At 45.9% G+C, this 115343-nt stretch carries 103 protein-coding genes and 1 pseudogene (2 of these 104 cut by a window edge); 63 read left to right on the forward strand and 41 right to left on the reverse strand.

Going from position 1 to position 115343, the window contains the following annotated elements:
• Positions 1 to 191: the 3' end of a GNAT family N-acetyltransferase gene (locus HYN46_RS02330; protein ID WP_114897926.1), read on the forward strand. 565 nt of this gene lie to the left of the window's left edge; the window shows 191 of its 756 coding nt (coding positions 566-756); its start codon lies off the left edge, out of view; the stop codon is at positions 189 to 191.
• A 263-nt stretch (positions 192 to 454) separates the two neighbouring features.
• Complete coding sequence (locus HYN46_RS02335) at positions 455 to 1270, forward strand: lysophospholipid acyltransferase family protein (RefSeq protein WP_162818064.1); 816 nt, start codon at positions 455 to 457, stop codon at positions 1268 to 1270.
• 60 nt (positions 1271 to 1330) lie between these two features.
• Here the strand turns inward: HYN46_RS02335 and HYN46_RS02340 are convergent, their stop codons facing one another.
• The 3 genes from HYN46_RS02340 to HYN46_RS02350 form a co-directional block, all read right to left on the reverse strand.
• The gene (locus HYN46_RS02340) at positions 1331 to 2050 is read right to left on the reverse strand and encodes an alpha/beta fold hydrolase (RefSeq protein WP_114897928.1); all 720 of its coding nucleotides are present in this window, start codon (positions 2048 to 2050) and stop codon (positions 1331 to 1333) included.
• A gap of 128 nt (positions 2051 to 2178) precedes the next feature.
• Positions 2179 to 3666 (reverse strand): YifB family Mg chelatase-like AAA ATPase, encoded by a 1488-nt coding sequence (locus HYN46_RS02345; protein ID WP_114897929.1) that lies wholly within the window; start codon positions 3664 to 3666, stop codon positions 2179 to 2181.
• Positions 3667 to 3708: 42 nt separating this feature from the next.
• Positions 3709 to 3972, reverse strand: a complete 264-nt coding sequence (locus HYN46_RS02350; RefSeq protein ID WP_114897930.1) for an accessory factor UbiK family protein — start codon at positions 3970 to 3972, stop codon at positions 3709 to 3711.
• A gap of 508 nt (positions 3973 to 4480) precedes the next feature.
• Between HYN46_RS02350 and glnK the strand changes: the two genes are divergently transcribed.
• The 4 genes from glnK (at position 4481) to ribD (ending at position 8157) form a co-directional block, all read left to right on the forward strand.
• On the forward strand, positions 4481 to 4819 hold the full coding sequence (gene glnK, locus HYN46_RS02355) for a P-II family nitrogen regulator (RefSeq protein ID WP_114897931.1): 339 nt from the start codon (positions 4481 to 4483) through the stop codon (positions 4817 to 4819).
• Positions 4820 to 4958: 139 nt separating this feature from the next.
• Positions 4959 to 6386 (forward strand): ammonium transporter, encoded by a 1428-nt coding sequence (locus tag HYN46_RS02360; RefSeq protein ID WP_114897932.1) that lies wholly within the window; start codon positions 4959 to 4961, stop codon positions 6384 to 6386.
• 209 nt (positions 6387 to 6595) lie between these two features.
• The gene (gene nrdR, locus HYN46_RS02365; protein ID WP_114897933.1) at positions 6596 to 7051 is read left to right on the forward strand and encodes a transcriptional regulator NrdR; all 456 of its coding nucleotides are present in this window, start codon (positions 6596 to 6598) and stop codon (positions 7049 to 7051) included.
• 14 nt (positions 7052 to 7065) lie between these two features.
• Positions 7066 to 8157 (forward strand): bifunctional diaminohydroxyphosphoribosylaminopyrimidine deaminase/5-amino-6-(5-phosphoribosylamino)uracil reductase RibD, encoded by a 1092-nt coding sequence (gene ribD, locus HYN46_RS02370; protein ID WP_265935990.1) that lies wholly within the window; start codon positions 7066 to 7068, stop codon positions 8155 to 8157.
• Between the two features lie 28 nt (positions 8158 to 8185).
• On the opposite strand, the gene HYN46_RS02375 is transcribed toward ribD, so the two are convergent.
• Positions 8186 to 9298, reverse strand: a complete 1113-nt coding sequence (locus HYN46_RS02375) for a hypothetical protein (RefSeq protein ID WP_228254866.1) — start codon at positions 9296 to 9298, stop codon at positions 8186 to 8188.
• Between the two features lie 370 nt (positions 9299 to 9668).
• A complete protein-coding gene (locus HYN46_RS02380; protein ID WP_210009308.1) occupies positions 9669 to 10154 on the reverse strand; it encodes an RcnB family protein in 486 nt (161 codons plus the stop codon).
• Positions 10155 to 10477: 323 nt separating this feature from the next.
• Between HYN46_RS02380 and HYN46_RS02385 the strand changes: the two genes are divergently transcribed.
• The 3 genes from HYN46_RS02385 (at position 10478) to ftsW (ending at position 13928) form a co-directional block, all read left to right on the forward strand.
• Entirely contained in the window at positions 10478 to 11176 is a 699-nt protein-coding gene (locus HYN46_RS02385; protein WP_114897934.1) for a riboflavin synthase, read from the forward strand.
• A 49-nt stretch (positions 11177 to 11225) separates the two neighbouring features.
• Positions 11226 to 12599, forward strand: a complete 1374-nt coding sequence (gene murD, locus HYN46_RS02390; RefSeq protein ID WP_114897935.1) for a UDP-N-acetylmuramoyl-L-alanine--D-glutamate ligase — start codon at positions 11226 to 11228, stop codon at positions 12597 to 12599.
• Positions 12600 to 12707: 108 nt separating this feature from the next.
• Complete coding sequence (gene ftsW / locus HYN46_RS02395; protein WP_114897936.1) at positions 12708 to 13928, forward strand: putative lipid II flippase FtsW; 1221 nt, start codon at positions 12708 to 12710, stop codon at positions 13926 to 13928.
• Between the two features lie 24 nt (positions 13929 to 13952).
• Here ftsW and gluQRS read toward each other — a convergent pair whose 3' ends face one another.
• The 3 genes from gluQRS to cpdA form a co-directional block, all read right to left on the reverse strand.
• A complete protein-coding gene (gene gluQRS, locus HYN46_RS02400; RefSeq protein ID WP_114897937.1) occupies positions 13953 to 14843 on the reverse strand; it encodes a tRNA glutamyl-Q(34) synthetase GluQRS in 891 nt (296 codons plus the stop codon).
• A gap of 28 nt (positions 14844 to 14871) precedes the next feature.
• Positions 14872 to 15369: an RNA polymerase-binding protein DksA gene (dksA, locus tag HYN46_RS02405; RefSeq protein WP_114900538.1), complete on the reverse strand. Its 498-nt coding sequence runs from the start codon at positions 15367 to 15369 to the stop codon at positions 14872 to 14874.
• Between the two features lie 516 nt (positions 15370 to 15885).
• Entirely contained in the window at positions 15886 to 16755 is an 870-nt protein-coding gene (gene cpdA / locus HYN46_RS02410) for a 3',5'-cyclic-AMP phosphodiesterase (RefSeq protein WP_162818065.1), read from the reverse strand.
• Between the two features lie 607 nt (positions 16756 to 17362).
• On the opposite strand from cpdA, the gene HYN46_RS02415 reads away from it, so the two are divergent.
• From HYN46_RS02415 to HYN46_RS02430, 4 genes are all read left to right on the forward strand, one after another.
• Entirely contained in the window at positions 17363 to 18262 is a 900-nt protein-coding gene (locus HYN46_RS02415) for a TorF family putative porin (RefSeq protein ID WP_114897939.1), read from the forward strand.
• 205 nt (positions 18263 to 18467) lie between these two features.
• The gene (locus HYN46_RS02420) at positions 18468 to 19355 is read left to right on the forward strand and encodes an urease accessory protein UreD (protein WP_114897940.1); all 888 of its coding nucleotides are present in this window, start codon (positions 18468 to 18470) and stop codon (positions 19353 to 19355) included.
• Between the two features lie 143 nt (positions 19356 to 19498).
• Complete coding sequence (locus HYN46_RS02425; RefSeq protein ID WP_114897941.1) at positions 19499 to 21859, forward strand: YgiQ family radical SAM protein; 2361 nt, start codon at positions 19499 to 19501, stop codon at positions 21857 to 21859.
• Positions 21860 to 22019: 160 nt separating this feature from the next.
• On the forward strand, positions 22020 to 22967 hold the full coding sequence (locus HYN46_RS02430) for a D-hexose-6-phosphate mutarotase (RefSeq protein ID WP_162818066.1): 948 nt from the start codon (positions 22020 to 22022) through the stop codon (positions 22965 to 22967).
• A gap of 16 nt (positions 22968 to 22983) precedes the next feature.
• On the opposite strand, the gene ybaK is transcribed toward HYN46_RS02430, so the two are convergent.
• Positions 22984 to 23457 (reverse strand): Cys-tRNA(Pro) deacylase, encoded by a 474-nt coding sequence (gene ybaK, locus HYN46_RS02435; RefSeq protein WP_114897943.1) that lies wholly within the window; start codon positions 23455 to 23457, stop codon positions 22984 to 22986.
• Positions 23458 to 23485: 28 nt separating this feature from the next.
• On the reverse strand, positions 23486 to 24094 hold the full coding sequence (locus tag HYN46_RS02440; protein WP_228254867.1) for a DNA-3-methyladenine glycosylase I: 609 nt from the start codon (positions 24092 to 24094) through the stop codon (positions 23486 to 23488).
• Between the two features lie 103 nt (positions 24095 to 24197).
• Here HYN46_RS02440 and asd point away from each other — a divergent pair, with 103 nt between their 5' ends.
• A complete protein-coding gene (gene asd / locus HYN46_RS02445) occupies positions 24198 to 25040 on the forward strand; it encodes an archaetidylserine decarboxylase (protein ID WP_114897945.1) in 843 nt (280 codons plus the stop codon).
• 72 nt (positions 25041 to 25112) lie between these two features.
• Here the strand turns inward: asd and HYN46_RS02450 are convergent, their stop codons facing one another.
• Both HYN46_RS02450 and HYN46_RS02455 read right to left on the reverse strand, forming a co-directional pair.
• Complete coding sequence (locus HYN46_RS02450) at positions 25113 to 25589, reverse strand: SRPBCC family protein (RefSeq protein ID WP_114897946.1); 477 nt, start codon at positions 25587 to 25589, stop codon at positions 25113 to 25115.
• A 176-nt stretch (positions 25590 to 25765) separates the two neighbouring features.
• The gene (locus HYN46_RS02455) at positions 25766 to 26698 is read right to left on the reverse strand and encodes an AraC family transcriptional regulator (RefSeq protein WP_114897947.1); all 933 of its coding nucleotides are present in this window, start codon (positions 26696 to 26698) and stop codon (positions 25766 to 25768) included.
• Between the two features lie 94 nt (positions 26699 to 26792).
• On the opposite strand from HYN46_RS02455, the gene HYN46_RS02460 reads away from it, so the two are divergent.
• From HYN46_RS02460 to HYN46_RS02490, 7 genes are all read left to right on the forward strand, one after another.
• Positions 26793 to 27260 (forward strand): GNAT family N-acetyltransferase, encoded by a 468-nt coding sequence (locus HYN46_RS02460; protein ID WP_114897948.1) that lies wholly within the window; start codon positions 26793 to 26795, stop codon positions 27258 to 27260.
• 104 nt (positions 27261 to 27364) lie between these two features.
• Positions 27365 to 27778 (forward strand): hypothetical protein, encoded by a 414-nt coding sequence (locus HYN46_RS02465; protein ID WP_114897949.1) that lies wholly within the window; start codon positions 27365 to 27367, stop codon positions 27776 to 27778.
• A gap of 89 nt (positions 27779 to 27867) precedes the next feature.
• Positions 27868 to 29598: a single-stranded-DNA-specific exonuclease RecJ gene (recJ, locus tag HYN46_RS02470; protein WP_114897950.1), complete on the forward strand. Its 1731-nt coding sequence runs from the start codon at positions 27868 to 27870 to the stop codon at positions 29596 to 29598.
• 54 nt (positions 29599 to 29652) lie between these two features.
• Positions 29653 to 30786, forward strand: a complete 1134-nt coding sequence (locus tag HYN46_RS02475; protein WP_210009311.1) for an HPP family protein — start codon at positions 29653 to 29655, stop codon at positions 30784 to 30786.
• Positions 30787 to 30902: 116 nt separating this feature from the next.
• Positions 30903 to 31998, forward strand: a protein-coding gene (gene prfB, locus HYN46_RS02480; protein WP_114897952.1) for a peptide chain release factor 2 whose coding sequence is annotated in 2 segments (ribosomal slippage) — positions 30903 to 30974 and positions 30976 to 31998 — 1095 coding nt in all. Because the reading frame shifts where the segments join, the coding sequence is not laid out codon by codon here.
• Between the two features lie 115 nt (positions 31999 to 32113).
• Positions 32114 to 33391 carry a lipid IV(A) 3-deoxy-D-manno-octulosonic acid transferase gene (gene waaA / locus HYN46_RS02485; RefSeq protein WP_162818067.1) on the forward strand — a complete coding sequence of 426 codons (1278 nt, stop codon included), beginning with the start codon at positions 32114 to 32116 and terminating at the stop codon, positions 33389 to 33391.
• Complete coding sequence (locus tag HYN46_RS02490) at positions 33388 to 34095, forward strand: 16S rRNA (uracil(1498)-N(3))-methyltransferase (RefSeq protein ID WP_114897954.1); 708 nt, start codon at positions 33388 to 33390, stop codon at positions 34093 to 34095. The genes waaA and HYN46_RS02490 overlap by 4 nt, the downstream gene beginning before the upstream one ends.
• Positions 34096 to 34171: 76 nt before the next feature.
• Here the strand turns inward: HYN46_RS02490 and HYN46_RS02495 are convergent, their stop codons facing one another.
• Positions 34172 to 36583 carry an NHL domain-containing protein gene (locus HYN46_RS02495; RefSeq protein WP_162818068.1) on the reverse strand — a complete coding sequence of 804 codons (2412 nt, stop codon included), beginning with the start codon at positions 36581 to 36583 and terminating at the stop codon, positions 34172 to 34174.
• A 107-nt stretch (positions 36584 to 36690) separates the two neighbouring features.
• On the opposite strand from HYN46_RS02495, the gene HYN46_RS17570 reads away from it, so the two are divergent.
• Positions 36691 to 36810, forward strand: a complete 120-nt coding sequence (locus HYN46_RS17570) for a 16S rRNA (uracil(1498)-N(3))-methyltransferase (RefSeq protein ID WP_114900539.1) — start codon at positions 36691 to 36693, stop codon at positions 36808 to 36810.
• 72 nt (positions 36811 to 36882) lie between these two features.
• Here HYN46_RS17570 and HYN46_RS02505 read toward each other — a convergent pair whose 3' ends face one another.
• From HYN46_RS02505 to apbC, 3 genes are all read right to left on the reverse strand, one after another.
• Positions 36883 to 39228, reverse strand: coding sequence for an NHL domain-containing protein (locus HYN46_RS02505; RefSeq protein WP_162818069.1), 2346 nt, complete (start codon positions 39226 to 39228; stop codon positions 36883 to 36885).
• 160 nt (positions 39229 to 39388) lie between these two features.
• A complete protein-coding gene (locus HYN46_RS02510; RefSeq protein ID WP_114897957.1) occupies positions 39389 to 39691 on the reverse strand; it encodes a hypothetical protein in 303 nt (100 codons plus the stop codon).
• A 290-nt stretch (positions 39692 to 39981) separates the two neighbouring features.
• Positions 39982 to 41226, reverse strand: a complete 1245-nt coding sequence (gene apbC, locus HYN46_RS02515; RefSeq protein WP_114897958.1) for an iron-sulfur cluster carrier protein ApbC — start codon at positions 41224 to 41226, stop codon at positions 39982 to 39984.
• Between the two features lie 170 nt (positions 41227 to 41396).
• Here apbC and metG point away from each other — a divergent pair, with 170 nt between their 5' ends.
• Both metG and HYN46_RS02525 read left to right on the forward strand, forming a co-directional pair.
• Positions 41397 to 43514: a methionine--tRNA ligase gene (gene metG, locus HYN46_RS02520; RefSeq protein WP_114897959.1), complete on the forward strand. Its 2118-nt coding sequence runs from the start codon at positions 41397 to 41399 to the stop codon at positions 43512 to 43514.
• A 128-nt stretch (positions 43515 to 43642) separates the two neighbouring features.
• A complete protein-coding gene (locus tag HYN46_RS02525; RefSeq protein WP_114897960.1) occupies positions 43643 to 44686 on the forward strand; it encodes a DUF4349 domain-containing protein in 1044 nt (347 codons plus the stop codon).
• Positions 44687 to 44736: 50 nt separating this feature from the next.
• On the opposite strand, the gene orn is transcribed toward HYN46_RS02525, so the two are convergent.
• On the reverse strand, positions 44737 to 45318 hold the full coding sequence (gene orn, locus HYN46_RS02530) for an oligoribonuclease (protein ID WP_114897961.1): 582 nt from the start codon (positions 45316 to 45318) through the stop codon (positions 44737 to 44739).
• 164 nt (positions 45319 to 45482) lie between these two features.
• On the opposite strand from orn, the gene rsgA reads away from it, so the two are divergent.
• The 12 genes from rsgA (at position 45483) to HYN46_RS02590 (ending at position 59211) form a co-directional block, all read left to right on the forward strand.
• Positions 45483 to 46559, forward strand: coding sequence for a ribosome small subunit-dependent GTPase A (rsgA, locus tag HYN46_RS02535; RefSeq protein WP_114897962.1), 1077 nt, complete (start codon positions 45483 to 45485; stop codon positions 46557 to 46559).
• Between the two features lie 225 nt (positions 46560 to 46784).
• The gene (locus tag HYN46_RS02540) at positions 46785 to 47201 is read left to right on the forward strand and encodes a rhodanese-like domain-containing protein (RefSeq protein ID WP_114897963.1); all 417 of its coding nucleotides are present in this window, start codon (positions 46785 to 46787) and stop codon (positions 47199 to 47201) included.
• 63 nt (positions 47202 to 47264) lie between these two features.
• Positions 47265 to 47555, forward strand: coding sequence for a glutaredoxin 3 (grxC, locus tag HYN46_RS02545; RefSeq protein WP_114897964.1), 291 nt, complete (start codon positions 47265 to 47267; stop codon positions 47553 to 47555).
• A gap of 117 nt (positions 47556 to 47672) precedes the next feature.
• Complete coding sequence (secB, locus tag HYN46_RS02550; protein WP_114897965.1) at positions 47673 to 48167, forward strand: protein-export chaperone SecB; 495 nt, start codon at positions 47673 to 47675, stop codon at positions 48165 to 48167.
• A 254-nt stretch (positions 48168 to 48421) separates the two neighbouring features.
• Entirely contained in the window at positions 48422 to 49573 is a 1152-nt protein-coding gene (locus tag HYN46_RS02555; protein ID WP_114897966.1) for a mechanosensitive ion channel family protein, read from the forward strand.
• A gap of 147 nt (positions 49574 to 49720) precedes the next feature.
• Complete coding sequence (gene dcd / locus HYN46_RS02560) at positions 49721 to 50290, forward strand: dCTP deaminase (protein ID WP_114897967.1); 570 nt, start codon at positions 49721 to 49723, stop codon at positions 50288 to 50290.
• Positions 50291 to 50669: 379 nt separating this feature from the next.
• A complete protein-coding gene (locus HYN46_RS02565; protein WP_114897968.1) occupies positions 50670 to 52199 on the forward strand; it encodes a hypothetical protein in 1530 nt (509 codons plus the stop codon).
• A gap of 14 nt (positions 52200 to 52213) precedes the next feature.
• A complete protein-coding gene (locus HYN46_RS02570; protein WP_162818070.1) occupies positions 52214 to 52888 on the forward strand; it encodes a hypothetical protein in 675 nt (224 codons plus the stop codon).
• Positions 52872 to 55043, forward strand: coding sequence for a DUF6160 family protein (locus tag HYN46_RS02575; protein ID WP_114897970.1), 2172 nt, complete (start codon positions 52872 to 52874; stop codon positions 55041 to 55043). The genes HYN46_RS02570 and HYN46_RS02575 overlap by 17 nt, the downstream gene beginning before the upstream one ends.
• Before the next feature lie 66 nt (positions 55044 to 55109).
• A complete protein-coding gene (locus HYN46_RS02580; RefSeq protein ID WP_114897971.1) occupies positions 55110 to 56390 on the forward strand; it encodes a hypothetical protein in 1281 nt (426 codons plus the stop codon).
• Positions 56391 to 56530: 140 nt separating this feature from the next.
• Positions 56531 to 57925: a hypothetical protein gene (locus HYN46_RS02585; RefSeq protein WP_114897972.1), complete on the forward strand. Its 1395-nt coding sequence runs from the start codon at positions 56531 to 56533 to the stop codon at positions 57923 to 57925.
• A 326-nt stretch (positions 57926 to 58251) separates the two neighbouring features.
• Positions 58252 to 59211: a DMT family transporter gene (locus HYN46_RS02590; RefSeq protein WP_114897973.1), complete on the forward strand. Its 960-nt coding sequence runs from the start codon at positions 58252 to 58254 to the stop codon at positions 59209 to 59211.
• Positions 59212 to 59265: 54 nt separating this feature from the next.
• On the opposite strand, the gene HYN46_RS02595 is transcribed toward HYN46_RS02590, so the two are convergent.
• Entirely contained in the window at positions 59266 to 59904 is a 639-nt protein-coding gene (locus HYN46_RS02595) for a PilZ domain-containing protein (protein ID WP_114897974.1), read from the reverse strand.
• A 415-nt stretch (positions 59905 to 60319) separates the two neighbouring features.
• On the opposite strand from HYN46_RS02595, the gene HYN46_RS02600 reads away from it, so the two are divergent.
• On the forward strand, positions 60320 to 61555 hold the full coding sequence (locus tag HYN46_RS02600) for a lipoprotein-releasing ABC transporter permease subunit (RefSeq protein WP_114897975.1): 1236 nt from the start codon (positions 60320 to 60322) through the stop codon (positions 61553 to 61555).
• Complete coding sequence (gene lolD / locus HYN46_RS02605) at positions 61548 to 62300, forward strand: lipoprotein-releasing ABC transporter ATP-binding protein LolD (protein WP_114897976.1); 753 nt, start codon at positions 61548 to 61550, stop codon at positions 62298 to 62300. Before HYN46_RS02600 ends, lolD begins: the two co-directional genes overlap by 8 nt.
• A 43-nt stretch (positions 62301 to 62343) precedes the next feature.
• Here the strand turns inward: lolD and HYN46_RS02610 are convergent, their stop codons facing one another.
• Positions 62344 to 62925 (reverse strand): DUF2062 domain-containing protein, encoded by a 582-nt coding sequence (locus tag HYN46_RS02610; RefSeq protein WP_114897977.1) that lies wholly within the window; start codon positions 62923 to 62925, stop codon positions 62344 to 62346.
• Positions 62926 to 63087: 162 nt separating this feature from the next.
• Here HYN46_RS02610 and HYN46_RS02615 point away from each other — a divergent pair, with 162 nt between their 5' ends.
• On the forward strand, positions 63088 to 65478 hold the full coding sequence (locus HYN46_RS02615) for a DNA internalization-related competence protein ComEC/Rec2 (protein WP_114897978.1): 2391 nt from the start codon (positions 63088 to 63090) through the stop codon (positions 65476 to 65478).
• Positions 65479 to 65493: 15 nt separating this feature from the next.
• Here the strand turns inward: HYN46_RS02615 and HYN46_RS02620 are convergent, their stop codons facing one another.
• Positions 65494 to 66435: a lysophospholipid acyltransferase family protein gene (locus HYN46_RS02620; protein ID WP_322887814.1), complete on the reverse strand. Its 942-nt coding sequence runs from the start codon at positions 66433 to 66435 to the stop codon at positions 65494 to 65496.
• Between the two features lie 284 nt (positions 66436 to 66719).
• Between HYN46_RS02620 and sppA the strand changes: the two genes are divergently transcribed.
• Both sppA and HYN46_RS02630 read left to right on the forward strand, forming a co-directional pair.
• Positions 66720 to 67745 (forward strand): signal peptide peptidase SppA, encoded by a 1026-nt coding sequence (gene sppA / locus HYN46_RS02625; protein ID WP_114897979.1) that lies wholly within the window; start codon positions 66720 to 66722, stop codon positions 67743 to 67745.
• Positions 67746 to 67753: 8 nt separating this feature from the next.
• Entirely contained in the window at positions 67754 to 68584 is an 831-nt protein-coding gene (locus tag HYN46_RS02630) for an alpha/beta fold hydrolase (protein ID WP_228254868.1), read from the forward strand.
• Between the two features lie 101 nt (positions 68585 to 68685).
• On the opposite strand, the gene HYN46_RS02635 is transcribed toward HYN46_RS02630, so the two are convergent.
• Positions 68686 to 69426, reverse strand: coding sequence for a hypothetical protein (locus HYN46_RS02635; protein WP_114897981.1), 741 nt, complete (start codon positions 69424 to 69426; stop codon positions 68686 to 68688).
• Positions 69427 to 70159: 733 nt separating this feature from the next.
• Positions 70160 to 70636: a T6SS immunity protein Tdi1 domain-containing protein gene (locus tag HYN46_RS02645; RefSeq protein WP_114897983.1), complete on the reverse strand. Its 477-nt coding sequence runs from the start codon at positions 70634 to 70636 to the stop codon at positions 70160 to 70162.
• A 176-nt stretch (positions 70637 to 70812) separates the two neighbouring features.
• Here HYN46_RS02645 and rpmI point away from each other — a divergent pair, with 176 nt between their 5' ends.
• The 5 genes and pseudogenes from rpmI (at position 70813) to HYN46_RS02670 (ending at position 75347) form a co-directional block, all read left to right on the forward strand.
• A complete protein-coding gene (gene rpmI, locus HYN46_RS02650; protein ID WP_114897984.1) occupies positions 70813 to 71013 on the forward strand; it encodes a 50S ribosomal protein L35 in 201 nt (66 codons plus the stop codon).
• 11 nt (positions 71014 to 71024) lie between these two features.
• Complete coding sequence (rplT, locus tag HYN46_RS02655) at positions 71025 to 71384, forward strand: 50S ribosomal protein L20 (protein ID WP_114897985.1); 360 nt, start codon at positions 71025 to 71027, stop codon at positions 71382 to 71384.
• 230 nt (positions 71385 to 71614) lie between these two features.
• Positions 71615 to 72592: pseudogene (gene pheS / locus HYN46_RS02660) on the forward strand (phenylalanine--tRNA ligase subunit alpha); the annotation flags it as partial.
• 59 nt (positions 72593 to 72651) lie between these two features.
• Positions 72652 to 75054: a phenylalanine--tRNA ligase subunit beta gene (gene pheT, locus HYN46_RS02665; protein ID WP_114897986.1), complete on the forward strand. Its 2403-nt coding sequence runs from the start codon at positions 72652 to 72654 to the stop codon at positions 75052 to 75054.
• Positions 75051 to 75347 (forward strand): integration host factor subunit alpha, encoded by a 297-nt coding sequence (locus HYN46_RS02670; RefSeq protein ID WP_114897987.1) that lies wholly within the window; start codon positions 75051 to 75053, stop codon positions 75345 to 75347. The genes pheT and HYN46_RS02670 overlap by 4 nt, the downstream gene beginning before the upstream one ends.
• A 162-nt stretch (positions 75348 to 75509) precedes the next feature.
• Here HYN46_RS02670 and HYN46_RS02675 read toward each other — a convergent pair whose 3' ends face one another.
• The 3 genes from HYN46_RS02675 to plsB form a co-directional block, all read right to left on the reverse strand.
• A complete protein-coding gene (locus tag HYN46_RS02675) occupies positions 75510 to 76037 on the reverse strand; it encodes an SRPBCC family protein (protein WP_114897988.1) in 528 nt (175 codons plus the stop codon).
• 64 nt (positions 76038 to 76101) lie between these two features.
• A complete protein-coding gene (locus tag HYN46_RS02680; protein WP_114897989.1) occupies positions 76102 to 76437 on the reverse strand; it encodes a TfoX/Sxy family protein in 336 nt (111 codons plus the stop codon).
• 31 nt (positions 76438 to 76468) lie between these two features.
• Positions 76469 to 79096, reverse strand: a complete 2628-nt coding sequence (gene plsB / locus HYN46_RS02685) for a glycerol-3-phosphate 1-O-acyltransferase PlsB (RefSeq protein WP_114897990.1) — start codon at positions 79094 to 79096, stop codon at positions 76469 to 76471.
• Between the two features lie 262 nt (positions 79097 to 79358).
• On the opposite strand from plsB, the gene HYN46_RS02690 reads away from it, so the two are divergent.
• Both HYN46_RS02690 and HYN46_RS02695 read left to right on the forward strand, forming a co-directional pair.
• Positions 79359 to 80531 (forward strand): magnesium and cobalt transport protein CorA, encoded by a 1173-nt coding sequence (locus tag HYN46_RS02690; RefSeq protein WP_114897991.1) that lies wholly within the window; start codon positions 79359 to 79361, stop codon positions 80529 to 80531.
• A gap of 126 nt (positions 80532 to 80657) precedes the next feature.
• On the forward strand, positions 80658 to 81548 hold the full coding sequence (locus HYN46_RS02695; protein ID WP_114897992.1) for an acyl-CoA thioesterase: 891 nt from the start codon (positions 80658 to 80660) through the stop codon (positions 81546 to 81548).
• Between the two features lie 111 nt (positions 81549 to 81659).
• Here HYN46_RS02695 and yihA read toward each other — a convergent pair whose 3' ends face one another.
• Complete coding sequence (yihA, locus tag HYN46_RS02700) at positions 81660 to 82448, reverse strand: ribosome biogenesis GTP-binding protein YihA/YsxC (RefSeq protein WP_114897993.1); 789 nt, start codon at positions 82446 to 82448, stop codon at positions 81660 to 81662.
• Between the two features lie 203 nt (positions 82449 to 82651).
• Here yihA and HYN46_RS02705 point away from each other — a divergent pair, with 203 nt between their 5' ends.
• The 3 genes from HYN46_RS02705 (at position 82652) to HYN46_RS02715 (ending at position 84642) form a co-directional block, all read left to right on the forward strand.
• Positions 82652 to 83014 (forward strand): c-type cytochrome, encoded by a 363-nt coding sequence (locus HYN46_RS02705; RefSeq protein WP_114897994.1) that lies wholly within the window; start codon positions 82652 to 82654, stop codon positions 83012 to 83014.
• Positions 83015 to 83191: 177 nt separating this feature from the next.
• Positions 83192 to 84313: a hypothetical protein gene (locus HYN46_RS02710; protein WP_114897995.1), complete on the forward strand. Its 1122-nt coding sequence runs from the start codon at positions 83192 to 83194 to the stop codon at positions 84311 to 84313.
• Positions 84310 to 84642, forward strand: coding sequence for an RnfH family protein (locus HYN46_RS02715; protein WP_162818071.1), 333 nt, complete (start codon positions 84310 to 84312; stop codon positions 84640 to 84642). Before HYN46_RS02710 ends, HYN46_RS02715 begins: the two co-directional genes overlap by 4 nt.
• A 46-nt stretch (positions 84643 to 84688) precedes the next feature.
• Here HYN46_RS02715 and HYN46_RS02720 read toward each other — a convergent pair whose 3' ends face one another.
• Complete coding sequence (locus tag HYN46_RS02720) at positions 84689 to 85114, reverse strand: outer membrane protein assembly factor BamE (protein ID WP_114897997.1); 426 nt, start codon at positions 85112 to 85114, stop codon at positions 84689 to 84691.
• Positions 85115 to 85444: 330 nt separating this feature from the next.
• Between HYN46_RS02720 and fur the strand changes: the two genes are divergently transcribed.
• Positions 85445 to 85885 carry a ferric iron uptake transcriptional regulator gene (fur, locus tag HYN46_RS02725; protein ID WP_114897998.1) on the forward strand — a complete coding sequence of 147 codons (441 nt, stop codon included), beginning with the start codon at positions 85445 to 85447 and terminating at the stop codon, positions 85883 to 85885.
• A gap of 83 nt (positions 85886 to 85968) precedes the next feature.
• On the opposite strand, the gene HYN46_RS02730 is transcribed toward fur, so the two are convergent.
• The 6 genes from HYN46_RS02730 to HYN46_RS02755 form a co-directional block, all read right to left on the reverse strand.
• On the reverse strand, positions 85969 to 86538 hold the full coding sequence (locus HYN46_RS02730) for a GNAT family N-acetyltransferase (protein ID WP_114897999.1): 570 nt from the start codon (positions 86536 to 86538) through the stop codon (positions 85969 to 85971).
• 99 nt (positions 86539 to 86637) lie between these two features.
• Positions 86638 to 87066, reverse strand: a complete 429-nt coding sequence (locus tag HYN46_RS02735; protein ID WP_210009315.1) for an ExbD/TolR family protein — start codon at positions 87064 to 87066, stop codon at positions 86638 to 86640.
• Positions 87067 to 87097: 31 nt separating this feature from the next.
• On the reverse strand, positions 87098 to 87520 hold the full coding sequence (locus HYN46_RS02740; protein ID WP_114898000.1) for an ExbD/TolR family protein: 423 nt from the start codon (positions 87518 to 87520) through the stop codon (positions 87098 to 87100).
• A gap of 2 nt (positions 87521 to 87522) precedes the next feature.
• Positions 87523 to 88410 (reverse strand): MotA/TolQ/ExbB proton channel family protein, encoded by an 888-nt coding sequence (locus HYN46_RS02745; protein WP_114898001.1) that lies wholly within the window; start codon positions 88408 to 88410, stop codon positions 87523 to 87525.
• A gap of 60 nt (positions 88411 to 88470) precedes the next feature.
• A complete protein-coding gene (locus HYN46_RS02750; RefSeq protein WP_114898002.1) occupies positions 88471 to 89121 on the reverse strand; it encodes an energy transducer TonB in 651 nt (216 codons plus the stop codon).
• 267 nt (positions 89122 to 89388) lie between these two features.
• Positions 89389 to 92043 (reverse strand): TonB-dependent receptor, encoded by a 2655-nt coding sequence (locus HYN46_RS02755; protein WP_210009317.1) that lies wholly within the window; start codon positions 92041 to 92043, stop codon positions 89389 to 89391.
• A gap of 685 nt (positions 92044 to 92728) precedes the next feature.
• On the opposite strand from HYN46_RS02755, the gene HYN46_RS02760 reads away from it, so the two are divergent.
• The 6 genes from HYN46_RS02760 (at position 92729) to HYN46_RS02785 (ending at position 101219) form a co-directional block, all read left to right on the forward strand.
• Positions 92729 to 94546, forward strand: a complete 1818-nt coding sequence (locus tag HYN46_RS02760; RefSeq protein WP_114898003.1) for an ABC transporter substrate-binding protein — start codon at positions 92729 to 92731, stop codon at positions 94544 to 94546.
• A 192-nt stretch (positions 94547 to 94738) separates the two neighbouring features.
• A complete protein-coding gene (locus HYN46_RS02765; RefSeq protein WP_114898004.1) occupies positions 94739 to 96517 on the forward strand; it encodes an ABC transporter substrate-binding protein in 1779 nt (592 codons plus the stop codon).
• Between the two features lie 210 nt (positions 96518 to 96727).
• Complete coding sequence (locus tag HYN46_RS02770) at positions 96728 to 97666, forward strand: ABC transporter permease (protein ID WP_114898005.1); 939 nt, start codon at positions 96728 to 96730, stop codon at positions 97664 to 97666.
• Positions 97667 to 97677: 11 nt separating this feature from the next.
• The gene (locus tag HYN46_RS02775) at positions 97678 to 98838 is read left to right on the forward strand and encodes an ABC transporter permease (protein WP_114898006.1); all 1161 of its coding nucleotides are present in this window, start codon (positions 97678 to 97680) and stop codon (positions 98836 to 98838) included.
• A 44-nt stretch (positions 98839 to 98882) separates the two neighbouring features.
• Positions 98883 to 100613 carry an ABC transporter ATP-binding protein gene (locus HYN46_RS02780; protein WP_114898007.1) on the forward strand — a complete coding sequence of 577 codons (1731 nt, stop codon included), beginning with the start codon at positions 98883 to 98885 and terminating at the stop codon, positions 100611 to 100613.
• Positions 100614 to 100709: 96 nt separating this feature from the next.
• Positions 100710 to 101219 carry a GNAT family N-acetyltransferase gene (locus HYN46_RS02785; protein ID WP_114900544.1) on the forward strand — a complete coding sequence of 170 codons (510 nt, stop codon included), beginning with the start codon at positions 100710 to 100712 and terminating at the stop codon, positions 101217 to 101219.
• 137 nt (positions 101220 to 101356) lie between these two features.
• Here the strand turns inward: HYN46_RS02785 and HYN46_RS02790 are convergent, their stop codons facing one another.
• From HYN46_RS02790 to HYN46_RS02810, 5 genes are all read right to left on the reverse strand, one after another.
• The gene (locus HYN46_RS02790) at positions 101357 to 102754 is read right to left on the reverse strand and encodes an alginate export family protein (RefSeq protein WP_114898008.1); all 1398 of its coding nucleotides are present in this window, start codon (positions 102752 to 102754) and stop codon (positions 101357 to 101359) included.
• Positions 102755 to 102860: 106 nt separating this feature from the next.
• Complete coding sequence (locus HYN46_RS02795; RefSeq protein ID WP_114898009.1) at positions 102861 to 103697, reverse strand: ABC transporter ATP-binding protein; 837 nt, start codon at positions 103695 to 103697, stop codon at positions 102861 to 102863.
• Positions 103694 to 104437 (reverse strand): nitrate ABC transporter permease, encoded by a 744-nt coding sequence (ntrB, locus tag HYN46_RS02800; RefSeq protein WP_114898010.1) that lies wholly within the window; start codon positions 104435 to 104437, stop codon positions 103694 to 103696. The genes HYN46_RS02795 and ntrB overlap by 4 nt, the downstream gene beginning before the upstream one ends.
• Entirely contained in the window at positions 104434 to 104622 is a 189-nt protein-coding gene (locus HYN46_RS02805; protein ID WP_114898011.1) for a hypothetical protein, read from the reverse strand. The genes ntrB and HYN46_RS02805 overlap by 4 nt, the downstream gene beginning before the upstream one ends.
• 90 nt (positions 104623 to 104712) lie before the next feature.
• Positions 104713 to 106011: a CmpA/NrtA family ABC transporter substrate-binding protein gene (locus HYN46_RS02810; protein WP_114898012.1), complete on the reverse strand. Its 1299-nt coding sequence runs from the start codon at positions 106009 to 106011 to the stop codon at positions 104713 to 104715.
• A gap of 424 nt (positions 106012 to 106435) precedes the next feature.
• On the opposite strand from HYN46_RS02810, the gene HYN46_RS02815 reads away from it, so the two are divergent.
• On the forward strand, positions 106436 to 107725 hold the full coding sequence (locus HYN46_RS02815) for a nitrate regulatory protein (RefSeq protein ID WP_114898013.1): 1290 nt from the start codon (positions 106436 to 106438) through the stop codon (positions 107723 to 107725).
• A 27-nt stretch (positions 107726 to 107752) separates the two neighbouring features.
• Here HYN46_RS02815 and HYN46_RS02820 read toward each other — a convergent pair whose 3' ends face one another.
• Complete coding sequence (locus HYN46_RS02820; RefSeq protein WP_114898014.1) at positions 107753 to 108877, reverse strand: PilT/PilU family type 4a pilus ATPase; 1125 nt, start codon at positions 108875 to 108877, stop codon at positions 107753 to 107755.
• A 49-nt stretch (positions 108878 to 108926) separates the two neighbouring features.
• Complete coding sequence (locus HYN46_RS02825; protein ID WP_114898015.1) at positions 108927 to 109964, reverse strand: type IV pilus twitching motility protein PilT; 1038 nt, start codon at positions 109962 to 109964, stop codon at positions 108927 to 108929.
• Between the two features lie 250 nt (positions 109965 to 110214).
• Between HYN46_RS02825 and HYN46_RS02830 the strand changes: the two genes are divergently transcribed.
• Both HYN46_RS02830 and dsbD read left to right on the forward strand, forming a co-directional pair.
• Positions 110215 to 110937 (forward strand): YggS family pyridoxal phosphate-dependent enzyme, encoded by a 723-nt coding sequence (locus HYN46_RS02830; protein ID WP_114900545.1) that lies wholly within the window; start codon positions 110215 to 110217, stop codon positions 110935 to 110937.
• Between the two features lie 196 nt (positions 110938 to 111133).
• The gene (gene dsbD / locus HYN46_RS02835) at positions 111134 to 113464 is read left to right on the forward strand and encodes a protein-disulfide reductase DsbD (protein ID WP_114898016.1); all 2331 of its coding nucleotides are present in this window, start codon (positions 111134 to 111136) and stop codon (positions 113462 to 113464) included.
• Positions 113465 to 113524: 60 nt separating this feature from the next.
• On the opposite strand, the gene hemB is transcribed toward dsbD, so the two are convergent.
• Positions 113525 to 114532 (reverse strand): porphobilinogen synthase, encoded by a 1008-nt coding sequence (gene hemB, locus HYN46_RS02840; RefSeq protein WP_114898017.1) that lies wholly within the window; start codon positions 114530 to 114532, stop codon positions 113525 to 113527.
• A 212-nt stretch (positions 114533 to 114744) separates the two neighbouring features.
• On the opposite strand from hemB, the gene HYN46_RS02845 reads away from it, so the two are divergent.
• A complete protein-coding gene (locus HYN46_RS02845) occupies positions 114745 to 115218 on the forward strand; it encodes a thioesterase family protein (protein ID WP_114900546.1) in 474 nt (157 codons plus the stop codon).
• Positions 115208 to 115343 carry the 5' end (the start) of a YkgJ family cysteine cluster protein gene (locus HYN46_RS02850; RefSeq protein WP_114898018.1) on the forward strand. 173 nt of this gene lie beyond the right edge of the window, so the window shows 136 of its 309 coding nt (coding positions 1-136); it begins with the start codon at positions 115208 to 115210; its stop codon lies beyond the right edge, outside the window. Before HYN46_RS02845 ends, HYN46_RS02850 begins: the two co-directional genes overlap by 11 nt.

The following is a 115343-nucleotide window of genomic DNA, read 5'->3' on the forward strand; positions in this document are numbered from 1 at the left end:
GCGCCTTGCCGACACCGATCACTGCTCAGCCCCCAGAGTTGCCGACCTTATTGAAAACGTATTTGCGTATGAATGCACAGTTGGGGACACAGGCTTGTTTTGATCCTGTTTTTCACTGCGCGGATATCCTGATCTGGTTATCTGTGTCGCAAATGACCTCAAAATATCGCGAGCGACTCACAGCAGCTTAACCCTCCGAAGTCATTTGAGACTTTTGATTTTAGGATAAAAGACCTCATGAGCAAGCCTGCTTGCCAGTGAGGTCTTTTATTGCTCGGCAGTTTTGTAGAGAGCAAGTCATTTATATTTTTGCATGTTGGATGTAGATCGGCTAATGTTGCGCAAGATTTTATGCTGTTTTAATGTTTTGAATATTTTTTAAAGCCAAATACAAACATAAATATGATGTTGAATATGAATGGTTTGGTTGCACAGGTTTTTTTTGAGAGTGTTTATGTCCAAGCCTACTGATGATCGTATCTTTTCTGCAAGTACCTTACCGACACAAGTTGTTCGTCAAATTCGAAGAATCCTACGCTCAAGCGGCTTGCTGGTCGCAGTTAGTCAAGGCTTCTATGCCGCAGGGGTGAGTGGGGCATTAACCAAACCAAACCAACCGCATCATCCGCGTGTTATTCGTGACGTATGCAAAAAACTGTGCAGTGCTTTGGCCATTGACGTGCAAATTCATGGGGAAATGCCAACAGATCATGCGCTATGGGTCAGTAATCATATTTCATGGACCGATATCCCTGTGATTGGTTCAGCGGCTCCTGTTTTCTTCTTATCTAAAGCTGAGGTTGCCAGTTGGCCTGTCATCGGGCGTTTGGCAAAAGCGGGCGGTACGTTATTCATTCAGCGGGGATCGGGCGATGCCAACGCGGTTGCCGTGCAGATGGCGGGTTTTTTACGCCAAAAAATGCCTGTGTTGTTCTTCCCAGAAGGAACAACCACGGATGGTCGAGAAATTCGTCGTTTGCATAGCAAGCTATTAGCCGCTGCGGTCGATACGGGCACACCAGTACAGCCTTTGATTCTATGCTACCAAGGGCCTGATGGACGGTTAGATACTGTGATGCCTTATATCGGCGATATGTCCTTTGGAACGCATATTCAAGATGTTTTGGGGCGGAGTAAAGTTAAGGCGCATATATTACCCCTTGCAGCAATTCCAATCGGAAACCACGACGTCCATACCTTAACAGATGAACTTCAGATCAAAATGCGTGAGGGCTTGGCGGAATTACAGGCTAAAGTTCTAATCCCTTAAGATTGATCAGTATCTATATATGAGAGAGTTGCTCAATCCATTGAGCAATTGATTGCAGCATTATGGAGCGTCTTGCAGCCATTCAGTCAATGTTTGCAAGACGAGTTCTGGAACTTCTAAAGGCGTCATATGCCCTGCCTCTTCAAAGACGACCAACTTTGAGTTGGGGATCAGGTCAGCCATTTGCTCCGACTCTGCGACGCTGCGCATTTGATCCTGTCGACTTGCAATGATCAGTGTTGGACATTGGACTTTATCCAAGTGGGCATAGCCATCATCCCGTAGCGCCGACAATTGGCGGATAAAAACATCTTTACCATTCGTGAGCGCCATGGTTTGTAATCGACCGAGGAGCACTTGATCGCCAGCACGATCAGGTGCGACAGAGGCAGCCAGTGCGCGACGAGTCAGACCTTTAAAGGGGACTGATTTGGCGAGTTCCACTTGTGATTGTGTACGGGCCACTTCAAGTTCCGTCTGTTGGTGAGCAGACGTATTCATGAGGATCAATGCTTTAACACGATGAGGTGCAAGTCGATATACGTGTTGGGCAACATAGCCACCCATTGAGAATCCAACCAGCGTAAATTCTGCGGGCGCATGCTCCAAAACGCGTTCGGCCATAGCCGCAATCGAATCGTCTTGCGTGATATTGCCGAAGTGTAGCGTTCTGAGTTCTGAAAGACCGTCTTGGATATCATCCCAGAGGTGTTCATTCAACATAAAACCAGGGAGCAGAAGTAGCGGAAAATGGGTCTGTGCTGCGTCATTCTCAGGCATGATGGGGCTCCTAGAAAAGGGTGAAAAGGATCATATGCTTCTGACATTTGATTCGGTGTTAATTTTCGTAAAGGGTTTACAACATTCAAGTTTATATCGTGAAGTATGGCTTCAATCAGTCATTAGTACTATTGTTCGAACCCACGATAACCGAGTGCTTCTGTGAGATGTGGCGAACGGACATCCACACTATTAGCAAGGTCTGCGATGGTGCGTGCAACGCGCAAAACTCGGTGGTAGGCCCGTGCAGATAAAGCTAGGCGCGTTTGAGCCATTTGCATCAGCTTTTGCTCGGGCTCACCTAAGGGGACGAATTTATCCAGTTGAGTGGGTGTCAGGGATTGATTGGTACCTTGCTGACGACTGAGCTGGCGATCCCGTGCAGCAAAGACCCGCTTGCGGACCGTTTCGGAGTTTTCTCCGGCTTGTGTTTGTTGTAAGTCACTGGCAGGTATAGCAGGGACCTCAATGTGCAAGTCGATACGATCCAAGAGTGGACCCGACAATTTGGCGCGATAACGGCTAATCATGTCCGTTGTACAAGTACAACGCGTGGTTGTATCGCTGGCATAGCCACAAGGACAGGGATTCATCGCAGCAACCAATTGGAATTTGGCAGGAAAGGTGACTTGACGTGCGGCACGTGAAATCACGACTTCATTGGACTCTATCGGTTGGCGCAAGACCTCAAGCACCTTACGATCGAATTCAGGGAGTTCGTCAAGAAACAGGACACCATGATGCGCTAACGTAATCTCACCGGGTCTTGGTTGAGATCCACCTCCAACAAGTGCCACTGCAGAGGTGGTGTGGTGAACGGCTCTAAAGGGACGCAGCCCAAAAGGGTGTTGCGAACTGGCTATTGAATAAATATTGGCGACTTCTAAACTCTCTTCATCGGTGAGTGGCGGCAAGATACTCGGTAACCTTGATGCAAGTAATGTTTTGCCCGTTCCTGGAGGCCCTGAGAATAAAATGGAGTGCCCCCCAGCCGCAGCGATTTCTAAAGCACGTCGTGCTCGGTGTTGCCCTTTTATATCTGCCAGGTCCAATAATGGTGCATTTGAGACTTGGGGTTTAGGTTTTGGGGTGGCGGCAAGCAAGGTGGTCCCTTCTAAATGTGCACACAATGCTGCTAAATTGGGCGCGCCCCAAACGGTTAAGCCGTCAATTCTCGCTGCTTCGATGGCATTCGCATGGGGTAAAAAAAGTTCACGCCGTGCAAGATGAGTGGCGCGCGCTACCGCAAGAACACCATTAACCGTCCGTAAATCACCATTTAGCGCCAATTCACCAATGAATTCACGGTTATTGAGAGCATCAACGGAAAGCTGCCCCGTCGCTGCCAGTACCCCGAGTGCGATGGGTAAATCCAACCGACTACCTTCTTTGGGCAAATCTGCAGGTGCAAGGTTGATGGTCAAACGCCGCTGGGGGAATTGAAATCCTGAATTTAAAATTGCAGAACGTACGCGGTCCTTGCTTTCACGGACTGCTGCTTCAGGTAATCCGACAATCGTTAGGGCAGGCAGCCCTTGGCTTAAGTGAGTTTCCACTTGGACGGTCGGAGCATTCAGCCCCATAACCGCTCTACTCCATACTTGCGCAAATGACATACTCGTACTCACCGAATCTATTAGGGTCTTATGGATGAATGATTATTTCATCTGAGGTTCAGTTACGTTTTCTTGAACCCCTTTTCCCTGCGCAATCTGCTGTTCTAAAGCGGTGACTTGCTGTTCCAAAGTTTTAATCGCTTGCTGTGCGGCGATCAGTTGTTGTTCTTGTCGCATGAAGGTTTCATGGCTGACAATCTCTAATCGATCCAGTGTCCCACTCAGCCATGCACGGAGGTTTTTTTCAAAATCGGCTTTGGGTGCGCTAATTTGTTCTGAAACGGCTTGGAGTAGTTGCTCTAACATGGTGCTATTTCGCCCTGATATGATGCGTTTGAGTAAAAATGCGCATTTTTGGTTAGTGTGGCTTAAAATCCGTTAATAAACATTGCTATCAATTCATCTTGCAGAGATTAGCATATTGAAAAGCTTGGGTGATAAAGAATCATTTTTCGAAAAAAAGGTTTTGATCACGCATATAGGTGTGGTTCAATCATATTGTAAAACGTGTATATCCTGTATAACTGCACAATTATGGGTCGCTATATGATTTACCGGTTTACGTTGTGCTAAGAGATCAATTTTAGTGGAGGTCATTTTAGTCGAGTTTTGAGCAATTGCTTGTGTTAGGTGGTCGTTTTTGTAAGTTTTTTTTCTGGAGTAAGTCACCGTATGTCTGAATTTTTACGGTATTTGCTCTTTGCAATATCAGTCTGGTACGGTTTTTGAATAGCAAAGTAGGTATGTGTTTTCTTTTAACATCATTAGTACATGTTCGATATACATCATATGTTAAGCACAAAGGAGTTTTACAATGAAATTAGTAACTGCCGTTGTCAAGCCGTTCAAATTAGATGATGTCCGTGAGGCATTATCTGATATTGGTGTGCAGGGGATTACCGTGACTGAGGTCAAGGGATTTGGTCGTCAGAAGGGTCATACAGAACTCTATCGCGGGGCAGAGTATGTTGTCGACTTTTTGCCTAAGGTAAAAATTGATATCGCGATTCGTGACGAAATGGTTGAACAAGCCGTTGAAGCGATTACTCGTGTTGCGAGCACAGGCAAGATTGGCGACGGCAAAATTTTTGTCAGCAATCTTGAACAAGTGATCCGTATCCGTACTGGCGAAACCGGACCAGAAGCGGTTTAAAGCAAAAAAATAGTCCAGCAAGCTTGTTCAGACCGAGCTTAATGGATAGGTAAATGTCGTTATTGCATTTTTAACTGATCGCTATTGCTTTGAAGAAAATTTTGCCACTTATATTGATATTGCACAGGGGAACACCTTTATGAAACAAGTATTGCTTGCGCTAGGCTTAGCTGGCGCCCTACTCACATCGACAGTCTCTATGGCTGATGAGGCATCTGCGCCAGCGGCGACAGCTGTAGCGTCTGCTCCAGCAGAATCTGCTGCATCTGCACCTGCCGCAACTACTGCGCCAGCACCTGCTGCAGCCGCTACTCCAGCGCCTGCACCAACAATAGATAAAGGTGACAGCGCGTGGATGTTGACCTCTACCGCACTGGTTCTGCTGATGACCATTCCTGGTTTGGCATTGTTCTACGGTGGTATGGTTCGTCGTAAAAACATTCTGGGTACGATGATGCATAGCTTTGCGGCTACAGCAGTTGTGACCATCGTTTGGGTTGTTGTTGGTTATTCTCTAGCCTTCGGTACCTCCACAAGCACGTTTTGGGCTCCGTACATCGGCGGTTTGGATCGTGTGCTGATGAATGGTGTCGCCATTGATAAGCTTTGGATGGCTTCAGGTGCCACTGCGCCGACAACCATTACTGAAATGTTGTTCATGGTTTTCCAAATGACCTTTGCGATCATCACTGCGGCATTGATGAGTGGTGCGTTTGCTGAGCGTATGAAGTTCTCCGCATTCATGGTGTTCATTGCCTTGTGGAGCTTGGTTGTTTACTCACCGATTTGTCACTGGGTTTGGCATGGTCAAGGTTGGTTGGCTGCAAAAGGTGCGCTTGACTTCGCGGGTGGTACCGTTGTTCACATCAACGCGGGTATCGCAGGTCTGGTAGCTGCTTATGTATTGGGTCGTCGTTTGGGCTTGGGCAAAGAGCCAATGGCACCTCACAACCTGTCACTCACTGTGATCGGTGCGAGTTTGCTGTGGGTAGGCTGGTTCGGCTTTAACGCGGGTAGTGAACTTGCTGCCGATGCGCGTGCCTCCATGGCGATGGTTGTCACTCAAGTTGCGACTGCAGCTGCTGTAATTGGCTGGTTGTTGGCTGAACGTTTGGTCCGTGGCCATGCTTCAGTACTCGGTGGTGCTTCAGGTGCGGTTGCAGGTTTGGTCGCAATTACGCCAGCATCAGGTTTTGTGGGCGTCGGTGGTTCATTAGTGATTGGTCTTGTTGCTGGTGTCGCTTGTTTCTGGGGCGCAACTGGTCTCAAACGTATCCTGAAAGCGGATGACTCATTGGACGCCTTCGGTGTGCATGCGGTTGGCGGTATCGTTGGTGCCTTGCTCACCGCAGTATTCGTGACCAAAGCGGTAACTGGTTCAGATCCTAAACCAGTTCTTGATCAGCTCCTTATCCAAGGTGAAGCGGTTCTGACTACCCTCATCTATAGCGGTGTAATGACCCTGATCTTGCTGAAAATCGTTGACGTTATCATCGGACTGCGTGTTTCCGAGGAAGACGAACGCGAAGGCTTGGATGTATCACAACATGGCGAACGTATCGAATAATCTTTGATACTGACGTTATATTTAGAAAAATGAGAGCTTCGGCTCTCATTTTTTTTGCTTTGAACTTTCATTTTAATATGCATCATCTATTTATGGGACTCTGGCTTATATAAAAAAGACTTTGGTCTTTGTAGTGAGAGAGGTCCGTTTTTTTAGCAGTGTTTTTTGCTAAACTAAGCGCCATATTTTTAGTCGTTGTGCGGATCGTTATGCATTGTCCTTTTTGTAATGCGCCAGATAGTAAAGTCATTGACTCCCGTTTAGCGGCGGAAGGTCGGCAGATTCGTAGGAGACGTGAATGCACCACATGTAGCGAGCGTTTCACCACATTTGAAACCTATGATGTGGTGATGCCGCGCGTGATTAAATCAAATGGTCGTTATGAACCCTTTGATGAGGCGAAGCTCAAGCGTTCCCTCCAGCATGCACTACAAAAACGTCCGGTCGGGCTGGATCAGATTGATACGACGCTCTCAGAAATCAGTCAAAAGCTAAGGAGCTTAGGCGAGCGCGAAGTCCCTTCACGATTAATTGGCGAGGCCGTGATGGAAGCCCTCTACGATTTGGACCACGTTGCGTATGTGCGATTTGCATCGGTTTATCGGGATTTTCAAGATGTGGATGCTTTCCGTCAGGCGATTGATCAGATGAGGAGCTCTCAGTGAGTGAGTCATCGCATATAGAGCACTCCGCAGTACAAGATAAAGAAGATCAGCATTGGATGCAGCGTGCCCTTAGCCTTGCTAAACGGGGTTTGTATACAACGCGTCCTAATCCTGCCGTGGGCTGTGTATTAGTCAAAGATGGTAAGGTGATTGGTGAGGGCTTTCACCCTAAAGCAGGGCAGCCCCATGCTGAGGTGTTTGCGTTACGCGCTGCTGGTGATTTGGCAGTCGGGGCAACAGCTTATGTCACCTTAGAGCCGTGTTCGCATTTTGGACGGACGCCGCCTTGTGCAAATGCGCTGATTGCTGCACAGGTTTCACGTGTGGTCATGGCGACGCTGGATGCCAATCCTCAAGTTGCAGGTCAAGGGCTTGCTCGGCTTGAAGCCGCAGGCATCGCAACACGTGTAGGAGTTTGCGAAGCCGAGGCGCGAGCATTGAATGTTGGCTTTTTGCAAACCATGGCCGGCCAGCGTCCATATGTACGTTTGAAAGTTGCTGCAAGTTTGGATGGTCGTACCGCAATGTCATCGGGTGAATCCAAATGGATTACTGGCTCTGCTGCGCGCTTGGATGTACAGCACTACCGCGCCATGAGTGGTGCAGTGATTACAGGGATTGGGACTGTACTCGCAGACGATCCGTTGCTGAATGTTCGGCAGGTTTCGGATGGAACGCCACTAGAGACGATTCCTCAGCCACTACGCGTTGTTATTGATCGACATCAACGTATGCCGTCTAACGCCCAAATCTTAAAAGATCCCGATTCGGTGCTGATGGTTACTTTAAATCCAGAAGAGTCGAAGTTGAAAGATTCCGCCGAGTGCTGGCAATATCAGTCACTAGCGCTGCTTTTGGATGAACTCAAACAGAAAAAACAAATTCATGATGTTTTAGTTGAAGCTGGGGCAACATTATCCGGCGCATTTATTGCGGCGGGGCTTGTGGATGAGTTGATTGTTTATCTTGCGCCGACATTACTTGGCTCATTAGCCCGTCCGATGTTTGATTTGCCGTTTTTACACATGAGTGAGCAGATTCGTTGGCAGACGGTGAGCGTGACGCCTGTTGGTGATGATCTGAAGTGGGTGTTGCGTTCTGTTTGATAATCACTTTATCCCCGATATGAATCTCTTAGCAGAACTTTAAATTACCGTAGCAATTATGAGCAGGAATTTGTCCGAGGTCGATGGGATTGAGGTTGACTGGGGTGTTGATGATCGCCCCTAAGACCGCGCCAATTGCATCAACTGTAACGGGCTGAGTGATGACCAAATTATTAAATTGAGCCTGTGGAACGGAGATCCACCATCCCTTTTGTGCGGTTACGCCAGAGAAATCACCAGTACTGAGTTTTTGCCAAGTAATCGGCGCCCGTTGCAAGGACAGTGATAAATCATTGGTTGGTGTACCGTCAGGCTTGGAAATCTGCAGTTGATGTACCGTCGCATAAGGAATGTCATTCACATTGACGTTTCTCAATGTCAAACTCAATAAATTCGGGCTCGTGATTGCTGTCATTGGCCCTAAATTGAATGTTGATGCCCTTTGAGGGGTGAGCACGGTATTGTAACTGGCAACATTAGCCGTTCCTTTTCCTGTCAAGGGGAGACACAAGATAATAAGCGTGCACGCACGCACATCGGTGAGTGTTGCATTGGTCACTTGAATGCCGATATCACCGCTTAGCGAACGTATGCCCGTATCATCGTTTGGTGTTGATAAGTCACCATTTGTTCCTACCGATAATAGGCCCAGTGCTTCAGCCGCGCCTAGACGGAAACCAACGATCTCGCGTGTAGACAGCGTCGTCGGATTTTTAATTGCAAACTCAATAAAAGGATTTTTCATGGTTGCATCAGAGCCTGCATAGCTTCCGTTGACCTGATTGAGTCCAGATAAGCTGACATTGGATAAATCGATATCACATCCCGGACCATTTACGCCGCCACATCCTAGTTGGATGGATTGTGCGTTGAGATTCAAATCTAAAGTTGCCTGAAGACCCAGACGATAAAAGCCAACGTTTGCCGTGCTGCTGCCATCAACACGGTTGTTGTTGCCGCTTTGTCCTGGTGCGATGTAATTAGAAGTGTAGAGTGATTGACCAGTCGCTGCTGCGAGCTCTTGATCACTCATGCTGGTCAATTCTGCCGATGCGGACTGAAATGCAGCGAAGCCCATGATCAATAAAATACTATTGAATAGATTGAATAGATTGAATAAGTTCTTGTATGGGCTGAACAAGGCTCGACTCCTTGAGTCGCTGTTTAAGGAATAGCAGGCAGGTTAGGCTGATTGCTCAATTGAAAATAATGTACGCAAATGCTTACATAAAAGTAGTCTATTGATTATAGGTGTGTAGGCTGTTGGCTTTCCAGTCCGAATGGAAAAATAAATAAATTGATATTATTAAGTTTTTAACAGTTTTATTTTGATAAGATTTTGATTTTTAAAGTGTAAAATTGATTCCTTAAAACATCTAGAATTCTTCAATGGATGACGATTACAAAATTGTCGAATTTTGACGTGGTGTGCACGTCGGAAAATTGTTGCAATGACATGTGCCATTGCAACAATGAGTTGACATTAAGAATGTGTGGCTATCGCATCATTCTTAATAATAAAGTCCTGTAATCACAGATGCGATCACCCCTGTAGCAATGGCAGTCAGGACAACATCATTATTGACCCGCACCCATTGATAGCCGCGTGGTGGTGGTGAAAGCTGGTATTGACGATAGTCTACATAGTAGCGACGGTCACGATAACCATCTGGCAAGCGATCACCATTTCTCCAAGATCTCACTTGGTAACCATGTGGTCGCACATAGGGAGCTGGGGCATTAAAACGTTGACCATGCCAGCCATTGTTCCCACGATTGTTGTCATTGCGATGATCGTTACCTCGGTTGTTACCTTGCCATTGCGCATTACCATTTCCTCGGTCATTGCCCCGATCGCCACGGTCTTGATGACCTGAGTTATTGCCGCGATTATCTTGTCCGCGCCATTGATCATCAGCCTGAGCAAGTGAGAGTCCTGACATCGACACAATCAGGGCCGTAATGATCATACTTTTCTTAATCGTTGTGGTCTTCATGAGAAGCTCCTTTGTTAAAAATGTCACTTGGTCGCCTTGAATGTTGAGTTGCACTTGCATCTCATAATTCTATTTCTTTGCTCATTTAATACACTGATCATGTTTTCCCTAAGGGCTTGAGCATGGATCAGAGATTTAGCGCTGTCATTAGGTTAATATATGCAGGAAAACGCATGAGCTACAGAACTTGTAGTGATTATTGGCCTTGATCCCGATTTAATTATGGATTTTATGTAAAGCCTCAGTGTCGCTGATGTTGGGTTTGGTATGTAACTTACAATATTTCAAGTAATAAATTTTGAAATCAATTGCTTAGGAAGAATATGTTTACTGGAATTATTGAGTCTGTTGGCCTTGTTCGTGCCATTACTCCACAAGGAGGTGATGTCCGTGTGACCATTCAGACGGCAAATAGTCAGAAAAGTGCAGGATTATCGATGGGTGATGTACACCTTGGCGATTCGATTGCGACCAATGGCATTTGTTTGACCGTCATTGATATGGCTGCAGACTATTTCGTTGCCGATGTCTCTAGTGAAACATTAAGACGTACGACACTTGGGCAGTGGAAAACCGGGACACAGGTTAATTTAGAAAAAGCGCTCTTACCAACGACACGACTTGGCGGTCATTTGGTCAGCGGCCATGTGGATGGCTTAGGGGAAGTTATTGTTCATCGTCAAGATGCGCGCTCCCTGTATTACGAAGTGCGTGCGCCACGCGAATTGGCGCGCTATCTGGCTGAAAAAGGCTCGATTACGGTGGATGGGATTAGTTTGACTATTAACCATTTAAATGGTGCCGTTTTAAGTCTTAATCTTGTCCCACATACCGCAAAGCATACCAATATTGATGATTGGAAAGTCGGAAGTCTTGTCAATTTAGAAGTAGATGTGTTGGCCCGTTACTTAGAGCGTTTGATGCTTGGTGATCGTGCAGCCGATACAGGGAGTTACTCTGAATCTAGACAAGGTGTGACACTTGCACTGCTGCAGGAAAGCGGTTTTTTAAATCGTCGTTAAAAGCAATATTAGAATCAAAACAGATATCACTTCAGATGAGGAGCGCGGCATGCTAATACAGCGCGGCGGATTAAAGGTTGTTGCAGGCTTGGGGAAAACAGGTGTATCAGTCGTGCGCTACTTAGTTGATCAAGGCTATAAAGTTGCAGTGACGGATACCCGTATTGATCCACCGGGATTGGCTGATTTGCCCGCAAATATCGCTTGTCATTTAGGCGGGCTGGATGCTGAATTACTCTGCCGTGCAGATGAAATCATCATCAGTCCGGGTCTTGCATTGTCTGAACCCGCTGTACAAGCTGCACTTGCCGCTGGTGTGTCGGTCATTGGTGATATTCAATTATTACGCCGTGCGACGAAGACGCCGATTGTCGCGATTACAGGCTCAAATGCTAAAAGTACAGTCACGACCTTGGTCGGTGAAATGGCAGCGAACGCTGGGGTACGCGTTGCTGTAGGCGGTAATTTAGGCAAACCTTCTTTAGAGCTGCTTGAAAATGATCCGCAACTGATTGTGTTAGAGCTTTCCAGTTTTCAGTTAGAAACAACGACGAATCTTGCAGCCGCAGTGGCCGTGGTCTTGAACTTAAGTGAAGATCATATGGACCGTCATGGCGATATGTTGGGTTACCACACTGCTAAGCATCGCATTTTCCAGCAATGCGAGCGTTATGTGATTAATCGGGATGATGCTTTAACACGTCCGTTGATTTCCGATAGTACGCCAATGAGCAGTTTTGGTCTAAGTGCGCCGGATATCAATGATTTTGGCGTACTGCGCGATTTGGATGGCACCTTGTGGCTTGCAAAAGGGCGTAATCGTTTGCTGGCGGCTTCTGAAATGAAGATTCAGGGCAGCCATAATGTGGCTAATGCGTTGGCGGCGCTGGCATTGGGTGAGGCCGTTGGCTTGCCGATGGAATCGATGCTGACCACACTCAAAACATTTGCGGGCTTGGCGCATCGTTGCCAGTTTGTGGCAGAGCAGCAGGGGGTACGTTTCTATAATGACTCTAAGGGCACCAATGTCGGTGCAACACTTGCTGCCATTGAAGGTTTAGGTGCGTCTCTCGCCTCAGTGCATCCTGATCAACCGAGTCGTAAGCTGGCCGTAATACTTGGGGGCGTGGGCAAGGGGCAGGATTTTAAGCCGTTGGCGACCCCCTTGGCTCATTTTGCTCGCGCTGTCGTCGTGATTGGTGAAGATGCCCCAGTCATTGAAGCGGCTCTGCAAACCGTACTCTTTGATCACCAAGTACCGCTCATTCATGTGACGTCATTGGCTGAAGCGGTGGCGCATTGCCGCGAGGTGAGTCAGGCGGGTGATGCCGTATTGTTATCACCTGCTTGTGCAAGTTTTGATATGTTTTTGAATTATGAAGATCGTGGTCGCCAATTTGAACAACTTGTTCTCGCAGGTTAATGCTCATCCAATGACATTGATCAAACTCGAGATGAATGTGATGCGATCAGTTGCGCATCATGCATATCCGTTTGGCGCAATTGCTATACAACAATAGGTACCAGAGACATGGCTTTAGAACCAACGAACAGTGTGAAATCTAAACTGCATACTTTTTGGCAACGTCTCACCAGTTTACCGTCACTTGCGGATGAGCTGACGGCCAGACGCTTACTGATATTCAGTATTGTGGCATTGCTGTGCATTGGAACAACAATGATTGGCTCCGCATCAATTCCGTATGGGGACTATAAATATCATCAGCCGTTGTACTTTATTACACGTCATTTGATCTATTTATTTATCGGTGTTTTCGCAGTTTTTCTCACGATGAAGGTTCCGCTTAAGGCATGGTTTGCGCAGACTTTTTTATTGTGGTTCATTGTACTGATTTTGCTGATCATGGTTCTGCTTCCAGGGATTGGCGCCGATGTCAATGGCTCTAAGCGCTGGATCCGTTTAATGGGCTTTACGTTTCAACCCTCTGAGTTTGCGAAATTTGTCATGGTGTTATTTACCGCGGATTACGTGGTGCGCCGTGAAGATGAAATTCGTTTTAGTTGGTCGGGATTTTTCCGGCTATTAGGACCAATGGTCTCAGTGCTGTTCATGTTGCTGCTCGAGCCTGATCTTGGAGCGAGTGTTGTGGTGGTCGCCAGTATGATGGCCGTGTTCTTCTTGGCGGGCGCACCGATACGTCAGTTTGGCGTGTTGTTAACAGGGGCTCTAATTGCTTTAGTCGCAGCGATTGTTTTTGAACCGTATCGATTGCGCCGTCTGACCTCTTTTGCCAACCCTTGGGATGATGAGCTGGGTGCGGATTATCAGCTCAAACAGAGTTTGATTGCCTTTGGTCGTGGTGAAATAACCGGAACGGGCCTAGGGCATAGTGTGCAAAAGCTATCCTATTTACCTGAAGCCCATACCGACTTTTTGCTGGCAATTATTGGTGAAGAATTAGGTTTTGTTGGCATTGCCTGCCTATTCTCCTTACTTTTTGTGATGGTGATTTCCTGTATGCGCATTGGTCATCGGGCTTTGGTGAATCAGTATGCGTCAGCCGGCTATTTGGCTTATGGAATTTCGGTGATCTTCCTGCTACAGATTTTGGTTAATGGTGGCATGAATATGGGCCTTTTACCAACCAAAGGTCTGACTTTGCCTTTCATTAGTTATGGTGGAACGTCGCTGATTATGTCGTTGATGATGGTGGGTGTGTTATTGCGGATTGATCAAGAGACGCAAAAACCAAAACCGCGCAGTGCAAGAGATGCTTATTTGGGTGGCTAGTGGGTTAATTGAATGAGTAATCGACTAAAACTGACCGTCTAACTGCGTTTGCCTTGGAATACGGTTGATATCCCAGCAGGTGATGGCTTGCTGTAAAAAATGTTCAGGGCTGCTAGCGTCGATAGCGTTTTGCCCTAATGCCACAAATGCAGCCTGTAGATTTTCTACAGGCTTTTTGACATTTAAGGGGAGGGCGAGATTTTGCTTCGACAGCTTTTGACCCTGTGCATTCATTGCTAAAGGAATATGGGCGTAAATGGGCTCAATGATTGGCTTGGATGTCGTTTCCCTTAGGCACTGGCGTAACCAGATCTGGCGGACCGTGTTATCCAGTAGATCCGCGCCACGGACGATATGGGTAACTCCTTGCAGATAGTCATCCACGACAACGGCGAGTTGATAGCTGATAATGCCATCTCGGCGTCTTAACACAAAATCACCTGTGGTCTTGCTCAAATCCTCACAAACCTGACCCTGCAGTTGATCTTGGAAGCAGAGGGTATCATCAGACACCCGCAGGCGAACTGCATGACCTGTTAAGGAGAGTTTTTTATTACGACAAGTGTTGGGATACGCGGTATATCCCGTCAGTTGCTTACGACTGCATGCACAGCCATAAAGGTCGCCTTGGGCGGCTAGATCATCCAGAATATGGTTATAGAGGTCGATGCGATCTTGTTGACGTAGGATCGGTTCATCGGCAATTAAACCATAGGTTTCGAGCTGGGTTAATATCTCCGCTTCAGCACCCAGTTGGTTACGGGGGAGATCCGTATCTTCGATTCTGACGAGCCAGCGTCCTTGATGTGCCCGTGCTTCGCACCAACTGGCTAGAGCCGTGACAAGAGAGCCAAAATGCAACGGGCCGGTTGGCGATGGCGCAAACCGACCCGTATAACGAGGAACTTCAGACAATGAGTTAACTCACAGCTGCATGATGGGATTAGCCGTTATTTTGCTTTTCTTTAATTTCAGCCAGTGTTTTACAATCGATACATTGTGTTGCGGTTGGACGTGCTTCAAGACGACGTAAACCGATCTCAATACCACAAGTTTCGCAATAACCGTAATCTTCGTCTTCAATATTTTTAATCGATTTTTCGATCTTACGGATCAGTTTGCGTTCACGGTCACGGGTGCGCAATTCAATAGCGAATTCTTCTTCTTGAGTCGCGCGATCGTTGACATCAGCCATGGTGCTTGATTCATCTTGCATATGACTCATCGTGCGATCCACTTCTTGCATCAGTTCTGCACGCCATGCGGTCAGAATGCGCTTGAAATGATCCAACTGACCTTCCGACATGTATTCTTCACCGTCAGTCAGAACGTATGGATCAATGCCATATAAGCTTGCTGCTGTGCCCGCAAGTGCAGTCGTAGCAGGTTTTGCTTTTGATTTTACGGCGTTTTTACGTGGTGATTTAATAGAGTCTGTCATATCATGGATTACCGTTGCTGGTGTTGCTTCTAAGACGACGACTATGTGCACCGTCATCATGTGCGATATTTGATAAATTACGAGCGGATCGGTTTGGGACGATATAAGCGAGACCCTTTAGCGACAATAATATGCTCGCCTCATTTTCTTGGAGCGTTAAACACTCTGCGTTTCTTGTGGTCATCGTCATTCGCTAAAGTCCTTATGAACTATATCAACTCGTATGATCTATCAGAATTGTTAAATTAGCATGGCACTGTATCGACTAATAGCATCACTTTATCGTGAAGGGAAGCCAAAACCTCCTTAATATCAGTCTTGTTGCGGCTTTATACAAAAGCAGGCGAACAACAGTTGAATAACCTTAGAAAGGTTCGCAGTAATGTTTTGATCGAAGAACTCTCGATAAAAGCATTTTACGATCCATTTTCAGCGCGTCTTTTATCATGGTTTATGTGCGCTGGCAAGCGATTCTATGCAATCCAGCATTCTTTCTACAAAAAAAGCGTTAAGGGCTTAGTAGCCTTGCGAGTTAAAATCAACGCCTGCTGGTAATTTTTTCAATCTGGAAACGCCTGTCTCAATTTTGCCGTTTGCATAAAGATTAAACCAGCGATAACCCGGTGGTAATTTGTCGATCGTGAAAGCTTCACTCAGGGGTTTAAACTGGATACAAGTTGAAGGGCAGGCTAATACTTGAACCGATCCGCGTTTTGCCTCAAATTCCTGATGGACATGTCCATGAATGACTAACGAAACTTGCGGCGCATCATCAACAATTGCCCAAAAGGCTTGAGCATTTAGGAGTCCTGATTCATCCAGCCATGTTGAACTTACACTGATAGGATGGTGGTGCAGGGCAATAATGACATGTCGATCTGGATAGCGAGCCAGAGTTGTCTTCAGCCAATTTAATTCTTGAGTCGTAAATTGACCGGAGATCTCATGATCTTTTGCAGAATTGAGCATCAAGATGACCCAGTGCGTTCCCAGCTCTACGATATTGATGCTGCTGCAGTCTGTACTGTCTTTTAACAGTTCTCCCAGATCATGATTGCCTTGTAACCAGACACAAGGGCGATTGAGCGTGCCCATGACGTCCAAGAAGCGTTTATAAGTTGCTTGTGCGGGAGATTGTGCGGTATCTCCCGTGGTTAGAAAAAGCTCAACATCGGTAGAGAAACGAGTATTTAGGTGGTCTGAAGAGATTTCTTTTTGAAACTGTTCTTTCTTGATTAAAGAGATAACGGCTTGAAAACTGTCTTCGGTGTTCATCCCGAGTAGTTTGGCTGAGGTATCTTCAAATAAATGGGTATCTGAAATCTGGACGACACGAATCGGTTTTGATGGATCTGCTGTAGAGATGGACAAAACGCCGGCATTCAAGTGGGTATCTCCATCAATTGGCTTTTTAGTGTCCCAATCAAGTTGTATTAAGGGCGAAACGATCAAATATTCACTTTTTATTAAGCGTTTTAGTCGAAAAAAACGCTTGTTTTAGGTTGTTTAATGATACATGAGATTCATATTTTTTCTAGGGTTGTTTGGCTTGAGACAGCGCAAAAAGGCAAAAAAAGACAGTAAAAAGAGAGCTTAAAATCGTTTTTCAAAGACTGCACCAAACTAGTGCTTAATGTGGTTTTAATTGGTGCGTTATTTGAGCGTTCACAAATTATATAAATATAACGTTAAGTGTGGAATAGGGTGATCTGCGTCACTTATTGGCTTTATTTGTTCAAAAGTGTCTTTACATCCTCTTTACAGTCGTATGTATAAATTATATATAAAGATTATGTCGGGACAAAAACGCCTGTTTTATGATAACCACGGTATCAATGTATAGGTGTTTTGTGAACTTGGCATGACATTTGTATTAATACTTTCGACTGTAATTAAAAGTCTCACGACTCTTAGGGTGCTTAGCAATAAGTTTAACTAAAGGTTTGGTGATATCCATAAATGATGAATTCGATGTTCTTGGGGAGCATGAAATATGAAAGTAGCAAACGTGAAGTCAGCAGCTTTGAAAGCTTTGGTATCTTCGATGATTCTGGTTGGGGGCGTGAGTCTTGTTCATGCTGAAGATGCTAATCCTGATACCGTTCTTGCGGGCACGCCGTACGAAGGTACTCTGACCGGTAACATCAACGTGGTATCTAAGTACATTCTTCGTGGTATCACCCAGACTTATGGTCCAAAACTCGCTGATGGATCAAAAGGAACTGATGGTCCAGAAATGGATTCTCCTGCATTGCAAGGTGGTTTAGATTACGTATTGAAAAATGGCCTGTATGTTGGTTATTGGTTCTCTACACTGGGTTACAGCTATGCTGATTTGAATCCAGACCATACTGGCAAGCACTCACAAAATTCAACTGAAAGTGACATCTATGGTGGTTACACCGGTACTTTCGGTAACTCAGGCATTGGCTATACCGTTGGTGGTACTGTATACGTGTATACCCCAGGCTGGGCTTCAACTGGTTATGAAACCAAATTGGGCTTGAGCTATGGCGAAGTCAGTGTCACTGCACAAACACTCCTGAATGATGTGACATTTGGTAATACTGGCGATACCTACTACTTGGCCACATGGACACATGCATTGCCTAAAGACTTCACCTTCACAGGTCAGGTTGGCTTGTACACCTACGGTAAAAAAGGTGACTACATCAACAGTACTAAAGCCGATAAGCCTGGCTTTAATCCTGCCTATCCAGATGGAAATCCAGATGCAAAAACATTTGCATTCCGTCATGTAACATTAGGTTTATCACACCCACTTCCGATCAAAGGCGGCACATGGGGTCTGCAATACATCGTTGGTGGCGACAACCGCTTTGGTGTAAAACAAGACAACCAAATCGTTGGCTCATTGGGCTTAACATTCTAAGCATTGGCATAACTGCTTAGTTTAAAGAATAAAACGCCACATTCTTGAAGGATCAAGTTGTGGCGTTTTTATTGGAAAAATCTATATCTGTTCCATATCCATGATAGACGCGCGTTAAGAGTCTGACCTGGAAATCAATATTTTAAACCCACAATAACGCGTTAAACTTCAAAATATCCGTTTTGCAAACCGAAGGTGATTTTGTTTGAGCGCTTTACCCTCTCCGCATGCCCATACGCCTTGGCAAGCTCGCTTAGAACTCGGATTTTCAACCCAAGTTGACTCTCATGCGTCTACTCTATCTCGCACGGTGCTGCATCATCGTAAAAGTATTGGACCACTTCGTGTCCAAAAAGCCCTCTGGCCAGAGCCTACAGGGGTTTGTCATGTGATTATGATTCATCCTCCAGCAGGCATTGCAGGAGGTGATGAGCTTCATGTTGAGGTTGCCGTAGGTCAGCACGCTCATGCAGTACTCACTACACCCGGCGCGGGCAAGTGGTATAAAAGTGATGGTCGATTAGCCAAACAAACAATCCATCTCGATGTCGATCACGATGGATTTTTGGAGTGGCTGCCGCAAGAAATCATGTTGTTCGATCAGGCAATTGCCCAAAGTAAAACGACAATCACTTTGCACGAGAGTGCTGCTTTTATCGGCTGGGATATTTTGGTTATTGGCCGCAAAGCGCGAGATGAAAATTTTCTACAAGGGCATTATCACAGTCATTTGTCTCTGCTACGTCAGGGCAGATTGTGTATCGATGATCGACTGATATTGAATGGCGGGGATCGTTGGCTAACCTCGCCGTTAGGGTTGAATGGGCATTCGGTGAGTGGGATGATGTTAGCGGTACCTCCGATTCATAGACGTGATGACTCATTACTTGCTCAGGATATTCAAGTGCTGCGTGATCTGATTATGATGATGCAAATGCCACTTGTAGTGACCCTGCTGGATGGGGTGTTGGTTGCGCGTTATTTAGGTATGGATGCTCGGCAAGCGATGGATGGCTTTGCGGGGATTCGCGCAAAACTGCGACGTCGTTGGTTTGATTTAAATGAAGAGTTGCCTAGGATTTGGCGAACCTAATGTGATTTAAGGAAGCAGTAGCTTCCTTTATGTTTGTCCATGATGTCGTTAGTGAGTGCTTAATTCTCTCCTCATGAACCAGATTCATGCTAAAATGAGCGGTTTTCACTCAATTCGCTTATTTAGCCAGAAGCCTGCTTGCCATGTCTGCTCCCAATACTATTTCCGGTGCTACACCGAAGCCATTATTTGACTACGATAAACACTGGGCATCGTGCTTTGAGCCTGCGCCATTTTTGCCGATGAGTCGTGCAGAAATGGATTTGCTTGGCTGGGATGCGTGTGATGTCATTATCATCAGTGGCGATGCCTATGTGGATCACCCGTCATTTGGTATGGCGATTATTGGGAGATTGCTTGAAGCGCAAGGTTTCCGTGTGGGAATCATCGCACAGCCTGACTGGCATTCAGCCGAACCTTTTAAAGTATTAGGTAAGCCTGTTTATTGTTTCGGTGTGACAGCCGGAAATATGGATTCGATGATCAATCGCTATACGGCGGATCGTAAAATTCGTTCTGATGATGCCTATTCGCCAGGCAACGCCCCAGATAAACGTCCTGATCGTGCCTCAGTCGTGTACTCCCAGCGCTGCCGTGAGGCATACCCTGATGTCCCGATTATCTTGGGTGGGATCGAAGCCAGTTTACGCCGTATTGCCCACTATGATTATTGGCAGGATAAAGTTCGCCGCTCAATCATTACCGATGCGAAAGCTGATATTTTGCTCTATGGTAATGCAGAGCGCGCCATCGTAGATGTGGTTCATCGTTTGGCAAAAGGCGATACCGTAGATCAAATAACAGATTTGCGTGGCACCAGTTTTATCTTGAACGAAGCGCGTAAAGTTGCCAAAGCGGCCTATTTCGAAGTCGCAAGTAACGATGTCGATAATCCGGGCCGTGTCGATGCGATTATCAATCCTTATGTGATGACCGAAGATTTGCCAAGCTGTGATGTCGAGAAGTCGAATCCAAAGAATCAGGCAGCCAATCCCGCGTCATATGCCGGCTTTACCAAAGAGGTAGTTGCTAACCCGATCGTCAATGCTGAGATCGTGAATACGCGTACGGTCGATGAAGATACCCAGATTGTATCGTTACGGCCAAGCAGTACGATCAGTAAAGCCATTAAACATCGTATGCCAGCTCGTGACGTATCCGTCATCCGTTTACCTGATTACGATCAGGTCAAGGATGATCCCGTGCTGTATGCCCATGCCAATCGGATTTTGCATTTAGAGACCAATCCGGGCAATGCGCGTGCGATGGTTCAGCGTCATGGTGATCGCGATGTGTGGCTGAACGCCCCACCGATCCCACTATCGACTGAAGAAATGGACTATGTTTTTGATTTGCCATATGCCCGTATTCCACATCCCGCCTATGGTGATGCGCGTATTCCAGCCTATGACATGATCAAATTCTCGGTCAATATCATGCGTGGTTGTTTCGGTGGATGCACGTTCTGTTCGATTACCGAGCACGAAGGGCGGATTATTCAAAATCGTTCTGAAGAGTCGATTTTACGTGAAGTCGAAAGTATTCGCGATACAACCCCAGGTTTTACAGGTGTCATTTCTGATTTGGGTGGCCCAACGGCCAATATGTATCGTCTAGCATGTAAAGACCCTGAAATTGAAAAGAATTGCCGCAAACCTTCCTGTGTTTATCCGGGTGTTTGTGACAATTTAAATACCGATCATAGTCATCTGACACAGCTTTATCGCAAAGCGCGTGATATCAAAGGGGTGAAGAAGATTCTGATCAGTTCCGGTCTGCGCTATGACTTAGCGGTATTAAATCCTGAGTACGTCAAAGAGCTGGTGACACATCACGTCGGTGGTTACTTAAAAATTGCTCCTGAGCATACTGAAGGCGGCCCCCTGTCGAAGATGATGAAACCGGGAATTGGGGCTTATGATCGCTTCAAGCAACTGTTTGATCGTTTCAGCAAAGAAGCGGGTAAAGAGCAGTATCTGATTCCTTATTTCATTGCAGCTCATCCAGGCACGACCGATCAGGACATGATGCATCTCGCATTATGGCTCAAGAAAAATGGTTTCCGTGCGGATCAAGTGCAAACCTTCTATCCTTCACCGATGGCGACTGCCACAGCAATGTATCACAGCGCCAAGAATCCATTACGTAAGGTTAGTCGTGGCAGTGAGACGGTTGATATTGTGAAAGGGGAGAGGCGTCGTCGCTTGCATAAAGCTTTCCTACGCTACCATGATCCAAATAACTGGCCGCTATTGCGTGAAGCGCTGAAAAGTATGGGGCGTGCCGACTTGATTGGGAATGCCAAGCATCAATTGATCCCAACCAATCAACCATTGAATAAAGACAGTGGTGAATACAGTACTGCGCGGAAGAAGAACTCCTCAGTGGCTGGTGACTCCCGAAAGCGTTCATCCACACCTTCGCAGCCGAAAAAAGGTCAAATCCTAACCCAGCATACAGGATTACCCCCGCGTGTCACTGGCGCAAAAAAGCAATCCAGCTAAGGATTGCTTTAGGTATATAAGTGAGAACTGGTTATCTGTTTACAATACATTTGTAAATGTCGATTTGTGTAGGGCAATCTGGGATAGATTGAACCTATTGGTCTGATAGCATCAATTAACAGATTATTTTATCGTTTTTGATGTATCAGAGGAGTCGACATTGGTCGTTACTATTTCACCACCCGAAAAGCTGGATAAAACTACGGTTGTCCGTGGGCTCAGCTGTGAGTGGCGTGGTCAGACGACTGAATACGAAGGTCAGCCCGTCTTAGTCATTGAAAATAAACATTGTCGTGCGGTGGTTGCGTATCAAGGGGCACAAGTCCTTGAATTCCAACGCCGTGGGCATGCCCCACTGCTTTGGCTATCAGAAGCTTCTAATTTCCTTCCTAAACGCGCAATTCGTGGCGGTATACCTCTGTGTTTTCCATGGTTTGGTCAGCATCCGACCGATCCAAGTATTCTATCGCACGGCTTTGTCCGCAATTTGCCATGGACCCTCTACCATGTGACTGAAGACGACTCAGGTCATGTTCTAACGTTTACTTTCCGTGATAATGAAGAAACGCGTGCCATCTGGCCTCATGCCTTCAATGCTATGCTGGAGATTCGTTTAGGTCAGTCATTGGAGTTGAAATTCTCTGTAGCGAATGTGGATAAAAAGCCTTTCGACTTTACCTTTGCTTTTCATAGTTATTTTGCGGTGGATCAGATTACTCAGACCAAGGTCGTTGGACTCGAGAACACCCCATTTTTTGATCAGCTTGCGCCTGAAAAGGGCTTTCATCAGCTTGAGCGTTTTCCTATTGAATTTCATGCGGAAACAGATCGCATTTATCAGCGCGCAACAGGCGAATATCAGATTGTCCAAGAGCATTCAAAACAACGTGCTTTGATTGATGCGCCTGATTGTTCAAGTGCAATCGTTTGGAATCCGTGGATTGAAAAAACGGCTCGTTTAGGCGATATGGATAAAGACGCTTGGCAAAATATGTTATGCGTTGAGTGTGGCAAAGTCGGTGCTGAAGTTGTCACCTTAGGCGTCAGTAAGGTGGTGAGCTTTACCTTAACGCTTGCCAGCAGTTTTCCAGAGGAATCCTTGATCTAAATGCTGATTGATTGAACTAGTGTTCATCTATCAAATCCGCAAATTGAGATCCATGTATAGCCACCAATAAATCATTGGGTTTAAGCCCAAGATCAAGCCCACGTTTGCCGCCACTGACATAGATCGTATCAAGGGCGCTTCCGCTGGCATCGATTGCTGTTTTCAGTTGTTTCTTTTGCCCAATGGGGCTAATCCCGCCAACCAAATATCCCGTTACGCGCTCAGCTTCTTTAGGCTGAGCCATCCGCACTTTTTTAAGTCCAAAGGCGTGTGCTGCTTTTTTAAGACTCAAAGTATGGGTCACAGGGATGATCGCCACGAAGAATTCTTTCTCATCAGTAATCAGTAAGGTTTTAAAGACGGACTGCATGGCAAGTCCCAATTTTTCAGCGGCCTCTAAACCAAAGTTTGTACAAGCTGGATCATGTTCATATTCATGAGTTGTATAAGGAATTTTTTGCTTCTTTAAGGTGTTACACGCTGGAGTCATTCTGATTTTCTATATGTTACTGATGAGCTTAAATATTGCGCACATGGCAAGAAAGTTCGTGATCATTGACCATGCCAACAGACTGCATCATGGCGTAGCAAGTGGTCTCGCCCACAAAGCGAAATCCTGCTTTTTTTAGCGCTTTAGACATAGCGGAACTTGGTGCGGTCTTGGCTGGTACTTCGCGAAAGCTAGTCCACGTATTGACAATGGTTTTTCCCTCGACAAAACTCCACAGCCAAGATGAAAAGTCTATGCCTTGCGCTTGCAGCGCCAGATAAGCTTTTGCATTATCACGAATTGCAGACAGTTTACCGATATGGCGAATCAGACCTGCATCCGTCACCAATTCTGCCAGATCATCATCGGTCAGTGCGGCCACTTTGACGGGGTCAAAGTCAAAAAAGCGTTTGCGATAGTGTGCACGTTTACGTAAAACGGTAATCCAAGAGAGTCCCGCTTGTTGACCCTCTAAACAGATCTTCTCAAAGAGTTTCACCGGATCAAATTGAGGGCGACCCCATTCGGTATCATGATAAGCTTGATAGAGCGGATCATCGCCACACCAACCACAACGCGATAGGGGTGCCGTAGCAGTGCTGGGTTGTACATCACTTATGGATGCTAAAGTCATCATTTTTTCCAGAATATGGATGGTTTTAGGTATTTTGCAATTATACTGACGGCTCGGATCAATTTTCTAAAATTTACCAAAAGCCCTCATAAGGATCAGTCCATCCATGTCAAAGCACAGCCCATTTATTCTTTTTCAACACCTTGTGCCGCAACATGGTTTAAGCCGTTTAGTGGGCAGTCTAGCGGCGAGTAAAATTGGACTGGTCAAGAATACCTTTATCAAAACCTTCGCCAACCGTTATGACATCGATATGTCGATTGCTTTGGAAGAGAACTTGACTGCTTATGAAAGTTTCAACGATTTCTTTACCCGAGCGCTAAAAGACGGCGTACGCGTGATTGATGCCGCTCCCGATGTCATTGTCTCCCCAGCAGATGGTGCGATTTCGCAATTGGGCAAAATTTCGGGCGATGACATTTTTCAGGCCAAAGGACAGTCATTTTCGGTTAAGCAGTTGATCGGGGATCAAACACTGGCTGCGCCTTTTTTAGGGGGTGAATTCGCTACAGTTTATTTATCCCCTCGTGATTATCACCGTGTCCATATGCCATTTGCGGGTCGTTTGACGGATACCCTATATATTCCTGGCGAGTTATTCTCGGTGAATGGCACTACTGCGCAGCACGTGGAAGGATTATTTGCACGCAATGAGCGAATGGTGTGTCTGTTTGATACGGCTGTGGGTCGTATGGCTGTCGTATTGGTGGGAGCCATGATCGTTGCAGGGATTGAGACCGTGGCGACAGGTAAAGCAAAGCCAACGGGTCATATTGAGCATCAGAAGCATGATTTAAGTTTAGAAAAAGGTGTTGAGCTGGGTCGTTTCTATCTGGGTTCTACTGCTGTGGTCTTGTTTGAACCACATCAAGTGAAATGGCTTGAGACGCTGACTGCGGATAGTACTGTAGTGATGGGCGGGAAGATGGGCGTTTTAACAAGCCAGTAAGGATCAAAAGTGATGAAGTAGGCCGATTCTTCTGCCTACTTCAGTATAAAAATAAAAATTCGTTTTAAAAAATTACAACTTGGCAGCCAAAGCCTCTAATTGATCAGCACATTTTCCCCAGCCTTCATGAAATCCCATTTGTTCATGGGCTTCGCGATCCGCCACTGTCCAGTGAACGGCGCGGGCGGTGTACTTGGTTTGATTATTTCCTGCGTCTTCAAAGGTAACGATTGCCGTCATAAAAGGTTTTTCCGAAGGCTCCCATGCCTTGGTGTAGGCATCGGTAAAGACTAAGCGCTCATTTTTCACAACTTCCAGATACACGCCATGATTAGGAAATTCATCTCCTTCAGGACTACGCATGATGACCAAGCTGGCACCGCCCACCCGAACATCATTTTCCACATGTGATACGACCCATGGAGCAGGACAAAACCATTGTTTTAAAAGCTCGGGCTCAACCCATGCACGATAGACATTTTCACGGGGGGCATTGAGGATTCGAGTTAGAACCAGTTCGCGATCAGAAGGGGCACTTGAGGTTGTCATTTGGACATTCCATTGATAATGATGTGGCTCGATTATTTGTGAAAAAAACTGAAACGTCTGAGTTGTTTTTGTAAATTTTAGAAGCGATATCAGGCAAAGTTTTCACCAAATCATAAGACCGATAACCCAAATACATTGGCGTATTCAGGCTATGAGTTCCTTCATCCAATCCAGCTTTATAGTGGGCAAACGGGAATGCATAAATCGCATTCAAAAATCCCTGTTGTCGGGTCATAAGATGCATCAAGAGGATAGTATTCAAAGCAGGGGCGAGCATCTAGTTGTAACCCGCTGGAAGGCAACCAGTCCCTGAGCAATGATGCCCATGCAGCCTCAATTTTCGCGCCATTCCCTTTGTATCGTAGAGCAGCATATTTCCCGCCTGCCAGCACCGTTTTAAAGGCACTTCCTGTAACGATATAATCAACATCAACTTCTGCACAAGCATCATATCGACATTGCTCAGGGGCAGTAATGCTAGGATCATCATGACTGATTCCATAGCGAGCATGATTCATGAGGTCATTGGTAATTGCCCAAGGCACATACACATTTTGCCAGAAATGAGATATGGGTTCGCCATAAGCGCCGAGATGACGAAGATAAGCGATGGTGACGGGTTTACGATCGATTAGTTTAACGTTCATGATGCGTTTCTTCTCTGAGTGTTTAGAGACTTCATCATCGGTTAATCGCGTCGCTAACGTCTGACTGATCTTGCGATCCATCTGATCAGGATTGCTATATTTGTTGAGAGTCGTGTGTTGCTGTATACGCCATGTGGTCGGCGCACAGCCGATGTGACTTTTAAATGCGCGTGTAAAGGCTTCGGCAGAACCAAAACCGACAGATAAGGCAAGGTTTAGAATAGTAATCTGGGGTTGTGCAGCAAGTCGCATGGCAGCCACTTCAACGCGTCGCCGACGCAGATAGTCGCCTAAAGTCTCACCCATCCATGCGGCAAAGAGACGATGGAAATGGTAAGGAGAGAAGTAAGCTATGTCAGCGAGTTGCTGAAGATCAAGTGGTTGATCGAGCTTCTGGTCGATGTGCTCCAGCACGCGATGTATGCGTTTTTCGTATTCGAGGCGGCTGGATGAGGAGGTCATTTAAACCCACTTTTCAATATGAGCTTGTAATCGACAAGCTATCTGGTTTAATCAACGATACTACATTGCGTGAGTTAAGAAAATCTTCTCCATTATGAACATCCGCTCCATCACCCCATCCGAATTCCAGCAAGCTGCCGAAATTGTTCGTATCTCCTTTGACCATCGCTCCGCACAAGATCAAGACGAGGATGGACAACGTATCTTCCGTGCCTTCTCCAGTGCTGATGCCATTCAAAAGCGCTTTGAAGAGGGGTGTTTGTCCCTCGTTGCAGAGAAGAAAGTCGAAGATGAGTCCCGATTAGTCGGTTTTATTCAAGTTAAACAAAATCATCTGCTCTTATTTTTTGTGTTGCCTGAGTTTCAAGGTCAAGGGATTGCTCGGGCTTTATTTAATACCGCTGATCTCGCTCAGCCCATACTTACTGTGAATTCATCGCCTAATGCCGAAGCAATCTATGCGCAGTTGGGTTTCGTTCATAGTCACCCAGAACCTGAAAATAGTCCAATTCGTCACATTCCTATGAAACGAGCAGACATATCCGCAGCAGATAGTTGCTAAGTTTTGTTGGTATGGGTTTGTCTTGTGGTCAGACTTTGTCATAATCAAGAATGCCTGTTTGGGGCGCATGGATATGATGACTTTTTTGACGATTTGGGGGACATATGAAGCAGTTTGAGCAATTGAAGTGGGTTCGACAGGGATTTTTGGCGATCATCATGGTGTCCGTGGCAGCGCAAAGCCATGCACTCACCGTACGTGAGCGCTATTTGTTGAATCATCCAGAAGCAAAAGCTGAGCAATCTGCACAACCTGCGAAGTCCAGCCATCATAAAAAACACAGCGGTAAACATGCTGTTGTCGAGAAAGCCGCACCTGTAGTAAAAACCGGAAAACATCACAAACCTGCTGTAAAAGTCGTCAAAGAAGTTGCACCGAAACATCATGTAAGTGCAAAGCACCGCGCCGTGGCACATAAACCCGTCGCAAAAGCTGCAACGGTAAAGCCAAAGCACCATGTAAAGACACATGCTACCCAGCCTAAAGCTGTACACCACAGAAAGCATCATAAAGAATGAATAGCAACGTTATATCGAATCTAATCTGTATTCGTAAATAACGCATTCGGTTGGTGCGTCATGCGGTGAAAGTTGTCATAATTTGCCGCATGACTCTATCTCTTATTTTAAAAAAACGTCCTTTACCGCCCATCCCGAGCAGCTTTATCAACTTGCCGCAGGTTTTGGCACGTCTTTACGCCTCACGTGGTGTCCAGCATATCGATGAACTTGAGCTGAAACTCTCGCGACTTCTGCCCGCGCAGGACTTGCTCGGATTGGATTCTGCAATCACACAAATCAATGCTGCGATTGATGCCAAGCAGCGCATTTTGATTATTGGTGACTTTGACGCTGATGGAGCGACGAGTACGGCTCTGATGATGCTGGCATTGGGCAAAATGGGTGCTGTTGTCGATTTTCTCGTGCCTGATCGCTTTAAATATGGTTATGGACTCACTCCTGAAATCGTTGCGCTGGCTCTGGCTGAGTACACGCCTGATCTGATTATCACTGTGGATAATGGAATATCGAGTCATGAAGGCGTAGACGCAGCACAAGCTGCCAATGTTGCGGTCATCATTACTGATCACCATCTGACTAGTAAAGCTGCACCACCAGCGCAAGCGGTTGTGAATCCAAATCAACAAGGCTGTCATTTTGCAAGTAAAGCCCTTGCAGGCGTTGGCGTCGCTTTTTATGTTTTGGCGGCATTAGCCACCTTACGAAAATCTCAAGGCAAACCCACCGCAAAGTTGACGGATTGGCTGGATCTCGTTGCGCTTGGGACGGTTGCAGATGTCGCGCCGTTAGATGCCAATAATCGTATCTTGGTATCGCAGGGTCTCGCGCGGATTAAGAGTGGACAATGTCGCTTAGGTTTACTGGCTTTACTGGAGATTGCCAAACGTGAGCGGCGTAGTCTGACTGCACAAGACTTAGGTTTTGTCCTTGGACCTCGTATTAATGCCGCAGGTCGCATGGATAGCATGCGTATCGGGATTGAATGCTTACTTGCCGAAGACCCTGCGGTTGCAAGGGAGCTTGCTGAGCAATTAGAAAAGCTTAATCAGAACCGACGTACCGTCGAGGCTGGAATGAAGTCCGATGCTTTGGCATTGCTGGCTGAGCGTCCTTTGTTTGATGAGTCAGCGCAGCAAGCTGCCCCGCCAGCCATTGTGTTGTACGAGCCAAGTTGGCATCAAGGCGTGATCGGGATCGTCGCGGGTCGTCTAAAAGAGCAGTTTAATCGTCCGAGTATTGTGTTTGCACCCAGTGATGATACCGAACAGATGATCAAAGGTTCTGCGCGTTCAATCGTCGGTGTGCATATCCGTGATGCTATTGAACGTGTTGCGGAGTCACATCCGGAATTGATTAGCCACTTTGGTGGTCATGCTATGGCTGCGGGGTTGACCTTGCCCGCTGAGAACTTTGCCGCTTTTAGCCAAGCCTTTAATACCGTCATTGCCGAGCATGATCCGAGCTTGTTTGAACCGGTGCTACTGACGGATGGTGAGCTTTGTGCTGAGGATTTCTCGACGCAGCTTGCCCAGCAGTTGATGGAAGGTGACCCATGGGGGCAAGCTTTCCCCGCACCAGTGTTTGAAGGCGAATTTGAGATTCTGGAGCAACGCATTTTAAAAGAAAAACATCTCAAACTCACCCTTCGCCACCCGCAAGGCGGGGGATGGTTAGATGCGATTGCTTTTAATATCGATACCAATGCCTGGCCGAACGAGTCTGCGCGGGTGCAAATGGCATATCAGCTCGATATCAATGAGTTTCGCGGTGAACGACGTTTACAGCTGAAAGTGTCTTGGCTTGAACCGAAGGCTTAATACCTATATTAATCCAATAAGATCACATAAAAATTTCACAAGGTAAGGTGGATTTTGACTGAATTTTCAAATTGGTTGCGATCTTTTGTCCCACCGCCTTTGACGGTGTCTAAACGCGAAATTGTATATAGCTGTTTGGGGGCATTGATTGGTCTCATGTTTGCGGAGTGGCTCAGTCGCTACATCTTGGGTGAGGTGAATGTCTGGTTTGTTGCCCCGATGGGTGCCTCTGCTGTCTTGTTATTTGCCGTTCCGGCCAGTCCCTTGGCTCAACCTTGGTCAATCATTGGCGGTAATCTCGTTGCAAGCCTAGTCGGTGTCCTCTGTGTGCAGACCATGAGTGATGGGCTAGGACTGAGTTTAGGATTTACTGCTGCAATTGCTGTAGCTGCTGCCATCGGTGTGATGTTTGTTTTGCGTTGTCTGCATCCGCCCAGTGGCGCAGTGGCAATGACGGCGGTTATGGGGGGGCCTGCGATACATGCGTTGGGTTATCACTTTGTGGTTTGGCCCGTATTGATTAACTCTCTATTCTTATTGTTATTAGCGCTTATCTTTAATAATGCATTGCGCCATCGCTATCCGCATCGTGCGATACAACCTGCCAAGACTCAAGATCCTCCACCCAGCGAACGGTTAGGGTTCACCAGTCAGGATTTGGATCGTGCTTTGAGCAGTTATGGTGAGCTTCTCGATATTAATAAAAGTGATTTGTCCGAGTTAATCAATAAGGCCAAAGTGAGTTCATTTCAGCGCCAGTTTGGCGATGTGCGCTGTGCAGATATCATGTCTAAAGATGTCATCACGGTGTATACCACCACATTGCTAACCGAGGCGCTGACGACTTTACGTGAGCGCAGCATGATGGCGCTTCCGGTTATTGATGATCAGGATAGGCTGGTTGGAATGTTGTCGATACAGGATTTTCTTGTGCCGCGTCGAGACTCCACCCACATCATTAATCCGCTTGAAGACCAATGGGCGAATGCCGTGATTGATATCATGTCGCATAGCGCGCCGACTGTAGAGGGCTCGCAGCCGATTGGTGATTTGGTGCAGTTCTTTTCCGATCAAGGGCTGCATTATGTGTTGATTGTTGATGAGGCGAAGCATATCCAAGGCATCATTACACAGAGTGATTTAGTGGCGGCATTGCTTGAAGTGAAGTTGGCGGAGGCGATGGCTTAGGCTAGGGATCACGAATCGAATAATGGCTTGGTTATCAAAAAAAACTCACCCAGCCTCAACTTTGTATTAAAATCCCCACCTTATTGAAAGATTCATATTGAAAGAGTAGAAATTTCGTGGAAATTAACCCGTATATCCTTCGTATTAAAGACCTCCGTGAGCGTGGCACCACGCTTAGGGGGTATCTTTGACTATGATTTAAAAGTCGAACGTTTAGAAGAAGTTCTGCGTGAACTGGAAGATCCTGCCATCTGGAATGATGCACCGCGTGCACAAACCATGGCTAAGGAAAAAGGCGAGCTGGAAGGCGTCGTCAACGTTCTTCGTAATCTCACGACGCAAGTCGATGATGCGCAAGCCATGTTGGATTTGGCGGTAGAAGCTGATGAAGAAGAACTGCTAGCGGATGTGACCAGTGAGCTTGATGCTGCTGAAGAGCAAGTTGGTAAACTAGAATTCCGTCGTATGTTTGGCGGTGAGGCGGATGGCTGTAACTGTTTCGTAGATATTCAAGCGGGTTCAGGCGGTACAGAGGCGCAAGACTGGGCATCGATGCTGCTGCGCATGTATCTGCGCTGGATTGAGCGTCATGGCTTTAAAGCTGAGATTATGGAAGAGTCTGACGGTGAAGTTGCAGGGATCAAGAGTGCGACGATCCGTGTTGAAGGCGAATATGCCTTTGGCTGGCTACGTACCGAAACGGGTGTACATCGCTTAGTGCGTAAGTCACCTTTTGACTCGGGTAACCGTCGTCATACCTCATTCTCTTCGGTGTTTGTCTCACCGGAAGTCGATGATAATATTGAGATTGATATCAACCCTGCGGATGTCCGTACTGATACCTATCGTGCATCTGGTGCAGGCGGTCAGCATATTAACAAAACTGACTCAGCCGTGCGTTTGACTCACGTACCGACCAATACGGTCGTGGCGTGTCAGAATGAGCGCAGTCAGCATGCCAACCGTGATCGTGCTTGGAAAATGCTGCGTGCAAAATTGTATGAGCTTGAGCTGCAAAAGCGCAGCGAAGCCCAGCAAGCGCTGGAAGCGACCAAGTCTGATATCGGTTGGGGCAGTCAGATTCGCTCTTACGTACTGGATGACTCTCGCATCAAAGATCTGCGCACCAGTGTTGAAACATCGAATACTGGCGCAGTACTGGATGGCGACTTGGATAAATTTATCGAAGCCAGTTTGAAGATGGGGCTATGATCTTTAGCATTGGTTCTATAGCTTTTAGTTGAGCTAAGAATAAAAAATCCTCCTGATGTGGTCATTGGGAGGATGTTTGCTTTAAATGTTGCGACTCCCGCATGGAGCAAGCCTAATGCCGTTTTGGTATACCCTATTACTTGCCATCATCACGCCTCTCTATCGCTTGCGTGTTTTTTTGCGTTCTCGCCATGAAGCGGATTATCAATCCGAAATTCATCAACGCTTCGGTCCTCTGCAACCTGCCACACTTAAAAATCCAGTCTGGATTCATGCCGTCTCTGTCGGCGAGACCAATGCTGCGCAGCCGATCATTGAGCATTTATTGGGTTTAGATTTACCTGTATTGGTCACCAATACCACACGTACGGGTGCCGCACGAGTACGAACATTATTTGCTAATTTCATAGCAGAACAGCGACTCGAACAGGATTTTTTACCCGTTGATACTGCACAATTGATGCGTGATTTTGTCGAGATTCATCAGCCCCGTGCCTTACTGATGATTGAGACAGAAATCTGGCCGAATCTTTTAGCGGTTTTAGAACAACGACATATCCCTTCTATTCTCATCAATGCCCGCTTATCGGAGCGCTCAGCCAAGGGTTATGGGCGTTTTCCGAGCCTTGTCACGCCGATGCTCAAACGCTTAACTTTGATTGCCGCACAAGATCAGGATACTGCTGAGCGATTTGTGAATTTGGGGGCAGTGCCTACCCATGTTTTTGTCACTGGAAGTCTTAAGTTTGATTTATCAGCGCCAGAGTCAGCGTTAGGTCTTGCACAAGAAATTAAGACCGCATGGCATCTGGAAGGACGTCCAGTCATATTTGCCGCAAGTACGCATGAGCCAGAAGAGAAGTTGGTTTTAGAGCAATTCAAGACTCTGCATGCTGAGTTTCCCAATGCACTATTGATCATTGCGCCGCGTCATCCTGAGCGTTTTGATCGCGCGGCGGATCTAATCGCAGAGCAGGGCTTTCAATATGCCAGACGTTCACGAGGGGAATCGGTTGATGCTCAGACTCCAGTCTTTCTCGCTGACAGTATGGGTGAGATGTGGACTTGGTATAGCCTTGCACAGATTGCATTTGTAGGTGGTTCATTCTCAGAGACGGGTGGACATAATCCATTGGAAGCCGCAAGTCTGGGCGTGCCCGTTGTTATGGGGCCACATACCTTTAATTTTGCGCAGATCGTTGATCAGTTTAAACAGGCGGGTGCTTTGATACAGGTTGAGCGTCCCGAAGATTTAGCGCCTGTTTGGCGCGAGTGGCTCCTGCATGAGAATCTTCGTTTGGATGCCGCACATGCCGCATCGCACGTGATGAGCGCGAATCGGGGTGCATTACAGCGACAATTGAATCTCGTTGATGGTCTTTTAAAACAATGAATTTACTTTTACTTGAACCTGCTGATATCTGTGATCAACAAGCGACACTTACCGATCTACGCCGTTTAAAGCATATTCATGAGACGCTGAAGCTTAAAGTCGGTGATTCCATCAAGATTGGGGTTCGTGATGGCTGGAAAGGCAGTGCTCAGATCGCGGAGATCACGTCTGAACGTGTTGTACTCAGCGACATGGTTCTAGATACCCAACCCCCTGCAAAGATTCCATTGACCTTGGTTCTCGCACTACCGCGTCCGCTTGTCTTACGTCGATTGATTACCGATGCGGTGACGATGGGTGTGGAGCGGTTGGTTTTGCTGAATAGCCGTGCGGTGGAGAAGAGCTACTGGCAAAGTCAGGTTTTTGATGAGTTGCAGCAATTGGTCGTCTTGGGGCTTGAGCAGGCGGGTGATACGATTGCGCCCATCATTGAGTTACGCCCACGTTTCCGGCCTTTTGTGGAGGATGAGTTGCCTGCATTGGTGGAAGGAAAAACCGCCATTGTGGCGCATCCATATGCGACGCAAGTCGCGCCGATTGGGTTGACCTCATCTTGTGTGCTTGTTGTGGGTGCAGAAGGGGGCTTTATCCCTTTTGAAATTGATCTTTTAGAGAAGAGCGGTTGTCAGTCGGTGAGTTTAGGGCAGCGGATATTGCGGACGGAGACAGCGGTGCCGTTGTTGATTGGAAGGTTAATGGGGTGAGGAACATGGTTATTAATAATGAACCATAAAGAATCCCGAATTTAAAATTCGGGATTCTTTATGGTTTTAGTTTTTTTTAAGGTAAGGCAATTTTAAGGATTGCATTGTCCGTTGTAACTATGAGGCCTCCTGATGTGAAAGCTAGGCCTGCAGGACTGTGAATTAAACCTGGCAATGTCGTGAAGTCATAAGCTGAGGTACTCTTATAACCAGCGATATTTTGAATGGTGCCATCAGGCATGATTTTCTTAATAGCAGCATCGTCTGCTACATAGATCACGCCGTTTTTGTCAACAACTATACCTAGTGGATAAACAAGATTTTTAACTATCGTTGTCACATTGCCATTTTGAGATATTTTGCGAATGGCACCATTCTCTGGATCAGAAAAATAGATGTCATTATTTTGATCAACCGTTATCCCACTTGCATAAGAACCAAATCCTGCTGCAGACCCAAGACCGTCGATTAAAGAGCAATGCAGGCTATTTCCAGCTAATGTAGTCACTTGGCCTACTGGGCTAATTTTGCGAATAGTACAATCATCTATGACATATAAAACGTTGTTTTTGTCAATGGCGATCCCTTGAAGGTTACTGAATACAGCTACTTGCCCGAGACCGTCAACATGTTCACCTGATATCTCTGAGCCTGCAAAGGTAGTGACTACTCCAGTAGGACTAATTTTCCTTAAGGCTGGACCTGACGTGACATAGACATTGCCTAGACTATCAGTCACTACACCAGATGGGAGGGAAAATCTTGCTCCACTACCTGTACCATCATTATTGCCGGATGTACTAGCCTGTCCTGCAAATGTTGATACTATGCCAGAGGTTGTAATTTTACGAATAGTACTGTTGTATGTATCTGCAATATAATAGGAGCCGTCAGGTGCAGTGGTGACCCCACTTGGAGAGTTAAAGCGCGCATTAATTCCAAGGCCATCTATGGCACCAAAACCAGGAGCTGTACCCGCTAAAGTGGATACGATTCCAGTTAAGGTCACTTTCCGAATCGTATGATTGAGCCCATCTGCGACGTAAAGCGTATCATTTGCTATGGAAATACCTCGCGTGCCGAAGAATCGTGCAGAACTACCTGTACCGTCCGTAGAGCCAGCACTGTTGACTAGGCCTGCAAAAGTCGAAACGACTCCGGCGGGAGTGATTTGACGTATTGCGTTGCGATCGGACACATAGATTAAACCACTACGGTTGTCTATGACTATGCCTCTGAGCGACGAGAATTTTGCGGCAGGACCTGTACCATCATTATTTCCAAATTCATGAGCTGTTCCTGCGAGCGTTGTTACAATACCTGAAGGTGTAATCCTGCGTATGGTATTGTTCCCTGTATCTGAGACATAAATAATACCGTTTTTGTCAACAGTAATACCTCGAGGGGTATCGAAGCTTGCTGAAGTGCCTGTTCCATCGTTTGAACCAGGAACACCTGCTACCCCGGCTAAGGTTGTAACCACACCCATAGGCGTGATCTTACGAATGACATTGTTAAATGTATCTGCGACGTATAAGGCACCATCAACTCCAGTCGTGATTGCTGCTGGGTAAGAGAAAGATGCATTGGTTCCAGTACCATCTTTTGAACCCAAAACACGGGCGTTGCCTGCAAATGTTGAGACTGCGCCGGAAGGTGTAATTTTACGGATTGTTTGATTATAAAAATCAGAAACAAATAGATTGTCGTCACTATCAATTGCAAGGCTAATAGGACTTGAAAATCTGGCATTTGTTCCAGAAGCATCGGTTGAGCCGGATTCAATCACGGATCCTGCAAATGTTGAAACCACACCGGAAGGTGTAATTTTACGAATCGTATTGTTAAATGTATCTGCAACAAAGACATTCCCATGACTATCAACGGCAACGCCCTGAGGATCACTAAATCGCGCATCAACACCATTAGCATCAACAATACCTGAACCACCGAGTGATCCTGCGATTAAAGAAATAAACGGTTTGACTTCTATCGCGATTGTCGTCGACGTTGTTTGGCCATATGTATCTTTCGCAGATACAACGGCGCTATAAGTTCCGGCCTTAGCGTAGAGATGAGCTATGGTTGAGCCTGCGCCAATTGATTGATCTCCAAAGTCCCATGAGTACGTCAAATTACTATCTGCATTAGTGACAGTAAAAGTCTCTGACTGACCGAGCACAACGGGCACAGGCGTGCCAGATGCTATAGGTGCTAAGGGAGGTGCAGGAGTTGGAGTTGGAGTTGGAGTTGGAGTTGGAGTTGGAGTTGGAGTTGGAGTTGGAGTTGGAGTTGGAGTTGGAGTTGGAGTTGGAGTTGGAGTTGGAGTTGGAGTTGGAGTTGGAGTTGGAGTTGGAGTTGGAGTTGGAGTTGGAGTTGGAGTTGGAGTTGGAGTTGGAGTTGGAGTTGGAGTTGGAGTTGGAGTTGGAGTTGGAGTTACAGACACTATTGGTGTCGAATCACTTCCACCCCCACATCCTATAAGCATTAAAGATAATGCACCTATTACAAAAGCCTTATGTTTTATATACACTCATTACACTCCATTTGGAAAAATTCTACATGAAGTATACATAAAGTGTGCAATAAAAATGCATAACAAGAAGACTTTTATTATTTCTAGAAAAAAGTGACTCTCAGTCGGTGAGTTTGGGGCAGAGGATACTCAGGACTGAGACGGCGGTGCCGTTGTTGATTGGAAGGTTGATGGGCTGAGAACTATTTAAAAAAATCCCGAACTCAAGAGTTCGGGATTTTTTTTTCTAGATTTATTTGACGATATACTTCTTAGGGTAAGGCAATTTTGAGTACAGCATTATCTGTTGTCGCTACTAGACCTCCGGGAGCTAAGGTTAACCCAAAAGGTGGATGGATCAGAATCGAAGTAGAAGAGAAGTTATAAGCTTTTATACCCATAAATCCAACGATATAGCTTACAGCGCCCGAAGGGGTGATCTTTTTAATTGCTGAGTCACCAGTGTCAGCAACATATACGATGCCTTTATCATCTACGACAATACCGCGCGGAGATGCCAAGTTTTTTGCAAACGTAGTTACTTTTCCTGTAGGCGATACCTTGCGAATGGTATATGAGTCTGAGATATATAAAATACCATCGTTATCTACTGCGATACCAAGTGGGTAACTAAATCGTGCCACGGTCCCATTACCGTCGATGGAGTCCTGACACTGCCATGCAACGCCAGCTATCGTTGTCACTTGACCTTCAGGGCTAATCTTTCGAACGCTGCATTGATCTATTACATAAAGTATCCCGCTTTTGTCGATAGTGATCGCTTTAAGTCCTGCAAAAGTTGCGGTTTTGCTTGTACCATCTTTTGGACTACCATCGAAAACGTTCAATCCTGTCAGTGTGGTAACTACTCCTTCAGGCGTCATTTTTCGTACTGAATTACCCGCGGTGATATACATGTTTCCTGAGCCGTCTGTCACAATTCCATTCGGATAATAGAATCTTGCAGCAGAGCCAGTACCATCCAAATTGCCGCTTAAATTTGTAGTACCAGCAAAGGTTGTAACGACTCCTGAAGAAATTTTGCGAATAGTATTGTTCGCCGAGTCCGCAACATAGTATGCACCATTACTATCTACAGTGACTGCTTGTGGACGATAGCCAAAACGTGCATCTGTTGCTATACCATCGACAGCACCATAACCTGGCGGTGTTCCTGCAATAGTGGTTACAGTGCCGGAGGGGGAGACTTTTCGAATCACGCTGCTGCCTAAATCTGTGACATAGATAGTCCCAGTTGCATCAACTGTAATGCCGTAAGGATTTGAAAATTTTGCTTGAAGACTACTCCCATCGACAGAGCCTCCATCATTCCAATTCCCTGTCAAGGTAGAAACAATAGCATTAGGCGTTATCTGTCGAATAGCATTCATGTCTGTAACGTATAAAACACCATCTTGATTCACCGCAATTCCTTCAGGGCTTTCAAATCTTGCGGAAGCAGCAGTTCCATCCACATAATCAGAATAACTAGTTGCAGTTCCGGCAAAGGTAGTTACATCACCCGACGATGAAATTTTACGAATTGTATGATTACCAGCGTCAATAACATATAAAACACCGTCTTTGTCTACAGTGAGTGCTGTTGGGCTACTGAAAGAAGCATTAGTACCATTGGCATCTTTTGATCCTTGAATACCAGCACTACCTGCAAAGGTCGAAACTACACCTGAAGGTGTAATCTTACGAATGACGTTGTTTCCAGTATCTGCGACATATATCATCCCTCTTGTATCTACTGCGATACCGCTGGGATGGTTAAATAACGAGTTACTTCCTATGCCGTTGATAGAGCCAGAGGTATTCGCTTTACCTGCAAGTGTTGTCACTAGTCCATCAGGGCTAATTTTACGGATAGTATGGCTATAGAAATCAGTGACATAAATATTATCATTCGGATCTACTGTGAGTGATATAGGGCTAGTAAAGAAAGCTCTAGGCCCTTGCCCGTCTTGAGAGCCGTATCCATTGACGGCTCCGGCAATGACGCTTACTTTTCCATCCATAGTGATCTTGCGAATGGTAAGATTTCGTGTATCGGCAATATACACATTTCCGTGTTTATCAGTAGCGACACCTTGTGGGGAGTTAAATCTTGCTTCTGCACCTGTTCCATTCGCAAAACCAGTACCTCCCAATGACCCAGCAATTAAGGAAACTACAGGCTCTACTTTGATGGTGATCGTTGTTGAAGTTGATTGGCCTGAATTATCTTTTGCAGTTACAACAACGTTGTAAGTACCAGTGACGTTGTAATAGTGTATAACTGATGATCCTATGTTCGCTGTCCCATCCCCAAAGTCCCAAAAATAGTTTAGTTTGCTGTCGGCATTTGTGACATTAAATGTTTCTGACTGTCCTAATAAAACAGGGATTGGTGTGCCTGTCGCAACAGGGGCGACGGGTGGTGCAGGGGCTGGGGCGGGTACTGGAACTGGAGTCGGTGTTGGAACTGGAGTCGGTGTTGGAACTGGAGTCGGTGTTGGAACTGGAGTCGGTGTTGGAACTGGAGTCGGTGTTGGAACTGGAGTCGGCGAGACAGTTACGACAGGTGCAGAGCTTCCACCTCCGCCACATCCAACTAAAGCTAAAGAAAGCACTCCAATAGCAATATTTTTATAATACACTGGCACCGAATACACTCCATTTGGATAAATTTTACATGAATTATACAGAAGTCAATTGATTTTAAAATAACCAAAAAAAGAAATATTTATACGCTCTCTGAGCGAAACTCACGATCCCTGATCAGCTACCCATTTATTTCGCTGATTTGACCTCATCCAGCATAAATTTATACTGTTCTGCATTGATGGATTTTACCTTATCTAATACGTCTATAAACTTTTGCGTCGTTAAACAGGCTTTCTTGGGATACTCATCTTTTTTTGATGCTTTGGTCACATCGATGATTTTCTGCATGAGCGATTTTTTTCTTTGCTCAAATTCATTAAAAGTTGAAGATTTTATGATGGTGATCATGATTTCAGAAACTCTTTCGGGTTTCCAGTTCAGAGCTTTCTTTTTCGATTCAATTTCTTGTTTTATTTCCTCTTCAAGCACATGACTTAGAAGTCATTAGGCTTTGATAGTTTGCTTTGAATGTCTCTCCTGATGTTTTGGCAGCATCAGGTCCATCACATGTTTCGGCATGCAGACTGGTGATTAAAAGCGAGAAAATAAACGAAGATTTGATGAGTAGGGAGAGACGCATAGAGGTTGTCATGGTCATAAATGGATAAGCGAAGAGATTAACGATATTAATGACATTTAATATGCACAGTTAATCTTAGTCATAATGATAATCTACCATGATAAGAAAATAATCTAAACGGATTAAACCAGCTTTTCTCTCAGAAAATCCGCTTCCCATCCCTTTCATGCACTTCCCCCAGCTTCTCAACTTCACGAATCACATTGAGCGCAATCTGCTCATAGAGTGGCGCAGCAGCATCACCGGCGACCACACTCGGCGTACCTGTATCCGCATTAATCCGAATTGAACTCGCCAGCGGTAGGCGACCAAGCAGAGGCACATGATATTGCGCCCCCAATTTCTCACCACCACCCGCACCAAAGATCTCGTCAATATGCCCACATTGGCTACAGACGTGGAGCGCCATATTCTCAATCACGCCCAATACAGGGATATTCACTTTATTAAACAGCTCAATACCTTTCTGCGCATCTAAAAGCGCAATGTGCTGCGGTGTCGTGACGATCACCGCACCTGAAACAGGGATGCGCTGCGCCAGTGTCAATTGGATATCCCCAGTACCCGGCGGCATATCGATCACCAGATAGTCGAGCTCAGGCCAGTTGGTCTGACCGAAGAGTTGCATGAGTGCGCCTGTGGCCTTAGGACCACGCCATACGATTGGGGTGTTGTCATCACCCGTAAGATTACCAATCGATAGGACTGCAAGTCCGTGCGCTGCGATAGGCACAAATTGATCGTTCTCAATTAGTGGTGTTCTGCCTGCGATGCCCAGCATGGTTGGAATACTCGGACCATAAATATCCGCATCCAGCATGCCGACTTTCGCACCTGTTTTTTGTAAGGCGAGGGCAAGATTGACCGCAGTCGTTGATTTACCAACACCCCCTTTTCCGGATGCAACGACGATGATATGGCGAATGCGAGGGTGGGCTTTGAGTTCAGTTTGTTTCGGAGGCACTGGGCGAGTAGGTGTTGAAGTTGGCACTGGTGCACTGGCATCGGTGACGATGGGCAATTTATTCTCTGGCGCAGGTTGTGGTTTCTGTGCTGCGGCGCTGCCAGAAACTTTCTGCGAAACCAAATGCAGATTGAGTTCGTTGATGCCGCGTGGCTCAAGCGCATTGGCCAGTTCATCATGCAGTGCCTGTGCATCACCCGTGAATCCAGCAGGCAGCTTGAGGCTCAGATTCAACGTACTTCCGACACGTTCTCGTTGAGTGACGAGTTCGGCAATACGGTGTGTTGTTCCTGACAGAATTTGCACATTTAAAATTTCATTGATCAGGTCATCATTGATTTCCACTGCGGCAGCATCATGATTGACGGCACCTTTGCTATCATCCGCTTGAGCAAAAAGGTTTTTAATTCGGTCAAACATGGGAACTTCCTCGGACTATGATTCAAGATGTAGCATGACGCGCAGGTACGCGTGACTCATTTCGATGCTAATTTTATCAATTTTAATGAGCGACGCGCCACAATAGCACAGGCGATTCCGGCGTAGTTTTGCTATATTAGTCATATTAGGAATAAATATGAGTAAAGTCTGTGTCTAAGAATGCTTTTCATCAAAGCAATGCAACTCCGAACAACCATTCTGGTCGTAAAATTTTGGTCACCAGTGCATTGCCTTATGCCAATGGTCCGATTCATTTAGGACATTTGGTCGGTTATATCCAAACTGATATTTGGGTGCGGGCGATGCGTGCACAGGGTCATCAGGTCATCTACGTGTGCGGTGATGACGCACACGGCACGGCGATCATGCTCAAAGCACAAGCCAATGGCGTGACGCCAGAACAACAAATTGCCCAAGTGCAGCGCGAACACGAGCGTGACTTTGCGGGCTTTTATGTCGGCTTTGATCAATACCATTCCACGCACAGTGAAGAAAACCGTAAGCGCGCGAGTGAAATCTATATCGCCAATCGTGACGCTGGGCATATCAGCGTCCGTCCAGTGCGCCAGCTTTTTGATCCTGAAAAAGGCTTATTCCTTGCCGATCGTTTCATCAAAGGCGAGTGTCCAAAGTGCGGCGCTAAAGATCAATACGGCGATTCCTGTGAAGTGTGTGGTAGCACCTATAACGCCACCGAACTAAAAAATCCGTTTTCAACGCTGAGCGGCGCTGTACCTATCGAGAAAGAATCAGAGCATTATTTCTTTCAACTGCCCCACTTTGCAGAATTTCTGCAAGAGTGGACGCGCGGTGAAGGGCGCTTGCAAGCCAGCATCAGCAATAAACTCGGTGAGTGGTTTGAGTCAGGTTTAACTGACTGGGATATTTCACGTGATGCGCCGTATTTCGGTTTTGAAATTCCAGACGCCCCAAACAAATACTTCTATGTGTGGGTTGATGCGCCAATTGGTTACATGGCGAGCTTTGAGCACTTGTGCAGTAAGCGTCATGATCTCAAGTTTGATGAGTATTTTGGCAAAGACAGTAAAACCGAGCTCTATCATTTTATTGGTAAAGACATCGTTTATTTCCACTCACTCTTTTGGCCAGCCATGCTTGAAGGTGCGGGCTATCGCACGCCAACGGGCATCTTTGCCAATGGTTTCTTGACCGTAAACAAAGAGAAAATGAGTAAGTCACGCGGGACTTTTATTAAAGCCGAAACTTACTTAGAACATTTGAATCCTGAATATTTGCGGTACTACTTTGCGAGTAAATTGTCCGATACAGTTGAAGATATCGACTTAAATCTTGAAGACTTTACGCTGAAAGTAAATAGTGATTTGGTTGGTAAAGTCGTCAATATTGCAAGTCGCTGTGCGGGATTCATTACCAAGAAGTTCGATGGCAAACTTGCACCCATTTCCAGTGAGCCACAGTTACTGCAAGACTTCATTGATGCCGGTGCCGCTATTGGTCAGGCCTATGAGCAGCGTGAATTTAGCCGTGCGATTCGCGATATCATGGCATTGGCTGACCGTGCCAATCAGTACATTGATGAGAAGAAACCATGGGCTTTGGCGAAAGTTGAAGGCATGGAGTCCGAAGTGCATGCGGTTTGTTCAACAGGACTGAATCTTTTCCGTCAGTTGATGGTCTATCTGTCACCAATCCTACCGACGATGGCTGGGCAAGTGCAGGCGTTCTTGAATCTAAACTCACTGGACTGGAATAGCCGTTTTGATGTGTTGCTGGATCATGAGATCGCGACCTTCCAACCACTGATGCAGCGTGTAGAGAAGGACAAAGTTGATGCGATGGTTGATGCATCAAAAGATACGTTAGCACCAGCACCCGTAGCACCGGCCGTTAAAGCAGCGGCAAAATCTGCTAAGGCTGCGTCATCTGATAAAGCTAAACCAGCAGCGACCACTGAAGGCGGCGTGATCGGGATTGATGATTTCCTGAAAGTCGAAATGCGTGTTGCCAAGATTTTGAATGCTGAAACGGTTGAAGGTTCAGACAAGCTCTTGCAACTGACTCTGGATGCAGGCGAGGCGGAACCACGGACTGTGTTTAGCGGTATACGTGGGGCTTATGCACCTGAGGCGCTGATCAATCGTCTAACGATTGTGGTTGCCAATCTTGCACCGCGTAAGATGCGCTTCGGTATGTCGAATGGCATGGTGCTGGCTGCGGGAAATGATGATGGGATCTTCTTGCTGTCGCCGGATAGTGGGGCGAAAGCAGGGGATCGCGTGAGTTAATCAACGCACTTAACTTGTGGTCTTGTGGTGTGGCTTTTTCCGCCTGAGCGTTTGACGTCTCAGGCGGATTTTACATTTTGATATCTATAAATTCTATGCGCTTTTCATGTAAAGGATGAGTGAGTGTTATGTCAAATGCTTCTAAAGTCAGTGCAGTTGCACTCAGTACCATACTCCTGATTTCTTGCTCAAAGAAAGCCGAGCAATCCGACTCCGCGCAAGAAGCCATGGCACCAGCACCACAGGCCGCCTCAGGAGAAATGGTCGCGGGAAGTCAGGCTGATGCCAAGTCAGCTTCTTTTGATGCCCCGCAAGTCAGTAAGGTCGAACAACTGACCTCGACTGTTGCGACCTACAATGATGTTGAGCGCAAATTTATCCGCACTGCAACAGTGAATTTTGGGGTCAAAGATGTTTATCAGTCGGCATTAGCGATTGAGGACGCCGCAGCAGCGCAGGGCGGTTTTGTGACCAAAAATGATATTAAATCAACTCCTCAAGAGAGTGCCCACTATAGTAGTGCGGAAGGGAAGATCGTTGATGTTGTGGAGTATGCGATAGAAGGTCAACTGGTTGTGCGTATCCCAAGCCAGAAAACACAGGATTTCCTCCGTGCCATCGTGACCCAAATAGAATTTTTAGAGAATCGTAGTTTTGAAGCGCATGATGCTCAGTTTGAGATGCTGCGTCAGCAACTTGAGGCGATTCGTCAGCAGCTTGCACAAGCGCAGTTAAGCGCACTTGCACAGCAAAAAGGCAATATCGCACAAAAGACCGATGCGATCGATGCCAGTACGCAAAGCAAGGCAGCCAGAGATGAAGCCTTAATCAAACAAAAAGAATTTGAAGATCAAGTTGCCTTTGCCACCATCACGATCGATATTCATCAACCCAACAAAGTGCGTAAAACTGAAAGTAACGATCTAAATCGAGTTGTAGCAGAGAGTCGGCCAAACTTCTTTAAACGCCTCGCTGATTCATTGTTGATTGGATGGTATGGTGTTGTAGATTTTTTGATTGAGTTTATGAAGGTATGGCCATTGTGGCTGTTTATTGGATTGGTGACTTTTGGTATTTATCGCTTTCGGAAAGGGCGCAAGCTTGTGATTCGATCGAAAGGGAAAGAAAATCAATCTGATAAAAATACGTCAAACGATAAGGCAGATAGTTAAATAAAATAGGAGGCTAGACGTTATATCAGCCTCTTATTTACGGATACTACTTAATTCGCTCTAAAAAAATACTCGCGATAGTAGCGAAGCTCACGAATCGAATCACGTACGTCATCTAGAGCAAGATGACTAGAATCCTTCTTTAAGCCATCCATAATTTCTGGACGCCAGCGACGTGCCAGCTCTTTAATCGATGAAACGTCAAGATTACGGTAGTGGAAGAACTGTTCTAGCTCGGGCATGAGACGATGCATAAATCGACGGTCTTGGCAGATTGAATTCCCACACATTGGTGACTTTTTCGGATCAACCCATTTTTTTAGGAATTCTAAGGTCTCAAGTTCTACGTCACGTGCCGATTTGGTACTGCGGCGTACGCGTTCAATGAGGCCCGATTGTCCATGCTGGCGCGTATTCCACTCATCCATTGCATTTAAAATCACATCGGATTGATGTACAGTCAGCACTGGACCTTCAGCTAGGATGTTTAAATGCTCATCGGTTACAATCGTTGCAATTTCAATGATCTGATCTTTATCCGTATCGAGCCCCGTCATTTCTAAATCGATCCAGATCAGGCGCTGGCTGGTATTTGCGGCTGAGCCGCTTGTGTTTGTAGGTGCAGTTGCCATTAAAATCTCAATAAGTCGCATCAAAGTGCTTATACTATCAATATTCTTATCAAGATTGGGTTGGATCGTTTCATGCGCGTCGTTTTAATTCGTATAGTGCAGTCTTTAGACACTTGTGTTGCAGCAGATTCAGTTCGTGCCGCGCATACAGCATTGATTCGATAATGGCGCTCATTCGTAAACGTCGCCTGACGAACCAGCAAACCCGTCGTATCGAAGCGCAGCAAACGCGACGTGTGGATGAAGAGAGCGATGGCGAACTGCGTGAGGGGCTGATTATTACCCACTATGGGCGCCAACTCTTGGTTCAAGAACTGGAAGAAAACATCGATTCCCCAGTCGTTACAGAGTCGCAAGGCCACTCACCCCAAGATATTCCTTTAATCGATCAGCAAGGCTCTGATCAACTCAGCCAAAAAATCTGGCGTTGTCATGCGCGTACCAATTTACCTGTACTGGTTACAGGAGATCGGGTGCGTTTTCAAGTGGATGAAAATACTGAACTTGGCGTGATCACGGCATTACATCCTCGTGCCAGTTTGCTTACCCGACCCGATCGCTATCATAAGGTCAAACCTGTTGCGGCCAACGTGACGTTAATCGTCGTGGTCTTTGCCGCTTTACCTGTACCATCACCCTTACTGATTGACCGTTATTTGGTGGCTTGCCAGCAGGCCGATATTCCAGCGCTATTGGTTTTGGGTAAGGCTGATCTCTTAACCCCAGAGGATGGGCTGGTCGATTTGCTGGCTGAATACAACGCATTGGGTTATGACACCTTGACGGTACAAACCGATGGTGATCTGTCAGAATTGATTGCCAAAATGGCTGATAAAACAGTGGTTTTTGTGGGCCAGTCGGGTGTAGGGAAAAGTTCCCTGATTAATGCCCTGATTCCCGATGCCAATCTTAAAGTGAATATCATCTCAGAGAACTCGGCACTCGGTCAGCATACGACGACGACGACGACACTATTACCATTGCCTAATGGCGGCGCATTGATTGATTCGCCGGGCATTCGTGAGTTTGGGGTCTGGCATCTCACGGTTGATGCGATTCGCAACGGGTTTATTGAAATGTATCCCTATTATGGCATGTGTCGCTTTCGTAATTGCTTGCATAAGAATGAGCCGGGTTGCGCGTTGATCGCTGCGGCGGCAGAAGGGAAGGTGCTACCTAGACGTTTGGCGAGCCTCAATCGCTTGGAAGATGAGGCGCGTGAGGCGGAAAAGAACGCTTAAGATAAAAAAAACGTCATTCTGCTGATATAGATCTTGAAAATTGATGACGGCGACATTATCAATGAAAAACGATAGAGTCGCCTGCACAGTCATGTCATCATTTAGGCATGATTGCTTGATAACTTGATACAATCCGCATCGGGTTTTTTCAAAAGATAGCAAGCCAAGTGGCTTGTCTAAATTTGCTTACTTCTAAAGTGGCTTAAACAGTTTAAGGTGAATGTTTTGGAACGTTTTATTGAATTCATGCAACACCATCCGATTTTATTCGGCATTTTGGGCGTCTTGGCGGTTGCATTCTTTATTTTAGAAAGCAAGCGCAGTGGCCGCAAGATTTCGCCGCAGGCATTGGGTGGTTTCGTTAATCGTGAGAAAGCAGTGATTGTGGATCTGCGTGATGCGAAAGAGTTTCGTGAAGGTCACATCAGTGGCAGCCGTAATATTCCACTCAGTAGCCTCAAAAACCACTTGGACGAACTCCGTGAAATTAGCCAGCCCATTGTGATGGTCTGCAAGATGGGTCAAACCTCGGGCAGTGCCGTGCAGCAGGTCGGTGGCGAAAACTTGTATCGACTTGAAGGTGGTATTTTGGGTTGGCAAGGTCAAGGTTTACCTCTGGTCAAGCCAACTGGCAAAAAGTAATAAGCGGGTTTCGTGAAGTTTGCACGATCGACGTTGAATTGAAATGAATGAGGACTATAGTTGATGAATACTGCAGTACAACAAGCCGAAGGTGCTGATGCTCCTGTCACTATTTATAGTACGCCAGTATGTCCTTATTGCGTGCGCGCCAAGCAACTTTTACAGCGTAAAGGTGTGGCGTATAACGATATCGATTTGAGTCGTCAACCCGAAGAGGCGCGTATTGAGTTAATGCAAAAGACTAAACAACGCACCGTGCCGCAAATATTTGTCAAAGACACTTTTATTGGTGGTTTTGATCAATTGTATGCGCTGGAGCAACGCGGCGAACTGGATAAGATGTTGGCCGAATAAACCTTTTTTGTATAAGTAAAGCTGTTTTTTATCGATGTTTTGGCATGTCTGTATAGATCGGTTTGACTAAAATGACATGCCTTCAAATTTAAACTAAAGACCTAAGGACGATTGACCATGAGCGATGAATCACAAGTAGCACCAACAGAAACCCCAGGCGCAGAAACCCAACCACAGTTGGCGCTTGAGCGTATTTATTTAAAAGACTTGTCGTTCGAAGTGCCAAGCGCCAAAGTTTTCACCAGTGAATGGCAGCCTGAGCTAAACATCAATTTGTCTAGCAATGCTGAACAGCTTGACCCAAGCCACTTTGAGGTGGTATTGAGCGTAACGTTGACTGCGAATAATGGTGGTTCACCAGCATATATCGCTGAAGTCAAACAAGCGGGTATTTTCCTGATCGAAAATGTTGCACAAGAGCAATTGCCACAGTTGCTTGGCGCGTACTGCCCAAACATTCTGTTCCCATTTGTGCGTGAAGCATTGAGTGACATCATCACTAAAGGTAGCTTCCCACAATTCTTGCTCGCACCGATCAATTTTGATGCAGCATTTGCTGAAAATGTTGAGCGTCTGCAACAAGAGTCTGCAGCAGCAACAGGTCACGCATAATCGCATGACCTCCTGCACCGCTTGAAACGAGCGAATAGTCGCAGAAAGAAAAGCCCGCACATGTTGCGGGCTTTTTATTTAGAGCGAAAAGTTGGAATTGGGTGTGGGGTTTGCATGTTTTTTTTAGAATAAAGCATATCGTGTCGATATAACGCATTCAGCGCTGACAAAGCGTCATGAGACGGGCAGAATATGCGTTATTATTTATTAAGTTAATTTTTTGAAAAATAGATCAAGGTGTGTAGGCATTTCCGATGGCTTTAGATAACACAATTATTCAGCAAGCAAGTGCAGCAACCACCAATACGCTCCATCAAGCTGGTGCTGCGACCTCACAAGCAGTTGAAAAAACAGTAGCGCATTACAGTGGGATTTATGCGCCCGTCGATAAGTTAATTGATCAATTTATGGATCGAATTCCTTATCTGATCGCGTCTTGTATTGTCCTTGTGCTTTTCTGGTTGTTGGCACGACTATTTAAGTTAGTGATCAAAAGGACACTGACCCATCGGGTACAGAAACGACAAAATTTGGTCAAAGTCTTAAATCGCATCGGCTCAACGACGATCATTTTCATTGGTGTATTGATTGCCATGGTCGTTGCCATCCCTGGATTTACTACCACTAAACTGGTCAGTGCCTTGGGGATTGGATCTGTTGCGATCGGTTTTGCGTTTAAAGATATTTTTCAGAATATGCTGTCTGGCATCTTGATTCTGTTGTCTGAGCCCTTTCGGATCGGAGATCAGATTATCATGGGTTCATTTGAAGGAACGGTTGAAGATATCCAGATTCGCGCAACCTATATTCGAACCTATGATGGTCGCCGTATCGTGATTCCTAATGCGCAGCTATATACCACCCCGGTTACCGTGAATACGGCATTCCGTCGTCGCCGCAACCAGATTGATATCGGTATTGGTATGGGGGATGATGTGGGCGTTGCGAAGACTGCGATTTTAGAAGCGTTAAAAAAGTGCGACACCGTCACAGCAAATTCGAATCCAACTATTGTAGCGACAGGTTTTAGTGATTTTGCTTTGATACTACGATTACGTTGGTGGATTGAGGACAGTGCGCAAATGGACATTACTGATTCCATGGATCAGGTTTTAATTGCCATTAAATATGCGTTGACCGATGCTGGTATTGATTTGCCTTATCCGACGTCGCAAGTATTGCTTCATGATCAGACGGAAGAAACCGATGGTGATCGTCTCAGACAGCGTGAAGGCTGGCCTGCGAGAGCCGATCAGAAAAATCCACGTTCCTTGGTTCGTGCCCGTTACGATCTGCGTAGAAGTGAGCGCGAGCTTGATCTGCCAGCAGATCGTGGTGTGCGTACAGCTGAGCCCGCGCCAAGTACCCGTGACGAAAGCGAAAGTGCTAATCCACAGCGGGATTAATCAGATCGTTTTGAGCTGATACATATCTTGAAAAGAAGAGGCTCAGTTATGGGTCCCTCTTCTGGGATGCTTTATAAAGCGCCGTAAATCGCGTACATTAAGCCCCAATACGAATACGTTAAATTTTTGTCAATTTTAGGGAAGTGTATGTCCATTAAATCAGATCGTTGGATTCGCCAGATGAGTGAGCAACATGGCATGATCGAGCCATATGCTGCCGGACAAGTTCGCCATGATGCGAATAATGAAAAATTGATCTCTTATGGTGTATCTAGTTACGGCTACGATGTGCGCTGTGCGCGTGAGTTTAAAGTTTTTACCAACGTCTATTCAGCGATCATTGATCCTAAGAATTTTGATGAAAAGAGCTTTGTGGATATCGAGTCAGATGTTTGTATCATTCCGCCAAACTCATTTGCGCTGGCTAGAACGGTAGAATTTTTTCGCATTCCGCGTAATGTACTGACGATCTGCCTTGGCAAATCGACCTATGCACGCTGCGGGATTATTGTGAATGTCACGCCGTTGGAGCCAGAGTGGGAAGGTCATGTGACACTCGAATTTTCCAATACCACCAATCTACCTGCAAAGATCTATGCTGGTGAAGGTGTTGCCCAGATGCTCTTTTTTGAGTCTGATGAAGTCTGCGAAACGTCCTATAAAGATCGTGGTGGAAAGTACCAAGGTCAACGCGGCGTCACTTTACCTAAGGCTTAAATAATGATCTAAAAAATAGGCATAAATGCATGCCTATTTTGGATTACGTTTGTTGTAGTCTTTAGCTTACATTAATAACTATTATTATTATATTTGAGGCGGAATGCTCATTTTGACTAAATGTTCCGACCAACGGTTTGTTAGGCTGATATCTAATTAAATAATTGTTTTAACTACAAAAATATACTAAGTTAATCCCGTTAAATAGGGTTTATTACATTAGGGCTTTTGCATTTTTTTTTAAATAATTCATAATGCGGATATAAGTGTAAGTTGTGTAAATCAGGAAAGGACAACTGAATAATAACAGCAGTTTGTCTGATCATTTGTCAGGCAAAATAAGTTCGTGGTCTGACTGCACTACGATATGGAGTATGTGATGACTGTGCAATTGCCTGTTGGGACTACCCAATTAGTTAAGCAGATTAAATACAATAAATGTTCCTTAGTGCTGGCTTTATGCTCGGCTTTTTTTGTTGCGCCTGCTTTTGCGCTAGAACAAGCCAGTGACTCAGAGATGAGTGACACGACTGGGGAAGGGTTGGGTTTTTTTGCACAAGACTTTAAGTTTCAAATGCCATCAGTGGCTGGTGACGCAAGTCAGTCGGGTGTTCTTGATCCTGCTAAATTTGGGTCACTATGCCAAATCGCATGTGGTACGTTTGACCCGGGACAGTATGGTAGTTATATCTATGTGAGTCCAATTGGTCCTGCGACGGGTGGCAATAAAACAGATCTTTATATTTATGGGATGTCTATTTCTCAGAGCGGTCCTTTAACTGCTAATCCAGATGGTAGTGTTGTTGTCCCTGCGACTGGTTTGGTTAGCGGAGGGGCAACTGCGCATGACAAACTTTTTAGTGGTACCGGTATTAACTGGGGTACTGCAGCGGATGCGTTCGGTTTGCAGGTGCTTACGTCAAATGCTGTTGGATTAGATGGTCAAGCTGTAAGTGGCGGAGTTCCTTATTTACAAATCTCGGCGCCCTCAAGCACGGTATCTACTGATTCATCCAATAATATCCGATTGGGTCTTTGGATGAATGTGTTGCAATACGATACGAGTACCAATGCCGCGACATCAAATGCCACTACTAATTCAGTAGGTGTTGCGGGTCCTGCATTGCAAATTCAGGGAATCTGGGATGGATTTGGCATTAATGGTACGCAAATTAATTTGTATTCGACACCAGGTTGTCCATCGGCTACGTGTAGTTCTGGCGGTGGAGTCACGTTAGGAACGGGTAACTCAGATTATGCTAATACTTTGGGGATTTCTGGACGGTTACGTTTTAATAGTCAAAAAAATGGTGTACTGCGTCTATCTGTAGCGGAAAGCTCGATTGGTAAGTTTGATTCGTATGAAGGTATTTATATCCAGAATTTGGATATCAACTTGCCCTTGGGTAATTTAAATTATCAGCCCTTGATTTTGTCTACAAATTCTTCAGGGCAGGTTTCCTTGGAGCTTGCGCGTATCCCTAATGTTGACACAGCATATAAACAATTCTATATCGATTATGGTACGTCAACTGCTCTTGGAACCAGTGGCGCACTTACTCCTGCTGCGGGTATGTGCACGGGGACATCGTGTCCATCAACGGCGACTCACGGTAATTTGACCATAGGTGATGTGTACGTCAATAACGGTACGGCAGTGGCAGGGGTCACTATAAACGGCACAACGGGTTATGCAACGATGCCAAATGGTGATTTAGTTGTTCCTGGCGGAGCTAATGCTTTGTATACCAGTACAGGAGCTGTGGCAGGATCCGCCGTAAATGGTATAACCTTTAAGGCTCCTGGTACTTCTGGTAGTCCTACCAATGGTGCCGCTGTGAATTTAGGCACTGCTGCAATCAGCGGGCTGATGATTAATCACATGAAAATGACATTGACTGGTCTATAAGGAGATTTATGACCATGATTAATCGCATTTATTTTGGCGTATTGTTGTCCTTCCTTTGTTGGGCTGTGCTACCTGCGCATGCCGCACTGAGTACACTGACCAATGACGAGTTAGCGAGCGTAGAGGGGCAGTCCACAGGCGTGCAGTTGGGTCTTGAGTTACGAATCAACCAAGTGAATGCAGGTGCGGGTACTGCTGGGGCATTGATCCCTGCATGCGCTGGTGCCAATGTGGTTTTTTGTCGTTTAGGTATTCAGTTGAATAGTCAGCCGAATTGGCTTTTATTTAAAGGTCTAAATGGCTATATCAATATCCCTAATGTCGTATTATACGGTGCGGATTTATCCCAGTTGCCCGCTGCTCAGGGCGGTGATCCAACTAAACTTCAATCGGCCATTGCAATTAATGTCGCTTTTCCTGATGCTACTCACAATACAGCGATCCAGTTTCGGAATGTTGCCTATACATTAGGGGTTGCTGTCAACAGTAATCAGACATTTGGAACATTAAGTGCTTTAGATAACCAAAAAGCATATCTGAGTTTAACTTCTGCTGGAGTGCTAGGACCACCGCCTGTCTATCCAGCTACAGCAGCGGCATACGACGTTGGCAAAGAAACTGGTGTCATGGGTATTACCATGAATGGCAACCTCAATGTTGGAGGTACGCTCTATGTTTTTGCTAAATAAAATACCAGTAAAAATGACCAAGTTAGCGCTCTCCATTTCAGCCATCACTGTTTTGAATGCAGTTTGTATGTCTGTCTATGCCATGGAGTCTATTTCGGATCAGGCATTAAGTGATGTGACAGGTGCTGATGGGGTAGCTGTTACGGTTCAGGCGGACAAGTTCACCTTTGGTAGCCTTTATTGGGAAGATCAGATCGATAATTCTGGGACCGTTCGTCGTTTGCAATTGGATCAGGCTTCAGCGGCTAATCAGGTGACATTAACGCCGGGCAGTACGACCAATCCATTGATCACTGCTAAAATTAATGCGGGTTCCAGCGGCACAACACCTGCTTTGAGTTTGAACCTAAACATTGCACCTTTTACCTTCTATGCGCCTCGGGTTGAAGTGTGTACCACGACCGTATGCCCCGCAAATAGTCTGGGTGCTTTTGGTATACAAACTACACAGAATTCTCAAATTGCCTTAGCAACTACCAATGGCCTATTTAATAGTGCAGGCACTGCATCGGTAACTATCTTACTAGATGGAGTCAATACTTTCTTTACGTCAAATGGCAACCAGATTGTGGGGGCTGATATTCGTGCAAACATTAGTTCGACGAATGGACGGATCTGGATTGATGCTACTGATGGTCTTCGGTTTGGTGGTGATATTGCTCTAAAAGCAGCCTCTGCATCGCGGGCGGGTATTCAAGCCTCTTTAATGCTGCAGACTGCGCAATCTGGCTCTAGTTTAAATACCGTTTCGCCAACTGCGGGTGGTTTAGTGCGCCTTGGTATTTCTGGCAATGTACTTAATACCAATCTGTATGTTCGTGGTACTAAAGGCACAACAGCAAACGAAGATACCATCGGAGCTCTTGTCGGTAATCAAGGTCTTGCGGCTAGGCTTACAGGGCAAGTGCAGTCTGGTGCGCTTAATGCTGATGGAACAGGGACAGGCTTCCAACTTGAGTTTGGCGGCGTAGGTACAGGTAGCAGTGGTTACGGTATTCAAATGACCAATTTCGTGCCATTTGCTAATGTCTCTGCAGGAACAAACCCGACTTTTGATAGTGGCAATATTTACTTGAATTTAATCAGTACAAGTAATTTGACGATGCCTGTGCAGTGTGTATTCACTGTGGGATCTGATTGTTCTCCTTCAAAAGCAGCTTATACACCCGTCAATCTCTTTGGTTTGACAGCTGCAGATTTTTCTCAGCCGGTTACTGCTGATAGCGTATATATTGGCGTTCGTGGATTAAATATCCAAGGCGTTCCACTACAAACCTATTTTTATCAAAATGGTGTAGGTCGAATCACCAGTGGTGCGGTACCTGGTTTTGCATTGATGCCCGTGCTCAATAATGTAAATGCGAATCTGACTTTAAATGCGGCTAGTGCGACAACATTAGGTTATACCTTGGCAGTCAGTACTCAAGGGACAAATGGTCAAACGGGTGAGATAGGCAATAATTCGGCGACTGAAGTAAAAACCACGAGTTTGTTTTTAGCTGACACCAGTACACCCTCAAAAGCGCAGTATATCGGTCTTAGAAATATTAACTTATTTTTAGAGGCAAATGGTGTCATCCAAGTTAATGATACGTCGACAGATGCAACCTGCGCGACGCATTGTATTAAATTAACGCTGCCAAATTTTCTGCTAGCTATGTCTGGGGAGTTGGCCGCTGGTTATCTTCCAGGTGCGGAACCAACTGGGTTTGCGAAATTTTCTGATCAGACCAATAATAAAGATAAAATATATGGTGTGAATGTCAAATTAAAGGGTGCGAGCAATAGCACGACCAATAGCGTAGGCTTAAGCACGACGAGTACCGGAGCACTTGGTTTGAGTGCAGACTTAACGCTGAACAGTGATGCATCTAGTTTTATTCGATTGGTTGAGCCGACAGGTTCTGCCTTGGGATTAGATGGCCTCACGGGTCGCATACAATTGGGTAGTGGTAGTCAAATTAGTGTTAACGCAACCAGTGGCACATTCACCAATGTGTTGAATATCAATCCTGGAAGTGTAGTCGGCGGGGAGCTTTTGGGAACATTGAATTTTTATCCAAATAGCGGTAGTAGTGTATATAGTCTAGGAAAAATCGTGATGACCGGCGGGCAAATTATGAGTAACTTGACCGTTGCCCCAGTGTTGCGCTAAAGAGTTAGGAATTTAATAGAGTATTTAATGGAAAATATAAAGAGATTAAAACTTAGTATAGTTTTTATGGGGGGATTTTTAGCGGGTTTTGCTACACCTGTCAGTGCTATGCAGGTTTTAGATGATCAGACTCTGGGAGAGGAAACTGGTCAAGCTGCTTTTTATACCAGCTATGGTGCGCCATCGGGTACAGGTTCAGGAACGAATTCATCGGACTTTGGGTTCTATACCTTAGGTGTTCAGGGTAAAGTCGATATCAACACCAATATTCAACATCTGCAATTAGGGTGCGGTGGTGTCAATGGTCCAGGCTGTGATATTGATATTAATAATTTAAGTTTGAGTGGTAATCCTGGTACGGGTACGTGCGCTTCAGGTGCTGCCCGTGCAAGTTGCGATGCGACGTTAACGAATCCGTTTCTACGATTAGCGATTAAAAATCCGACTACATTGGCAACCCGTGAAGTTGTAGGGTTGCAGCTCGGTGCACAGAATGTTACCGGATTGCTGACAGCTGGTACCGAAAATAGTACGACCCCAAATGGAATTAATTCGCTCAGTGGTTATATGAGTGTAGCGGCGTCTTCGGGTACTGCAACCACGGCTGCAAGGTCGATGACCTATGCCGATACAGGTAATCAAGCGATCAATGGTCAAGTGAAAGGATCACTGTTGACCAATTCTTGTGGAGGGTTTTTAGACCCTTGTATCAATGTGAGCTATTCATCTACAAACTATACGCTCAATTTGTCTTCTGCAACTGCACCCCTAACTACGAATGCGACAGTAGTCAATGGTAAACGTCTAAGCAGTATTGGACTAACAGGAACCGCCAACGTTGGGCAAATTGATTTCGCGGGTCCACTGACAGCGACGGTTGCAGGTTTTCTGAATCTCAATAAACAAGTTACGGGTAATATCACTGGTTTGATTGCAGATCTAACCATTCAAGAGAATCTTGGATTCGTTCATAGTATTCCGCTGAATAACCCATTTTCACTGTCGCTCCAGAAACAAGACGTGATGTGGCCTGGGGCACCAGCTGTTGCTCAGACCGGTTGGTGGATGGCATTTAATGATCCAATCAATATTGGTAATGTCACGCCTTCATCGCAAGTGCAAATTACAAATGCGGTCTTGGCTCAAGTTATTCCTAAGATTAGTACTTATTTGACGAATAATCCTACGAATTGTGGCAATTTGCTGACGGGTTGTGTAGGTGGTAGCGATTTGGCTGTCGGTAATGTAGCTTTGACCAATGCTCATGTTGCGTTCCCTTTGACGGATTTACAATTAGCAGCACAAAGTTTTCCACCCAACTGCTATGGAAGTTTGAAGTTCTGTTAAAGATAAAAAAACGACCCGTTGGTCGTTTTTTTCTATTAGACTTCGTTGGTTATGTTATGATCTAAACAGAACATAATTTAGTTCATTAAAAAATCGCCGCAGGATGCGACGTATTCGTTATCAACGATAGGGATGTTGGAATGTCTAGATTTTATGACGTCTTAAAAAAACGTTCACTTTATCTTTTGCCTGTTTTAGGGCTATTTGCCTTTACTTTCTCTGTATCTGCTCAAGCAATGAGTCCTTTGGATGAAGATGCGATGAGCAATGTCGTGGGTCAAGCCGCATTTTATACAAATTATACTGCTCAAACAGGATCTGGTGCTCCAGGCAATACTGAGAGTTTTGGATTCTTTACTTTGGGTGTCCAAGGGAACGTGGATCTTAATGCCAATATTCAGCATTTGCAGCTTGGCTGTGGTGGTGTGAATGGTCCTGGTTGTGATATCGATATGACTAATGTGGGTCTCAGTGGTAACCCTGGGGTAGGGAATTGCCCCAGTGGTGCTTCTCGCGCAAGCTGTGATGCGACATTACAAAACCCTTTTTTGCAACTTGCCATCAAAAACCCAACATCATTATCGACGAGACAAGTGGTGGGTATTAATCTCGGTGCGCAAAGTGTATCTGGACTATTGACCGCTGGTCAAAATGATGGCACACCTAACGGGATCAACACACTTAGTGGCTATTTACCAATCGGATCATCTACTGGTACAGCGCAGACTCAAGCCGCAATCTTTGGTACTGGTGCTGGTCAAACGGTAACGGGTAAAGTCGATATTAATATTCTACTTTGTACTACAGGTTGTGGTAGCGGTAAGGGGATCACAACCGACCCGTCAAAATCAGCAGGGCTTTCTATACCGAGTATGAATGTTCCCTTTACGACAGTTGCCACAACGGTTAAGGGTACGAGGCTTACCTCTGCGCCTGTGGTGGCAAATGCCCTTGTTCCAGATATTCCGATTACACCAAGTAGTGGTAGTTTATATGTAAATCTTAATCAAACTGTTTGTGTGGCATTCTTGATTTGTCTCAGCAACACCAAGTTTCAAATGACTTCTACGATCCAAAATTTAGGGGTTAAGATTAATTTCAATGAAGGTTTAGGTTTTATTCATAATTTACCGCTCAGTGGTAATGGCTTAGGTCTATCTTTACAGAGTCAAGCGATCCGCTATCCTACTCCTGGTCGAGCTGCAGACGATATTGCTCAGCCTGGATGGTGGTTATCTGTGCAAAACCCAATCAATTTGGGGGTGCTGAACCCTCAAAATAAAGTGGATATTTCTTCAGCATTTCCTCAGCTTGCAACCATCTTGAGTGCGAAGTTGAATGCCGGTCCTCCTTATCTGATCCCTCCGATTGATACAGGACAGGGCTTGCAAGCGTTAGTTTCTGGTTATCTGACTGCAACCGTACCACCGATCAATTTATCGGGCAGTGTAGCAACCATCGCATTGTCTAACTTGCCTTTGGATGGTAATCAGAATGTAAAACCCAACTGCTATGGCACATTGAAGTTCTGCTAATGTGACATGATTAAAAAAGCAGCCTCAAGGGCTGCTTTTTTAATATTTTCAATAAAGCATTGACGATTTTAAACCAAGCGTTCATGATCAAGGCATGAACATTCGTATGATTTCTCTCGCCCAAGTCCCCGTCATTCACACCGCTGTGAAGGCGCGTATCGGCTTATCTGAGCGACTGTAGAGATTGATATGTGGTTCTAATTTCTCAAGGTCGCTCATGTAGCGGCCTTTTTGTTGTGCTCATTTTGTCATACCGATGCGCTATATGATGAGATCAGTTTAATCAATTGCCCGTTTGGGGCGATGGGTGACTTTAGGATAAGGCCGTGAATGCTGAACTTGATACAACTACAACCCTTGCTGGATTGAAGGCAGGACATGCCACAGAGCGTTTTAATACATCGATAGCTTATATTGGCCTCGTCCTGATTTGGTCGACGACGCCGCTATCAGTTGTACTAAGCCTACGTGAGTTAAACCCAATATGGTCTCTCACGATTCGATTTCTGTTGGCGCTCGCCGTTGCTCGCGGTGTGTTGTGGTTGCTTAAAGAGCCATTACCTGTGGATAGAGCTGCAATGCGCTGCTATCTAGTAGGAAGCTTTAGCCTGTTTTGGGCCATGCTATTTACTTATCTGGGCGCGCAATATCTGCCTTCAGGATTAATTTCATTGATCTATGGACTATCGCCCTTGGTGGCGGGTTTCTTTGCCCATGTGGTGTTTAAATCGCAGCGTCTTAACTTTATTCAGTGGGCGGGGATGTTTATTGCGGTCTTAGGTCTGGCGGGCATTTTTGGTGCGGCAAAAATGCAAGGCAATATCGTCGTTGGTATTATCTATGTGTTGCTTGGCGTGCTCTGTTATGTCGGTTCAATTTTTTGGCTGCGTTATGAAAATAACCGAGAGGGCGGTGTCAGTCTACACTCTCTGGCTCAAACAACTGGATCATTGCTTTTGTCAGGCATAGGTCTACTGGTCTTGATTCCGTTTTACTGGGAGCAAAGACCTATGGCAATACCCAGTTGGTTATGTATCAGCGCGATACTCTATAGTGCAACGTTTGCATCGGTGCTGGCCATGTTTTGCTATTTCTATTTGGTGAGCCGAGTCAAGCCTGCAACGTTGTCACTGACAACCGTCATGACACCTATCCTCGCCATGGGGCTCGGGATGTGGATCAACCATGAGAATCTAACATGGTCGATGCTGACAGGAGCTGCAATTGTATTGGCGGGGTTGTTGCTCTATTTTGCACCGGACTGGTGGAGGGCGAAGAGCAATTAAAGGAATGGCAATTTGCGCATCTAGTTTTAGAACGTCGATGCGCATCTATTGGCATTACTCTTCTGCTTTGAATGATTCCGGTAGTTGATACTCTCGTAAACTGGCTTCTTCGATGGTTTTTTGCTGAATACATTCGGCAAGCTTAGAGCGATCATGGGGATGCAAGCTAATGAAATATGCCCCCGTACGGAACCCTTCCAGATCTTCTTCTTCTGAATAGACGGTACGTGCAGTCGCCGCAAGGTGAAACGCATTGCTGGGGTGACTGAGCGTTAGGTGAATATGCGAGCCTGGTGGGATGCGCTCACGGGCGTAAAATGACAAACCACTTTCAGAAATGTTGACGCGGGTAGGGCTGGGCAGTAGGGATTCGACCATACTGTCGTAGAGTGAACCCGTCAGTAGGGCGATTTTCTTATTCATCAGATCAAGTACACGTGCAACCTCAGGCTGCTGCACCGCCAGTGCATCCAGCGTCATTTGTTGGACGGTTTCAAGTTCATCCAATTCGGCTAGCAATAGAAAGTAGCGTGGAATTGCGAACTCAGAATCATAAGGGTCGATCATAGCGCTGGTGCGCGTAATCAATTGATAGTTGATGCGCAACGTATCATTAATGCGTGATAGCAAACGGCGCTCAGTATGCTCTGGGCTTAAGTTGTCGCCAATGTGATGAGTCGTCGTAGTTTCCATATAACATCCTATTATGCTCTGGCGAATGCAACGCCAATTTTTTTGGTATCCTTACCAATATCAGTCTGAAGCGATGCTTAATCGCCAGCCTTGTTATTTACAAATTTTGTAATGTTTAAACTAACATATCAAAAGTGAGTAATACATCACTATTATCAAGTTTTTACGGACAAATATCAAACATCTTGTCTTCTTATGACCAGCAAATTTACTACACACCGTACGATGGGTGTTGCCCTTATAGTTTCCCATTGATCACGTCATTTAACAAGATCAACTTATCATCAATCATATGTAATTAATTCATACATATCTAGCATTTTCTATCAGGTATTCTAGCGATGTATTAGAATAAATCATTCTTTCCCGCGTTTATCTTCGCGTTCATTGTTATTTTGTTTGCTGGAACTTGCGTATGTTCAAACCCGTGTCGTTATTTGTTGGTCTGCGTTACACCCGCGCAAGGCGGAGCAATAAATTTATTTCCATTACTGCTTTTATTTCGACTATAGGCTTTATGGTGGGTGTTGCTGTTCTCATAACAGTATTGTCTGTTATGAATGGTTTTGATCGTGAACTAAAAAACCGTATTCTGGGCATGATCCCGCAGGCTACAGTTTCTTCTAATCAAATTATCCCAGATTGGCAGTTACTTGTGGCTAAGGCTAAACAGCAACCCCATGTGATTGGAGCTGCGCCATTTACGCAAGTTCAGGGCATGTTAACCGCTCAAGGGCAAGTTGCGGGTGTTGTGATCAGTGGAATTGAGCCTGATCTTGAAAAGAATGTATCGATCGTTCAAAACCATATGACGGAAGGTTCTTTAGATGCTTTAACCGATGGCAGTTTTGGCATCGTGATCGGCAAGACTATGGCTGATAACCTAGGCTTAATGAAAGGGGATAAGGTGACATTAGTGTTGCCAGAGGCTACGGCTTCACCTGCTGGGGTTGTGCCGCGATTTAAACGATTTACGATTGTTGGGATATTTAGCGTCGGTGCAGAAATGGACTCCAGCCTAGGCTACATCGCGCTTAATGATGCCGCAAAATTATTGCGTTTGCCTGATGGTGCGCAAGGCGTGCGTTTGAAGTTAGATGACCTTTTTTCAGCCCGTGAAATCTCTAATGATTTTGCGCGAGAACTTCCAAGCGGATTTTATGCCTCCGATTGGACTCAAACACAGGGAAATTTGTTCTCAGCAATACAGATGGAAAGGACAATGCTGGGACTCATTCTCTCTTTAATTATTTTGGTTGCGGCGCTAAATATTTTTTCCAGCTTAGTCATGGTTGTGAATGATAAAAAGGCTGATATTGCTATTCTGCGAACATTAGGAGCCTCACCAAAAACAATAACACGAATTTTTGTCGTTCAAGGCCTTGTGATCGGTGCTGTCGGAACCTTTTCTGGGACTCTACTTGGCATTGGTATTGCGCTAGGCATTAGTCCATTTTTAACTTGGCTTAATAACTTTTTTGGATTGCATCTACTCGATGCGTATTTTGTCAACTATCTGCCTTCAGAGTTACGTTGGACGAATGTTGCCCTTATTGTCGGCATTTCTTTAGTGCTCAGTTTCATCGCAACCATTTATCCAGCACTGCGTGCGGCTCGTATCCAACCTGCTGAGGCGCTGCGTTATGAGTAGTTTAATCGGCAATGCTCAGCAAAATAATGAATCCAAGGTGAATGATTTGACTGTGAATCAACAAAGTAGTTTACCCGTTCTCGCTGCATCCAAACTGTCCAAGACCTTCAATGAAGGCAAAAATAGTGTGACAGTTCTGCACGGTCTAGATTTATCCGTTCAGGCGGGGGAGTTCGTTTCGATCATTGGTTCCAGTGGTTCTGGCAAGAGCACGCTCCTACATCTGCTAGGCGGTCTAGATTTGCCAACTTCTGGCGAAGTGCGTGTGCATGGTGAGCTCCTCTCCGCCATGAATGAAACTAAACGGGGTGATGTGCGCAACAAGTCTTTGGGCTTTGTCTATCAGTTTCATCATCTGCTGGGTGAGTTTGACGCTGTTGAAAATGTCGCGATGCCGCTGCTATTTCGGCGAGATGTGCATGTGGATGAGGCGCGTAGTCAGGCGATCGAGTTATTGAAGAAAGTTGGTCTTGGTCATCGTTTGGATCACAAACCGGGCGAGCTCTCAGGTGGTGAGCGTCAACGTGTGGCTCTGGCACGTGCGCTGGTTACTCGTCCTTCGGTGGTTCTGGCAGATGAGCCCACTGGGAATCTAGATCGTAAAACTGCAACGGATATTCTGGCTTTGCTGGGCGATCTACGCCGAGATTTAGGCATGGCCTTGTTGGTGGTGACTCATGATGAGTCGTTGGCAGGTGCTGCGGATCGTATTATGCATATGCAGGATGGGCGCTGGTTAAGCTAACGTATGCTTGATATAAAAAAGAGCTGCAGGTGCAGCTCTTTTTTTATGATTTTTCCTGATCTTGGCGATATTGTTTACGCTGAATTTGACGCTCGCGTAAGTCTCGAACCACATGCCAGCGCCACAATAGCTTTACCAGAATATTCCCGATCGCTCCCAATACGACGGCTTCAATCAATAAACCGACTAGCAGTGCGCCGAGATTGAAGTGATATTGCGTGGGAACCGCACTTGCAGAGTCCCCGAAGAGGCTGGTGGTCAACTGAATGATGATGTGTTTAATCTGCGTGATGTCCAGCATGGGCACACCAAAAATCAATGAGCCGATACAATAGCTGGAATAGAGAATCGGCAGCATAGTAAAGGGATTAGATATCCAGGTCAGCGCAATTGAAAGCGGCAGATTCACACGGAATAATATCGCACACGCCGCAGCAATCAGCATTTGTGAGGGGAGAGGAATCCATGCACACACAATGCCCCAAAACATCGCCCCTGAAATGGATCGGCGATTAATGTGCCATAAATTTGGGTCAGTAATTCTAGAGCCAAGTCGATGTATGCCGGGAAGCGCTGCGATTCGTTCAGGGGTAGGAATATAACGTCGGATAAATTTTTTGGGCATGTGACTCTTGGTTCTAGGAGATTTGCGATAATCTGGTTTATGCTGAAGTTATCAGGCAAGACCTCTTCAACGGCGTCATCAATTGTTCTATAAGTACCATAACAAATATCAGTACACTTTATGATGACTTTTTATTAAAGGATGCGTTGAACGATCGATATTATGGATGAAAAACAGGCAATTGATGTCGTTCAACTGAATCTATTCGTTTTTATTTTAGTTGCTTTCGTCTTGGGTGTCATGACAGCAACCGTATACCCGACCGCCAGTTCTGTATGGATTTGGTCAGGTCTTCTCGCTGTCCCCGCCCTATTTTTGACCCGTTATGATCGTAAGCGATCATTATTGTTCTGTACACTCTCTATCGCTGCGACGTTTGGTTTTGGTCTCGGCTATGCCCAGCTTACCCTAGAAACTGCATTAGACGATCGACTGAAAACACCGCAAACCATTGAAACGGTTGTTCGTGTCATCGGCATCAGTGATGGTGTGGATGAGAACTGGCGACAAGTGGTGGAGGTCATTGATCCATTACCTAATATTCCTAAACGCTGGTTACTGTACCCTAAGTTTGCTATTTCCAGTGAACAACGACGCCCCATCGCAAATTTACAAGCAGGTGAGCTTTGGCGTGTCAGAGTCAAGCTTACTCCACCTCATGGAATTGCATCTCCTGCAGCATTTGATCAGGAGCAATGGCTACTCACTGAGCATGTTGGTGCAACGGGGTCATTGGAGTCAGCAACGCTCACCAACCCCGAAGCAGGTGGCTTACGATTGCCTTTGGATCGAATTGATCGATTGCGAGAGCATTTGCGCGATCATTTATCTCTGCTGGACTCACCCGCTCGGGCGGTGTTACTCGCACTGTTGACGGGTGATCGTGCTTTAATTGATCCTGATTTGCGTCAGCTTTATCAGCAGGCGGGGATTAGTCATCTGATGGCCATCTCTGGCCCCCATGTCGTGCTCGCAGCGTTGATGATGGCGTGGCTGATACAGAGTATTTTGAATATTCGCCCATTACTTTACTTAAAAGTGCCTCGCAGTATCTTGCTTATCCCTGTTGTGGTTACTGTGGTTGTGCTCTATGCCCTTCTGGCAGGCTGGGGAGTCCCTGCCCAAAGAACCGTATTGATGGTTTGTATTGCAAGTGGTTTAGCGCTGTTTCGTAAGCGCTGGTCGACCGTTTATATATTAATGATCGCTTTGGCTCTGACGCTATTGCTTGACCCATTGGCGATTTACCAAAGTGGCTTATGGTTGTCCTTTGTCGCAACCGGGATTTTAATCAGTTGGGTCCAGCAGCCGATTGTTGTTGGTCATCGCTGGCAGCGTGCTTTGCAACATGTAAAAGGTTTAGTGAAGTTGCAAACTGCGATGTTTATCTTACTGATCCCTGTGACGCTCGCATTTTTTCATCAGATTCCGGTGCTTTCTATACTGGTGAATTTGATTGCGATTCCGCTGATTGGCTTATTGATTGTTCCATTGGCCTTTATGGCCTTGTTCATTCTGCCTGTATGGTCAGGACTTGCCGATGCGATATGGATTTTGGCGGCGTGGCTGTTAGAGCAGTTGCATGCAGTGCTGTTGATACTGCCTGTGAAGGTTCTTTCTCTGACACTCACGCCGATCGGACTTGCAGCACTAGCGGTGGTGATGCTGATTGTATTGATGCCGCGCGGAAGTATACCGCGAGGATTGGTTTTGCCTTGTCTTGCCATTTGTTTGCTGCCGATGTGGATGAGTCGGCCACTTTTTGGTCTCCAACATGATGCACCAGTGAGGGTGCAAGTACTAGATGTGGGGCAGGGTTTGGCGGTGCTGATTCAAACTCAGAACCATGCCATGTTATTTGATACGGGTGCCAAACGTGCTGAAGCGCGGGAAGGGATGGGGGAGCGTGTGGTACTTCCGGCTTTATCTGCTGCGGGACTTTTTCACCTTAATCAGATCATGATTAGCCATCCTGACTATGAGCACAATGGCGGTTTGGCTGCTATTCTTGCGAAGTTGCCTGTAGACCATGTCATCAGTAGTAAAGCCTTACTCACTGTACCTACCGAGCTATGTCAGAGTGGTCAGCATTGGCAGTGGGATGGGGTGGATTTTGACGTTCTGGCACCCTGGCCGGATTGGAATGTGATTGACGACAAAGACCGAAGCTGTGTGCTAAAGATTACAACTCCGTCGATGCAAAATCATCGGGCATCAATGCTCTTGATGGGCGATGCTGGCTTTGATGTAGAGTCCAGATTAATCGCGGAGAATGCTCCTGTAGCTGCCGATGTCTTATTGTTAGGTGATCATGGCTCAAATCAAGCCAGTTCAGAAGCATTTATCAATGCGGTTGCCCCAAAGCTTGCCGTGTATTCCTCAGGAGCCTTCAGTAAAAAGTACCCTTCGGATCTGGCCATCGCCCGACTCAAAGCAAAAAATGTTGCAGTGGAATCTACCGTGACAGGAGGAACGCTGACCATTGACCTAGGCGGTCAAGACCATTTCGACCTTTCACGCTATCGAGATCAGTACACCTGGTTAAAGCATTGATTCCAAAATTTGGATTTAAACAGATGCTTTATCAATCAGGATTTGACGGACTTCCGCATCAGTTTTTTGGTAAATTCCTGCAAAATGCGGTGCATCTTTAAAGCGCTTATACGCCCACTGATACTGGACTGGATCACGTCGGATGAGACTTTCCACAGCGTGATTCAGTGTATCTACTGAGGTTTGTAAATCGGGACTGCGGATCGAGTCGGGTAGGTTCTCAAAGTAAATATCAAAGCCATCACCATCCTCGCAGCGGACACAAGACATCATGACGACGCCGCAGCCTGTCTTTTGGGCTAAACGTGAGACCAAGGTGGTCGTCAGAACTAGATGACCAAAGAATTTTGAGAGAATGCCACCCGACTCATCCGGGACATGATCTGGCAGAATTGCACTAAAGCCACCTTGTTTTAAGGTGCGAAATAGAGCGCGTACGCCACGTTCATCGGTCGGAACCAATGTTGCCTGCAAGCGACTACGCGCCGCTAATACAAAAGCATCCAGCGAAGGATCATCCGCAGGTTTGTACATGATGGTTGGGGCGGTATGCTGATTCACCCAAGGATTCATCATCTCCCAAGTCCCAAAGTGTGGGATAACCCCAATCAACCCTTTGGGATTTTTTAATCCCTCTAAAAAGATTTCTTCACCATGTACAGTTCTGATTTGACTCACACTGAACTCAGGCGGATTGCCCCAGCTCTTAATGAACTCCAGCATACTCATGGCTTGTGAGCGCAGTGATGCAGCCGCGAGCGCAAGTCGTTCTTGCTCGGATTTCTCTGGGAAGGCGATGAGCAGGTTGCGACGGACAGTCCAGACTACACCTTTATTGGGGAACCACATGGCAATACCTGCAACGCCACGTGCAAAAGCTTGTAATGATCCGATGGAAAGCCATGCGAAAAACTTTAAAATAAACAGCAGCGGAGTTTGGCGTTCTTTGCTAGTCATAACATTGGCTTTTATATAATGGTTTATTTATTTCAGCGTGACTCATTTTAAAGGAGTCTGGATTTAAGGGTCAACTTTGTGTGCCTAGCGCATTATAAAAATATCTTAAAAACAGAACTTAACACATCTAAGGTATTCATACCTTTAAACCATTCAATAAAATATACGCAGGCAATTATTTAACCGCATGAGTAACCGGATCGGCATAGACATTTCCTTGCATTTATAGCAAGGTATGGCTAATGTTTGATATCGCGCTCATCGCATCATAAAAAGGTTGTTTCATGTCTAGTTGGCCACCGAATCCGAATACTCCGCAGCAAACCCCAGATCCACAACCACCCCATCCGCAGCTTGCGGGTCAAGAGTGGCGAATTTTGGAAAAGACGCTTCTGGCATCGATTGAAGAGCAGCGCCGTGCTAGACGCTGGAGTATCTTTTTCAAACTGACGACCTTCTTTTTCTTTCTGCTGTTCTTTTTTGCTTTGGCGAAGAGCTGTGGCAAGGAAGAGAATATTGCTGTTAACACCAGCCCACATTTGGGTATTGTCGATATTACGGGTGAAATCGGTGAGGGCAAGCCAGCCAACAGTGATGACATCATTACCGCACTGAATGCTGCGTTTGATGCTTCACAAAGCAAAGCCATCGTTTTGAATATCAATTCACCTGGTGGTTCACCTGTTGAATCCGATCAAATCTGGCAAGAGATTCGTCGCTTGCGTGAGTTGCATAAAGACAAGAAAGTCTACGCAGTGATTGGTGATATGGGCGCCTCTGGTGCGTACTACATCGCTTCTGCAGCGGATGAAATCTATGTCAATCCATCAAGCCTCGTTGGCTCAATCGGTGTGATTATGCCGAACTATGGCGTAACAGGCTTGGCTCAGAAACTGGGTGTTGAAGATAGGACCATGACCGCTGGCGCGCACAAGAATATCTTGAGCATGACCAAACCGCTTGATCCTTTTGAAAAAGCACATGTGCAAGGTGTACTGGATAATGTGCATCAGCATTTCATCGCTGCGGTGAAAGAGGGCCGTGGTAAGCGCTTGAAAGAAGATGCCAATACCTTCTCTGGTTTGTTTTGGAGTGGTGAGCAGGCGATTAATTTGGGCTTAGCAGATAAAGCGGGTAGTGTTGATAGCTTGAAACGTGAATTGAAGCTTAAAGATACTGCTGACTATAGTGTAGACCGCAGCTCTCTTGAAAAAATCATGGGACGTTTAGGGACTACCTTGGGCTTAGGTATCGGTGCATCATTGAAGTCATCAGTCAGTGACATGAACGCGCAAGCATCGCTGAAATGAGCAATACCATGAAGCCTTTGATTCACTTTGCCCATGCCAATGGTATTCCATCCGCAGTGTATGAAAAGATTTTTGCGGCACTGCGTGATGATGCCGGCGGTAGTTTTGATGTGGTGACTTTGCCATTGATCGGTGTAGACCCGCGTTTTCCTGTCAACAATCATTGGACTAATCTTCGTGACCAGTTGATTGACAGTATTCAGCGTCAATCTGTGGATGCTGAAGGGAATCGTCGTCCCGTCATTGCGCTGGGTCATTCGCTTGGTGGGCTGCTCAGTTATATGGCGGCGTATAAGGTGCCAGAGTTGATGAGTGGTCTGGTGATGTTGGACCCGCCACTGATCAATGGTCTGTATTCGTTGGGCATGCATCTGGCTAAGACTTTTGCACCAACTGCCTACGATAAACGGACGCCAGCAGCACTGTCTAGTCGCAGACGTGATCACTGGGATAGCCGTGAGCAAGCCGCTGAAAAGTTGCGTGGTCGTGGGCTATTTTCAACCTTTGATCAGGATTGCTTTGATGCCTATATCCAATATGGCCTCAAGGATGCACCTGATGGTGGTGTGACGCTGACTATTCCGAAGAGTGTTGAAGTGAAGATTTTTCAGACCAATCCGTCATGGTTCTGGCTATTTCCGCGCCGTGCACCCAAAGTGCCAGCACATATGATCGCTGGTCGTGATAGTCAATTTTACGGTCGCGGCTTTCCTCAGCGTTTGCAGAGGCAGCAAGGGATTCCGTATACCTTAAGTGAAGGTGGCCATATGTTTCCGCTGGAACGTCCTTTGGAGACGGCGGCGATGATTAAAGCGGTGATTAAGGGGTTTAATCTTTAAAAAGACATCAAGAAGCATGATGCTGTTTATTATTCAAACATCTCCCGATCATCAAGCATAGTTTATAGAATAGTGTGATGATCGGTAGATATGAGTTTCAATCAAAAACGATATCCAATACCCACCTGAAGAACTGGAAGCCACTTAATAGAATGTAAATCATTTTTAAGTTTGGTTTCTTGAGCTTGAGTATCTCTATCGATCATCTGGCAGACTTTAGGCATAGTTGCAAGGCAGGTCGTCGTTAAATTGACGTCAGGTGATCCAGAGAAGACCACGCCGAAATCTGACGAAAAGTAAAAACCAGAGTTTTGACTTGAGTTGAATCCATCATAACCAAGACCTAGATAAGGTTTTGCACCATTCCACCGGACATCTGCATCTGCAGACCCAACCTGAAGGGAAGAGTACTGTTGACCGTTCAGGGTGATGAATCCATTTTCTGTTTTTTCAGCATGACCTTTAAACTTCACATTTAATGTCTCAAGACCGCCTGAGATACGAAAACCACCCGACCATGGATGGTAGTCTGCCAGTAGATCAAAGTTACTCATTTGAAGTTTGCCGCGTTGAGTCATGTCGGATTTATTGATATTACGATCGTAACTCAAGTACCCAAAACCTGTACGAATCTTGAAGCGTGGATCAAACGAGTAAGTAAGGTCAAATCCCAAGCCGCTGGTTCCTGCTTTGAGACTCAGCCCAGCATTTTTAAATGCATCGTTATTTGAAGGTGTACTGGAAACCACTGGGGGGTTCGTGCTTTCAGGAGTGATTGTTTCTGCAAAAACACAGGGCGAAGCACAAACCAAAAGAAAGCTCAAAAGAGCACGGTTTATCATGAATCTATCCTTGATTGAAAAGCGTTGAGGTTCGGAGGGCTTTGAAAATGTATATTGGGTCACAAATTTGTTACAAAATGTAACTGAACTATATGGTAAAGAGTTTTTGCTGGGTTTACTACCTTTTCAAAGGTCATGCGTATAAAAAAAGAATGTATAAAGGAGTAGGGAAGTAGTGAAGAAATCGCAATGTTTTTGGCGCCCCTTTCTCTATTTAAAGATGGCTATCTGGCAGATGTCCCACAATAGTAAGATGCTATGAAGAGGGTGGTCTTCGGTGGGAGGGGGGGGGGAGAGTTTATCGAAAGGTAGGACTTCTTCGTTAGTATAAATTAAGAGAGTATTGGTGCTATGCGATTGGTTTACAGCTTCCTTTTCGTGTGCTTGCTTGATGTAGCCTGCGCTGGCTATTTTCTTTCTTTGTGCTTTTATAAAATTGATGTATTAACCATAGGATTGGCAATATTTTTACAGGTCTACGGTGTTTTACAATTAAATCGAATAGAGTGGCTGCTAGATTTTGGTGGTCGGTATCAAGGATATTTTAATTTTTTCATTATTATCTGCGGATTGTATTTTCTAGCTTTAGGCTTTTCATGGCAGACAGATTTAGGAAAGTTAACAAAATACGGTTACTGCGTTCCCAAGTCAGTCTCTTTAAGTGATTTGCTGAAAGTAACGAAATAATTTATTTAGGCGTTTAAGTCATCGATAACAAAATTATTCTTGTTTTTTAGTCTGTTATAACAATCTGCACTTGAGATCCGTCTTTTAGTTCTTGAATTTGCTGAAGTATATGGCCGGTGATTGCAAAGTGTTCGCGGGCAGGCACGGCATTAAGGTTGTCAACGGTATACTTCCCTTCGGCAAAAACTGGCAACGTGACGTAGGTATAACATTGATCCGCAGTTGGAATTTTTCCAGCCTGATGCAATTGCTCTACCAAGTATGGCATTAGCCATTCATCTGCAATTTCAGAGTTTAACAATTCGCTAAAATGATCGACGGAGTTGGCAACAGGTTTAATTTCACCTGTTCCTGTATTCAACCAAAGTATTTTGGTTGAATCACTTTGGAAAAACATGTCGCCTATGATAGAAAACAGAATCGGCGTAAAAGACTCAGGTAAAAGCCAAGCCCAAGATGAGACAATTTGTTGTATTGTTTCATCATTTGGTTTGAAGTGCAGGTCAGACCATTTAATAGGCAAGGGTTTAACCCCAACGTACTTGAATAAATGTGATTTTTAACATTCTAGCTTTATCAAATCAAGTGAATTGACTTCCAATCCTCCAACACTTCCCGTATAATCCTGCCTCCCTTACCCGCAGGTCATGACGCAGTTGGGCGTCTTGTAACTAAACGGGTTCCAAAAAAGAGGCTGATATGAGTAAAATCAAACTCAAAACTAAACGCGGAGCTGCAAAGCGCTTCAAAAAAACCGCGAATGGTTTCAAGCGTAAGCAAGCATACAAACGCCACATTCTGACCAAAAAGTCTCCGAAGCGTATTCGTCAACTACGCGGTTGTGTAATGGTTCACGTCAGTGACGTTGCAGCTGTTCGCCGTATGTGCCCATACCTTTAAGGAGATATTAAATGGCTCGTGTTAAACGTGGTGTAACGGCTCATCGCCGTCATAAAAAAGTTCTAGCCCGTGCAAAAGGTTACTACGGTGCGCGTTCACGCGTATATAAAGTAGCCGTACAGGCTGTGATGAAAGCCGGTCAATACGCATATCGTGACCGTCGTCAAAAGAAACGTACCTTCCGCGCATTGTGGATTGCACGTATCAACGCAGGTGCACGTTTGAATGGTCTGTCATACAGCCGTTTGATCAATGGCCTGAAAAAAGCAGAAGTGATTATCGACCGCCGTGTATTGGCTGATATCGCGATGCATGATGCGACTGCATTTAGCGCCATTGCTGAAAAAGCAAAAGGTGCGCTCGCTGCTTAATTCATGTTAAGTTGCGTTAAAACAAGAAGCCACCTCAACAGGGTGGCTTTTTTGTTGTCGTTTTTGTGGGTTCTTGAGGGGATAAACCTCCGCAAATGATGATTTTAAGTTAGAATTCGTAGCCCGTTTTTAGTGGTTCACCATGCGCTTACAAAATGCTGTGATCAGCAGTAATGACGAGAAATGATATGTCACAAGATTCCGCTGTTTCTAATGCCTCGCCTATCGCAGTGCCATTAGAAGACTTAACTGCTAATGCGCTTACTGCCATAGCAGCCGCCCATGATCTGGCGAGTTTAGAACAAGTCCGTGTTCAGTTTACCGGTAAAAAAAGCCAACTTGCTGAAGTGTCCAAAGGTTTAGGAAAACTGGACCCTGAAGCGCGTAAAGTGCAAGGTGCGGTACTGCATACGATCCGTGAGAGCATCAACGATGCCCTGAATCAGCGTCAAGCCTTGCTACAAAAAGCGGCCTTGGATGCCAAGCTTGCTAGTGAAACCATCGACATTACCCAAGAGGGGCGTGGTCAGCAGCCGGGCAGTATTCATCCCGTGACGCAGGTCATGGAGCGGATGTGTCAGTTCTTTGTCAAAGCAGGCTTTACTGTTGAGTCGGGTGCTGAAGTCGAAGACGACTATCATAATTTTGAAGCTCTAAATATCCCGAGTCACCATCCCGCACGCGCGATGCACGATACGTTTTATTTTGATGCGCACCATTTGCTGCGGACGCACACCAGTTCGGTTCAGATTCGTACGATGGAGGCGCAGCAGCCACCAATTCGGATTATCTGCCCAGGTCGTGTCTATCGCTGCGACTCTGACCAAACCCACTCACCGATGTTCCATCAGATCGAAGGTCTGGTTGTGACAGAGCACACCAGCTTTGCCGAGTTGAAAGGTCTAATCGTGCAATTCTTGAATGTGTTTTTCGAGCGTGAACTGACGATTAGATTCCGCCCGTCTTATTTCCCCTTCACTGAACCCAGTGCTGAAGTGGACATCATGAATGAGCATGGTCGCTGGCTTGAGGTGTTGGGCTGTGGCATGGTACATCCGAATGTACTGAAGAGCTGCAACATCGATCCTGAGAAATATACCGGCTTTGCATTTGGCATGGGCATTGAGCGTTTTGCCATGTTGCGTTATCAAGTCAATGATTTACGGATGTTTTATCAAAATGATGTGCGTTTCTTGCGACAATTTGCAGCACCAACTGTTTCTACTGAGCCAGAACCATCCACAGTCCAGTCCGTTGAGGTGCAAGCATGAAAATCAGTGAAAGTTGGTTGCGCAGTTGGGTTAACCCTGCCGTAGATAGCGAAGCGCTTGCCCATCAATTGACGATGGCGGGTCTTGAAATTGACAGCAATGAACCTGTCGCGCCATTTTTCCATGGCGTGGTCGTGGGTGAAGTGTTGACGGTCGTGCAGCATCCTGATGCCGACCGTTTGCGTGTAACGACGGTCAATGCTGGCGCGAATGTCAATAATGGTGAACCCTTGCAGATCGTATGTGGTGCACCCAATGTGGCAGTCGGTTTGAAAGTTGCAGTGGCGCTGATCGGTGCCGTATTGCCAAAAGATTTTAAAATCAAACCGAGCAAGCTGCGCGGTGTTGATTCACAAGGCATGCTGTGTGGTGCAACTGAAATTGGTTTGGATGATGGTGTTGATGGCTTAATGCTGCTACCAAGTGATGCACCGATTGGCGTGGACATCCGTGAGTACCTCAAACTCGATGATCGAATTCTGGAACTTGGCATTACGCCAAATCGTGGCGATTGCTTGAGTGTGAAAGGCATTGCACGCGAACTGGGTGTCATTAACAGTCTGGCCGTGAATGAGCCTGTTATCGCCATTGCCCCCGTGACTTCAGATCGTAAGCTTTCGATCCAGATCGCGGATGATGTACAGCGTCATGGCTGTCCTCGTTATGCGGGTCGCGTAATCACGGGCATCAACACACAAGCCAAAACACCGACGTGGATGGCAGATGCCTTAGTACGTTCAGGTGTGCGTACCCATAGTGTACTGGTCGATATCACCAATTATGTCCTGCTTGAATTGGGTCAACCGCTGCATGCGTTTGATGCGAATACCCTTCAAGGGGGAATTTCTGTTCGTGTGTCTGAAGCAGGTGAGAAGCTGACGCTACTCAATGATCAAGAAGTGACGCTTGATAACGATACCTTACTGATTTGTGATGAGTCAGGTGCCGTTGCCATGGCCGGGGTCATGGGAGGGCTGCGCTCTAGTGTGACTGATGCGACAACCGATATTTTCCTTGAAAGCGCTTTCTTTGAGCCGTTGGCTTTGGCTGGCCGTGCACGTCGTTATGGTTTGCATACCGATGCATCACATCGTTATGAGCGCGGCGTGGATTTTGAGTTGCCCTTGCCTGCGATTGAGCGGGCTACGACTCTGATTTTACAACTTGCCGGTGGCCATGCGGGTCCGGTGACTGTTGTTGAGCAGGTAGCGGCATTGCCGAAGCGTGCACCGATTTATTTCACCTTGGGACAAGTACAGCGTTTACTCGGTTTTGAAGTCACCGCTGATTTTGTCCTGCATACACTGCTGAGCTTAGGCTTGCATGTTACGGGTAATGAGAACGGCTGGAACGCAACTCCGCCATCACATCGTTTTGACATGAGTATTGCCCCAGATCTGAGTGAAGAAGTAGCGCGGATTTATGGTTATGACAATATCCCAGTGAAGTTTCCTGTCCAGCCGATGACCTTGATTCCAACCGAAGATCGCCTAAGCACGCAAGCCCTGCGTCAGACCTTGGTGACTTTGGGCTATCAAGAGGCGGTGAGCTTTAGTTTTGTCGATGAAAAGCTTGAGCGCACTTTAAACCCAGAGGTTAATCCACTGCGTCTAGCCAATCCCATGTCTAGCGAATTGGGTGTCATGCGTACGACTTTACTGTCGAGTCTCATCCCTTGTGTGCAATACAATCTTAATCGCCAGCAAAACCGCGTCCGTTTCTTTGAGACTGGCTTACGCTTTGTACCCAATGCGGCACAAGAGATCAGTGAATTGCAGCAGATTCCAACGCTTGCGCTAATTGCCACAGGTGGGCGGGTTCCAGAGCAATGGACCGAAGCCAAACCGAAGATGGATTTTTATGATTTTAAAGCAGATGTTTCACAGGTCTTGCTTTCTGGAAGAATCGGCGTTAATTTCACCAAATCGACACGTCCATGGCTCCACCCAGGGCAAAGTGCGGAAATTATCCAGCATGGTGTAACTATTGGATATCTTGGACGTTTGCATCCATCGTTAGAAGATAGCTTAGATTTAGGCGTAACGTGGGTTGCGGAGCTAGATATTGCTCCTTTGACAGCGCCGCAAGTGTCCAAGTTTACAGAATTATCACGTTTTCCTTCAGTTAGGCGTGATATTGCTGTTTTAATTAGTGATAGTATTCAGGTCAGCCAGATTCAAACAACGATTGCTGCTGTGGCTGGAGACTCGATGACCAAAGTCTGGTTGTTTGATGAATATACAGGGCAAGGTGTTGATGTTGGATTGCGTTCGCTTGCATTTGCTTTATTGTGGCAACACCCAGAGCGCACTCTAGAAGATACGGAAATTAAAGATGGGATGCAGCGTGTGGTTGAGGCGCTGTCTCATACCTATGGCGCAACTTTGAGGGCATCATGACTGCACTAACTAAAGCCGAAATGGCAGATAATTTAAGTGAAAAGACAGGCATCAATCGACGTGAAGCCAAGCAATTGGTTGAACTCTTTTTTGCTGAAATTTCTAAATCCTTAATTTCAGGTGAAGTGGTTAAGTTATCAGGTTTTGGTAACTTTGAATTGCGTAATAAACGCCAACGTCCAGGTCGTAATCCAAAGACTGGCGAAGAGATTCCAATTTCTGCACGTCGTGTAGTGACTTTCCGCGCTGGTCAGAAATTCCGTCGTCGTGTTGGCGAAGGTGCTGACGAATAATAAAGTCATCTTTACGATCAATTATAAATCCTGATCGTTAGGTTCCGCAGCTTTATTGAAAACCTCTAGTCTAAAGTCAGACTAGAGGTTTTCTGCGTTTAAAATCCATGAAATTTAGGTTTAAAAAAACCTTAGCCAAATTAAGGTCGTAGTACGGGATTGTTACGAAGTTTTTTCAACGATGGCTTTGATATTGGCGAGACCCGTTTCAAAGTCTTTGCCCACCACGCGATCCATGTTGAAGAATAGTCCCATCACTTTAGCGATAAAAGGACTTGGTCCGCGCATTTCCCACGTTACTTCGGTTGAGTCGCCTAGGTTGACGATACTGAATTCAGCGATATTATGCGCTTCAAAGGGCTTTAAGAAGTCGAGCTGAATAATGATTTGATCAAAAGGGTTGGAAAGCGTGATTTCCATCCGACCTGAGCCCACTTTGCCTTGACCTGCCCAGCTATAGATCGTGCCTAAGCCTTCTGGGGTTCCTTCAAAAGTACGGATCATGGTTGGATCAATGTTTTCCCAAGGCGACCAAGACTGCCATTGGTGGAAATCATTAATGAGTGGGAAGATGCGTTCCGGTGGGGCGCTGATGCGGATGGAGCGATGCAGTTGGAAGGTGTCCGGTTTGGTCGCCGCAAAGAGCAGTACAACCGCAATAATGACAATAATGATGGCTAGGATTAACATGACAGTACACTCCCATAGCGATTAAGGGTGAGCGTGCAGCCACTAAATTTAAAGGGTGATTCGTCTACTTTTTGGGCTTTTGCGCTCTGGTTGCCGCGGCATAAGCAAGTCTTGCCCACTGTGCGGCTTGTTCAAAATCTTCAAAAATTTCATCTGGTGCTTGGTAGTAAGACATTTGAATGGCTTTACCCTCGCGATCAAATTTAAATGGCGGTAGTCCAAGCTTTTCAAACGTTTGGCGACTTGCGGCATCCGCTTTGAGATAAAGAATCTCATCCGCCACCAATCCAAACATCAAATCGTGGTAATAGACACCATAGCCACCGAACATGCGGCGAATCCGAATCACCCCAAATTGTGCAAAAACTTCATGCAAAAAATCGGTGAATTCGGTGGCCATGCGTCACTCCTGTTTTCTGCGAGCCCAAAGCCTATTTGGCTTTAGGTTTACGTTCTTTCTTCTTAGCAAGCGCTGCAATGGCTGATTGAATTTCTTCTTCACTGACATTGGTCATATGTTGTAAGGCATTCAAGGTATCGGCATTCAGCACTAAGCGTGAGTCTTCGGCCATATTGATGAGACGATGGTCAAAATGAATGAGCCCCTGATCATCAATTGTCACATATTTCAGCTCGGATAGCGCGGCAACAAAACTACGGAACAAGGCCTTGTCAAAAAACTCTGGTGAATTGAATTCATAGAGTACGGAGAGGCGCTGACCCAACAAATGGCTGAGGTCTTCGACTTGCTTGGCGGTGATACGTCCTGAACCTTGTTGGCTAAGCAGCGTTAAGGTCATGAAATAGCGCTCTAAGCTTTGTTGTACTGGAGCAGCCAGCACGCCAAGCTGATTGTATGCTTCGCTATTGGGTGGCGGGCTATAAACGGTATTTGAGCCATCATCGAGCACCAGTTCAGCAGCGATCAGAGCGGCCAGCTGTTGATCAATCACCTCATCCAGCATTTCCTTACGCCACTTTAAGAACAGTTCGGCCTGCAGGAAGGGGTACAGGGTTTGAATCACGCTGCCAATTTCTTCTCGGCTGATTCGGCCATTGTGCTGTACCAAAGAAGCGATCAGAGACGGTAAGATAAAAAGGTGCAAGATGTTGTTGCGGAAGTAGGTCAGAAGCACGCCTTGACCGTCTTCGATGGCAATCATATCGCCCAGCAAATGCTTGACGCGTTTGATGAGTTTTAATTTTAGGCCATAGGCAATGATATCGCGTCCTGAGAAGGTGGTGATTTCAATCCGCTCATCATACGGGACCGCTTCGGCAAGCGAACGATAGGTGTCCAATTGCTTGATACAGACTTCTTCATCCAGTGCATGTTTAGGCGTTGCAAGTAGCACTACCGATAACAGCGATACAGGATTCAATACCGCTGCGCGGTTGATGTTCTGCATGATGTTTTCGGCAACGGTATCCACTGCCAATTTAGCTTCACGGGGCATGGGATCATCATTGCTCAGCAATTGTATGTTATCGGCATTATGGGCTTTTAGCACTTGATCCAAAAAGACGGGCTCACCAAAGCTGACGTGTACTTTACCAAAAATACGTTCAATTTTTCTGGCTGCTTGCAGCAAGCCCCAGACGGATTCTGATTCTTTTGGCTTACCTGACATTTCACCCACATAAGTAGCCCCTTCCATAAGGCGCTCATAGCCAATATAAGTTGGAATAAAGGCAATGGGTTTACCTGCACCGCGCATATGACTATGAATGGTCATAGCGAGCATACCGGTCTTCGGTGGAAGTAAACGTCCTGTACGTGAGCGTCCGCCTTCGATAAAGTATTCAATTGGGTTGTTGCGGGTTAAAATGCTATGAAGGTATTCTTTAAAAACAGAGACATAAAGAGGATTTCCCTTAAATGTTCTACGAATAAAGAATGCGCCACCACGACGTAGCAATGGGCCTACGCCTGGGATATTGAGATTGTCCCCTGCCGCAATGTACGGGATCATCATGCCGCGTTTATAAATGACATAGGACAGCAGTAAATAGTCAATATGACTGCGATGCGATGGTGTATAGATCAGCTCATATTCATCGGCAATATTGCGTACACTTTGAAAGTGGTGGACTTCAACCCCGTCGTACAACTGTGTCCAGAGCCAGGTCAGGCTGCGTTCAAGAAAACGAACAGCAGAGTAGGAGTAATCGGAAGCGATTTCATCCAGATAGCCATGTGCTTCGTGATGAACTTCAATGGAGGTCTTATTGCTGCGGGTCATTTCACGTTGAATCGCCTCTTGAATACTTTGAGTACTCATCAGGTCATCGACCATATTGCGGCGATCGGAAAGATCGGGGCCAAGTACAATTTCGCGCTGGCGGGTCAAGTAGTCACGCAGTTGTTGCATGATCCGTTTGGCAATTTCATTGGCGTCACTAGGACCTTGTTTGCGGATATCTGCAACCAGCGAGCGCAAGGGCAGTGGGTCATGAAACTGAACAAAAGCCTGACGACCATGAACGATGATATTCGCTGATTGCTTCAGCAGGCTGGGTGTTGCCCATGAGTCTGCAAACAGTAGTTTAAACAAAGAATCTTCTTTGTCTGGAGCACGTCCCCATAGAATGGTGATTGGCACCAGCTCTACATCCAGATCTGGGAACTGTGCAACAGCATCCATCAAACGCAGCAAACGAGGTGGCTGAACATCAGTGGGTGTCCGAAACGGGTTGCCTTCGTCGGTATTTTTAATATACAGAATAGCCGTTTCTTCGTTTAAACGGTGGCTGACCATTGGATTAAGCGGGGCTGGTAAATTCTGACGTCGCGCCTCACCGTCAACCAGTAACGCATTGCTCATGGAGTGTTCAAAGAACACATAGCAGATTGCCCGCTCATGTCCAATGACCGCCGGAGGCGTACTCTCACCAGATTCTGTTTGCGGAGTGATTACGAGAGGCTCTAGCTTGGCGGGCAGGGATTGCAGCCCTTTTGGAATATCTCCGAGTAAATGTGGTGTTGCAACCGTATCGAGTAATTTTCCCGACAAACGACGATACCAATTACTGATATTGGATTGAAATTTATTCGACATAGGACAGAAATCCCTTTGTATTAAGCTTGAAATTATATCGCCGTATCATGCCACAACTCAGCCAAGCTGTGCCTGATTTCAAGTTGGATTTACGTTGATTTTCTATAGCGACAGACTTAAAACTGCTTGGTGTTTTGTGCTGATGGGCATAAAACACCAAATCATCGTGTCAGGATGATCGTATCTGTTAGTTGGAGCTGACGTAATGGCAAACAGCGTCAACATAGGCGTTCATACTGATTTTGTGTAATATGAGTGCAGGATGAGTCATGCACAATACTATAGTTTTTTATTTAAAGTCTTTTACAGTCATTTAGGGTTTTGGGATTTAGTCATTATGCAGACCAGTGGATTAACAGCGACAAATGACAACGTGGTTTCAGAAGTTGCATTGGCGCAATCGGCGCTCTTAACCCAACATTGTTCAGGACGTCCACAAAGCCCAGGGGTTGTGAATTGTTTTGCCTATAGCCGAACAACGGGACTACGCGTTGGCTATTTGGCTCTGAGTGATGTCAGTGAGGTGATGGCAGCAGACCCCGATATTTTTGTCTGGATTGGCTTGTTTGAACCTCCTGCTGAGGTGCTGGATGAGGTACAGCATGAGTTTGGCTTGCATGAGCTGGCAGTTGAAGATGCCGCACGTGGTCATCATCGTGCCAAGATTGAAAGCTATGAAGACTCTTTATTTGTGATTGTGCGTACCGCACAACTGGTTGATCGTGAGATTGTCTTTGGTTCGACTTCCTTATTTTTAGGCGAGCGGTTTTTGATTACTGTGCGTCAGGGGGCATCCGTCAGTTACACCACGGTTCGGGCGCATTGTGAGAAGCATCCTCAAAAAATGAAAGCCATGGGTCCGGGCTATGTTATGCACGGTATTTTGGATTTCATTGTTGATAATTTTCTCCCTATCACGCAAAAACTGGGTAAGCAACTCCATGAGTTGGAAGGAGAGATTTTTTCTGAACAATTCAATAAAGGCACGCTGCGCTATCTCTACGACCTGAAGTCTGAGCTGATCAAGTTACGTCTGGCGGTGATTCCTCTGCGTGAAATTTGTGGCTACTTCCTCTATCACGATAATGAAGACTTAAAAAACTATTTCCCCTCCAGCGCGATACCATACTTCCGCGATATTCAAGATCATGTTTTAGGCACTTTGGATGCGATAGAGGGGCAGAGTGAGGTGCTTCGCTTGGCAATGGATACCCATTTGGCGTTGGTGGGTGTTGGCCAGAATGAGATTGTGAAACGACTGGCTTCATGGGCGGGTATTTTGGCGGTGCCGACCCTAATGACCAGTTACTATGGCATGAACTTTAGCAATATGCCTGAGCTACATTGGTATTATGGGTATTATATCTGGGTTGCGATTATGGTCTTGGCATCTTACTTACTTTATCGCAAACTCAAAAAAGTAAAATGGCTATAAACGGCATTGCATCTTGAATGGATATGGCCGTTTGGATCAAAAAATTGACTAATCAGTTCAGTGTATTCAAGAATTTTTGTTTTATGATGGATTCATATTGATTAAGAATATCCGTAGGACAGTGCCATGACAACAAAAGCGCAAGATTCAAAACGAGAACTGACCCAAGAACTCATTGATGTCTTAACCCTTGAGAAACTTGAGGAAGATTTGTTTAGAGGGCAGAGCCGTAACTTTGTCGGTAACCGTGTTTTTGGTGGACAGGTACTGGGGCAGGCGCTACGTGCTGCCAGTCTGACGACTGATGGACGTCCAGCGCATTCGTTGCATGCCTATTTCTTGAATGCGGGCGATATTGCTGCCCCGATCGTATATCAGGTCGATCGACTGCGTGATGGACGCAGTTTCGTCAGTCGTCAGGTTCGAGCCATTCAATATGGCAAGCTGATCTTCACCATGCTGGTGTCTTTCGCACCGATTGAAGAGGGTCTGAATTTTCAGATCGATATGCCAGTCGTGCCTGAGCCTGAATCACTGAAAACTGAGCAGGAATTGAAAAAGCTCATTGCACCGTTCTTACCAGAAAAAGTCCGTGCTAATCTGATGCGTGAGCGGCAAGTCGAGCTTCGCCCGATTAATCCAACCAATCCTTTTGCACCTGTACCTGAAGTACCAAGCCGTGCCCATTGGATGCGTGTGCCGACACGACTCCCTGATGATCCAAGTTTGCATCAATCCATCATTGCGTTCTCATCCGATTTCTCGTTGATGGGTGCGGGACTCATGCCACATGGCGTCAGCTTTATGACCCCAAGTCTACAAGCCGCCAGTATCGATCACTCGATGCATTTCCATCGCCCTGCGCGTGCGGATGACTGGTTGCTTTATGATATGGAAGCGACGGTGACTTCCAATGCGCGTGGATTGAATTTTGGCCGGATGTGGCAGAATGGGCAGTTAGTTGTCAGTACAAATCAAGAGGGTTTGATGCGGTTGCGCGAGACTGAGCAAAAGTAGTTAAATCAATAATTTGTTTCACTAGCTTCTCAATGAGAAGGGACTACTTTATAAGCCTCATCCAAAATAAAAAAAGCGTGAAATGATGACGCTTTTTTTTGTGATGTGAACTTACATTTCATCAAGGCGATAGTCTTTCATCATATTCGGCTTGTGGTCAGCCACAGTCTCTACGGTCACGTCTTCAGGCGACACTTCCGGCATTCTGCCAAAATGCAGACGATCAGCCATAACGATAGCCAGATCTTCTAGACCTTGACGACGCATCGCTGAGAAGAGCTGGATTGAAAAATCAAGTCCATCGGCATTGAGCTGTTTTTTTACATCCAGCAAGACGGTATTGGCAGGACCGCGATTCAGTTTGTCTGCTTTCGTCAGAAGAACGTGTACAAAGAGATTACGTGATTTTGCCCATTGCAGCATCATCTGATCAAAATGCTTGAGTGGATGACGAATATCCATCAGTAAAACGAGTCCTGCAAGACTTTTACGTTGAATGAGGTATTTCTCGAGTTCTTTTTGCCAAACCAGCTTCATGGCTTCAGGGACTGCTGCATAACCATAACCGGGTAAATCGACTAAACGTTGATCAGTATTTTGCAGCGTGAAGAAATTGATCATCTGCGTACGACCCGGTGTCTTGGATGCGCGAGCCAGTTGGCGCTGAGCCGTAATGGCATTGATCGCACTTGACTTGCCAGCATTTGATCGACCTGCGAAAGCAATCTCAAAGCCAGTATCGGGTGGGCATAAAGACAGCTTGGGTGCACTTGTCATAAACTCAGCACGACGTAGCCACTGCATCAGTGGTTTAGGATCAACAGCAGTTGCGTCATCCGTAGGCAATACGGTTGCACTGTTTTCTGTTGAGGGCTTCTGGTTTTCTGGTGTGGTGGGCATGGTGACTTGAGTCCGGCGAATTCAGATGCATTATAAAACGAATCAGTGCATAAACCGCTATTAAGTTTCGATAGATATAACGATATAATGGTTTTAACGCACAATCTGCGCGAAATCAGCGTCATCAGAGAGGGTAAAATTTACACGTTCACTAGCGATAATGATGATTTTCGTGTCATGATGTGGCGAATGGAGCATCAATTATGCGTAACAATGCCGTTAGTATTGAAACAGTGGTGGTTCAAAAAGTCATAGATTTAAAAGTAATGGCGCTGGCCGTACTTATCTTTTTAGTCATTGGTGTGTCGTCGGCTTGGACGAGTCGTGCTCATGCAGCAGATACCAATGAACTCTATAAGCAATCATGTGCGACATGCCATGGAGCGGGTGTTTTAGGTGCCCCTAAGGCGGGAGATACTGCCGCTTGGTCCGCACGTCTGAAAGCAGGCATCCCTGCTTTGGTCAAACATACCAAAGAAGGCTATAAAAACATGCCTGCACGTGGACTATGTAACACCTGTACTGATGATGATTATGCAAATCTGATTAAGCTCATGGCCAAGTAAGCGCATGATCTTTGATCGATTGCAAAGCAAGTCATCTCCCATTGGTTTTTGTGGCTGATGACCCTATAAAATAAACTCCCCTTGGCATGGGGAGTTTTTTGCATCAAGAAGCATGATCTGGCAATGCCTTGTGATGAGTCTGCATTTACATTGAATATCAATACAAAGAGATGAAACATGATTTTTCTAAATCGATGGCAGGGCGTGCTGCTTGCCTTTTTGATGATGGTTCTCCTAGCGGGTCGACTTGAGCCACTTGCGGGCATCCACCAGCTTGATTTTTGGTTGGTGTGGCTCGTCAGCATGGTGGTTCTTGCATTGCCTGTACTCTTGCTGGAGTCGGCGCTGGCAAAGCGCACTAAAGCGCTTCCCCTGCAAGCTTTACCTGCACTGACTCGTGATGCCGATGTGAGTCCAAGATGGCGTATCGTCGGCTGGCTCGCGATTCTTGGCGTACTCTTGCTTGCGGGGAGTTTGGCCGCTCAAGTGGGGACTCTGGTCAACAATGCAGTCGCTGTTTATCCGAACCAACAGCTTTTACCTGCTAATATTTTGAAACTGTTGCCATTTATTATTTTGATTGTCGCTTTGGTATTGTCTTATATTCCTAAAGGACTACCTATTTTTGGTGTCGCACTCTTACTTGGAGTTGTGGGTGTTGATTTGACTCAAGGCGTGTCACTCTCTGCATGGCAGTGGACTGCATTCACTTGGGTTGAATGGTCCAGTGTTGTTGTTCTGGCTTTGGCATCAACAGGGCTGGGTTTGGGGCTCTATTGGGCATCTGCACTAACCCAGCAGACGAAGGGTCAAGGCGATACGCCACGTCGCGCCGTTTTACCGATCTGGTTGACTCAAGTTATTGCGGGCTTCATCTTCGCATTGGGGCTGACGACGACTCAGGGTGCTAATACTGCTACAACTCATGTTGGTCTTGCAGTTACGCTATATGCTTTAGCGACATTGATCGGTGCAGGAATATTGCTTTCTTTTGCACGTCAGCAATTGATGGCACGTGATTTTAATCCGATGGTCACCAGCATTTTGATTCTGGTCAGTTTGGCCGTTTGGGTTTTGCCGATTCAAGACTATTTATTGACTGCTGCAATCGTGGTTACGATTTTGATTACCGCGATTTATGCGATTTTCAGTGGCTGGAAAATGAAGAGTAGCCATCTGCGCAAAGCTTTAAATTTTAATAATGAAGCGCTTTATAATGTTTGGCGTGTACAGATCCGTATTCTTGTTCCTTTAGCTGTTGTATTGGCTATCGTAGGTTTAATTGGACAATATGTGTGACTCATCTAATGGAGCAATCTGAAGATACTCCTGTGATCCAAGTCACCTTGGCTTGGGTGAATCAAGAGGGCAAGCCTGAAGTGCGCGCACTTCAGGTGGTTGCGGGTACGACTGCCGCGGCGTTATTTCGGCAGTGCAATGTTTTTCCAGAGAACAAGACCTTACCTGCGATGGGTATTTTTAGTCATAAAATTACTGATCCTGAGCATTATGTTATGCGAAATGGGGATCGATTGGAGCTCTATCAGCCTTTAATTTTAAGCCCGATGGCGGTACGTCGCGCTCGTGCTCGTGCGTACCCCGTAGGAAGACTTAAACTGAGACCTTAGTCAAAAAAAAGCCCAACATCGATTGTTGGGCTTTTTTTTGACAGGGCTATAACGGCTGCGCATTCAAGAGTGGATCTTTACTGCCAGGTAAGCCGGGCTGTGTTACCGGGAAAGTATTTGCACCATCAATGCTGACGACCTTGCCGCTATCATCAAATATAATAACCAGATGCTCGCCACTGGCGGGTTTTAGTCCTGCATTACGTGCAAGCGTGCCCGGGATGTAGGTATACACATAATCCCAGCGATTCGGATTTAAGGTATCCGTGATGGTTGGTGTTCCGAGCAAGTAACGCACTTGTTGAGTGGTCATGCCAACTTTGACTTGGGCAATTTGTGCTTGAGTCAGCGGAGAACCTTGCGGAATGTCAATTTTATAGACGCCGAATATCGAACACGCGCTTTGCGATAAGCTGAGTAAGGAAACTGCGAGAATACCCACAGTGATGCGAGTCAGCATGAATTTTTGCATTTTGATACACTTGCCCCATCTTTTGGCTATATGATTGCTGGTATTGTCTACGGCAGAGCGCCTAGAGACGGTTTGTTACCAAGATTGTTACGAGTATTCTAGATGTTGTTTACCGTTATGAGCTAAACTAACACTAAGTTTTTGGTAGCAAATAGTTAACACATCGGACTATGCGCTACATACTTCTATATCGTTTTACGCTTTGGACTGAAGTCAAAAGCAGAAAATTTGCTTAACAATACACGGCATTGAATGCCTAGCATCAGTATGAACTGCGCAAGTTGGATCATATTAACATGCCTTTATCACGCTGCCCATGATGGAACTGTTATGTCGATTACCAATCAAGATTTACGCAAAGCTGGACTTAAAGTCACCTTACCTCGAGTCAAAATTCTCGAACTGCTTGAGCGCTCAACTGAACACCATTTGAGTGCTGAAGATATCTATAAAACATTGTTAGAGCAGGGTGAGGATGTTGGTCTTGCGACAGTCTATCGTGTGCTGACCCAGTTTGAAACTGCCGGTATTATCGAACGTCATCAGTTTGAAAATAATTATTCAGTATTTGAGATTCTTCAAGCCGATCATCATGATCATATCGTGTGTCAAAATTGTGGACGTGTCGTTGAGTTTACGAGCCCGATCATTGAAGCAGAACAGCATGCGGTCGCAGAGCGTTTTGGATTTGAGCTCACTGGCCATTCGCTGAATCTCTATGTGTTCTGTGATAAGCCCGAATGTGTTGAAGCGCGTAAGAAGCGTAAGTAAAACCGTAAACTATAGCTTTTTCTTTCAAAAGAAACCGTCATTGTTGGCGGTTTTTTTTGCTTTAGACTTTGGTTATGCTCGTGTTATAGATGCGCAGGATTAATCTTTGACGTTAAAATATGGTCGGCCCATGTACCATTGATCTTCAGATAGGATTTGGCCAGACCTTCTTTTTCAAAGCCCAAACGATTTAATAAGGTACCGCTGCGGTGATTTTCCGGGCGGTAATTCGCCATAATGCGGTGTAGTCCATAAGTCTCAAAAATATAGTGATTGGCCGCAGTTAATGCCTCGTACATCAATCCTTTTCCTTCAAATGCCGCACTGATGGCATAGCCCAAATGACAGGCTTGAAAGGCTCCCTGCACAATATTGCTGTAATTACAGTGACCAATCAATTCTGGGCTTTCAATTGTGTAGATGAGCAGATTGAGGGATAGCCCTGCTTTGATTTGTTGCTCGTATTTTTCAAGCGTATGACGCATGTTCTGTAAGGTATAGAAATCATCGTTGCGTAGTGGATCCCAAGGCTTGAGATGAGCTTGATTATTTTGATAAAACGCCAACAAATCTGCGGCATGCATTGGACTCGCATGGCGCAGCGTCAGTCTTGATGTTTGTATCCCCTGTGCAGGGAAGCTTTCGAGAGTCATCGCAATATTTCCTCTGGCCGTGCTAGTTGGATTTTGAAAAACAAAAAACGCCACTAGGGCGTTTCTTGCTTTGCAATGATCTATCGTAAACTGAAAGTCTTACGGCATATACTGTTCATTGCCGACGATCCCGATTTTGGTCACCCCTAAACGCTGGGCGGAAGCCATAATCATTGCAACAGATTTAAACTCTGTTGCTTTGTTGGGACGCAGATGTACTTCATCCTGATCGGGTTTGGTCGCTACGCTATGTAGTTTGCTTTCCAAATCAGCACGACTAGTGATCTGTGCACCGTTCCAAAGAATCGTCCCCGCAGCATCAATATCCACATTGACGACCAGCGGTGGTGTTGATGGCGGTGGTGGATCGCCGATTGGATTGTCCATCTTAATCGCATGATTTTGGATGGGAATCGTGATGATCAGCATAATGATCAGCACCAACATGACGTCGATCAACGGCGTCATGTTCACTTCTAACATTACATCATCTTCTTGACTGCTACCAGAACCGACATTCATACCCATAATGATCTCCTCAATTTAAACTGACCCTGACCTAACCGCGGGCAGGGGGTTGAGTAATGAAGGCAATCTTGGCTATGCCTGCACGTTGCGTAGTGACGATAACCTTACCAATCGATTCATACTTGGTTTGCTGGTCACCACGGATATGCACTTCAGGTTGTGGTGTCTTAACCGCGATTTCTTTTAAACGTTTCAACAGTTCGTTAGAGTCAACATACTGCTCATTCCAAAAGACATCGCCAGTCTTGTTCACGGCCAGAATGACATTTTCTGGCTTGGTCTTATACGGATGGTCAATCTCTTCTGGAAGTTTGACCTGAATCGTATGTGTTACGACGGGAATTGTGATCAAGAAGATGATCAGCAACACCAACATCACGTCCACGAGTGGGGTGGTATTGATGACGCCGATGACCTCTTCATCATCGCCCTCAGAACCAACATTCATGCCCATAATTAGTCAGCCTTTTTGCTGGTATTACCACTGGCAGACATCACACCACTCAGTAATACGGAATGTAAGTCATCGCTGAACTCGACGATTTCTTCAAGTGCTTTCTTATTGCGACGTACTAACCAGTTGTAGCCCAGTACCGCAGGAACCGCAACAGCCAGACCAATTGCAGTCATGATCAAAGCTTCACCGACTGGACCGGCAACTTTATCAATAGAGGCTTGACCTGCAATACCAATCGCAGTCAACGCATGGTAGATACCCCATACAGTCCCGAACAGACCTACGAACGGTGCAGTTGAACCAACAGTAGCCAGGAAAGCCAAACCACCGCTTAAGCGACTTTTAACTTTATCCACTGAACGTTGGATCGACATAGAGATCCATGTATTCAGGTCGATACGTTCAAGCAATGCACCATCATGATGCTGAGTTGAATTGGCGCCTGTTTGAGCGATATAGCGATATGCGCTGGTAGGCTTTAAACCTTGAATACCTTCTTCAACAGAAGATGCTTCCCAAAAAGACTTCTTCGCTTCTTTAGATTGACCCATGAGTTTGGCTTGTTCAAGCAACTTGGTAATGATGATGTACCAACTGCCCATCGACATGATCACCAAAATGATCAACGTTCCGCGTGCTACAAAGTCACCGCCTTTCCATAACGCATCCAAACCGTAAGGATTGCTGACGGTTTCTTTAGTTGCTGGCTCTGGTGGTGGTAGTGGTGCACTGGTTGACGAAATATCAGACGGTGCAGCAGCGGGCGCAGTTGCAGCAGCAGGTGCCGATGCATCTTCAGCAAAGGCGAAAGGGCTGACCAATGCGGAGCTGGAAATCAATAGGGCAGCCATCAATGATGTCATGCGTTTAGTGGTGTTGTTCAACATAATTACTCCAAGAATTTAAAAAAAAGTACGAGATGATTCACATCATCATAAAAATAAAGATTAGTCGTTAAGTTTCCAAACCCAATCCATCTTCAGCGTTGATTCGACAGGTTGTCCGTCGCTGGTTCCAGGTTTGAAATGGCAAAGACTCAACGCTTTAAGCGCAGCGCGATCCAATTGACTATGACCACTACTTCTATCGACTTTTGAATTCTTCACATTGCCATCAGGACCGATGACCAATGCCAAGCGTGTCGTTCCCTCTTCTTCATTTTGCAGTGAATCACGAGGGTATTCTGGTTGAGAACATCCACTCATGGAACTGGCAGAGGGTGCAGTGATCTTCGGCGCAGCAGGTGGTGGAGCAGGCGGAGCAGGCGGCGGCGGTGTCTGTGACACTTGAATCGCTGCAGGTGCAGGCGTAGCTACTTTAACCTCTACAGGTGGTACAAAAGTTGGCGGCGGAGTCACCTTCGGTGGTGGTGGCGTTACCGACTTTTTGACCATCTTTGGAGGCTCAGGTTTCTTCTCTGGAGGAGGAGGAACGATTTCCTTGATGATCTGTGTTTCAACCGGGGGTTGAATCACATCGACCACTTTACGGGCGAGCCCGTTGATGAGTGCATAGACAATGATGATGTGCAGCAGAATCACCACGCCTATACCAACGTAGTTCTTGGATGGATTTTTTCCATCCTGCGTGAAATTCATGCTTTCTTTACCTCCGAGACAACATGGTTAGTTACTGGCAATATCCATAGTAAATAAAACTCCATGCGAATGTTAATTCATTAAGTGGGCAAACTCATATGCTAATTAAGAGTAACCATATGGTTAAAATTGCAATAAGCATGCCTGATATCATTGATATCATATATAAGCTGTATGTCGTTTGTGTTATAAATTGAAAATCGCCTAGACAAGCTAGGCGATCTTTAAACACGGTAAGCTTAAGTGTGTTTCTTTTAAATTCCTAAATTACAGGAATTTATAGGTTGCACGAAGGAACAGCACTCGACCCAGTGGATCGGTATAACGTGGGTCATAGCCGATTTGGAAGTTCGCAGTTGTATTGGTTGCTGGTGGGTTTGTGTTAAAGATGTTTTTCACACCCGCTGTCAGCGTTAAGTTTTTGATACCAGAGTATGTACCTGACAAGTTGTAATGTGTCCAAGATGGTACTTTGTGATCATCGTATCCAGGGATCGCCGCAGTATTGTCATCTTTGTAGCCAGATTCATAGCTTTGTTGGAATAACGCACTCCAGTCAGCCAGTTTCCAGTTTATACCAGCAGTATGGCGCCAGCGGAAGTACGGTTGTCCATTCGCATATACACCAGCGTTTTGGAACCATTCGCCACCTTGTTCAGACTGATACTTATAAGTGTTGACATAAGTACCGTCAAGACTGAGATTAAATGTTCCAAAATCAGTGGTCGGAATCCTCCAGTTAAGTCCAAGATCAACACCAGAAGTTTTGACACCGCCGAGGTTAAGATTGGTATTTGAAATATAGTCAAGTGAACCATCCGCATTACGGACAAATTCGCTGGCATATTTGACTGGATCAGCAAAAATATCTCCCTCGTAGAGGGTGCTGATTTGATTTTTGATCGTGATATTGTAGTAATCTGCTGATACTGTTACGTCTTTAACAGGCTCAATCACTGTACCAAAGGTATATGATTTTGAAGTTTCAGGACGTAGATCTTTATTTCCACCTTGCAACTTGTAGAACTGTTGTCCACAGTCACGAGCAGAAACACCACCTGCAGCTACATTGCCGCCAGGGCAGAGGACAGGATCATCATACGGATTTGCTGTAAATGTTTTTGAGTTCGGATCGTTCAACTCATACAAACTTGGTGCACGGAAACCCGTCGAGAAGGACCCGCGGAATAGAATTTCTTTCAATGGAACCCACCGGAATGCGATTTTAGGGTTCGTAGTTCCGCCCACATCACTATACTTGTCGTAACGGACAGCAAGCTGAGCTTCTAAAGTGGGTAGAATTGGAATTTGGAACTCAGTGAAAATCGCACTCACATCTCGGCGACCAGCTGCAGATTTAGCATCGGAGGTGCCTGTACTATTTACAATAGTAGAGATGTCATAATCAACGTTATAGTTTGCTTCTTCATGGCGATATGAAGTTCCCAACGCAAAGCCTAGTGGGCCTGCAGGAAGATCAGCAATTGCTCGGCTAATGGTAAAATCTACGCTCGTTGCTTTAGTCCGAGCATATTCATAAGGACCTTCAATGGTTAGTGAGCTGGGGACCCCGGTATCTGCAGCGGCTTGAGCTCCAAATGGATTTAGTGTCCCATTCTCTAATGCAATTCGTGCGGCATCATTATTGATGTAGCCTGCAAGTAAACGGTCCGCAGCATTGCTTTCTGTATATGAAACACCGCCTTTATAATCCCAGTCAAACACTGTACCGTCAACAGTAAACAATGCCCGATCTTGTTTGCTGACGGTATCATTGATGCGTGGGCCAGTGGATATACCACGATAGTTAACTGATATTGGATCGCCACTTAGGCCTGCAACGGCAGGAGTAATTCCATTTCCTGGAAAGTACTTGCTGGTATTCGGAACAAAATAATCAGAACCGCCGCCTGCAAGTAAGTCTTGTGCAACAGTTGTTCGGATATTACTTTCAGAATGTAAGTATTCAAAACCTAACTTATTGTTGTCATCAAGCTTAAGAGTTCCTTTACCTAAGAAAGAAAATTCATAAGTTTTAGGTACGATTCCGATCTGAGTTTGGGTGTTGTAGCGACAGATCGCACCTTTAGCAAACGTATTAGGTGGGTTACACCCAGTTGCAGCATAAGGATTGCCACTTAAGTCAGCGGTAGGATCGTAGAAATTAGCTGGAAAAGTATTTCCACTGGTTGAACTGATGCCTAGATCAGGGCGGACACCACCTTGATCTGTAAAGCTGCGGTCTTTAGCCAGCAAACTTTGTTGTGAGTGGTAATCCGCAACACCAAAAAGATTAAAGCCGTCTTTGTCTAGATCACCAAAACCACCGGTGATGTTAAAACGACCTTCTTGACCACCACCACTATGAGTAGGTGTACTTCCCTCAGCAGTTACGGTCAACCCTGTTACAGAGCGCTTGGTGATAAAGTTAATAACACCGCCAATCGCATCAGTTCCATAAATCGCAGAAGCGCCATCACGTAGAACTTCAATACGATCAAGAGCAGCAATTGGAATAATACTCAAATCAACAGATGTGCCATCAAATGCGCTATTGGCAACACGTCGACCATTCAGCAAGACCAAGGTTTTGTTAGCACCCAAGCCACGCAAGTCAGCCGATGGGCCAGAAGTTTTCGAGGCTCCGACATTGTTGGATGCCGTAAACTGCGTTTGGTTTGCAGAAATGGTTTGTAGTGCTTCAGAAGCCGTTGTGATCCCTGCGCGTGCTAAGGCTTCAGTTTTGATTACTGTAATTGGTGATGCACTCTGTGCTGCAATCCCTTTAATCGACGATCCTGTCACTTCTACACGTTCGACTTTGTCGTCGGCGTGTGCAGTATTAACCATTAAGCCCATACCAACGGTCATGCCGCCAGTAAATATCACACGAAGTGAATGAGCCAATATATTTAGTTTCATTACAATGTAACCCCTCTACTAAGTTATCGTTACAGTCAGCAATAACTATGCCACACACTGTAACCAATTATTCACAATCCCCAATAATGCTTATATCCAAATTTAAATAATCTGCCAAGTCATTTTTTTGAATAAACAGATAAGCGGTGCATCTATATAATGCTTTTTAGATGAAATTTAGATAAAGGAATTGAGCTATATTTTTGTTAATTAGCTTTGTTGAAAATTAATATTAAACATGTGTTTATGTTGAGTCTTGAAAGGGTTTTTTATAGCATAGTTGGACTGTTTGGTCTTGTTTGTGTTTGCGTTTAAACTGGCTAGTCATTTTTAGTGCGAAAGAGGAATGTGGACGGATTGGTTCACTCGGTGTGGCACCAAAAAAGAGCGGTTTTGTGCGGTTGTGGTCAGAATGGGGCGGTGTGTATTCAAGCGCTGTGAAAGGGTGTATTCTAAAAAAGTGTCGAATATGCATTAGGTCAACATCCTTTTCTTTATGCGTTTTGTTTTAACCATCTAATAGCAAATGATTTATATTGTTGTATTTTATTTAAAATAAACCAATATTTTTGTTTTGAAGTACGCTGAACCATATGGTTCATGTACGTATTTGCTGTTTTGACTTGTACGCGTTTTTCCAGTGGAATTTCATGGCATTGTGTAAGTAGTATGAAGGGGAATGTAAATGCACAATGACGTGCTGAGTAGGTGTTGTTCTGGTGCCCTGTTATTGTGCAAGTGGCTGCTGACTATTGTGTTCAGTATCCCTTTCATCTCTGAAAAGACCTCTGCAGGCACTAATCCTGCTGATCCTGCCAAAGTCGTTCGGGTTGCATTTGAGGCAGCTGACGATGGCTTTGATCCGGTGCGTACAGCCAATGCTTATTCAAATTGGGTGATCAATGGGATTATTGAACCTTTGATGACTTATGATTATTTGGCTCGTCCCGCGAAGCTGATTCCAAACACGATTGAGTCAATGCCCGAAATCCTAGAGGAGGGCAGAGTCTATGTTTTTCATCTTAAAAAGGGTATTTACTTTGCGCCAGATGCGGCGTTTAAAGGAAAGCCGCGTGAGCTGACTGCGCAAGATTATGCCTATACGCTAAAACGTTTTTTAGACCCTAAAAATCATTCTCCTTCAGCCAATTTTTTGAGTGGCAAGATTGTCGGTATGGATGAGTTGGTCGCACAGGCGAATGCTACGGGGCGTTTCAATTACGATGCTAAAGTCGCTGGTTTACAGACGCCTGATCCCTACACCTTGCGGGTAACGTTGAAGCAAGCGGATTATAACTTCCTATCCATTCTGGCCTATAGTGCATTCGGTGCTGTTGCGCGAGAAGTGATTGAAACCTACGATGGACAGACGCAAAGTCATCCAGTTGGAACAGGGGCATATATGCTGCAAAAGTATATGCCACATAGCAAAGTCATTTTGGTCGCAAACCCCAATTTTAGAGGTTATGTCTGGGATTTTAAGTCGTCAGGAAGTTTGGAGGATGATCAAATCGTCCGAGACATGAAAGGCAAAAAAATGCCACAAATTGGGCGTGTTGAAATCAATATTTTGGAAGAAGAGCAATCTCGATGGCTTGCATTTCAGAGTAAACAACTTGATTTTGATAAGCTGCCACAAACGGTTGCGCCTACCGTACTGAGTGGTGACAGACTAAAACCTGAGTTTATTAAGCAAGATATCCACTTATATCGACAAGTCGAGCCATCATTAACTTACACGTTTTTGAACTATAAAGATCCCATCATTGGTGGCAATAGCCTAGAGAAAATTGCGCTTAGGCGTGCAATTATCATGTCATATAGCGTCGATCAAGAAGTTTCAAAAATGCGCATGGGGCAGGCTGTTAAATCTGAAATGATTATTCCACAAGGGGTTGAGGGGTTTGACCCGACCTATCGCAGCAGTGTGGGTTATGATCCAGAACTTGCGAATAAACTGTTGGATCATTTCGGCTATAAACGTGGCACGGATGGTTATCGAACGCTGCCAGATGGCAAGCCGCTTGTCCTTAAATTTGCGGTGGCTTCAGGCACAGATAAGATGATTCAGTCTGAGATTTGGAAGCGTGGACTGGACAGCATTGGTATTCAATCCAGTTTTGCGGTGAGCAACTTTGCAGATAATTTGAAAGCCGCAACGTTGTGCCAGCTTATGATCTCTCCGAGTAGCTGGAGTGCAGATTTTCCTGAAGGCGAGAACTTTGTCCAGTTACTCTATGGCCCGAATGCCCATCAGAGCAATCATGCCTGTTACGCCTCTGCAGCATTTGATGCATTGTATGAAAAAGCAATTGCGCTACCGACAGGAAGCGCGCGCCAGCCTTTGTATATCCAAATGAATAGACAATTAGAGGCGGATAGTGTGTGGTCGGTCGGCGTATCTCCTGTACGCAATTGGCTGATTCGGCCATGGGTAAAAGGCTTTAAAAAGCACCCTATTTTACGTGCGGATTGGCAATATTTGGATATTGCGCCGCATTGAGATTAAGAAAACCCGAGTGGAATACAAAAACGCTACTTGGGGTGAATGATTTTGGCACAAATGTAGCATTCAGGCTGCATGCGTTGAAGCTTCAGTACAAGGCTGAGTTTGCCCGTTTCGGCGAGTTCGGTTCTGGTATAGCAAGGTTAATTGAGGAGTAGGATTCAGTTGAATTCAGTTTTGTTTAAAAAAATGCTGTTGGCTGGTTTGGTGTGTGGATTGTCAGTGCAAAGTGCTGTTGCGGAAAAACCGACGAATCCAGCCGATCCGGCAAAAGTACTGCGCTTTGTCTTTATTGCGGCTGAAACGGGATATGACCCGGCCGTGGTGAATGACTTGTATTCCTCCCATGTGGTATATGCAATCAATGAAGGGCTGTTTACCTACGATTATCTTGCACGACCTGCAAAGCTGGTTCCTCGTACTGCTGAAGCGTTGCCAGAAGTCACTGATGGCGGGCGGACGTATACCATCCGCCTAAAAAAAGGCATTTATTTCACGCCTGATCCTGCATTTGGTGGCAAGAAGCGTGAATTGACTATGGCTGATTATGTCTATTCCTATGAGCGCTTGCTGGATCCTAAAATCCATTCGCCGAACGGCTGGATGTTCGAAGGCAAAATCAAAGGCATGGATCAGTTGATTGCTGATGCCAAGAAAACCGGCAAATTTGATTATGACCGTAAAGTCGAAGGCTTTGAGCTGATTGATCGATATACCCTACGGATTCATCTTACCAAACCCGATTTTAATCTCGGGATGATTCTTGCGCATCAACCCGCAGGTGCAGTTGCTCGTGAAGTGATTGAGAAATATGCGGATGGGTCTGGCTGGGTGATGAGTCATCCCGTTGGCACGGGTGCCTATCAACTTGAGAAGTGGGTGCCTGGATCACGTACAACACTGGTTGCCAATCCGCAATATCGTGGCTATATCTGGGACTTTAAAGCAGGTACTGATCCTGAGGATCAAAAGATTGTCGCCCAAATGAAGGGTAAGCATATGCCGCAGATTGGTCGTGTCGAAATTTACGACATGATCGAAGATCAATCGCGCTGGTTGGCTTTTCAAAATGATGAAGTGGATCAGTTCCAGTTAGAAGGTCCGCTGGTGCCGCAGGCTCTTGAGAATGGCAAGTTAAAGCCAGAACTTGTTAAAAAAGGGGTGCAACTGTCGAGGATCGTCGATCCCGAACAGAGTGACTATTATTGGAATATGAAAGATCCCATCGTTGGTGGACTGACCAAAGACAAAATTGCACTCCGCCGTGCAATAGGCATGGCACATGACGTCAAACAGGAAATTCAAGTCGTATGGAATGGGGATGCTGTTCCTTTGGAATATCCGATTCCTCCAGGTGTAGTGGGGTATGACCCGAACTATAAGAGTAGTATCCAGTACGATCCTGATGCGGCAAATCTGTTGCTCGATAAATATGGTTATAAAATCGGTCCAGATGGCTGGCGAACACTCCCCGATGGTAAGCCATTGGTTATCCACTATTCCGTGCGGGCTGGCTCGGCAAGTCAAGAGCAGTCTGAAATGTGGAAAAAGACCTATGATAAAATTCATATCCATATGATCGGTGATGTCAAACCTTTCCCAGAAATTTTAAAAGCCGAAAAACAATGTAAATTGCAAAGCCGTACTAATCCTTGGTTTGCGGATTATCCTGATGGCGACAATTTTATGCAGTTATTTTACGGTCCGAATACTTATGCGACCAATAATGGCTGCTCCATCATTCCTGAATACGACAAGCTCTATGAGCAAAGCCAGCAGATGCCTGCGGGTCCAGAGCGGGATGTGCTTTATCATAAAATGGCTCGCATTCTCGAAGTCTATATGCCTTATCGAATGGGTTATGCCCGTTATCGCAATATGCTCTCTCAGCCTCGTGTTATGGGTTATAAAAAACACCCCGTCGTCCATGGCGAATGGGAGTTTATGGATATTGATAAAACCAAGTAAGCCGAGCTAGCGCTTGGCTGTCCTTTTATCATCATCGTACTGAAATGAATTTATTGATAGGAAATGTATGAAACCATCATCATTTTTCTTGCCACCCCAGACACCGTTACTCACGGCGTCGATCGGGTTGGCATTTGCAAACGATCCGCAAGATGCGCACAGATCTTACCCATGCAAGGATTTGCACCACATGAATAACAAGGACGTCACATGACCGTTTATATTTTACGCCGCTTGGGGCAAATGATTCCGACCATGCTTGGTGTGATCGTGTTGATCTTCTTTCTGTTTAACTGGGTGGGCGGAGACCCCGCGTATATCCTTGCAGGCAAGATGCCCAATCCGGACATGATTGCCAACATTCGTAAACAATTAGGAATTGATCAGCCGTACTATGTGCAGTTGTGGATTTTTATTAAGCAAATTCTGACCTTTAATTTTGGTGCGAGTTGGAGTACGGGCGAGTCGGTATCTCATATTATTTTGACCCGTCTAGGACCGTCACTTACGATTCTGATTCCGTTGACCATTCTCCAAACGCTGATTGCTGTTGCGTTAGCACTTGCGATTGCATTTGTACGCGGTTCCTTAACCGATCGTATGGTGATGATTGCTTGTACAGTAGGTATGTCGATCAGTATTCTGGTTTATATTATTTTGTTCCAATATTGGTTTGCGTATAAGTGGAGCTTGTTCCCTGTGCAAGGTTGGGGCGATAACTTTACTCAGAATTTATTCCATTATTCATTACTGCCGATTTTAATCATGTTGGTGGTGAGTATTGCGCCAAGCCTGCGTTTGTACCGCACGTTCGTACTCGACGAAATTAATCAGGATTATGTACGCACCGCACGTGCCAAAGGCATGGGGGAGAGACGTATTCTATGGGTTCATGTCCTGCGTAATGCTGCAATACCGATCATCACGGATGTCATGTCTAACTTGCCTGCATTGCTTATCGGTGCATTTTTGATTGAGCGCTTCTTCGGTATTCCCGGCATTGGGCGTGAAGTGATTTTGGCGGTGGAGCGCAGTGATTTTCCGGTTATTAAAGCGATTACTGTGTATGTGGCTGCAGCGACGATGATTTTTAATTTGTTGACCGACTTGATGTATCAAGCCGTCGATCCACGTGTACAACTGAAGTAAGGGAGAAGGATATGACTCATTCAAATCCCGTTGTCACGGCCTCATCAAATTCATCGACTCCAGTGACTCATGCGGTATCCCGTGGCCTTTGGGCTTTAGCATGGCGGCGATTGCGTGCTGATCGCGTGGCGATGGTCTCTTTGACCATCGTTGTTGCCTATTTAATCATGTTGATCCTCTCGGTAACAGGCGTGATTGCCAAAAACTGGGATCAGGAAGTGGGTGTGAATTACGCACCTCCAACCTTTATCGGCGCAGCTAAAGAAGATATCACTGAGTCCAGTGAAGCCAAACCTGCTGCAGCACTCCCTGAAAATCCTGTGGACCCTCTATCTGGCGTTCTTAAAGATCTACGAGGTAAGGATAGTGCAGCATCTGCGGTAACGCCTGAAGTCTTTAATGATTACGGCATCAAAGATCCTCTACAAGCTGATATGGATGAAATCCGTGCCAAGCTTGCAACGGAAGGTAAAAAGATCGCTATTGTACGTAAGGAAACTCTCCCGTTCGGTGCGGATAAGTGGGGCCACGATATCGTTGATAAGACCATCAAAGGGTCTGAAACCTCTATTGTGGTGGGTCTGATTGCTGCCTTATTGGCTGTTGCATTGGGTACGCTATTTGGCGCGATTTCTGGCTACTTTGGTGGGCGTGTCGATGCTGCACTGGAGTGGTTTTATAACGTCTTTACCTCGATTCCCTACCTGTTATTGATTCTTGCGGTTGCGGCTGTTTTGCAACAAAAAGGGATTTTATCGATTGTACTGATCTTGGCCTTGACGGGCTGGACGGGGACCTATCGTTTGATTCGTGCTGAATATATGAAGCATAAAACGCGTGAGTACGTGCTTGCTGCCGATGCGATTGGTGCGAGTCACTTGAGTAAAATGTTTAGTCATATTTTCCCCAATGTCAGTCATGTGGCGTTGGTTCAGATGTCGATCTTGGTGGTGAGTTTTATTAAGTCTGAGGTCATTTTGAGTTTCTTGGGTTTTGGCGTTCCTGTTGGTGTGGTGTCCTGGGGCAGCATGTTGAATGAGGCGCAGAACGAATTAATTCTCGGTAAGTGGTGGCAGTTGACTGCAGCAAGTGTGGCGATGGCGGTGTTGGTGACAGCATTCTCTCTCTTCACCGATGCGCTGCGCGATGCGCTTGATCCTAAATTGAAATAATTCAACCTAGCCAAAAATCTAGCCAAAATTGAAGAGAGACCATCATGAATCCTTTAGATCAATCACAGCAAGAACAAGCGCCTTTACTCCGAGTCCGTGATCTTCGGGTCAGTTTCCGTGTAGATAAAAAGACTTTTATCGAAACGGTCAAAGGAGTAACGTTTGATATTCCGTATAACACCACGGTTGCACTCGTGGGTGAGTCAGGAAGTGGTAAGTCGGTTAGTTCGCTGGCAGTCATGGGGTTGCTCCCGCCAGATAATGCCAAAATCGCTGAAACCAGCCATTTGGAGTTTGAAGGCAAAGACCTGCTAAAAATGTCCATTGCTGAACGACGCAAAATGTGTGGCAAAGACATCGCCATGATTTTCCAAGAACCGATGACATCCCTGAATCCCGTTTTCACAGTGGGTTTTCAGATTGAAGAGGTCTTGCGTTTGCATATGGGCATGACGGGTAAACAAGCCCGTGCCCGTGCCATTGCCTTGCTGGAAGAAGTCGGTATTCCATCCCCTGCAACCAAGATTGATGCTTATCCCAGTCAGATGTCTGGTGGGCAGCAGCAGCGTGTCATGATTGCCATGGCAATCGCCTGTGAACCAAAACTTTTGATCGCAGATGAGCCAACAACTGCACTGGATGTGACGATTCAAAAGCAAATTGTCGATCTGATCGAAGCCTTGCGCGTGAAGCATAAAATGTCAGTGCTGTTTATTACCCATGATCTTGCCTTGGTCGGTGAGATTGCCGATCAGGTGATCGTGATGCGTCATGGGGTGATCCGTGAGCAGGGCAGTGCACGTCAGATTCTAGAGTCTCCGCAGGATGGCTATACCAAAGCACTACTGCGTTGTCGCCCGACTTTGGATACGCGTCCTTGGCGTCTGCCTGTGATCAGCGACTTCATCAACGATGCGTGTGAAGAAAATACAGCGCACTTGGCTCTGGCAGATAAGCAGCGCACGCGGGGGTTGACCGGTGATGAAAACATTATTTTGGATGTACAGAACCTAAGCAAGAGCTTCTATACCCGTGAGGGATTCTTCGGTCAAAAAGAATTCAAAGCGGTAAGTGATGTCTCGTTCAAACTTGCGCGTGGTAAAACCTTAGGCGTTGTGGGCGAGTCAGGCTCAGGTAAAACGACCGTGGGCCTGACGTTGATGCGCTTGCATCAAGCGACGGGTGGGCAGGCTTTATTCGAAGGTCGCGATATTATTGGGATGTCTAATCAAGAATTTAATGATTACAAACGCCGTATCCAGATCATTTTTCAAAACCCTTATGCTTCACTCAATCCACGCTTTACGATAGGTCAGATTTTGCTGGAGCCGATGCGAATTCACCATATTGGTCGTAATGATGAGCGTCGGACCGAACTGGCTATGCAGTTATTGGAAAGAGTAGGTTTGCCGACAGCGGCGTTTTATCGTTACCCGCATGAGTTTTCTGGTGGTCAGCGTCAACGTATCGCGATTGCTCGCTGTTTAACCTTGAAGCCTGAGGTTTTGATTTGTGATGAGTCGGTCTCGGCGCTGGATGTATCGGTACAGGCGCAAGTATTGAATCTGCTGCAAGATTTGCAAGACGAGTTTGGCATGAGCTATATCTTTATTTCCCATGATCTATCGGTAGTAAAATACATTGCCGATCAGGTAATGGTGATGAATCATGGCAAAATGGTCGAACTCGCAAACTCGGATGAGCTCTATCACAATCCGCAGCATGCCTATACCAAGCAATTACTTAGTGCAATTCCTAAGGGTTTACAGCACTAAAATTATAGGGTTGTGCATTCACTTAAAAAGGGACAAGTTTTTGTCCCTTTTAGTTTTGTCCTTTTATTGTCCGGATGTTTGATAGGAGATGATGTGTTGGGCGCGATTAAAACGGAAAGACTAATTCTACGGGAAATGAATACAGATGATGCTGCCTTCATTTTAGCCTTAATGAATGAACCGGGATGGCTGGAATTCATCGGCAATACTACAGTGAAGACCTTGGAAGATGCCAAAAATCATATCTTAAATCGACTGACATCCAGAGTCGAAGGGATGGGTTTTCGAGTTGTGACGTTAAAAGAAAGCCATATTCCTGTGGGTGTTTGCGGCTTGATTCAGCGTGACTTTTTACAGGCGCCAGATATTGGCTATGCCTTTTCAGAGGCATACTGGCATCAGGGATATGCATTTGAAGCGGCTTTAGCAATGCTTCATTATGGGCGAGATCAACTTCATTTTAAGCGTATCCTTGCCATCACCGATAGGGGTAATCAGCGCTCAGAAAAATTACTGGCGAAGCTGGGATTAACCTTTGATTCTACAGTGATTCATCCGCAAACTGGCGCAGAGCTGAATGTGTTCGGGATAGGTTTTCAACCATAAAGAGCGCTAGCTGATCTCTAGAGGGGGAAATCAGTTAGCGAGCATGAAAGAAACGTCTTCAATCCTTGAATCTTCATCCATGAAGACTTTAATGTGATCCCGCACTTTTTTTAATATTCGTTGTTTTTAGACTCGGCTTAGTATTTATAGTCCAACTGCAGCCAGAACTTTTCCGTGTCACGATTTCCACCATTTTTGGTGATTGGTAGTAGATCTTTTGCGGAATTATCGGTAGCACCGTAATACGCATATTTCCCGACTAGATTGAACGTTCCTTTTAAAGGGATAGACTTGGGGATATTGAGCGACGAGCTCAACACCAGATCAAACTCATGACCATAATCGCTGGAACCTTCCGTACTGCTATACCAGTGGTAGGTTGTTTCAACTTTGATTTTGTTATTCCCGATCAGTGTCGGTATTTTGGCACTGGCACCAATATACAGATCCGCTAAGCCATAGGCCGGTGTATTCAGGAAAACATCATCATAGCCATTAAATTTATGTTTGGTTCCTAGCGGTGTTTGGAATGCAAACCGCTTTGGTGCACCTTTGGCTGATGAGGTCACACTTGAGTCATTACCTAGAACTTCATAACCTGCGGTGAAGTCTAAATCGGGCAGTGCTTTGAATTGTGGCGCGGCGACGGTTCCTTCAATGAGATAGTAATCCGCACTGTAATGCAGTGGATTTGATCCGTAATCGGTTTGGTACGCATATTCCAGTGCATAACGGAACGGTGCTTTATTGCCTGTTAGGCGGAGTCCAATTGTCTTATTGGAGTTGGTTCCTGCAAGTGCCGTAGGGGCGACCGAGTATTTGTCTAAATCCAAAAAGTATCCATAAGCAACCGCATTCAATAAGGCATCTGGAGCGTATTTGAGCTGAATCAAATGGCTATCGGAATCGTAGCGACCTTTTTGAGCATTATTGTCTGTAGGCTTGATGTCTTCAGAACCAAAGAATGTATTGATGTGATCGATATAGGCGTAATACAGTCCGAGTTCTTTGGTTGGCTTGATGTTGAGGCTTACAGCATCAAAGGTTTGTTCATTTTGACGCCATGCCGCACCGCCTATGAAGCGTTGATTGTCAAGGTTAATCCGTTGACGCCCAACAGTGATATCAAACTGGGGACTGTAGGCATATTTCAAATAAAGCTGATTCAGTTCAATACTTTTAGGGTCAGCGACTGTTGCATAGTTGGTTTCACCATTGCGTGTGCTGTTGAAGTGATCATTGAGTTCTGCAGTGCCTTCGCCCTCGACCACCCCTGAAAAACCATTCCAAACCCCTGTTTGAAATCCTGGGCGAATGCGCGCTGTCCATGCACTGGCATTTTTAATAGTGTCCGCAGGCAGTTGTTTATCGATGTTGACACCTTCGTAGCGGAGGCGGCCATCAACCGTGAATTTACCTTTGCTCCAGAGGTCCATCAGGTCACTGTCTGAGGCTAAAACATGACTACTGGCCAGTGTTGCCAATAGGATGCTGAAAGATAGAAGGCTTTTAGATATGACTTGGGTATCGTTCATTTTAAGGACTCTTATTAAATTTTAGGCGTAGAAAAAGAGCTCCTGCACAAACCCCATACAGCTTAAGGGCAGGAGAGTAAAATTAAAAAAACGGCGCTACTGTGTATTACGCTGAAACGGGATGCTTCATTTTGTGGTACAAGAAATCAAGCACGCTTGAGCGCAATTGGTGGTATTGCGGGTTATTCGCCAATTGCAGGCGATCACGTGGATGGGGGAGATCAACGGTCAAAATCTCACCGATGGTCGCCGCTGGGCCATTGGTCATCATAACAATGCGATCAGACAGCAAAACGGCCTCATCGACATCATGAGTGACCATGACGACTGTTGCATGAGTCTGTTGAACGATTTCAATCAACTCATCTTGTAGATGTGCACGCGTTAACGCATCCAGTGCCCCAAAAGGTTCATCAAGTAAGAGCACTTGGGGTTCCATGGACAGCGCACGTGCGATACCAACACGTTGTTTCATGCCTCCTGATATTTCACTGGGGTACTTGTGGATGGCGTGTGTGAGGCCGACCATAGTCAGCGCGGCTTCGGTACGCTCTTTCAGTTGTGCTTTGCTTTCGGTTGCGCCAAAAACACGCTCAACCGCCAAGTGTACATTATCAAAACAGGTCAGCCAAGGCAGTAGGGAGTGGTTCTGGAACACTACGGCACGCTCAGGGCCGGGACCTGAAATCTCGCGACCATTACAGATTAATGCCCCTTTGGTAGGGAGCGTCAACCCTGCAATCAGGTTCAGTAGTGTTGATTTACCACAACCCGAGTGACCAATCAGGGTGATAAACTCACCTTTGGTGATCTTGAGATTAATATCACGTAGGGCTTCAAATTGACCTTTCTTGGTCTTAAAGCTCATGCCGACTTGTTCAATCGAGACATAATCTTTAGTTCCTAACGGCTTATTCGCGCTGATGATTGTATTATCGCTCATGATGTTGTCTCCCCACGTGAAATCAGTTTAGTGATCAGAATTAAGAGCTGTTCAATAATCAGTCCTAATACGCCGACGACGAAAATCCCAACGATGATGTGTGCATATTGTGAGTTTTGATACTCATCCCATACCCAGAAACCAATGCCTTTTCCGCCACTGACCATCTCAGCTGCAACGATGACCAACCACGCGACACCGACTGATAAACGAATTCCTGTTAATAAGTAGGGTAATGACGCAGGTAATAAAATTTTGGTAAAAACCTTCCATTCTGATAGGCGCAGAACACGAGCTACATTGAGGTAGTCTTGTGGCACTTGCGAGACGCCAGCTGAAGTATTCAGAATAATCGGCCAGATACTGGAGATGAAGATCACCCAAATCGATGCAGGATTGGCAGCTTGAAACACCACCATGCCGATCGGTAACCAGGCCAGCGGTGAAACAGGGCGTAAAATAGAAATGATAGGGGACAGCATGGCTTGCATGAATTTCACGCGGCCAATGATAAAGCCGAGTGGAATCCCGATGAGTGCAGCCAAGCCAAAGCCTGTGCCGACACGTCCCAGAGACGAGAGGATATTCCAGCCGATGCCCTGATCGTTTGCACTTTCAACATAAAAGGGATGGGCAAATAAATCCACCGCAGATAAAAAGGTCACCCAAGGGTTCGGTAAGGATGGGCGATATTGACTGAGCAGGGTCCAGCCAAAAAGGAACAACGCAATACCAATCATGGGGGGATGATCACTTTAATGATGCTGACCAGTCCTTCTTTGATTCTTTTCACGGATTCAGACTCTTTCTTTTCTACAGGGGTGATGAGGTCTTTCGTGTCATGTACGTCATTGGTGGAGGTCGCTATTTTTGCGACGTCCAACGTTACGGCATCGACAGAGGTGGCATTCGTGTCATTACTCATGATGTCATCGCTCATTTGGAGGAGTGAAGCCTTGATGGGTATGTGAGAGATTCAACGAATACCCATCAATGGCGTTATTCATTCAATGGTTTAAGCTTTAATGGCAAAACTTGCAGCATATGCGGCAGGGTTTGAACCATCCCAGACTTTGCCATCTAGCAATTTGCTGCTGCGCATTGGGCTGCTTGGTACAGGAACTTTGACTTGACTTGCCGCTTGTTTGTATAAGTCGATTTGGTTGATTTGCTTGGCGATGCCGAGATAGTCGACGTCGTTTTTCATGAGCCCCCAACGTTTGTGCTGAGTCATGAACCACATACCATCGGAGAGGTAAGGGAAGTTTACTTTGCCATCATTGTAGAACTTCATGTTGTTGGCATCTTTCCATTGACGACCCGCACCATTATCGTAATTACCGAGGAAGCGCCCAGTAATGGTATCGGCTGGACAGTTCACATAAGATTTTTGAGAAATGATCGTAGCGACTGCTGCACGGTTTTTATAGTCGTCCAAATATTTAGAGGCTTCCAAGACCGCCATGATGAGTGCGCGAGCGGTGTTTGGGTTTTTTTCAACAAATGCCCGACTACAGCCCAAGACTTTTTCAGGATGATTGGTCCAGATTTCTTGGGTAGTGATGGTAGTGAAGCCGATGCCTAGCTCAATAGCGCGAGCGCCCCAAGGTTCACCCACACAGAATCCATCCGTGGTACCGACTTGCATGTTGCTGACCATTTGCGGTGGCGGCACGGTGATGTTTTTGACATCTTTCATCGGGTTGACGCCATTGGCTGCGAGCCAGTAGTTCAACCACATGGCGTGGGTGCCCGTTGGATAGGTTTGGGCAAAGGTCAGTGATTTACCGCTAGCAATATATTTCTTCAATCCCGCACCATTGACCACGCCAGCAGAGATCAACTTGTTTGCCATGGTGATGGCTTGTCCGTTATTATTGATCCCCATGAGTACGGACATTGGTGTTGCTGTTGCGCCGACGCCATTGTTGACGGCGTAAATCAAGCCGTATAAGACGTGTGCTGCATCAAGTTCACCGCTGATGAGCTTGTCGCGTACGCCAGCCCAAGAGGCTTCTTTAGAGAGCTCAATGGTGATGCCGTATTTTTTATCGAGACCCAGTTTGGATGCCATGACCACAGAGGCGCAATCGGTCAGTGGAATAAAGCCGATTTTGACCACAGGTTTTTCGGGTGCATCTGAGCCTGCAGCATGAACTGCCGATGAAGGGAGAATCAGCGAGCTTGCTGCTCCTGCTGCACTGGCCGCAAAGAGCGATTTTTTAAGGAAGTCACGACGGCTTGAGTGGGCCATGTTGCTCGGTTCGGCAGCGTCAGACTCATTGTGCGTATCATGGGTTGGTGTTTTATGCATGTCGTACTCCTAATCTTGTCTGGGAAAATTTTCAAAAAAAAACGCCCATACCGCTAAAAAAGCAGTATGGACGCCATTGTCCTGTCTGATTGAGTAAACACCGTCAGACACGGGATCGTATAAAAAGTTATTCATCCACCGTTGGATGCTAATGATAAAAATGCATAAAGCATGCCAATAATATTTGTGTACATTTAAAGTGATGATTTGTTAATAGAAAATTATATTTTTTCGCCTATGGCACTCATTTTGCTCGAATTGAAATGCACTTTATTTATTCGTTTTTTTCCTGCAATCATTGGTCTGTGAGTAGAAATGATGCAGGGTATGTCTTTTTTTAGTGCTCAAAAAATTGCAAGGTCACGATTAATTCATCAATCTAAGTTACAATGGTAATCTCCATCATACTGATTTTGAGGATAATATGTCTAAATCGCTCGTGCCACCTTTGAGTGCAACGGACTTTTTGATTGCCTCAAAGCAGTCGGAAATACAAAGCCTTGAGTATTTCTTAAATATGGGGCAACTGGTCGTGATGGTCAGTGATTTGATTCATGCCCTGCAAAAAGAACGCGGTGCATCAAATCTGTACTTGGGCTCCAGAGGGCAGCACTATGCTGAAGTGCTCATTGACTATACCCATCAGACCGATGATCAAATCTTTGAATTCGACCAAACCCTCAAGCAGATTCAGAGTGAAATCACCGAGCATGCAGGCAATGGTCGACTCCTCAACCGGATTGCTTATGCCTTGCATGCGTTAGCCAATCTGCCTCAATTTCGTGCACAAGTGCAGCAGCAAAAGATCCAAACCCATGCGGCTGTCATGGTTTATAGCGGCATTATTGCGGGTTTGCTGTCGATTGTTTTTGAAACGGCAGATGCTGCGGTTGATCCAACGATTGCCCGAGTATTGGTGGCTTTATATAACCTCATGCAAGGTAAGGAGTTGACGGGGCAAGAACGCGCTGTAGGATCAGCAGGGTTTTCTTCAGGTCAGTTTAGTGCTGAGCAACGTGAACGCCTCCAGTACCTGATCGATGGTCAGGAACGTTGCTTTGAGCTGTTTCATGAGTTTACTGAACCAACGTCATATGCTTTATATCTGCAATATGCACAGTCACCTTACCGCGCCGAAATTGATCGGCTCAGAGGACTTGCGCTCAGTGATCCACCGTTGACGATTGATCCAAGGGTTGGGGATCAGTGGTTTAAACTGCTTACACAGCATATCGATAGTCTTAAAATTGTTGAACTGGGCTTACAAGGGCATTTACAGCGTTTATGTTCCCAGCGGGTGCTGGATGCTAAGAAAACACTAACACAGCATCAGGCGTTGATTGATACGTTGGAAACGCATCCTGAAGAAAGCTTTATTGTCATGCTGAGCAGTACTCAGTCTCAAAACCCTGCGGCGTTACAGGATTATACGCATCCAGAGGGTTTTGGTCCTAAACTGGGTCGATCTGTACTTGAGCTGGTACAAAATCAAGCACAGAGCTTACAACAGATGCATGATGAGTTGACGGCTGCGCGTACGGCACTGGAAGAGAAGAAATTACAAGAGAAAGCCAAGGTCTTACTGATGAAACATCGCAAACTGACCGAGGATCAAGCGCATAAATTACTGAGACAAATGGCGATGGATCAAGGTAAGCGCTTAACCGACATAGCTCGACATGTGGTTGAAATGGCGCAAGGACAGCGTAAATAAGGCTGTCCTTAGCGGGATAAGGAAAGCTTATTCGAGCCCTTCGATACTCAAATCGCGTGTAGCATGATCCAGATAACGGGTATCAGCACTATTACCGAGCTTGATTTGCAGACGCAGGTCATTTGGCGCATCAGAATATTGCAGTGCGTTTTCATAGCTGATTTCACCCGCTTGATAGAGATCAAACAAGGCTTGGTCAAAAGTCTGCATACCAAGTTCACGCGAGCGCTTCATCACTTCTTTGATTTCGTGAATTTCGCCTTTGCGGATGTAATCCTGAATCAGAGGGGAGTTTAGCAACACTTCAATACAGGCCCGACGTGACTTGCCATCTCGTGTCGGCACGAGCTGCTGGGCGACGATGCCTTTGAGGTTAAGCGATAAGTCCATATACAACTGACTGTGTCGATCCGCTTCAAAGAAGTGAATAATCCGATCAAGGGCTTGGTTGGCATTGTTGGCGTGTAAGGTACTGAGCACCAAGTGACCGGTTTCCGCAAAGGCAATGGCATAATCCATGACTTCACGCGAACGGATCTCACCAATCAGAATCACGTCTGGGGCTTGGCGCAGCGTGTTTTTGAGCGCGACATCGAAAGATGCTGTGTCGATCCCGACTTCACGCTGCGTGACGATACAGCCCGCATGCTGATGAATAAACTCAATTGGATCTTCAATGGTGATGATATGACCTTGGGAGTGGCGATTGCGGTGTCCAATCATGGACGCCAATGATGTTGACTTACCTGTTCCTGTCGCACCCACAAAGATAATGATGCCGCGCTTGGTCATCGCCAGTTCTTCGATGACTTTAGGCAGTTTAAGATCTTCAACTTTTGGAATATGTGTTTCGATACGACGTAAGATCATACCGGGAAAATCGCGCTGTACAAAAGCACTAACGCGGAAACGGGCCGTGTCTTTTTTGTCGATAATCGCGAAATTACATTCTTTGGTGTCTTCGAACTCTTTACGCTGCTTGTCCGTCATGATGCCATGAATGATGCTTTGAACGATCGCAGGGGTAAGCGGGGTCTTGGTGATGGGGAGAATCTTACCATTGACCTTCATCGATGGGGCAACGCCCGCAGTGATGAATAAGTCAGAGCCGCCTTTTTCGACCATGAGCAGTAGTAGATCATCAAATTCCATTGCGGTGCTCCATGCTATTTCTTTAGATAACTCATCAGTAGTTTATGGACTAGAGGAACGAGTCTGGTTGTTTTGCTGCGGCCTTTGCCACGGCTGGTGAAATTAATCCTTTGAGTACTAAGCCCTTTAAGGTTTGATCCAATGTGGTCATGCCATAGCCTGCACCGGTTTGGATCGCGGAGTACATCTGCGCAACTTTGTTTTCACGGATCAAGTTACGGATCGCGGGAATACCAATCATGATTTCATGGGCTGCAATACGTCCGCCTGCATTCTTTTTCAGCAGGGTTTGGGAAATCACGGCTTGTAGGGATTCTGAGAGCATGGCGCGTACCATGTCTTTTTCTTCGGCAGGGAACACGTCGATCACACGGTCGATGGTTTTGGCTGCGGAGGTGGTATGTAGGGTTCCAAAAACCAAGTGACCGGTTTCTGCGGCTGTCAGTGCCAAGCGAATGGTTTCGAGATCGCGCATTTCCCCAACCAGAATAATGTCCGGGTCTTCACGCAAGGCCGAACGCAGCGCTTCATTAAAACCATGGGTATCCCGATGGACTTCACGCTGGTTCACGAGGCATTTTTTGGACTGGTGCACGAATTCGATAGGATCTTCAATCGTCAGAATATGATCGAAACGACGTTCATTGATATAGTCGATCATCGCCGCAAGCGTTGTAGATTTCCCCGAGCCCGTAGGACCGGTCACCAATACGATACCGCGAGGATATTCACAGATGTCTTTAAATACTTGGCCCATACCCAGATCATCCATGGTCAGCACCTTGGAGGGAATGGTTCGGAATACCGCACCTGCACCACGATTCTGATTGAACGCGTTGACACGGAAACGGGCAATACCAGGAACTTCAAAAGAAAAGTCGGTTTCCAGAAACTCCTCGAAGTCACGACGTTGTTTATCATTCATGATGTCGTAAACGAGGCGATGGACTTCTTTGTGTTCCATGGCGGGCAGGTTGATCCGGCGAATTTCACCATCCACCCGAATCATGGGGGGGAGGCCTGCTGAAAGATGTAAGTCCGATGCGCCATTTTTTGCAGAAAATGCGAGTAGTTCTGTAATATCCATAAAGAATCCCTGTGCCTATAACCACATCTATTTACGTGTACAAAGTCTTCATCGGTTTGTATGAGTGATTGATATCCTTATACGAACGAAAGATGAAAACTTTGCAAAATTTTTGCCATATACTGGCAAGACTTTTTAATCTGTTTTCAATATCATTCAATCTAGCGCACTCAAACGAGACGTTGGCACTCAAGTATGCTGGCGTTCCTGCGAGCTGTACTTTGCTAGATCAAAATAGAGTACCTTGATGATGACCGATTTAACTGCCAATCGGCAACAAGTTCTCAACAAAATTAAAAATATATGTCGAGATTGTGAGCGTTCTGAGGACTCCATCACATTGCTGGCGGTTTCTAAAATGCAATCCGCTGAGGTTGTTCGTGCAATGCATGCAACTGGGCAAATTCAGTTTGCCGAAAACTATCTGCAAGAGGCTTTAAGTAAGCAAAATGAGCTGAAGGATCTCCCTATCGAGTGGCATTTTATTGGTCAGATCCAGCGCAATAAGACCCGCGATATTGCGGCTTATTTTTCATGGGTGCATGGCGTGGATCGATTGATCATTGCTCAGCGCTTATCACAGCATCGGCAAGTTGACCATCAAGCAGATCTGCACAATAGTCACAACGTGACGGAACCATTGAATATCTGTATTCAGGTCAATATTGATCGTGAAGAATCCAAAGGCGGGTGCCTACCCGAGGAGTTACCGGAGCTGGTTACTGCCATTAGCGCACTTCCAAACTTGGCTTTGCGCGGTGTTATGGTCATTCCGGAAGCGGGTCATGTTGATGCGTTTAGCCGCACGCGGGTGTTATTTGAAGCGGTCAGAGCAAATCATGCCAACCCTGCACAGTGGGATACTCTCAGCATGGGCATGTCTGGTGATTTTGCAGAAGCAATTGCGCAAGGCGCAACCCTGATTCGCGTTGGAACAGCACTTTTTGGCAGTCGTTCAGCCTCTGCACTGTAAAAGCATGGATATATTATGGATTATAATCAATTGATCTTTATTATATATGTTATGTAGATAAAGTGATATTGTCGAAAACATCAGTATTACAAGCGTATCCCACATATAAACGGTTACGCTTTCTGCATTTAGTCTACGATAATCCTGTGATAGTCTTGTTCGCTTATCAAATGAATAATGCCAAAGGCAGTTTAGCGTGCAGCGATTGAAAAGCAGCGGAGAGCTGTTCCGTGTGAAGCAACAAATGGACCGAGATCAGTATCTCGAATGCTTTGTTCACTCTCAAACATTATATTCTGCAAGGCCTTCGGTATTTTCGAATATGCAACGCATGATTTATCTGCTACCCCTTCTTGTATTTAGCTTATTCTTAGGCCAACAGTCGCAGGCCAATGTAGCGTTCAATAACACCAGTGCATCTAGCCCTGTCGCCACTGATTTTGGCAAAAAATCATTATTAGACAATGCCAAAATCGATAGTAACAGCGCCATCAAAAGTATTGGTAGTCCACAGAAATTTATACCCGCGGATCAAGCGTTTAAAGTATTGGGCGAAGCCAAAGATGGCAAGCTGTTTTTAGATTTTCAAGTGACCCCAGGTTATTACCTCTATCAGCGTCGTTTTGCATTCACACCTGAAAGTGGAAGCGTGAAATTTCAAGAGGCATCTTTCAATCATCCTGCGCAGATTAAGGATGATCCTGAGTTTGGTAAAGTCCCCGTTTTTCATGATGATGTTTCTGTCACCGTGCCTTATACAGGCAGTGGAAAGGTGGTGGTACGCTGGCAAGGCTGTGCGGATGCAGGTTTGTGTTACCCGCCGCAAGATCATGAATTTACCTTACCGGCTGCCGCAATCAATATCCCAGCACCCTCATCAACTGCATTCTCCTCAAATTCTCTACCCTTAGGTGCACCAATTTTACCCGCAGTCAACGGCGGGTCAGGGAGCAAAGCAAATCCTGATGTGCCTTTGATTGAGGGTCGTCCCGATATTCGCACTAATATCGAGAAGTCTGCGGGCGTGCAAAGTATTTTGATCCCGCTGCCGACACCGAACTCGACATCTGATACCTACGCGGGTGTTCAGTCGATTGCCTCTTTAGCGGCCTTAAGAGCAACTAAGCAGCAGGATAATGTTGACCGAGATCCTGTTACGTCGCCTGTTTCTGTGGTCGCGCCGACCCTGCCTGAGCCAACAACTGCATCCGCTGTGGCACCGACTGTAGGGCCAACAGTGGCTCCCACACCTGTGTCGCAAGAAGAAACAGATCCATTTGGCTTAAGTCAGCATCCACTGACGGCACTTGCTCTTTTGTTTGTCGCAGGTTTAGGGCTTGCTTTTACGCCCTGTGTTCTCCCTATGTTGCCAATTGTTGCTAATCTGGTGGCACGTCAGCATAGACGCTCTATGAAACATGGCCTGCTGTTGTCCGGCGCTTATGCAGTTGGTATAGCATGTTGTTATGCGGTACTCGGTGCGGCGATCGCAACCTTTGGTCAGCAGTTTAACTTGCTGGGATGGTTACAAAATCCGGTTATTCTTATTGGTTTTGCGATTGTCTTTGTGGTGTTGGCACTTGCCAGTTTTGATGTGTTCACACTGCGTCTTCCCCATAGCATCAGTACTAAACTGGACTCCTTTGGGCAGCGTGAGCACTCGCGTTTTGAGTGGTTGAAACAGGGGAGTGTATTGGGGAGCTGGTTGACTGGCTTTGTCTCTGCACTGGTTGTTTCGCCTTGTGTTTCTGCTCCTCTTGCAGGTGTGCTGCTGTCGGTCTCCACTGTAGGCAATCCTGTGCTCGGAGCAGCTGCATTGTTTATGCTCGGTTTAGGTCTGGGTGTGCCCTTGATGATCTTGGGTGCAACCGAAGGGCGTTTCTTACCCAAGGCTGGCGATTGGCTGAACTGGGTGCGTCAAGGATTTGGTTTGCTCTTGCTCGGTGTCGCACTGGTGCTGATCAACCGTGTCTATGACAATTCCTATGTCCTGTTCCTGTGGGCAGCGGTGTCGATGGCATTTGCTGTTTGGTTCTGGCGCTGGGCTGGGCGAGGACGTTTTATTGCTCAAGTTTTTGGTGTTGTCGTCTTTGCATGGGGATTGATACAACTTGCTGGCGTAGCGGCAGGGCAGAGTGATCCGTGGCATCCTCTCGCCGGACTGAAAAAGCAAAACGCTCAGGTTGTTGCCGCTCAAAGTACGCCAGTGATTCATAGCTTATCTGAGCTAGCGGTCATGCAGCAAAAGAATCCACGTTTACTCGTTGATTTAACCGCTGACTGGTGTGTGAGCTGTCGCATTATGGAGCGTGAGTTATTCAGTGGACAAGACATCAAAGGTCTGTCGAACTGGACTCGTGTGAAGCTGGATGTGACCGAAAGCAATGAAAACAGTAAGGCCGTACTTAAGAGTCTGAACTTGTTTGGTCCACCTGTATTGATTTTTTATCGTGATGGGCAAGAGATCAAGCGCGTTGTGGGTGAGACTAAGCAGGATGAATTGACCGAGGTACTGGAGAAGCTTTGATCATTTAATTGTTATTTTTTGATGGGAGTGGGCATCTTGCTCACTCCCATTTTTTATACCTTAGCCTTTAATCATCCTTGCCGCTTTCTCAGCAAAGTACGTCAAAATACCATCGGCACCGGCACGGCGGAAACCGATCAGGGATTCCAAGATCACTGCTTCGGATAACCAGCCATTTTGGATCGCAGCCATATGCATGGCGTATTCACCACTGACTTGGTAGGCGAAGGTCGGCACACCAAACTGATCCTTCACTTCACGAACCAAGTCCAAGTAAGGTTGGCCCGGTTTCACCATGACCATGTCAGCGCCTTCTTGTAAATCTAAGGCAACTTCATGCAGCGCTTCTAGGCGATTGCCATAGTCCATCTGATAGTTCTTTTTATTGCCCCCTTTCAGGTTTGCTGCGCTTCCGACTGCATCACGGAAGGGTCCGTAGTAGTTAGAGGCAAACTTTGCTGAGTAAGCCATGATCGAGGTATGGATGTAGCCATGGCTCTCTAGGGCATTGCGGATTGCACCGATACGTCCATCCATCATATCACTCGGGGCGACAATATCCACGCCAGCCTCAGCATGGCTTAATGCCTGTTTAACCAGAACTTCAACGGTGGCGTCATTTAAGACATAGCCATCGGCATCGGTGAGGCCATCCTGACCACTTAAGGTGTACGGATCAAGCGCGCCATCACTGATCAGGACCATCTCAGGCAGTTCTTTTTTCAAGGTACGAATTGTGGTTTGGACGAGCCCATCTTCGCGCCACGCGGCTTCAGCGCCTGCACTTTTATCTTCCTGTGGAGTCACGGGAAATAAAGCCAGTTTGGTCACGCCAAGGCTGAGCAAGGTTTCGGCTTTTTGCAGCAGAAGATCAACTGAGAGTCGATCAACCTCTGGCATACTGTGAATGGCTTGGCGCTGATTGTGTCCCGGTAATACAAAAACCGGTGCAATAAGATGCTGGGGGAGTAATGTGGTTTCGCAGACCATAGCGCGAATATGGTCATGTTTACGCAAGCGACGTAAGCGAGTGGCGGGGAAAGCTGCGCGATTAAACGTACGAGTCATGCTATTACACTGTTTTCACATTAATATAGCCGCTTATTTTAAACCTGATTCGTGTTGCTCGGGAAGATTGATTGATGGCAGATGTTGATAAACTCGCAAAGACAGATTCTAAACTATCTGGTAAAGATTTGATTAATCAGCCGAAAGACGTTATTGACTCCAACAAATCTACTACAGAGACTTCTGTTGCAGCAGAGCATTGGACCGGTGGGATGAAACTCGTGCCGGATGCCTCTGGTGAGATTCCGCGTGAAGTGGTGTTTAAACAGTTATGCAAGGCTTTTAATAAATCGCCTTTCTTTAAGCATTGCGGCATGAAGATGCGTGTGGAAGATGGCGTGATCAAAGGTTTTGTGGACATGGATGCCAATTTGGTTGGGAATGTCGCTTTTCAAATTTTGCATGGTGGTGTCGCGGCAACGATCCTAGACAGTATTGGTGGAATCGTAGCGATGGGGGAGATCTATTTAAGTGGCAAAGGTGAGCTGGTCGATCGTATCCGCCAAGTGACACGCCTTGCCACATCGGATATGCGCGTGGATTATCTGGCGCCGGGACGCGGCAAGTATTTTGTTGCGACTGCAGAAGCGCTGCGTATGGGGCGTAAGGGTTGTACCATGCGGATGAACTTGCATAACGATGAGAACAAGCTGATCTCAACCGCGATTGCGACCTATGTCTATTGAGTTGCTGCGCATTGATGCGATTGAGCTTATCACCCATTCTGCTTTTGCTTGCCGAGCGGAATGCGGTGCATGCTGTATCGCACCAAGTATCAGTAGTCCAATCCCCGGTATGCCGCTAGGCAAAC

Origin of the sequence: Aquirhabdus parva (genome assembly GCF_003351745.1) — a bacterium.
Taxonomy (GTDB): domain Bacteria; phylum Pseudomonadota; class Gammaproteobacteria; order Pseudomonadales; family Moraxellaceae; genus Aquirhabdus; species Aquirhabdus parva.

Coding starts and splice junctions, on each gene's coding strand:
- sppA (WP_114897979.1), top strand. CDS start 66,720: ATGTCTAGTTGGCCACCGAATCCGAATACTCCGCAGCAAACCCCAGAT.
- murD (WP_114897935.1), top strand. CDS start 11,226: ATGCTAATACAGCGCGGCGGATTAAAGGTTGTTGCAGGCTTGGGGAAA.
- HYN46_RS02755 (WP_210009317.1), bottom strand. CDS start 92,043: ATGAAACTAAATATATTGGCTCATTCACTTCGTGTGATATTTACTGGC.
- HYN46_RS02635 (WP_114897981.1), bottom strand. CDS start 69,426: ATGATAAACCGTGCTCTTTTGAGCTTTCTTTTGGTTTGTGCTTCGCCC.
- HYN46_RS02815 (WP_114898013.1), top strand. CDS start 106,436: ATGTCTAAATCGCTCGTGCCACCTTTGAGTGCAACGGACTTTTTGATT.
- HYN46_RS02615 (WP_114897978.1), top strand. CDS start 63,088: ATGGATGAAAAACAGGCAATTGATGTCGTTCAACTGAATCTATTCGTT.
- HYN46_RS02675 (WP_114897988.1), bottom strand. CDS start 76,037: ATGTTAATCCTAGCCATCATTATTGTCATTATTGCGGTTGTACTGCTC.
- HYN46_RS02710 (WP_114897995.1), top strand. CDS start 83,192: ATGATTTTTCTAAATCGATGGCAGGGCGTGCTGCTTGCCTTTTTGATG.
- HYN46_RS02780 (WP_114898007.1), top strand. CDS start 98,883: ATGAATCCTTTAGATCAATCACAGCAAGAACAAGCGCCTTTACTCCGA.
- HYN46_RS02690 (WP_114897991.1), top strand. CDS start 79,359: ATGAGTCATGCACAATACTATAGTTTTTTATTTAAAGTCTTTTACAGT.
- HYN46_RS02455 (WP_114897947.1), bottom strand. CDS start 26,698: ATGACCTCCTCATCCAGCCGCCTCGAATACGAAAAACGCATACATCGC.
- hemB (WP_114898017.1), bottom strand. CDS start 114,532: ATGACTCGTACGTTTAATCGCGCAGCTTTCCCCGCCACTCGCTTACGT.
- HYN46_RS02630 (WP_228254868.1), top strand. CDS start 67,754: ATGAAGCCTTTGATTCACTTTGCCCATGCCAATGGTATTCCATCCGCA.
- apbC (WP_114897958.1), bottom strand. CDS start 41,226: ATGTTTGACCGAATTAAAAACCTTTTTGCTCAAGCGGATGATAGCAAA.
- HYN46_RS02670 (WP_114897987.1), top strand. CDS start 75,051: ATGACTGCACTAACTAAAGCCGAAATGGCAGATAATTTAAGTGAAAAG.
- dcd (WP_114897967.1), top strand. CDS start 49,721: ATGTCCATTAAATCAGATCGTTGGATTCGCCAGATGAGTGAGCAACAT.
- HYN46_RS02680 (WP_114897989.1), bottom strand. CDS start 76,437: ATGGCCACCGAATTCACCGATTTTTTGCATGAAGTTTTTGCACAATTT.
- HYN46_RS02795 (WP_114898009.1), bottom strand. CDS start 103,697: ATGAGCGATAATACAATCATCAGCGCGAATAAGCCGTTAGGAACTAAA.
- HYN46_RS02765 (WP_114898004.1), top strand. CDS start 94,739: ATGCTGTTGGCTGGTTTGGTGTGTGGATTGTCAGTGCAAAGTGCTGTT.
- recJ (WP_114897950.1), top strand. CDS start 27,868: ATGACTCTATCTCTTATTTTAAAAAAACGTCCTTTACCGCCCATCCCG.
- yihA (WP_114897993.1), bottom strand. CDS start 82,448: ATGCCCACCACACCAGAAAACCAGAAGCCCTCAACAGAAAACAGTGCA.
- HYN46_RS02760 (WP_114898003.1), top strand. CDS start 92,729: ATGCACAATGACGTGCTGAGTAGGTGTTGTTCTGGTGCCCTGTTATTG.
- HYN46_RS02600 (WP_114897975.1), top strand. CDS start 60,320: ATGTTCAAACCCGTGTCGTTATTTGTTGGTCTGCGTTACACCCGCGCA.
- lolD (WP_114897976.1), top strand. CDS start 61,548: ATGAGTAGTTTAATCGGCAATGCTCAGCAAAATAATGAATCCAAGGTG.
- rsgA (WP_114897962.1), top strand. CDS start 45,483: ATGGCGCTCATTCGTAAACGTCGCCTGACGAACCAGCAAACCCGTCGT.
- HYN46_RS02570 (WP_162818070.1), top strand. CDS start 52,214: ATGATTAATCGCATTTATTTTGGCGTATTGTTGTCCTTCCTTTGTTGG.
- HYN46_RS02525 (WP_114897960.1), top strand. CDS start 43,643: ATGTCAAATGCTTCTAAAGTCAGTGCAGTTGCACTCAGTACCATACTC.
- HYN46_RS02845 (WP_114900546.1), top strand. CDS start 114,745: ATGAAACTCGTGCCGGATGCCTCTGGTGAGATTCCGCGTGAAGTGGTG.
- ntrB (WP_114898010.1), bottom strand. CDS start 104,437: ATGATTGGTATTGCGTTGTTCCTTTTTGGCTGGACCCTGCTCAGTCAA.
- HYN46_RS02385 (WP_114897934.1), top strand. CDS start 10,478: ATGTTTACTGGAATTATTGAGTCTGTTGGCCTTGTTCGTGCCATTACT.
- orn (WP_114897961.1), bottom strand. CDS start 45,318: ATGGCAACTGCACCTACAAACACAAGCGGCTCAGCCGCAAATACCAGC.
- HYN46_RS02585 (WP_114897972.1), top strand. CDS start 56,531: ATGTCTAGATTTTATGACGTCTTAAAAAAACGTTCACTTTATCTTTTG.
- HYN46_RS02620 (WP_322887814.1), bottom strand. CDS start 66,435: ATGACTAGCAAAGAACGCCAAACTCCGCTGCTGTTTATTTTAAAGTTT.
- HYN46_RS02425 (WP_114897941.1), top strand. CDS start 19,499: ATGTCTGCTCCCAATACTATTTCCGGTGCTACACCGAAGCCATTATTT.
- fur (WP_114897998.1), top strand. CDS start 85,445: ATGTCGATTACCAATCAAGATTTACGCAAAGCTGGACTTAAAGTCACC.
- grxC (WP_114897964.1), top strand. CDS start 47,265: ATGAATACTGCAGTACAACAAGCCGAAGGTGCTGATGCTCCTGTCACT.
- HYN46_RS02450 (WP_114897946.1), bottom strand. CDS start 25,589: ATGACAACCTCAAGTGCCCCTTCTGATCGCGAACTGGTTCTAACTCGA.
- dksA (WP_114900538.1), bottom strand. CDS start 15,369: ATGACAGACTCTATTAAATCACCACGTAAAAACGCCGTAAAATCAAAA.
- HYN46_RS02460 (WP_114897948.1), top strand. CDS start 26,793: ATGAACATCCGCTCCATCACCCCATCCGAATTCCAGCAAGCTGCCGAA.
- HYN46_RS02335 (WP_162818064.1), top strand. CDS start 455: ATGTCCAAGCCTACTGATGATCGTATCTTTTCTGCAAGTACCTTACCG.
- pheT (WP_114897986.1), top strand. CDS start 72,652: ATGAAAATCAGTGAAAGTTGGTTGCGCAGTTGGGTTAACCCTGCCGTA.
- HYN46_RS02705 (WP_114897994.1), top strand. CDS start 82,652: ATGCGTAACAATGCCGTTAGTATTGAAACAGTGGTGGTTCAAAAAGTC.
- rplT (WP_114897985.1), top strand. CDS start 71,025: ATGGCTCGTGTTAAACGTGGTGTAACGGCTCATCGCCGTCATAAAAAA.
- HYN46_RS02790 (WP_114898008.1), bottom strand. CDS start 102,754: ATGAACGATACCCAAGTCATATCTAAAAGCCTTCTATCTTTCAGCATC.
- HYN46_RS02730 (WP_114897999.1), bottom strand. CDS start 86,538: ATGACTCTCGAAAGCTTCCCTGCACAGGGGATACAAACATCAAGACTG.
- HYN46_RS02380 (WP_210009308.1), bottom strand. CDS start 10,154: ATGAAGACCACAACGATTAAGAAAAGTATGATCATTACGGCCCTGATT.
- ybaK (WP_114897943.1), bottom strand. CDS start 23,457: ATGACTCCAGCGTGTAACACCTTAAAGAAGCAAAAAATTCCTTATACA.
- HYN46_RS02350 (WP_114897930.1), bottom strand. CDS start 3,972: ATGTTAGAGCAACTACTCCAAGCCGTTTCAGAACAAATTAGCGCACCC.
- waaA (WP_162818067.1), top strand. CDS start 32,114: ATGCCGTTTTGGTATACCCTATTACTTGCCATCATCACGCCTCTCTAT.
- HYN46_RS02565 (WP_114897968.1), top strand. CDS start 50,670: ATGACTGTGCAATTGCCTGTTGGGACTACCCAATTAGTTAAGCAGATT.
- HYN46_RS02595 (WP_114897974.1), bottom strand. CDS start 59,904: ATGGAAACTACGACGACTCATCACATTGGCGACAACTTAAGCCCAGAG.
- HYN46_RS02610 (WP_114897977.1), bottom strand. CDS start 62,925: ATGCCCAAAAAATTTATCCGACGTTATATTCCTACCCCTGAACGAATC.
- HYN46_RS02695 (WP_114897992.1), top strand. CDS start 80,658: ATGACAACAAAAGCGCAAGATTCAAAACGAGAACTGACCCAAGAACTC.
- HYN46_RS02415 (WP_114897939.1), top strand. CDS start 17,363: ATGAAAGTAGCAAACGTGAAGTCAGCAGCTTTGAAAGCTTTGGTATCT.
- HYN46_RS02735 (WP_210009315.1), bottom strand. CDS start 87,066: ATGGGTATGAATGTCGGTTCTGGTAGCAGTCAAGAAGATGATGTAATG.
- HYN46_RS02830 (WP_114900545.1), top strand. CDS start 110,215: ATGACCGATTTAACTGCCAATCGGCAACAAGTTCTCAACAAAATTAAA.
- HYN46_RS02825 (WP_114898015.1), bottom strand. CDS start 109,964: ATGGATATTACAGAACTACTCGCATTTTCTGCAAAAAATGGCGCATCG.
- HYN46_RS02440 (WP_228254867.1), bottom strand. CDS start 24,094: ATGATGACTTTAGCATCCATAAGTGATGTACAACCCAGCACTGCTACG.
- HYN46_RS02810 (WP_114898012.1), bottom strand. CDS start 106,011: ATGCATAAAACACCAACCCATGATACGCACAATGAGTCTGACGCTGCC.
- rpmI (WP_114897984.1), top strand. CDS start 70,813: ATGAGTAAAATCAAACTCAAAACTAAACGCGGAGCTGCAAAGCGCTTC.
- HYN46_RS02805 (WP_114898011.1), bottom strand. CDS start 104,622: ATGAGTAATGACACGAATGCCACCTCTGTCGATGCCGTAACGTTGGAC.
- HYN46_RS02750 (WP_114898002.1), bottom strand. CDS start 89,121: ATGAATTTCACGCAGGATGGAAAAAATCCATCCAAGAACTACGTTGGT.
- HYN46_RS02580 (WP_114897971.1), top strand. CDS start 55,110: ATGGGGGGATTTTTAGCGGGTTTTGCTACACCTGTCAGTGCTATGCAG.
- HYN46_RS02575 (WP_114897970.1), top strand. CDS start 52,872: ATGTTTTTGCTAAATAAAATACCAGTAAAAATGACCAAGTTAGCGCTC.
- HYN46_RS02775 (WP_114898006.1), top strand. CDS start 97,678: ATGACTCATTCAAATCCCGTTGTCACGGCCTCATCAAATTCATCGACT.
- HYN46_RS02345 (WP_114897929.1), bottom strand. CDS start 3,666: ATGTCATTTGCGCAAGTATGGAGTAGAGCGGTTATGGGGCTGAATGCT.
- HYN46_RS02495 (WP_162818068.1), bottom strand. CDS start 36,583: ATGCTTATAGGATGTGGGGGTGGAAGTGATTCGACACCAATAGTGTCT.
- glnK (WP_114897931.1), top strand. CDS start 4,481: ATGAAATTAGTAACTGCCGTTGTCAAGCCGTTCAAATTAGATGATGTC.
- HYN46_RS02820 (WP_114898014.1), bottom strand. CDS start 108,877: ATGGAATTTGATGATCTACTACTGCTCATGGTCGAAAAAGGCGGCTCT.
- HYN46_RS02720 (WP_114897997.1), bottom strand. CDS start 85,114: ATGCAAAAATTCATGCTGACTCGCATCACTGTGGGTATTCTCGCAGTT.
- ftsW (WP_114897936.1), top strand. CDS start 12,708: ATGGCTTTAGAACCAACGAACAGTGTGAAATCTAAACTGCATACTTTT.
- HYN46_RS02740 (WP_114898000.1), bottom strand. CDS start 87,520: ATGGGCATGAATGTTGGTTCTGAGGGCGATGATGAAGAGGTCATCGGC.
- HYN46_RS02770 (WP_114898005.1), top strand. CDS start 96,728: ATGACCGTTTATATTTTACGCCGCTTGGGGCAAATGATTCCGACCATG.
- nrdR (WP_114897933.1), top strand. CDS start 6,596: ATGCATTGTCCTTTTTGTAATGCGCCAGATAGTAAAGTCATTGACTCC.
- HYN46_RS02745 (WP_114898001.1), bottom strand. CDS start 88,410: ATGTTGAACAACACCACTAAACGCATGACATCATTGATGGCTGCCCTA.
- HYN46_RS02340 (WP_114897928.1), bottom strand. CDS start 2,050: ATGCCTGAGAATGACGCAGCACAGACCCATTTTCCGCTACTTCTGCTC.
- HYN46_RS02555 (WP_114897966.1), top strand. CDS start 48,422: ATGGCTTTAGATAACACAATTATTCAGCAAGCAAGTGCAGCAACCACC.
- HYN46_RS02490 (WP_114897954.1), top strand. CDS start 33,388: ATGAATTTACTTTTACTTGAACCTGCTGATATCTGTGATCAACAAGCG.
- secB (WP_114897965.1), top strand. CDS start 47,673: ATGAGCGATGAATCACAAGTAGCACCAACAGAAACCCCAGGCGCAGAA.
- HYN46_RS02465 (WP_114897949.1), top strand. CDS start 27,365: ATGAAGCAGTTTGAGCAATTGAAGTGGGTTCGACAGGGATTTTTGGCG.
- plsB (WP_114897990.1), bottom strand. CDS start 79,096: ATGTCGAATAAATTTCAATCCAATATCAGTAATTGGTATCGTCGTTTG.
- HYN46_RS02360 (WP_114897932.1), top strand. CDS start 4,959: ATGAAACAAGTATTGCTTGCGCTAGGCTTAGCTGGCGCCCTACTCACA.
- asd (WP_114897945.1), top strand. CDS start 24,198: ATGTCAAAGCACAGCCCATTTATTCTTTTTCAACACCTTGTGCCGCAA.